Genomic DNA, 111,918 nt, shown 5'->3' on the forward strand with positions numbered 1-111,918 from the left:
GGAAATCCGGGGCGGAATTGACGAAACCGGTCAGCTTGACCACCCGCGCGACCCGATCGAGATTGCCGCCGCAGGCGGCCTTCATCTGAGCGATGAGGCTGATCGCGCAGGCGCGCGCCGCCGCAGCGCCCGCCTCGGCGTCCATGCCGGCGCCAAGTTTGCCGACGATCAGGTCGCCGGGCCGGCCGGAGACCTGGCCGGAGATGAAGACCAGATCGCCCGCGCGCACGTGCGGCACGTAATTCGCCGCCGGGGTCGGGGCGTCGGGAATTTCTACGCCAAGCTCCTTCAGGCGGGCGTCGATCTTGCCGGTCATCTGCTATCCTCTCTGGCTGGGAATCGTCGGATTGAACATGCAACGACGGGGCGTTGCAGAAAAGCGTGAATGGCGTCGCGCTCGATTTAACATTATGTTCCCGTGAAATGAACGGAGCCTACCATGCAGCCTGAAATCGAAGCCTTCTTTCACGAAGACAGCAACACCGTCTCTTATGTCGTCTCCGATCCCGAGACGCGGCGCGCGGCCGTGATCGACAGCGTGCTCGACTACGACATGGCGGCCGGACGAACGGCGACGAGCCATGCCGACCGCATCCTCGCCCATCTCGCGGGGGAGGGGCTGGCGCTGGACTGGATACTGGAGACGCATGTCCACGCCGATCACCTCTCGGCCGCGCCCTATCTGCGCGACAAGGCCGGCGGGCGGGTCGGAATCGGCGCGCGGATCACCGAGGTTCAGCACACATTCGGCGAGATCTACAACGCCGAGCGCGGTTTCGCGCGCGACGGCTCGCAGTTCGACCATCTTTTCGCGGATGGCGAAGCCTTCATGATCGGCGGGATCGAGTGCGAATATCTTTCCACCCCCGGCCATACGCCTGCTTGCGGTTCATACCGGATCGACGAGAACATTTTCGTCGGCGATACGCTCTTCATGCCGGATTTCGGCACCGCGCGCTGCGATTTTCCGGGCGGCGACGCGCGCACGCTCTATCGTTCGATTCGCCGCATCCTGGATCATCATCCACAGACGACGCTCTGGATATGTCATGATTACAAGGCGCCGGGGCGCGAGGAATTCGCCTGGCGAACCACGGTCGGCGCGCAGCGCGAAGCGAACCCGCATGTCCGCGACGGCGTCAGCGAGGACGAGTTCGTCGCGATGCGCGAAGCGAAGGATGCGAAGCTGGGCGCGCCGAAGCTGCTGATCCCGTCGATCCAGGTGAACATGCGCGCAGGAAAGATGCCGCCGGCGGAGGATAACGGCGTCACTTATCTCAAGACGCCGGTCAACGTTATCGGTCGCTGAGAGACGCCGCTTCGTCCTCCGGCGCGGCGGATTGACTTCGAGAGCCGTCGCGCGGATTTTGCGCGCGCAAAACAAACCCGAAACCGGAGACGGACCCATGGCCGACGGCGCGCGAAACGTGACGATCACTCTTCCCGACGGGGCGGAGCGGACGTGCGCGACCGGCGTCACCGGGGCGGATATCGCGGCGGCAATTTCGCCTTCGCTGGGGAAGGCGGCGCTCGCCTGCCGGATCGACGGCCGGCTTGCCGATCTTTCCGAACCGATCGAGCGCGACGCGGCGCTCGAGGTCGTCACTGCGAAGGACAAGGCGGACGCGCTCGGCCTCATCCGCCATGACTGCGCCCATATCATGGCCCGGGCGGTGCAGGAGCTATGGCCGGATGTGAAAGTCACCATCGGCCCGGTGATCGAGAATGGCTGGTATTATGATTTCGACCGGGAGACGCCGTTCTCGGACGAGGATTTCGCCGCCATCGAGAAACGGATGCGCCAGATCATCGCCGCGCGCGACCCGGTGCGCTACGAGATCTGGGACCGCGCCCGCGCCATCGCCCATTACAAGGCGAACAACGAGCCCTACAAAGTCGAACTGGTAGAGGCGATTCCGGACGGGGAGCCGATCCGGATGTATTGGCATGGGGACTGGCAGGACCTCTGCCGCGGCCCGCATCTTGTCCATACCGGGCAGGTTTCCGCCGATGGCTTCAAGCTGATGAAGGTCGCCGGGGCATATTGGCGCGGCGACAGCAGCAACAAGATGCTTCAGCGCATTTATGGCGTCGCCTTCGCCTCGAAGCCCGAACTCGACGCCTATCTCACCATGCTGGAGGAGGCCGAGAAGCGCGATCACCGGAAGATCGGCCGCGAGCTGGAGCTTTTCCACTTTCAGGAAGAGGCGCCGGGGATGGTGTTCTGGCACCCGAACGGCTGGCGCGTATATCGCGCGCTTGAGGAATACATGCGCCGCCGGCTCGACGCCGCGGGGTATCGCGAGATCCGCACGCCGCAGGTGGTGGACCGCAAGCTATGGGAGGCGTCGGGCCATTGGGAGGCCTATCGCGAGAACATGTTCATCACCGAGATCGACGAAGGCTCGGGCGCGGGTGAACACGCCAACGCGAAACGCACCAACGCGCTGAAACCGATGAACTGCCCCTGCCACGTGCAGATCTATAATCACGGGTTGAAAAGCTACCGCGACCTGCCGCTCCGGATGGCGGAGTTCGGCTCCTGCCATCGCTATGAAAGCTCCGGCTCGATGCATGGGCTGATGCGGGTGCGCGGCTTCACCCAGGACGACGCGCACATCTTCTGCACCGGCGAGCAGATCGAGGATGAAACCAGGCGTTTCATCGAACTACTCTCCTCGGTCTACGAGGACCTCGGCTTCGAGGGGTTCGACATCAAGTTCTCGACCCGGCCCGAGGTGCGGATCGGCAGCGACGAGGCCTGGGATCGGGTCGAGGGCGCGCTGGAAAGCGCGATCGAGAAGCTCGGCCTCGATTACGAGGTCGATCCCGGCGAGGGCGCCTTCTACGGGCCAAAGCTGGACTTCAAGCTGACCGACGCCATCGGCCGCGAATGGCAATGCGGGACGTTCCAGGTGGACCCGAACCTGCCCGCGCGGCTCGGGGCCGAATATGTCGGCGAGGACGGAGCGAAACACCGCCCCTACATGCTGCACCGGGCGATCCTCGGCTCGTTCGAGCGCTTCATCGGCATCCTGATCGAGAACTACGCCGGCAAGCTGCCGCTCTGGCTCGCACCCCGGCAGATCGTCGTGGCGACGATCACTTCCGAGGCGGACGACTACGCCGAAGAAGTCGCGGCGGCGCTGGTGAAGTCCGGGCTCCGGGCGGAGGCCGACACGCGGAACGAGAAGATCAACTACAAGGTCCGCGAACACTCGGTCGGCAAGGTGCCGCTGATCCTCGCCGTCGGCGGGCGGGAGGTCGCCGACCGGACGGTCGCCGTCCGGCGGCTCGGCGACAAGGGCCAGAACGTGATGGCGCTGGACGCCGCCGTGTCTGCGTTCAGGGACGAGGCGACGCCGCCGGATCTGCGGCGCGAGGGTCGCTAGTCCGCGCTGTGGCGCGGCGGCATCGCTCGCGATTCTGGCGGCGGCGCCCGACCCGCACGTTCCAGATAGGTGAGGATTCCGGCAGATCCCGGTTTGGGCGGCGTGGCGATTTGTCGGATCCGAAGAAAGCCGCAAACAAGTGACGGCCGCTTGCGGCTTGCTGCTTAATTCACCCGCCGCAGAAGCCCTTTCGCCGCCGCCAACTCCCGCATCTTGCGCTGGAGCTTTTCGAAGGCGCGGACCTCGATCTGCCGGATGCGTTCGCGGCTTACGTCGTATTCGCCGGAAAGCGTCTCCAGCGTCACCGGATTGTCCTTCAGGCGCCGCTCGGTCAGGATGTGACGCTCGCGCTCGTTGAGCGACGACATCGCTTCGATCAGCAACTCGCGCCGCCCCTCCAGCTCGTCCTGTTCGGCGTATTCACTGGCCTGGTCGGCGTCTTCGTCCGTCAGCCAATCCTGCCATTCCGCCGTCCCCTCGCCATCCGCGCCGCCGAGCGGCGCGTTGAGCGAAGCGTCTCCGCCGCCGGACATGCGCCGGTTCATCGAGACAACCTCTTCCGGCGTCACGTTCAGCTGGGTGGCGATGGTTTCGACATTCTCGGGGCGAAGGTCGCCCTCTTCGAGCGCGCCGATCCGGTTCTTCGCCTTCCGGAGGTTGAAGAAAAGCTTCTTCTGCCCGGCGGTGGTGCCCATCTTGACGAGGCTCCACGAACGCAGGATGTATTCCTGGATCGAAGCGCGGATCCACCACATCGCATAGGTGGCGAGGCGGAAGCCCCGCTCCGGGTCGAACCGCTTCACCGCCTGCATCAGCCCGACATTGGCCTCCGAGACAACCTCGGCCGTCGGCAGCCCATAGCCGCGATAGCCCATGGCGATCTTCGCCGCGAGGCGGAGATGCGAGGTGACGAGGCGGTGCGCCGCGTCCTTGTCCTCATGATCGACCCAGGCTTTCGCCAGCATGTACTCTTCTTCCGGCTCCAGCATCGGGAACTTGCGGATCTCGGTCAGATAGCGGCTGAGACCGGCTTCCGGAGACGGGGCGGGAAGGCTTGAATAGCTCATTTCATCTCCTCGAACTGCCAGTTCGCGCGGAAGGGCGCATATGGTGACTTGGGACGGCTACGCCAACGTTTCAAGTTTAGCGACGTTCCGTCACCTACCGAGTATATTAACGACAAGATGGCGGAAATCCGGCGGCGGATCCGAGCAGAAAGTCAGCAGATCGCCGTTGACCGGGTGGCGAAAGCCGAGCCGCGCCGCGTGGAGCGCCTGACGCGGGAACGCGGCGGCCTCTGGCGGAAGTCCGGCCCGCCCGGCGCGGCCATAGGTTTGATCGCCGATCAGCCCGTGCCCCAAATGCGCGAGGTGAACGCGGATCTGATGGGTGCGCCCGGTCTCCAACCTGCAGCGGATCAACGCCCCGCCCTCCAGCGGGCGCTCGACGCGAAATCGCGTCACCGCGCGCCGCGCCCCCGGTCCGCCCTTCGCCACAGCCATCTTCTTGCGGTCGGCCCTGTGTCGAGCGATCAGCGTTTCGATACGGAACCAGGGCCCATCGATCGAAAGTCCGGGCATACCCATCAGCCGCGGGTCGGCGCGGTCGGGAACGCCGCGCGTCAGCGCGAGATACTCGCGGTCGATGTCATGTCTGGCGAAAAGCGTCGAAAGCCCGTGATGCGCGACATCGGTCTTGGCGACGACGAGAAGGCCGGTGGTGTCCTTGTCGATCCGGTGGACGATGCCCGGACGTCGCACGCCGCCAATGCCGGAAAGGCTGTCGCCGCAGTGATGCAGCAACGCGTTCACCAGCGTACCGGTCCAGGCGCCGGGCGCCGGATGGACGACCATGCCGGCGGGCTTGTCCACGACGATCAGATGCGCGTCCTCGTGAATGACGCTGAGTGGGATCGCCTCGGGCAGAGGCTCCGGCGCCTCCGGCTCAGGCAGGGCGACAAGGTATGTTCCGCCCGGCTTGACTTTCATCGCAGGGTCGCTGACCGTCCGCCCGTCGATCGTCACCGCGCCAGCGCGGATCAGCGCGGCGATCCGCGAGCGGCTGAGTCCTTCCGGCGCGAGTTCGGCGAGCGCACGGTCGAGCCGCGACCCGGCGCTTTCCGCCGGCGCGGTTAGCCGGATCGGGTTTTCGGAGGTTTCAGGTTCCATGCCGACGCCCGCGCAGCCTTCCTCATCCGGGCCCAACGACTGGACCGAGCCGCCGCAGCTTCGCACGCTTCGGCGCATGGTCGCCGTCCTGATGGCGACGCTGATCTTCGGCGTCCTAACGATCGCCGCGACGCTTGTCATCCGGATCATGATGGAAAGCCCGCCGGAACGCGAGGTCGCGACGATTGCGGCTGACGAGATCGTTTTGCCGAAGGGCGAGGAGATCACCGCTGTCGGGGCGACGCCGAACGCGCTGACGGTCGTGACGCGCGATGCGGCGGGGATGGAGCGCATCCGGGTCTTTCACCCCGAGAGCGGCGCGGAGCTCTCGGACATGATGGTCGAACGGCGTTGACCGGCGTCACCGTCGAACGGCGACGCCCCTTTCGTTCGGATCAGAACCTGATCGAACCGGCGATCTTGAACGTGCGCCCGGGTTCGTTCAGCTGGCTGGGCTGGATGCGATAGGTTTCGTCGAAGATATTATCAACTCCGGCGCGGATCGTGATTCCTTCGAAGGGCGGCGATTTCGGCTCGTAGGCGAGATAGGCGTCGAAAACCTCGTAGCCGTCGGCATTCGCCGTCCCGTTGTCGAGTTTGCGCGCCAGCGTGGCGCGGAGGCCGAGATCGAACTCGTCCGTCGGACGAAAACCGACCGTCGCCGTCAGCCTGTCCTGCGGCAGTGAGGAAAGCGCATCGCCGCTGTCGTTCTCTCCGCGCGGAACGGTGAGGCCGAGGCCGGCGTACCAGAGACCGGCGTCATAGCGAATTTCCGCCTCGGCGCCCCAGAGCTCGGCGTCCACATTGAAGTTCGTGGTTGAGCCGCCCACCTCGAAATTCCCGGTCAACGGGTTGAACTGTCCGGTCGAGAAATCGATGAAGCTCACTTGCTGGTCAATGAAGTTGTCCACCCGGGCGTAATAGCCGCCGATGGAGAAGGAGAGCGCGTCCCCCGCCTGGATCACGTCGCGGTCGGAAAAGCGCGCGCCAACCTCGATCTGGTCGGATGTTTCCGGCTTCAGATCAGGATTCGGCTGGAACTCATTGACCCCGGTGAAGACCGACCCCGGGCCGAGCGGGAAACCCGGAACCGCGAAATGCACATCGTCGGTGTAGAGTTCGGTCAGCGATGGCGCACGAAAGGCGCGGGCGAGGTTGCCGTAGAACTGGAGTTGAGGGATCGGGCGGTAGCTGACGCCGATCCGGGGTGAGAACTGCGATTCGTTTCGTGACGAGAACGCCCCGTCAGGGTCGAGTTCATAGCGATCGAAACGAATCCCGGGGATGATAGTCAGCCCTTCGGCCACTTCGATCGTCGCCTCGGCGAAACCAGCATAGGTTGTAGCCGTGGCGTCCGGGAACTGGAGCCGGGCGGCGCTGTCGCGCGTGCCCGACTGGGTGTCGCGTACGAATTCGACGCCGTAGACGAGCTCGACCGGAACGCCGGCGTCGAAACGGGATCGGTTCAACGCCTCGAAGCCGATCGTGTCGTAATCGGTGGTGTCGCGCCGCCCGTCGATCTGGCGGGTTTCGTCGATGTCGAGCGTGTTGAAATAGGCGAGAACCGAGAGATCGATGAGGTCGTCGCCGACGGGATCGTAATCCCAGCTCAGGCGGCCGGTCAACGTCTCGGCATCGCGATCCACGATATTGCCGCCGGTCGCCGGAGTGTCCTGCGCGCCCGGGGTGATCGAATCGTCCCGGTAGATTGAGAAGATCCCCTCGATCCGGCTCGATTCGCCCATCTCATACCCAAGCTTGGCGAGGCCGTTGCCTATATCCACCTCGGAGGCGCGGATATCCACGCCGTCGCCGTCGCGGTAGTCGGCGCCTTTGTCGCGATAGGCGAGAAAGCCGAGCGCGTCGAACCCGCCCGTCGCGCCGTAGACCGTTCCGGTCTGACCGAAGGCGTCGCCGTTGGTTTCATAGCTCGTTCGCAGGCGCGCGCCCATCGTCTCGCCCGGCTCCAGCATGTCGTAAGCGTTGCGGGTCTCGATGGAGATCACGCCGCCGAGCGCGCCGGAGCCGTGGAGTGTGGAGCCGCCACCGCGAATAACTTCCACGCGTTCGACGATTTCGGGGTCAATGAAGAATCGCCCACGATGACCCTGGTTGAAATTGAAGCGCCCGCCATCCAGCCGAAGCACCACTTGGTCATCGGAGAAGCCGCGGATGTTTGGCTCCTGCGCGGCGCCGCGCGGGCCACCCTCGATGGTGAGGCCGGGCGTGTCGCCGATCAGCCCCTCGAAGTCCGACGCCTGTCTGCGGTCCATCTCGCCGCGATCGACGACCGTGACCCCGGTTGTCGCGTCGAGCACCGAACGTGCGTCGCGCGAAGCGGATTCGACAACGATATCCTCAAGAAGGATCGGACCTTCGGCGCGCGCGACGCTCGTCAGGCTTTCGGTCGCGGCCGCGAAGGCGGCCAGGCTCATCGAGGATTGCAGAAAGAATCGCCACGTCATGTTCGCGCCCCGCTCGTCTAAGATTCGGGAAGCGGGGCCTGACCTGTTCGCTGGGGCGCTTCGTCGCCCCTCTTCAATAGTTCCTGAGTGTTTATGTCAACATCATTGCGCGGCGCGTTTAGGCGGGCGTCGGGCTCGGCGCTGAGGACGGCCGTTCGGACGCCTGTTCACACCAGTCGGGACTGATCCAGCGCCGCACGCACGAAATCGGCGAAGAGCGGATGAGGCTCGAAAGGTTTCGATTTCAACTCCGGGTGGAACTGGACGCCGACGAACCATGGGTGGTCGGGGATCTCGACAATCTCCGGCAACTCGCCATCGGGCGAGAGGCCGGAGAAATGCAGGCCCGCCGCCTCAAGCCTTTTCTGGTATTTCTTGTCCACCTCGTAGCGGTGACGGTGACGCTCCGAGATCGTCGCCGCGCCGTAGATTTCCGCGACCCGCGAGCTGGGGGTGAGGATCGCATCATAGGCGCCGAGGCGCATCGTTCCGCCCTTGGCGTCGTCCGCCTTTCGCCTGACGGTGCGGTTTCCTTCGGTCCATTCGGTCATGTGGTAGACGACATGTTCGAACCGGCTCAGTCCGGCTTCATGATCGAATTCCTGGCTGCCGGCGCGGCTCAGGCCGGCGAGGTTCCGGGCCGCCTCGATCACGGCCATCTGCATGCCGAGACAGATGCCAAGATAGGGGATCTTTCGCTCCCGCGCGAACTGCGCGGCGCGGATCTTCCCCTCGGTTCCGCGCTCGCCAAAACCGCCGGGAACGAGAATGGCGTGAAAGCCGTCAAGATGCGGCGACGGATGCTCGCGCTCGAAAACCTCGGCGTCGAGCCATTGGGCGCGCACCTTCACCCGGTTGGCGAAGCCGCCATGGGTCAGCGCCTCCGCGAGGCTCTTGTAGGCGTCCTCGAGCTTCACGTACTTGCCGACGACGGCGATGCGCACCTCGCCCTCCGGGCTGTCGATCCGGTCGGCGACGTCCAGCCAACGGTCGAGCTTCGGGCGCGGCGCCGGGGTGATTGCGAAGGCGTCGAGCACCGCCTGGTCCAGCCCGACCCCATGGTAGGCGAGCGGGGCCTTGTAGATGCTGTCTAGATCCATTGCCGGAACCACCGATTCGGCGCGCACATTGCAGAAGAGCGCGATCTTCGCGCGTTCGCTTTCGGGTATTTCGTGCTCGGTGCGGCAGACCAGGATGTCGGGCTGAAGGCCGATGGAGCGCAACTCCTTGACCGAGTGCTGCGTCGGCTTGGTCTTCAACTCGCGGGAGGCCGCGAGATAGGGGAGCAACGTGAGATGCATCAGTATGCAATCGCCCTTCGGACGCTCCTGCATGAACTGGCGGATCGCCTCGAAGAACGGCAACCCTTCGATATCGCCGACCGTGCCGCCGATCTCGCAGAGCATGAAATCGGTCTCCTCGTCGCCGATGGAGAGCCAGTCCTTGATCTCGTTGGTGACGTGCGGAATGACTTGGATGGTCTTGCCGAGATATTCGCCCCTGCGCTCCTTATCGAGTACGTTCGTGTAGATGCGCCCGGCGGAGACGCTGTCGGTCTTGCGACAGGGGACGCCGGTGAAGCGTTCGTAATGGCCGAGATCGAGGTCGGTCTCAGCGCCGTCGTCGGTGACGAAGACCTCGCCATGCTCGAACGGGCTCATCGTTCCGGGATCAACGTTGAGATAGGGGTCGAGCTTTCTCAGGCGCACCGAATAGCCACGCGCCTGCAGAAGCGCACCGAGCGCGGCGGAGGCGAGGCCCTTGCCGAGCGAAGAGACGACGCCGCCGGTGATGAAAATGTAACGCGCCACTGCCCGGAGATCCCCCGTGTCAGATTGTTATCATGATTTCGCGGTCGAGTAGTTAGCAACCGCGACATCTAGTCCACGGGATTTGAGGGATACAGGATTCGTCTGGCCCCGACAACCGCAAGACGACCCGCGCGAGTGAGACGCCGGCGCGATTTCACGCGTCCTGCAAAGCGCGCTTGACGGTGGGCGGGGCGCAGCCGAAACAGGATTCATGGCGGGCCGGATCGGACGGGGGCCGGCGCAATGCAAGCCAGAACGAGGACGCGCCATGCCGGCCCGAGCCGAGAATCCTCCCGCTTTCAGTGAAATAGTCCGCGTCTTCGCGGTGGTCGGCGCGCTCTCCTTCGGGGGGCCGGCCGGGCAGATTGCGCTGATGCATCGTGAGCTGGTTGAAAGGCGCGGCTGGCTGACCGAGGCCGCGTTTCTGAACGCGCTATCGTTTTGCATGCTCCTGCCGGGACCGGAGGCGACGCAACTCGCCACCTATGCAGGCTGGCGGCTCCATGGCGTCGCCGGCGGGCTCGTCGCGGGTTTGCTCTTCGTTCTGCCGGGCGCCGCGGTGATCGCCACGCTCGCCGCGCTCTACGCGAGTTTCGGCGCCGACCCGCTGGTCGCGGCGCTCTTTTTCGGAGTAAAGGCGGCCGTCGTCGTCATCGTGATCGAGGCGCTTCTGAAGGTGTCCCGGCGGGCGCTGAACGGCCCGGCGGCGTGGGCCGTCGCCGGGCTGGCCTTCATCGCGATCTTCTTTCTTGCGCTGCCGTTTCCTTTGATTGTGGCGGCGGCGGGAATCTGGGGGTTCGCTCTCGGTCGGCGCGGCGCGGTGGAGGCGGCGCCCGAGGAGCCGGTGGATCTTGGGCGCGTCGGCCGGACGGCGGTGGTCTGGGTCGTGATATGGCTTGCGCCGCTTGGCGCGCTGACGGTGCTGACGCGGGGTGGACTGCTCTGGGATATCTTTGTTTTCTTTTCCTGGCTCGCGCTCGTCACCTTCGGCGGCGCCTACGCGGTTCTCGCATGGATGGCGCAAGTCGTCGTCGCCGATTTCGGCTGGCTCACGACGGGCGAGATGATCGACGCGCTCGGCCTCGCGGAGACGACCCCGGGGCCGCTGATCCTGGTGACGGAGTTCGTCGCCTTTCTTGCCGCGGCGAAGGCCGGGGGGCTCTGGTTCGGCGCGCTTGGCGCGCTGGTCGCGCTCTGGGCGACATTCGCGCCGTGCTTCCTGTGGATATTCACTGGCGCGCCGTTCCTCGAATGGCTCGGCGCCGCTCCGCGACTGCGCGCGGCCCTGGCCGGGGTTTCGGCGGCGGTGGTGGGCGTGATCCTCAATCTTTCGATCTGGTTCGCGCTCCATGTCTTTTTCGGGGAGGTGACGCGCGAACGGTTGGGCTGGATCACGTTGTGGTCGCCGGATATCGCGAGCATCGACTGGCGCGCGCTGGCGATCGCGCTGCTTGCGGCGGGTCTTCTTCTTTGGCGTGGCTGGAGCCTCGTCGCCGTGCTCGTCGCTTCCGCCGCGCTCGGACTCGGCCTTACATCGCCCTAATCGGCGGCGGGCGGCGCGGTCGGCGTTTCGGTCGGCGCCGTTGGCTGAGCCGGCAGCGAGAAGCCGCCGCTGGTCGGAGCGCCCGAATCGTCCGCCTCGGGCACGCCGGTCGAGACGCCCTCGATGACGGAGCGGCTGCCGGTCGATGTCGCGGAAATGACGGTGAGGATGAGTGACGTGGCGATGAACGCCGCCGCGAGCGCCCAGGTGACCTTCGAGAGCGCCGTAGCCGCCCCTCGCGAGGAGACCAGTCCGCCGCCCCCGCCGCCCATCCCGAGCGCCCCGCCCTCGGAACGTTGCAGAAGGACGACGCCGATCAGGAACGCCGCGATGACGAGGTGGACGATCAGGACAATGTTTTCCATGGTGGGCGGTTCCCTTGCGGGCCTCATCTGGTTCGGCGGGCGGGATAGCGCAAGGGGCGGGGGATGTCGATAGCGCCGGCGCGGGCGGGCGTCAGCCCTGCGGCGTCATCACCTTCCGGGACTTGGCGCGTTCGATGCCGAGCTGGCGCTCGCGCCAGATGATGACGACGCCGCCGATGATCGTGAGCGACGCCCCTGCCAGCATCATGCCGGTCGGCGCTTCGCTGAAGACGAACCAGCCGATCAGCAGCGCGAAAATGATCTGCGCGTAGTCGAAAGGCGCGATCACCGAGGTCTCGGCGTAGCGGTAACTCATGGTCAGAAGCACCTGGCCGAGCCCGCCGATCAGCCCGCAGAGAACAAGTAGCGTCAGCGTTCCCGTTGGCGGCAGGACCCAGCCGAAGGGCGAGGAAAGCAGCGACAGCAAGGTCGCCGTCAGCGAGAAATAGATCACGATCGCTCCGGTCGTCTCCTTATGCACGAGTTTCCGGACGAACACCTGCGCCAGCGCCGCGAAGACGGCGGCGAGGAGAGCGGCGAAGGCGCCGACCGTCTCCAGCTTGGTGGCGCTCTCGGCATCGATTCCGCCGAGGCGCGGCCAGATAACCAGCGTGACGCCGATCAGCCCGAGCGCGACGGCGAAGAGCCGGTAGAGCCGGATCGTCTCGCCGAGGAACATCGCCGCGAGAATGGTCGCGAGAATCGGCGCGGCGAAACCGATGGCGACCGCTTCGGGGAGCGGGATCAGCCCGAGCGCGAGGAAGCTGAAGCCCATGGCGCAGGAGCCGACAAGCCCGCGCCAGACATGCCCCATCGGGTTCGCCGTGCGGAGCGCGCCCGGAAACTCGCCGGTGAACCAGAGCCAGGCGAGCACCGGCGGAATCGCGAAGGCCGAACGAAAGAACATCGCTTCGCCGGGCGGCACCACCTCCGCCGTCGCCTTGACCAACGACGACATCACCATGAACACCGCGACCGCGAGAAGCTTGTAGGCGATGCCGCGCAACGGGTTCATCTGCGTCTTTCGAGGCGTCGCCGCGACGGAGCGCAGCTTCTGTGAGATCGAATCCATACCGCTTACCCGCAGGGCCGGCGCCGCGATAGCGCTCTGAACGCAAGGCCGCCATGCGCGCGCGGCTTCGCGCGCGGCAAGGGTCGTGAAAACATCAAATTTTACATGAAGTTGAGACGTCGTGCCTTGTCGATGAATGATTCCGCCGCGACCGCCGGAAATTAGGTTTCGGTTAGCCTGTGATCGGTAATCAGTCCGGTGACCGAGAGAATCTACGGCCCGGGAACCATGTCAGCAATCGACGCAACAGGTCTGGATGACGACGCCGAGGGAGAGGCGCCGAAGCGCGGATCGCGCGCGCCGCTCCTCATCGGCATCCTTCTTGCGCTTCTTCTGGGCGGCGGCGGGTTCTACGCTGTCTTTTCGGGGCGCGTCGCCCTTCCGGTTTTTCTCGTCGGCGTCGGAGGGGAGAGCCATGCGCCAGGCGCGGCGATTCCGGCCGGCGGCGCGCCGGCCTTCGTTCCGATCGGCGAAATGGTGATCCCGCTCGGCCCGGATGCGACGGCGAAATTCCTGGTGATCGAGACTTCGGTCGAGACGCGACCCGAAGACGCGGCGGCGCTCGCGGCGCTTCGCCCCCGCATCCTCGACGTCTTCAACACGTTCCTGCGCGCCGTCGAGGAGGCGGATATCGAGGCGCCGAGCGCGTCGATCCGGCTTCGCGCGCAACTTCTGCGCCGGGTGCGCGCCGTCGCCGCGCCGATCGAGGCGCGCGACCTGCTGATCACCTCCTTCGTATTGAAATAGGAGCCGCCCGATGGAGCTTATCGCCGATGGATTGCTGCTGATCGCCGCGACGGTGGCCGCGCTCTACTGCATGGTCCTCTCGCGCCGCCTCAGGCGGCTGGCGCGGATGGAGGGTGGTCTTGGCAAGGCGATCACCACCATGTCGCGCCAGGTCGAGGAGATGAACGCGGCGCTGGCCACGGCGAAACGCGCGAACGAGGCCGCGGTAGGCCAGATCGACGCCCGCCTCGCCGCCGCGAAACGGGCGGCCGCGGCGCTGGAGGCTTCGGCGGCGGAGGCGGTCGGAAGGATCGAGGCGGCGGCCTTGTCGGCGCAAGCGGATGCGGAGCGCGCCTCGCGCGCGGCGGACAAGAGAAAGCGCCATGAGGCCATCCCCCCGTCTAATGGTCGAAAGACGCCCGCCCGCAAGCTGGCCGCCGCCCGAAATGGAAGCGGCGAGGCGGGTCGGGAAGGAGCCGCCGGGGCGGGCGCGTCGGGCGGTGTGAGCGCCGGAGGGGAGACAGGCGCGCTTGCGGCGCGCAGAGCCGCGGCGGCGAGGCGGGCGGCCGTCCGTCCTGCGCTGGTGAAGAAGGCCGCGAAGCCGGAATCCGTGTCTACGGGCGATTCGGCGAAAGACGAGGACGATCACGGCGCGCTCGCCCGACGGCTGATCGCCGCGGTTTCCGGCGGATCGCCGGCATGAGCCGCCGCGCGCAGAAAGGCGGCCGTTCGGCGATGCTGCTGCTCGCCGGTTGTTTCACCTTGTCGGCCTTCGCACGCGGCGTCGAGCCGGCGATCGCCTACGCCGTCGAGACGTCAGACGGTCCGGTTGCGATCGACGAGGCGCCTGCGGACGGGGCGACGACCGCCGCCGACGCGCCAGGGCCGACCCATAGCGACCTCGCCGCGCTGCTCAAGGCGCTCCGCGAACGCGAAAGCCAGCTCGATGCGCGCGAGGAGCGCATCGCGATCAAGGCCAAGGTGATCGAAGCCGCGGAAGAAAGACTTCGCGACCAGATGACCCGGCTGGAAGGGGCGGAGGCGCGGCTCTCGGCGCTCGTTCATGTCGCCGACGGCGCCGCCGAAAGAGATGTCGGAAAGCTCGTCGCAACGTTCGAGACGATGGACGAAAAGCGCGCCGCGCCGATTTTCGAGACGATGGATGTCGCCTTCGCTTCCGGCCTTCTTTCGAGAATGGAGGATGGCGCGGCGGCCGATATTCTCGGCGCGCTTTCGCCTGAAAAGGCCTACGCGATCACCGTCCAGATCGCCGGGCGTAACGCCAGGGCGCCGAAAGAATGACCGGGCTCCACATATCTCGCGCCGGCGCGCCGGCGACGTGGCGGCCCGGCTACGACGGGCGCGGCCGCCAGCCGGGCGCGGCTGTGGTCGGAAGGGGTGTCCCATGATCGGCGTTCTCGGCATCGTCTTCACCTTCATCATGGTGTTCGGCGGCTACGTCATCGCCGGCGGAAAGATGCAGATCATCGTGCACTCGCTTCCATATGAGCTGATGATCATCGGTGGGGCGGCGATCGGCGCCTTCGCGCTGGCGAACAGCATGGCTGACATCAAGGCGACGCTGCGCGCGCTCGGCAAGGTTTTCAAAGGCTCCAAATGGCGGGATGACGATTTTCGGGACCTGCTCTGCCTGCTCTACGCGCTGATCCGCATCGCGCGCGCCAATCCGGTTGACGTCGAGGCGCATGTAGAGGACCCGCATGGCAGCCCGATCTTCCAGCAGTATCCGAGAATCATCGCGGATCATGAAGCGGTGGAGCTGATCTGCGACACGATGCGGGCCGGGTCCATGAACTATGACGACCCGCATCAGGTCGAGGAGGTGCTGGAGAAACGACTGGAGGCGATCCATCACCACTCGATGCACGCGAGCCATGCGCTCCAGACGATGGCGGACGGTCTGCCCGCGCTCGGCATCGTCGCGGCGGTGCTGGGCGTCATCAAGACAATGGGATCGATCGATCAGCCGCCCGAGGTGCTCGGCAAGCTGATCGGCGGCGCGCTCGTCGGCACTTTTTTGGGGGTGTTTCTCTCCTATGGCCTCGTCGGCCCGTTCGCCACGCGGGTCAAGGCGGTGGTGGATTCCGAGCAGCAGTTCTACGCTCTGATCCGCGAGGTGCTGATCGCCAATCTTCACAATCATGCGCCGGACATTTGCGTCGAGGTCGGGCGCCAGAACACGCCGCACGATCTGCGCCCGAGTTTCGGCGCGCTCAACGAGGCGCTGCAGGCAGTGAAGGCGGCGACGGCGGCGCCGGCGGCATGAGGCGCGCGCCGCTCATTATTGCGGCGCTGTCGCCCGCTTTGCTCGCTGGTGTCGCGGCGGCCGAGGATGGCGTCGTCCGGCTCCGCGCCAGCGACGTCGCCCACGCCAGCCGGGTTGAGATTCCACTTGGCTCGACAGGGTTCGGGATCGAGCGGACCGGCGCTCGGCAGATCGACCTGGTGATAACTGGAGAGATCGGCGCGCTCGATTTTTCCGAGATCTTTCCCGATGCGCGCGCGCGCCGCATCGTCAGTGCGCGGCTGGCCCCGGACGAAACCGCGGCGCGGCTCCGTTTCGTTCTCGGCTGCGATTGCGAGTACGCCGCGCGGCTTGAAGGTGGCGTGCTCGCCCTTGAGTTTCGTGATCCCGCGCAGGCGTCGGAGGGTGCGGACGGCTCGGATGCGCCGCGGGCGCGCCAGCGGGCCGCGAACGAGGGAACCGACCGCGCGCCTTGGCGCGCGCCGGCGCCCGTCCCGCGCGGTGGGTCGGTGGATGGCGGCGCGCCCGGCGCGGCGCCGGAAGATGCGCCGGCGGAGGAGATCATGATCGCTCGCCGGCGGCTGCTCGAACAGCTTTCGCGCGCCGCCGACCAGGGCCTTGTCGAATTCCGCTCGCCCGAGGCCGAAGCAGCCGCCGCGTCGTCTTCGCCCGCTTACGAACCTGCGCCAGCCGCGGCCCCGCAACCTCCGACGCCGACGGAGACCGCCGACGCCGCGCCCCGACCCGACGCGGCCCCGCCCGAGCCGCCGGAGATGCCGCCGGCGCCGCCGGCGCCCCTGGAAATCCCGGTGCGCGCGCGCACCGCCGTCGACCGGGCTTTTCCTGTCGGGCGCGGCGACACTCTGGCCGAGAGCGCCCCCTGCGTCGCGGACGAGCGGCTGGACGTCGCCGCATGGCCCGATCCGAAAAAGTTCGTCAGCGAGCGGGTGCGGTTCTCCGCAGTCTTGATCGATGAATTCGGCGGAGTCGCGCCCGACGCCGCGACCGGTCTCGCCCGGCTTTACGTCGCTGCGGGGTTCGGACGCGAGGCGCTCGGCGTGCTCGATCTCTTTCCGAACGCGGTGACGGACGCGGCGCTGATCCGCGATCTGGCGCATGTGGTCGAGGGGCGCCGCCCTCCCCGCGACGGCCCGCTCGCCGGCGCCGGCCCTTGTTCCGGGCGCATGGCGCTCTGGTTCACCGCCGCCGGGTTGCGCCGCGGTCCTGTTCCGGACGCCGCCGCGGCGGCGATGGCCGAGATCGACGAAGAGATGATCGCCGCCTTCGCCATGCTGCCAGCGTCCTTTCGCGTGCTGCTCGGGCCGATGCTGATGGATGATCTTCTGGACCGCGGTGAGACCGAGAAGGCCCGGCGGATCGACCTGATCCTGCGCCGGATCCCGGGCGATCATGGCGCGGCGTTCGACCTTGCGCGCGCGCGGCTGCTGACCGAAACGGGCGAGGAGACCGAAGCCGAAGCGCTCTACGCGAGGCTTGGCCGGCGCGATCTGCCCGAATCGCGCGACGCGCTTTTGAGGCTGTTGCAGAGCCGCATCGCGCGGGGCGCGCCGATCGGCGTCGATCTCGCCGAGGCGCTGGCGACGGCGGCGTTCATCGCCCGCGGCGGCCCGATGGAGCGGGCGCTGAAAACCGCCGAGATCCGCGCTCGCGCCCGCGCCGAAGGCCTCGGCCCGGCGCTGGCCACGGTGCGCGAGGCGATTTCGCGCGCTCCCGAAGCCGCGATCATGCTGCGCGACGCCGGGCATGCGGCGCTCGAGGAGGCCGCCGCAGACCCCAAGGATGGGCTCGCCTACACCCGCGCCGTGATGGCGCATCAGCACGAGATTTCGACGGAAATGGCGGGCGATGCGGCGCGCCGGCGCGTTGCCGAGGAACTGACCACGCTCGGCCTCGCCAACGCCGCCCTCAATTTTCTGAAGCCGGCGATCGGCCGGGGAGCCCCTGGTGTTCGCCGGGCGGAGGCGCGGGCGCGGCTTGCGCTTGAGGATGCGGAAGGCGCGCTCACCGCGCTCGAAGGGTTGAACGACCTCGCGGCGGAACGGCTCCGGGCGGCGGCGGAGGAGATGCAGAACCGGCCGGCTGCGGCGCTTGAGACCCTCTCCGGGCTCGAAGAGGCGGCGGGGGCGGAAGCACGCGCCGCGCTCGCCTTTCGCGCCGGAGCCTGGCCCGCAGCCGCGGCCGCCGGCCCGCCGGCCCGCCGATTGCTCGCCGCCTATATGGCGCGCTCAAGGCCTGAAGGCGCGCCCGCCGCCGCGCTGCCGCCGGACTTGGAGGGCGCCGCCGACTTTGTGGAGCCGCGATCGCTGACCGGTGAAGTGACGCTCGGCAAGGCGCGGTCGGTCATGGAGGCGTCGGCGGCGGCGCGCGCGATCATCAAGGAGGCGCTTGAAGATGGATAATCCGGGTTACGTGACGCTCTCGCGTCAGGCGGGGCTGCTGAAGGACATGCGGATCATCGCCAACAACATCGCCAATCTCTCGACGGACGGATTTCGGCGCGAGGGCGCGGTCTTCGCCGAAATGATCGACCGGCTGAACGTCGTCGGCGGCTCGACCGCGCAGACGGCGGCGGATGTGCGAGTGACGGATTTCAGCCAGGGCGCGCTGACGCCGACCGGCGGCGCGCTGGATTTCGCGATCGAAGGGGACGGGTTCTTCCGGGTCGAGGCTGCGACCGGCGTGGCGCTGACCCGCGCCGGCGCCTTCACCCGTAACGAGGCGGGCGAACTGGTCGATTTCGGCGGAAGGCGGCTTCTCGGCGAGGGCGGCGCGCCGGTTTTCGCGCCGCCCGACGCGCGCGAAGTCGCGGTGGCGACCGACGGAACCCTCTCCGCCGATGGTCAGGCGATCGGCCGGATCGAACTGGTGACGGTGGAGGATGCGAGCGGCCTGAGGCGTGGCGCGGACGGGCTCTTCACCACTGACCAACCGCTCATCCCGGCCGAGACCGCAAGTCTTTTCCAGGGGTTCAGGGAGCAGAGCAATGTCGATCCGATCCGCGAGATCGCGCGGATGATCGATGTCCAGCGCGCCTACGAGATGGGGCAGAAATTTCTGAGCACCGAAGATGAACGCATGAGGCAGGTGGTCCGGGTGATCGGCGCCGCCGTCTGAAACTACCCGCTAGGCGGGCCTGCATGACAAAGCGAGCAAAGGAGAATCCAGATGCGCGCACTCGATATCGCAGCGACCGGAATGGGGGCCCAGCAGATGCGGGTCGAGACCATTTCCAACAATCTCGCGAACATGAGCACGACCGCCTATAACCCGCGACGGGCGGAGTTCGCGGACCTCCATTATCAGCAGGTGCGACAGCCCGGGGCGGTGAACGCCGCCGACGGCTCGATCCTGCCTACGGGGGTTCAGCTCGGCCTTGGCGTCAGGGCCGCGGCGGTCTCGATGGAGGTCACCGAAGGCGCGATGCGCCAGACCGGAGGTGAGCTCGACATCGCCATCGAGGGCGCGGGCTATCTGGAGATCGAGCTGCCTTCCGGCATTTCCGCCTATACGCGCGACGGCGGGCTGAAACGCACTGGCGACGGGCTGATCGTGACCTCGGAAGGTTATCCGATCATCCCTGAGATCACCATCCCGGAGGACGCGAGCGCGATTACCATCAACGCCGACGGCGAGGTCGTGGCCGGTTTCGACGACCAGACCGACACCGAGGTTCTGGGCCAGCTGACTCTCGCCAGTTTCGTGAACGAAAAGGGGCTGGAGGCGATCGGCGGCAATCTCTTTCGCGAAACCGCCGCTTCGGGACCGCCGAATATCGGTGACGCGGACACCGACGGGCGCGGCCGGTTCCGGCAGGGCTTTCTCGAAGAGAGCGGCGTTGACGCGGTGCGCGAGATCACCGACCTGATCGAGGCGCAGCGCGGCTACGAGATGAACGCCAAGGTGATAACCGCCGCCGATCAGATGCTCGGCGCCACGGTGCAGATCCGATGATCGGTCGGTTGGGAGCGGCGGTCGCGCTGGCGCTCGTCCTCGGCGCGCCGGCTGCGGCGGAGAGTCTGGTCGCGGCGCGGGCGATATTGGCCAGAACGGTGGTCGGGGCGGACGATATCCGGCTCGCCGAAGCGGTGATTCCAGGCGCGATCAGCGACCCCGCCGCCGCGGTTGGGCGAGAGGCCCGGGTCACCATCTACGAGGGGCGCCCGGTGCGCCCCGGCGATCTCGTTGCGCCGGCGCTGGTCGAACGCAATCAGGTCGTCCGCATCAGCTTCGAGAGCGGCGCGCTCGACATCAAGACCGACGGGCGCGCGCTTGAACGCGGCGCGCTTGGCGAGCGGGTGCGCGTGATGAACCTCTCCTCTCGCCTGATTATCAGCGGCGCGGTTTCTGGCCCCGGCGCCGTGGCGGTGGCGCGATGAGACAGCGTATCGCCACCCAAACCGCGCTGTTGGCGCTGGCCGTCGCGACGGGTTGCAGCCGGCTCGATCATGTCGGCCAACCTCCGCCATTCACGCCGAGCGGACAGGTTTTCGTCAATCCGACGCCGGTGACGCCGGAGCGTATCGCGCTGGCGACGCCTTCGCCGGCCGAGGTCGCGGCGATGCGCGCGCCGGGGAGTGATCTCGCCCATGAACGCTCGGCGTCGCTCTGGCGCTCCGGCCCATCTTCGCTTTTCGGCGACCGGCGGGCGCAGGGACGCGGAGATATTCTCACGGTGGTGATCGAGATCGACGAGGAGGCTGAAATCTCCAACGCGACTGAACGCAACCGGAGCGGAAACGAGGACCTCGCCATTGCCGCGCTCCTGGGGCTTCCCAAGCTCGTCGATGATCTGACCGGGGTCAGTCTCGACCCGGCGGCGCAAATCAATTCCTCATCCAGCAGCGCCGGCGACGGCTCCGTCAAGCGAAACGAGGAGATCACGCTTCGCCTCGCGGCGACGGTGACCCAGGTCTTGCCGAACGGCCATTTCGTCATTGTCGGCAATCAGGAGGTGCGGGTGAATTTCGAGCTTCGCGATCTGCGCGTTCAGGGCGTGATCCGGCCCGAGGACATCTCGCGAAGGAACGAGATCACCTATGACAAGATCGCGGATGCGCGGATCAGCTATGGCGGCCGCGGGCAGATCACCGATGTGCAGCAGCCGCGCTACGGTCAGCAGGTCGCCGACATCATTCTTCCGTTCTAGGAGCGTCGCGCCATGATGAAACTGTTGCCGGCCCTGATCCTCGGGCCGATCGGCCTCGGCCTCGGTCTCGCTGGCGGACAGATGCTGCGTCCGGCGGCGGAACCGGAGACCGAACCCAGGGCGGAGGCGGGCGCCCGGGCTGGAGAGGCGGACGCCCCCGATGCGGCCGCGGCGCCGGTCTCGCCCGCTAATGCCAGCGCCGATTATGTCAAGCTCGACCGGCAGTTCGTCGTGCCGGTCATCACGGCGGAACGGGTCGATGCGCTGATCGTGATTTCAATGGCGGTGGAGGTGGCGCCCGGCGGTTCCGATGCGGTTTTCGCACAGGAGCCGAAGCTGCGCGACGAGTTCCTGCGCGTTCTCTTCATCCATGCGCAATCGGGCGGGTTTTCCGGCGCCTTCACCGAGCCGCATGTGCTCGATGATCTGCGCGCCGCGCTCACCGCGTCGGCGCGCCGTTTGCTCGGGGATACTGCGCGCGGGGTGCTGCTGACCAATATCGTGCGCCAGGACCTGTGAGTCGCGAAATGCGGCGGCGGTTCAATCCGACGCGGCGCGGATCGCCGAGATAGCGGCGGCGTCGATGACGTCGCCGCTCTCCAACACCAGCTCTGCACCCGTCTCGCCCAGACGAGCTTCCACGACGTTGACGAAGCCGCGCGGCGCGGCGCTGGCCAATGGCTCTTCGCCGTTGGCTTGCTCCAGCGTGAACCGATAGACTCCCTCGGGCAGGGTTTCACCCGCGCCGCTCGTCCCGTCCCAAACCAGGCGTCTCGCCCCCGGCTCGACCGGCAGGCGAGCGACCGTCGCGCCGTTCTCGGCCTGTGCCACGAGGAAGGCCGACGTGGCGGCCGGATCGGCATCGACCGAAAGCGGGATCGGCGTTTCGCCATCGAATGGGATCCCGGCCGCCGCTTCGACGCTGGCGCCGAGCCAAGGCGTGAGCGCGCCCAGTCCCTCGCCGCCCAGCGCGGAGAGGATCGAGCCAAGTTGGTCATTGGTCTTGATCTGCTGCTCGACGGCGGAGAATTGCGCGAGCTGTGCGACAAACTCCGTCGAATCGGCGGGGTTGAGCGGGTCCTGGTTGCTGAGTTGGGTAGTCAGCAGTGTCAGGAAGGTTTCGAAATCAGCGTTGATTTCGGCGCGCGGCTCCGCGCTTTCGCCGCTCTTCGCGCCGTTTGCGTTTGCTGCGCCTGTAGCGGCGGTCTGACCGGTGATGGCTGCGGTTTCCATGGCGTGCTCCTAAAAGCGGATGTCGAGGCGGTCGTCTGGCGCGCCGCGCCAAGCGGCCATGATGGCGAGCTGCTCGGCGTTCCGGTCATTCGGGGCGGAGGGCGTCGGATCTGGGTCGGGCCGGGCGCCGCGCTGATCTTCGCCTCCGGTTTCCGATCGCGCGAAGTCGAGCGTCACGTTGCGATAGCCGGCGGCGGTCAGATCGCGCTGCAGAATGTCGCCATGCCGGCGCATCAGATCGACGACTTCCGGCCGGTCGGCGCTGACCAGCGCTGCGATCCCGTCACGCTCCACGGTGAAAGAGAGGTGGACCCGTCCGAGTTCCGGCGGATCGAGCCTGATCTCGACCCGATCGCCGCCGCCCGTTCCCGTGCGCGCGGCGAGACCGATCTGGGCCGAAATCTGCGCCGCGGCGCGTTCGCCACCCGGCGGCGCCGATAGCGGGGGCGGGCCGGAATGGCTCGGCACGGTGAGAGGCGTGTCCGCGCGGCCGGACGTGGCGGCGTGCGCGCCGCCAGACCCGCCTGCGCCGTCCCCATCGAGAAGGACCGGGATATCGCTGGCGCCGGACATCGCCCCGCGCGCTGCGGCGTCGCCATAGGCGACGGGTGTTGTTTGCGAAAATGAGGCGTGCTGGGCGGGTGCGGGGGGTTGCGCTTTATCCTGCGCAGGGGGCGCCGCGGCATCCGCTGCTCCGCCCTCGGGCGCTGCGCCGCGTGGGCCAAGTTCGGCGCGTGGCGCAGCGGGGGCGGCTACGGCGGCGCCTTCGACGGGAACCGCCGCCGGGCGCGTTGGCGCGGCCGTGGTGGCGGGGGGCGCCGCGCCGGTCGACGCCGCGGCGTTGGAGCCGGGCGCGCCGTTCTCAGCGTGCGGGCCTAGAGCTGGCGCCGTCTCCGACACGGGCGTCTCCGCCGCAGCCCGCGCTTCCGCGAGCGTGCGGACGGACATCGTTCGGGTTGTGGTGGGCGCGGCCTCGGCGTGTCGTTCGGAACTTGCCGCCTCAGCCGTCGCCGTCTCCGCGACGCCGGGTTGGGTTCCGGCAAGCGTTGCAGCCAACCCGTCTGTCGCCTGCTCCTTCAGGACGGCGGGCGCCGCGTCAGTCTCGGCCGACATCGTCGCGGGCGAGCCCGCGCGGTCGCCCCGGAGGGGCGGGCGGTAGGTGGTCGTATCCATCTCCGCCGCCGCGCCCGCTGCGTCGGACTGAGGCGCCATGAGCGCGGCGAAGGCGCCTGTCCCGGTTTCCGCCGCGCGCTCTTCGCCGCCGCTTTCGTCTTTTGCCGGAGCCGCCCCAGATGTCGGCGTCGACTCCGCGCCGGACGCCTTGCCGGCGCGCGCGCTCTGTGACCCGGCGGCGCCTGACGTTGCGCCCGGGCCAGGCATGATGTCGCCCTGAGCGATCACGGCATGTTCCTTCATTCTGGTTCGCAAGGCCGACTATGCCGGGCGATTCTTACCATTCGTTTACGGCGAGCCTTCATGATCGTCCCGAATTCGAGGGAGATCGACTATGAACCCAGTCGCCAGCATGACCGCCGCGTCCGAAACCCGACCTCTGGCCGAGACGCGCGCCGGTGAAACCCGCGAAGCGGCGCTTCGCAAGGCCGCGACCTCATTCGAGGCGGTCTTCCTCTCGGAGATGTTCGCCCATGTCGGGCTGGGCGCCGTGCGAGAGGGCAATGGCGGCGGTGTGGGAGAGGAGGCGTTCGCCAGTCTTCTCGCCGACGAATGGGCCGAGAAGGTCGCATCGGCAGGCGGGCTGGGGCTGTCGGAGCGGATCTATCAGGCGCTCGCGACGCGGGAGGATGGCGATGCTTGACGAGATGAAATGGCGCTATCGTCTGGCCGAGATCCGGGCGATGATGACGGCGGAGCGACGGCTTTTGAAGGCGGGAGCGATCGACGAGATCGTCGCGCGCGACCGTCGCCGCCAGACCCTAGCCGATCAACTCTCCGAAATGCCGGCGGCGATCGCCGAGTCGCACGAAGCGCTGATCGAGGAGATTCGCGTCGAGGCTGCGCGCAACCAGAGCCTGCTGAAAGCCTATATTCGCGGCGCGGGAGACGCCGCGGCGCGTATGCAAGCGCTCATCGAGAAAAGGGGCGAGATTGGCGCCTATCGGCGCGACGGCTCCCGCCTCGCCGGCGCTGCACCCGGCCCGACCCGCGAAAGCCGCGCCTGACCGCGATCGACGGCGCGCCGACCGCGAGCCGGCGGCGTTACAGCGTTGATGAGAGGATCAGATTGGCGAGACCCGTGGAACCAACGCCGCCGCCGCCGCCGAGCAGCGTGAGCGCTGCGTAGCCGGGCGTCGCGGCGCTGGGCCCATCCTCGATCGAGCGGCGGATGAGGAAGCGGCTGATCGCCTTCTCGACGATTTCGTCATCCTGAAACACTTCCAGCGATTTCGAGCCGAAAACGGTTTCGTTGTATTGGCGCAACTCGTCGCGCTGGCGGTCGATATCAAGTTGGCCGAAGGCTTCTGAAAGCCCGAATGCGCCCTCGAACACCGCCCGCAGCGGCTTCTCCCCCATCACCGAGAACCACGCCGTGCCCTCCGGGTCGTCTGCATCGGCGTAGTCCTTGATTTCGCGTCGAAAATTCAACGCGAGGCGTAGAGCCTCATCCTGGCCGCCGACGGCGATCTCGAACTGGCGGTCCTTGTAGGCGGCGGTGATCCTGGCGCCGAAACCCGGCTCGAACGTGCGCGCGCCGAGGGTGTCGCCAAAGCCGAACGCCGCAGCGATCTCCTTGTACCGTGGATCGGTGAAGCGGTTGGCGAAGGCTTCCGGGTCTTCCGAGCCTTCCTCCAGCACCTTGCGGATGAAGGCGCGCTTGTCGATCTCCTCATCTAGGCCGAACGCGCCGAGCGCGACGCGCAGAAGCCGCCGGTCGGAGACGAGATCCTCCGCCGTCTCGACCGCGCCGATATGCTTGTTAAAATATTCGATGTCGCGAGAGATTTCCGGTTGGGTCTCGAAGATCGCGCGCTGCGAATCCTCGGTCTGGGTCAGCAGCCGATACCCGAGAAGGCCCGACGCGGGCAGGATCGGCGTGAAGCTCACGACATCCTCTCCTCATTCATCGCCATCAACCTGTCCTCCATCGGCAGGATTGCGCGCAGTCCCCTGAGCGCCGGATAGAATCGGCCGAGCGAGACGTCCTCGGCCGCGCGGGTGAGACGACGCGATGATTCCGCGTCGGTGAAGACTTGGGCGAGTTGCCGGATCCCGTCGCTGATCTGACGTTTCGCGGCCGCTTCATTCGCCTCGCCGGCGAGAACCAGCTGGATGATGTAGCAGACGCGGCGCACTGGCGTGTTCGCCTCCTCCGGATGAAGCGCGTCGCGCAGCCGCAGAACATTGGAATCAGGCGTGAGAATATTGAGCCGCGCGCGCCGGTCGCCATTCTCGATCACCACGCCATTCGCGACGAAGCGCTCGCCCGGCGCGAGCTTGAGGATCAGGCCGGGCATGACGCGGCCTCGCTCTGCTGGCGAAGGCCGCGCATGATCGCGGTGTTCAGTTCGATCAACGGCGCGGCGTTCTCCTCCTGCGCCAGGACCTTGCGGGTGTGGGCGCGGGTGAATTCTGCCAGATAGAATAGGCGCGCGCGGAGCATCTCGGGCAGGCCGTTGCCTTCGAGGGCGACATCCGCCGCGATCACCGTCCAAAGCTTGAGATTGTCATGCAGGGCCGCGGCGAGGCGGGGGAAGGCCGTCGGCCCGTCCGTCTCCGCGGCGGCGTCGAGCGCGCGGGTGATTCGCGCGAACGCCTGATATTCGATCTGTCGGGGGGATTTGGCTGCGTTCCGAGGGTCGCCATATGCGATCTCTGCGCGTTGATGGATCTCCATCGGGGTATCCTCGCAATATGCGCCGCTTTGTGGCCGGCGTCGATGATCGGCGCGGCTTCAGCCGCGTGTCGCGAAGGATCCCGGAGCCGGGGGGGCGCCCGGCTCCGGGCAATGCGATTAGCGGAAGAGCGTCAGGATCGACTGCGGCGACTGATTGGCGATCGAGAGCGCCTGAGTGCCGAGCTGCTGCTGAACCTGCAGCGCCTGAAGCCGCGCCGCGGCCTCTTCGAGGTTCGAATCCACCAGCGTGCCGATACCCGACCGGAAACTGTCGATCAGCGTGCTCATGAATTCGTTTTGCACCTCGATGCGATTCTCGGAGGTGCCGAGCGCCGCCTGGGCCTTGACCGAAATCTGAATCAGATCCTCGATCGCGGAAAGCCCGGCTGCGGCGCCTTCCGTGGTGGTGACATCGATGTCGTTCAGCAACTCAAGGCCGCCGCCGATGGTCCCGCCCGATTCCACCACGACGACCGCGCCGTCGCTCAGGTCGCCCGTCGCGGCGCCTGAATTGTTGACGATGGTCAGGTCAGCGCCGGAAGCGGACACCGTGAACCCTTCGATCCCCTCGCTGGCGAGGGCGAAATTGATTCGCGATGCGAGGCCGGTGGCGACATCGGCGAGCGTGTCGCCATCGCGGATGACGAAGTCGATATCGCCGGAGGTCCCGAACGCGGCGGCGGCGAAGCTGACCGAATCGCCCGCGGTGATCGTGCCGCCGATGGTGATCGTGTCGGTGTCCCCGTCGGCGAGCGCGCCCGCGCCGGCAGCCGTGACGGTGGCCGCGCCGCCGGACCCGACCGCCGAGGCCTCGGCGCCGAGATCCTGCTTGGCGACGGAGATCGAGGAGGTGTTGACCCCCGTGGCGCCCGGCGCCCGGTCGAGCGACGAGAGAACGCTGAACGTGCTGGAGCCGGCGGTGCTTTCCTTGTTCGAGAGCACGTTCAGGCCGTTGAACTGCGCCGCGTTGACGCCGCCGCTGATCTGACCGCGGAGCGACTCGATTTCGTCCTGCAGCTTGCCGCGGTCGACGTTCTCGCCGTTCGAGGAGATGATCAGCTGCTTGATGTCGTTGAGCCGCTCGCCGACGGCTTTCGCCGCGTTGGAGCCGACCGCGACGGTGGACTGGCCAAGCGAGAGCGAATCGGAGATCGCCTCGAAGCCTTTCACGTCCGACCGCATCACCTGGCTGATGGCGAAGATGGCGGCGTTGTCCTTGGCCTGGCCGATCTTGAGGCCGGTGGAGATTTCGCTCTGCACCTGGCCGAGATCACGGTTGATGTTGCTGAGCGACTGCAGCGCGACCATCGCGCTGTTATTGGTGAGAATGCTTCCCATGGAAGGGTCTCCTGATCGGGTGCGGCGCTTTTGCGCCGGCTTTTCGGATCGTCCGGGTGGCCCCGGATGCGAACGCCCTTGATGGCGTCTCGCCGGTCGCCGCATGTTGGCGTCGCCAGCCGAAGCCGTCCTGGCCTCGACGCCTTCATCGCCGAGGCGGGCTTAACAAAGGCTTTTCACGGCGGCCCGAAGCGCCAACAATTACCTGCAAAATTTAGACGGAAGCGCTGGTCTCGTCTGCGCGGAGCAGCGCCTCCAGCCGGGCGAAGCCCTCACCCGCTTCGGCGCGTGTCGCCACGAACGCGTCGAGCGCGGGAAAGAGCGCGACCGCGCGGTCGAGCGTCGCATCGACGCCCGGTTGATAAAGCCCGGTCTGGATCATCGGCTCCGCCCGCTCATAGGCGCCGATCAGCCGGCGAACCTCCGCGATCATCGCGTTCTCCGCTTCACTCGCGGCGCGCGGCAGGGCGCGTGAGACCGACCGGCCGATATCGATCGCCGGAAAGCGGCCGCGCTCCGCGATCGCGCGGTCGAGAACGACGTGCCCGTCGAGGACGCCGCGTGTGATGTCCGCCACCGGCTCCTCCATGTCGGAGCCGGCGACGAGGACGGAGAAGATCCCGGTGATCGCGCCGTCGCCCTTTCGTCGCCCGGCGGGGCCGGCTCGTTCGGCCAGCGCCGCGATCATGTTGGCGGTCGAGGGCGGATAGGCGCGGAGACTCGGCGTCTCCCCGGCGGTCAGCGCGATTTCGCGATGCGCCTCGGCGAAACGGGTGAGGGAATCGAGAATCAGCAGGACATGTCGCCCAGCATCGCGGAAATGTTCGGCCACGGCCATCGCAGTCCAGGCGGCGCGTCGGCGCGCGAGGGGCGATTCGTCCGATGTCGCCGCGACGACGATGGCGCGGCGCATTCCCTCCGGGCCCAGCCCCTCGGCGATGAACTCGTTCAGCTCGCGCCCGCGCTCCCCGATCAGGCCGAAGACGACCACATCCGCCTCCACCCCTTTCGCAAGCGTGCTCAAGAGCAGCGACTTGCCGACGCCGGAGCCGGCGAAGACCCCGATTCGCTGGCCGCGCGCCAACGGCAGGATGGTGTCGGTCGCCGCCAGCCCGGTCGAAAGCCGTGGCCCGAGGCCGCCCCGCGTCGCCGCCGGCGGCGGCGCGCGGCGCACCGGTGCGGGGCGATCGCCTTCCGGCAGCGGGCGACCGTCTAGCGGCGCGCCATAGGCCCCGATCACCCGGCCGAGCCAGGCGTCGGAGGGCCGGAGCGGCGCGTCGGGCGCCAGCCAGACCGGGTCGCCCAGCCCGACGCCGCGGTCGCCGGGGCCAAGCGCCATCGCCCGCGCGCCGGCTTCGGTCAGCGCCACGATCTCGCCCGTCACCCCCTCGGCGTCCGGGTGCGGCGCGAGAAGGATGCGGTCGCCTAGCCGCGCGGCGTCGCCAAGCCCGGTGACGAGGAGCGCGCCGCCATCCGCCGCCGCCACCCGTCCGCAGCGCCGCCGCGCGGGCGTGCGGGACAGCTCCGCCTCCAGCATCCTGATGTCGACCACCTGAACCTCCGCAATTCGACTGAAACCCTCCCGTCCGGGTTACCTCTTCTAAAGGGTTGATCCTTAAGACCGGCTTTCGACGAAAAACGGATGGAGAAACCTCCCGTGGCTTTCGACCTAACGATTCTGGGTATGGCGAAGGGCCTGGCGGCGCACGCGGCGCAACGTCAGGGCCTTGTCGCCGAGAATGTCGCCAACGCCGATACGCGCGGTTATCGCGCGCAGGATGTGAAGCCCTTCGCGGAGATCTACGAGGCGTCGGGCGCACAGGGCGGGGGACTCGCCTCCAACGTCCGCAATGCCGGCTCCCCGTCGTTCTATGGCGGGATTTTCATTCCCATCGCCTCGCGCCCCGGCCACGAGGGTTACGGGCTGGCTCTCGCCACCGTCGGCTTCTCGGAGCCGCTAGAGATCACGCGCATGGGCGCCGATTCGCCGAACGGCAACTCGGTCTCGCTGGAAGACCAGATGGTGCGCGGCGCCAAGGCGAACGCCGATCACGAACTCGCGCTCGGCGTGTTTCGGAAGTCTATGGACCTCATACGCATGGCGATCGGCCGGTCATGAGCGATCTTCTGCAGGGCCTCTCCGCCGCTTTGAGCGGAATGAACGCGCAGGCGACGCGGCTGCGCATCGTCTCCGAAAACATCGCCAACGCCGACACGCCCGGTTTTCATCGCAAGGCGATCAGCTTCGAGTCGCTGGTCGGAAACACGGACGATTCGCGCGCCGTCGCCGCCACCCGCGTCACGCTGGACCAGCGGCCGCTGGAACAGGTCTACGACCCGGCGCATCCGCTGGCCGACGAGGAAGGTTATCACGACGGCTCCAATGTCGACATGATGATCGAGATCGCCGACGCGCGCGAGGCGCAGCGCAGCTATGAGGCCAATCTTCGCATGTTCGACCAGTCGCGGCGGATGCTCTCGTCGCTCTTCGAACTTCTGCGCCGCTGAGGCGCGCATCACGACCGTCGCCCAGAAAGGGAAACATCATGGAAGTGAATTCCGCACTCGCCAGTCGCTTTTACCAGAACGTCCAGGGCGCGCTCCGCCCCGAAGAAGGGGTGCGCGCGGCCTCCGGACCGGGCGAGACCGCCTTGAACGCCGCACGCAGTTTCGTTGAAACACTGCGTCAGGGCGAGCAGGTCGCCGAGGCCGGCATGGTTGGGCGGGCCGATCCGCAATCTGTGGTCACCGCGCTCGCCAGCGCCGAGATCGCGCTACAGAGCGCGGTCTCGATCCGCGACAAGGTGGTCGAAAGCTATCAGGAGATCCTCCGGATGCCGGTCTGAGCAGGTTTTCGCGAAGATTCGCGGCGCGGAGCTCGGGGAATGAGCGGCGAGGAGATCATCGACATCACCAGGGCGATGCTCTGGACGACCTTCATCACCGCGATGCCGGTGCTCACCGTAGCCCTCGTCGTCGGCCTGGCGATCGGGCTCTTTCAGGCATTGACCTCGGTGCAGGAACTGACGCTGACCTTCGTTCCGAAGCTCGCCGCGGTCGCGATCACCTTCTGGATCACCATGGGCTTCATGACCGACGCCGTCGTCACGCTCTGGCGCGACCGGTTGATTCCGCTGATCGCGGGGGGCTGAGCGGATGTGGCGCCTCGCGCTCCTCCTCGCCCTCATCGCCGCGCCGGTGGCCGCCAGTCAGCGTCCGGCGGCGGACATTGCGGCGATTTGTGACGAGGCCGCGCGCATCGGCGCCTCGGCGAGCGAAGCGCCGCTCGAGATCCTCCGCGCGCTGACCCGCACCGAGACGGGCCGCCGCCTCGACGGCGCGTTCAGGCCCTGGCCCTGGACCGTCAACATGGAGGGGGAGGGTTTCTGGTTCGAGACGAGGGAAGAGGCGCTGGCCTTCGTCCGCGCACGCCGCGCCGCCGGCGCGCGCTCCTTCGACATCGGCTGTTTCCAGATCAACTTTCGATGGCATGGCGGGGCGTTCGAATCGATCGAGGCGATGTTCGACCCGGCTCTCAACGCCCGCTATGCGGCGAAATTTCTTGACGAGTTGAAGTCCGAGGGGGGCGGCTGGCGCGCTGCGGTCGGCCGCTATCATTCCAGAACACCCGAATTCGCGCGGCGCTACTCCGACCGTTTCGAGACGATCCTGGCTTCGCTCTCCGCCGTTTCGGCCGCGCCCACCATCGCCCGCGGCCGGCAGCCGCTCGGTCGTGACGCCTGGCCGCCGCTTTTCCAGGGCGGCCCGGCCGGAGCGGCCGGCGGCGTCTTTGTCGCCCCGCCCGCGCATGGCGAACCGGCCCGCGCGCGCGCCAATTGGCGCGGCGGGATCGCGCTCGATGTCTTCACCGCCGGCGCCGGGCTCCTGCGCCCGGTCCGGCCGCTTTTCGATTAGGTCGTGATGGACGTATCCAAACTATACCAGCCGACGATCATGCTGGCGCTGGCGCTTCTGGCGGTGATCGTGATGATGATCCTGCCGATCCCGGCGCTGCTGCTGGATCTCGGGCTCACGCTCTCGTTCGGCCTTTCGATCCTCGTCTTCACCAACACGCTGTTCATCAACCGTCCACTGGATTTTTCAGCGTTTCCGACCGTCCTTCTCGCCTCGCTGATGCTGCGGCTTTCGCTCAATGTCTCTTCGACCAAGCTGATCATCGGCGAGGGGCATAACGGCCCGCACGCCGCTGGCGAGGTGATCGAGGGCTTCGCGATGTTCGTGATGGGCGGGTCGATCTGGCTGGGCCTCGTCGTCTTCGGCGTCCTGCTGATCGTGAATTTCATCGTCATCACCAAGGGCGCCGGCCGGATGGCCGAGGTCGGCGCCCGCTTCGCGCTCGACGGCATGCCGGGCCGTCAGCTCGCCATCGACAGCGACATGGCGGCCGGCGCGATCAGTCATGAGGAGGCGCGCGCGAAGCGCAAGACCGAGCAGGAGGAGACGACATTCTTCGGCTCGCTCGACGGCGCCTCCAAATTCGTGAAGGGCGACGCGGTCGCCGGGCTTCTCATCACGCTACTCAATCTCGTCGTCGGCCTCGCCATGGGTGTTCTTGTCCACGGCATGCCGATCGGCGAGGCGTTCTCGACCTACGCCATCCTCACCGTCGGGGACGGGCTGGTGAACCAGATACCGGCGGTCATCATTTCGATCGCGGCCGCGCTTCTTCTCTCCAAGGGCGGCGTTCTCGGTTCCACCGACAAGGCGCTCTTCAGCCAGCTTGGCGGCTTTCCCGGCGCGCTCGCCACCGTCGCTGGGCTCATGATGCTGCTCGCGCTGGTGCCCGGCCTTCCGATGACGCCGTTTCTTCTCGGCGCGGTCCTGCTCGGCGCCGCCGCCTGGGCGGGCGCGCGCCGCGCCGCGCGTCTCGCGATCGCGCCGCCGAGCGAAGCCGTGGCGAAGCGACCGGAAAAGAAGGTCGGCGATCTTCTCGATCTCGACGAAATCCATGTGGAATTCGCCGCAGACATGGTCGATTCGGTGATGGACGAAGCGACTGGGCTCGGCAATCGAATCACCAATATGCGCAACCATATTGTCGCGCTCTATGGCGTGGTGATCCCGGAGATCCGCTTGACCGACGATATCGAGCTCGCCTCCGGTTCCTACGTCATCCGCATCCAGGGCGTGGAGATGGCGCGCGCCACGTTGCGCCCTGGCCGGGTTCTCGTGCTGCTGGGCGACGAGCCGACGCTGGCGCCTGCGGGCGAGGACGCGGCGGAGCCGGTTTACGGCGCCCCGGCGCGCTGGATCTCGTCCGACGATCAGGAGAGCGCGGCGCTGAACGGGTTTTCGGTCATCACGCCGACTGAGGTCGTGGCGACGCATCTCCTTGAGATCGTGAAATCCAATTTCGGCCGACTCTTCACCCGCCGCGCGCTGCGCAAGCTCCTCGAGGAGTTCGCCGCCGTTTCCGACCCGGCGCGCGCCGCCGCCAACCGTCGCCTTCTCGACGAGTTCATCCCGGACAAGGCGCCGATCGACCTGGTGCAGACGGTTCTGCGCCGGCTGCTGGAGGAACAGGTCTCGGTCCGGAACCTTCCGCTGATTCTCGAGGCGATACAGGAGGCGAAACAGGCCGGCGCCACGCCCGACGCCATCGTCGAGCATGTCCGCCGCCGCCTTGGCTTCCAGCTTGTCGCCGGGTTGACCGAGGAGGACGGTGCGTTGCCAATCATCCAGTTGCGCCCCGAATGGGAGGAACTGTTCACAAGGCACCAGACCGAGGTCGAAGGCGGGATCGCCGATGTCGCGCTGCCGCCATCGGAGTTCAACCGCCTCGCCGGCTCGATCGCCGAAAAGGTGGCTGAAGCGGGGCGGGAGGGGCGTGTGCCGGTGATCGCCACCTCCTCCACCCGCCGCCGGTTCCTGCGCACGGTGCTGGAGGCGAAGGGCGTCAGAAACGCCGTCCTTTCGTTCGACGAGATCGGCGTCAACGCCCGGCCGGCGCTGATCGGCGTCGCCTGAGCGATGGAGGCCCAGCCTGAGATCATGCGGCTTTTCGCGGCCCTCGGAAGGCTGCTCTCCTTTTCCGAAGCGGAGCTCTACGCGCTGGTCGCGGTGTTCGTGCGGGTCGGCGCGGTCGCGGTGTTGCTGCCCGGTTTCGGCGAACAGATGGTCCCGATGCGGGTCCGGCTGGTCGCCGCGCTCGCCTTCACCGCAATTGTCTGGCCGGCGGTCGCGCCCGGGCTGGCGCTCCCGTTCCAGCCCCTCGGCGCTGCGATGGCGCCGCCGCTCGCCTATGGGCGGCTGTTACTAGCGGAGGCGGCTTGCGGTCTCGTGCTCGGCCTCGCGCTCCGCTTCTTGGTCTTCGCGCTGCAACTCACCGGTTCGATGGCGGCGCAGGCGACCTCGGTCGCGCAGATTTTCGGGGGTGGGGCGACTCCCGACCCCATGCCGGCGATCGGCAACCTACTTGTTCTCGCCGGCATCGCGCTGGCGCTCGCCTCCGGGCTCCATGTTAAGGCCGCGCTGGCGATGATCGGCTCTTATGAGGTGCTGCCCTTCGGGGTCTTTCCGGTCGCCGGCGATCTCGCGGAATGGGGCGTCGCGCGGGCCGCGCAGGTCTTTGACGTCGCCTTCATGCTGGCTTCCCCCTTCATCGTCGCGGCGCTCGTCTACAATGTCGCGCTCGGGGCCATCAACCGGGCCATGCCGCAACTGATGGTCGCCTTCGTCGGCGCGCCGGCGATCACCGCCGGGGCGCTTCTCTTCCTTCTGCTCGCGGCGCCGGTCGGGTTGGCGCACTGGTCCGGGTTGCTGGATGTGGTGCTGGCGGCGCCATTCGCTACGCCGAGATGAGCGGGGAAGGACAGGATTCGGGGGAGAAGTCCCATGAACCGACGCAACAGCGTCTCGATGAGGCGCGAAAGAAGGGCGATGTTCCGAAATCCGCCGACCTGTCCGCCGCCGCCGCCTATTTCGGCCTGCTGGTCGCGTTGGGCGTCGCCGGCGTCGGCGCGGCCGGCTCCAGCGGCGCGGTCCTCGCCGGCTATCTTGCGCGGGCCGAGACGCTGGCCCCGCGCCACCTGAACTCGGGGGCCGGGCTTTCGTTTGAAATCGCGCTTCAGGCCATCGCGGGCTTTCTCCCGCTCTTCGGCCTGCCGTTTCTCTTTGTGCTTGTGGCGATCTTCGCGCAGCAGGCCCTTGTCTTCGCGCCGGAGAAACTGGCCCCGAGGTTGAATCGGATATCGCCGCTCACGCAGGCGAAGAACAAGTTCGGTCCGACCGGGCTGTTCGAGTTTACGAAATCGGCGCTGAAGCTGATGGTCATCTCCATCGTCCTCGCGCTCTTCCTGATGAGCGAGACCGACCGCATCGTCGGCCTCACCCGTGCAGCGCCGAAGGCGATCCCGGCCGAGATGGCGCGGCTCGCCGTCTCGCTCCTGCTTCAGATCGCGGTAGTGGCGCTGGTCATCGCCGTGTTCGACGTGCTCTGGCAGCGATTCGACCACGCGCGAAAGCTGAGGATGAGCTTTCAGGAACTGAAGGAGGAGATGAAACGTTCCGAAGGCGACCCGATGATCAAGTCGCAGCGCCGGCGGCGGGGGGAGGAGATCGCGACCAATCGCATGATGAGCGATGTGCCGAAGGCGGCTGTGGTGATTGTCAACCCGACGCATTACGCGGTGGCGCTTAAATGGGATCGGCGGACCGACGGCGCGCCGGTGGTGGTGGCGAAGGGCGTCGATGGCGTCGCGCTTCGCATCCGCGAGGCGGCTGAACGGGCCAATGTGCCGATCCACCACGACCCGCCGACCGCCCGCGCGCTGGAGGCGGTGGTCGAGATCGGCGCCGAGATCGAACCGGCGCATTACCACGCGGTAGCCGCCGCGATCCGCTTTGCCGAGGCGCTCCGCGCGAAAGCCAGGGAGCGCGGGACGTGAGCGCGGAGAGATTCGCCATGCTGGAGGATATCGCGCACAGGATCAGCTTGCGCGACCTCGCCGAACTCGCGCGCATCAGGCGCGCCCTCGCGGCGCTCGATACGGAGGCGGCGGCGCTGCGCCGGGCCGAGGCCTCGGAGGTGGCGGCGGCGGATATCAACGACCCGGCGGCGGCGCGTCTGCTCGCCCGCTTCCGCGAGGTCAACGCGGCGCGCATTCAGGCGCTCCTCGAACGCCGCGCGGCGATGGCGGCGGATGAGGCGGCCGCCCGCGCCGCCGCGATCCGCGCGCTCGGCCGCGCGCATGCGGCGGCGCGCCTTCGTCGACGCGCCGAAGCGGAGGCCAGCGCGGCGCGCGCGCGCCGCGAAGAGCGGGCGCTCGCCTTTCGTTCCTGATCTGACGGTCCCGTGTCCGACGCCCGAAATGCTTGACGGCGGCGCGCCGCCGCACGAGGCTTGCCAGTGAGCCGCAGAGGGACGCCCATGTCGCCGAGAATGGCCTACCTTCTCTGCCTCGTCGGCGTCTGCGGCCATGCGTCGTCCGAGTTTGTCGCCAAGCTGGCGGACACGCCGGGACCGGAATTCACTGTCTGGCGCTTCATGATCGGCGGCGCGGGGTTGCTCGTGATGACGCGGTTCTGGCCCGGCAATCACGACCTCGTCGGTCCGCTTCGGCGAGAGGGGCTCAGGATCACGCTCCTCTCCTGCCTCGGTATGGCGCTCGGCCAGCTTATCTTTCACTGGGCGCTGGATTTCACCTCCGTCGTTCAGGTCGCGACGATCGTCACCGCGATCCCGATCTTCTTCGTGATCTTCGACCGGCTGATCAACGGTGCGCCGCTTGCGCCGCCGAAGGTGGTCAGTGGGATCGGCGCCTTTCTCGCGGTCATTCTCCTGATGACCAACGGGGCGGGGCTCTCGACCGGTCCGGACGACCTGATCGGCACCGCGCTTGCGCTCGCCTGCGGCGGGCTGGGCGGGCTCTATCTGGTGCTGGCGAAGCCGCTGGTCGGCCGATACGGGCCGGTGCGCATGACCGCCTACACGTTCGTGATCGGGTTCTTCTTTCTCTATGTCGTCGTCGGCAGCTTCTGGGGAACCTGGGTCAACCCGATGAGCATCTTTGAGAAAACCGGCCAGCAGGTCGCCGGCATCCTGACCATCGGCCTCTGGAACACCGCCATCGCCATGTCCGCCTGGCTCGCCGGTCTGGCCGCCGCGCCGGACGGGCAGCGGGCGAATTATCTTTTCTTCCTGAAGCCGGTGATCGCGGCTTTTCTGGCGGTGGCCATCCTCGGCGACCAACTGACCCTGCTCCAGGTGCTGGCGATTCTGGCGATCTGCCTCTGCGTCGGCGTTGAATATCTCTGGACCCGCGCGCGCGGCGGGTGGCGACGGTCTGAGTGATCGCTAGTTCGGCTCGCCGGCGTAGATCTTCTTCACATCGCATGGCGCGACGCGCAGGATATTCGTCGTGCCCGGCGTGTTGAAGGGAACCCCCGCCGTCACCACGATGAAATCCGCCTCGGTCGCGAACCCGTCGGCCAGCACGGTGCGCGCCGCGCTGACCACCGCGAGCTTGAAGCGCTCGACTTCCTCCGTGACCGAGCAATGCAGCCCCCAGACCAGCGCCAGCCGCCGCGCGGTGGAGCGGAAAGGGGTGAGCGCGATGATCGGTGTGAACGGCCGCTCGCGGGCCATCAGCTGTGCGGTGGCGCCGGAATGGGTGAAGCAGCAGATCGCCTTGATATCCGTTGTCTCGGCCACCTCACGCGCGGCGGCGGTGATTGCGGTAGCGACCGCGTCGCCGGAGCCGGTGCGGCCATGAGTGATGATCTCGCGATAGGTCGGGTCGGCTTCGACCGCCAACGCCACCGCATTCATTGTCGTCACCGCCTCGACCGGATAGTCGCCCGCGGCGCTTTCGGCCGAGAGCATCACCGCGTCGGCGCCCTCATAGATCGCCTGCGCGACATCGGAGACTTCGGCCCGAGTCGGCACCGGGCTTTCGATCATGCTTTCCAGCATCTGCGTCGCGACGATCACCGGCTTCCCCGCGGCGCGGCAGCGCCGGACGATGCGCTTTTGCAGCGGCGGCACGTCAGAGACGGGCAATTCGACGCCGAGATCGCCGCGCGCCACCATGATTCCCGCCGAGGCTTCGATGATCGCATCGAGATCCTTAAGCGCCGCCGGCTTCTCGATCTTCGCGAGCACGGCCGCCCGGCCTTTGGCGAGCCCGATCGTCTCCTCGACATCGGCGGCGCGCTGGACGAAGGAGATGCCGAGCCAGTCGACGCCCAGGTCGCAGACAAACTCCAAATCGGCGCGGTCCTTCTCACTCAGCGCCGCCAGCGGCAGCACCACGTCGGGCACGTTGACTCCCTTGCGGTCAGAGATCTCGCCGCCGACGATCACTTCGCAATCGGCGCTCTCATCGTCGCAGGCGGTCACCTTCAGGCGAATCTTGCCGTCATTGACAAGCAGAGCGGCGCCCGGCGTCAGCGCCTTGAAAATCTCCGGGTGCGGCAATTCGGCTCTGCTGGCGCCGCCCGGCGCTGGGTCGAGGTCGAGCCGGAACGCTGCGCCTTCCTCTAGCATCTGCGGCCCGTCGGCGAATGTTCCGACCCGCAGTTTTGGGCCCTGAAGGTCGGCGAGGATGCCGATCGGCCGGCAGAGCTCATGCTCCACCTCCCGGATGATCCGGTGGCGCGCGGCGACTTCCTCATGGCTGCCATGGCTCATGTTGAGCCGGAAGACATCGGCGCCAGCCTCGAACAGCGCCTTGATCGTCTCGCGGTCGGAAGAGGCCGGGCCAAGCGTCGCCACGATCTTGACGTTGCGGTTACGGCGCATTTGTATCCCCTCGATCCGATAGGCTGTGGTTCGTCGGTCATAACCGGCGCCGCGCATCTTTCCTAGACCGCGGCTTCAAACCTCTCGCGTCGTTGATCGTCGCCCTGCCGGGCGCTATGCGGCGTGCATGAATGATTCAGTTCGCCTCAGCGCCGCCGGTGAAGATTCGCCCTTCGAGATTGTCGGCGCGGCCCGCGATCCTTCTTGGATCGTGCTATGCGATCACGCCTCGAATCGTGTGCCACCCGAAGTCGCCGGCGGCGACCTCGGCCTGCCGCCGGAGGACATGGCCCGCCACATCGCATATGATGTCGGGGCGCGTGGCGTCGCCGTCGCGCTGGCAGATGCGCTCGGCGCGCCGATGGTCGCGTCGCGCTTTTCGCGGCTAGTGATCGACCCCAATCGCGGCGAGGACGACCCGACGCTGCTGATGAAGCTCTATGACGGTTCGATCATTCCCGGCAATCGGGAGGCCGACGCGGCGGAGCGCGAGCGCCGGCTCGCGCTTTATCATCGGCCCTATCACGACGCGCTTGACCGGCTGATCGGCGCCGCCGTGGCGAACGGTGTCGCGCCGCGCCTGTTGTCCGTCCATTCCTTCACGCCGCAGCTTCGCGGCCGGCCGAAACGCCCGTGGAAGATCGGCCTGCTCTGGGATCGGGACGATCGGATATTCCGCCCGCTCTATGAGCGTCTGCTTGAAGAACCTGGGCTGACAACCGGTGACAACGAGCCCTATTCCGGCCATCTGCAGGGCGACACGATGTGGCGGCACGGCACGGCGCGCGGCCTCGCTCATGTGCTGATCGAAGTCAGGAACGACTTGATCCGGACCGAAGCCGAGCAGGCGCGATGGGGCCGTGATCTCGCGCGTTGGGCCACCGAGGCGATGGACGCGGAGGGCTCGGACGCCTAGATCGTGGGTAGGCTATGGGAGATGCAGCAATGGACGACCAGACCCGCCTTGAACTGGAGGCCGCCGCCTTCCGGCGACTTCGCGACCACCTGAGGACGCGGACCGATGTGCAGAACATCGACATGATGAACCTCGCCGGCTTCTGCCGGAACTGCCTCAGTCGCTGGTATCAGGAAGCTGCGAACGAGCGCGGAATCGAAATGACGAAGGAGGAAGGGCGCGAAGCCTTTTACGGCATGCCCTTCGACGAATGGCGCGCCCGGCATCAGTCCGACGCGACCGAAGCGCAAAAGGCCGCATTCGCCAAATCTCACGGCTGACGCTGAGGGGATCGGCTCCGTGGTCGCGCGCCTATTCGGCGCGCGTCCAGTTCTGCCCGCGGCAGAAGACCAGAAGGCACCCCTCGACCTCCAGCACGTCGCCGTTCAGCTCCATGCTGGCGGAATAGGTCTTGTCCTCGTCAGGAGCCCAGATTTCGCCGTCGTCCCACTTGTTCGCGCCATCGGGGGCCATGTCCGTGATGATCTGGCGGCCCAGGTTCTCATAGCTTTCTCTGGAGATCCCGGCCTTGTCGCGCGCGTCCACGATAACGCCGCAGAGCCTGTCGGCGCAGGGGCCGATATCGACCACCAGGTAGGAGCCTTCGTCATTCGCTTCGGTCTTCCATAGACCGGTGGGATCGGCCGTGGCCGCGGCGGCGGAGGTCAGCGCCGCGATCAGCGCGGCGACGGCGGTTTTCAGCTTCATCTCGATTTCCTCGGTTCCTGCGATGAAAAGGTTCCGTGAGGCGGGCGCGGGCGTCAAGCTTCGTCTCGCAAGGAGGGCGCGGTTTGCAGGCCGCCGCGAAACGGCTATGAGGCGGCCGACCGCCGCCGCCCGGCCAAGGAGACGCCGCATGATCCTATATCCCGCGATCGATCTGAAGGGCGGCGCCTGCGTCCGTCTCTGGAAGGGCGAGATGGACCACGCGACCGTCTTCAGCGAGAACCCGGCGGCGCAGGCGCAGGCCTTCGAGGCGGCGGGATGCGAGTGGCTGCATCTCGTCGATCTCGACGGCGCGTTCGCCGGCGCGCCGGTGAACGCGGCGGCGGTGGAGGCGATCCTGAAGGCGGTCGCCGTTTCCACGCAGCTTGGCGGCGGCGTGCGCGACCGCGCGACGATCGAGCGCTGGCTGGATCTGGGGGTCGCCCGTGTGATTCTCGGCACCGCCGCGGTGCGCGATCCGGAACTGGTGAAGGCGGCGGCGAAGGCGCATCCCGGCCGCATCGCCGTCGGCGTCGACGCGCGCGACGGCATGGCTGCTGTCGCGGGATGGGCGGAAGCGACCGACATTAAGGCGACCGACCTCGCCCGGCGTTTCGAGGACGCCGGCGTCGCCGCGATCATCTACACCGATATCGACCGTGACGGCGCGATGCAGGGGCCAAATGTCACCGCGACGGCGGCGCTGGCGCGCGCTGTCGGGATTCCGGTGATTGCTTCGGGCGGCGTCAGTTCGATGGACGATCTGCGCGCACTCAAAGCCTGCGGCGCGCCGCTCGACGGGGTGATCTCCGGCCGCGCGCTCTATGACGGGCGGATCGAGGTGGCTGCCGCCGCCGCGTTGCTCAAGACCTGATCCGGAACCGGCCTATTGGCCGGCGCCCGCGGCGGTGAGTTTCGCCAGCGCGCCCTGCATTTTCACGATGGAAGGGTTGTCCGCGCGCACGCCACGCCGTGTGGCCTGATCGGCGGGGTTTTCATAAGCAAGCCAGACATCGCCGGCTTCATCCTCGAACACCAGAACGCGAAGCGGCACTTCAAGGCCCATGGTCTGCGCCTCGACCATCGCGGGCGAGCCGATCTTCGGATTGCCGAAAAGCACCAGAGTGGTCGGGCGAAGCGGGATGTCGACCGAGGTCGCTCCGGCCTGATGGTCGATGACGATGAACACTTTCGCGCCAGCCGCCTCCGCCGCCTCGGTCAGCCGCGCGACCGATTGCGGAACATCGGCGTCGCTCTTGACGCGCAGCAACGCATCCGCCGCGTTTGACGAATGGGGGGCGATCGCGACGCAGAACAGGGCGACCGCTAGGGCGGGCAGGGACATGAGGCGCATCTGCACTCCTTGGTGGGATTTCGGAGGGTGCATCTTAGCAGGGCGCCGATGACCCGACACGCCATTTGTCGCGGAAAATCGCCTCCCGCCCGGGCGAGCAGCAGCCTGGCGGAGCAATCCCGGATCACAATGCTGCGAGCGCGTGCGGAGGGCGTCCTTCAGCACGTGAGTTTTGGCGATCCGATTGGCGCGGACGAGGGGGAATCGACGCTTTCGGCGGGACGGCGCGTCACGGATCCGCAGTCTCAGGCCCTCATGGTCAAGCTCGTTCGGCGCCACGGCCTTGCGCCGGCCGCTTCGGGCCGCAATAACCCACCCGAACGCCGCCGCTGGATCGCCGTCATGCTCAAGACCCGCATCATTCCCTGCCTCGACGTGAAGGACGGCCGCGTCGTCAAGGGCGTGAACTTCGTAGATCTGGTGGACGCTGGCGACCCGGTGGAGCAAGCCGCGGTCTATGACGCCGCCGGCGCGGACGAGCTCTGCTTTCTCGACATCACCGCGTCGGTGGACAATCGCGGCACGATCCTCGATGTCGCGCGCCGGACGGCGGAGCGCTGTTTCATGCCGCTGACTGTCGGCGGCGGGGTGCGAACGCTGGAGAATATCCGCGATCTCCTGCTCGCCGGCGCCGACAAGGTTTCTATCAACACCGCGGCGGTGAAGGATCCAGACTTTGTCGCCGCTGCGGCCACGAAATTTGGCGCGCAATGCATCACCGTGGCGATTGACGCCAAGACCGTCGCGCCGGGAAGGTGGGAGATTTTCACCCATGGCGGGCGTGAGCGGACCGGGATCGACGCCGTCGCCTTCGCGCGCGACATGGCTTCAAGAGGGGCGGGCGAAATCCTCCTGACTTCGATGGACCGGGATGGGACGCGCGCGGGGTTCAACGTCCCGTTGACCCGTGCGGTCGCGGATGCGGTTCCGGTCCCGGTGATCGCCTCCGGCGGCGTCGGAACGCTGGATCATCTTGTCGAAGGCGTCATAGCGGGCCACGCGTCGGCGGTTCTCGCCGCCTCGATCTTTCACTTCGGAACCCATACCATCGCCGAGGCGAAGGCGCATATGGCGGCCGCCGGCGTCGCGATGAGGCTTAGATGAACGATATCCTGAACCGTCTTGAAGCGACGATTGCGGCGCGCAGGGCCGCCGGCGACGCCGGCGCGTCGCACACCGCCGCGCTGCTGGCGAAAGGCCGGCGCGCCTGCGCTCAGAAATTCGGCGAGGAGGCGGTCGAGGCCGTGATCGCCGCCGCCGCCGGCGACCGCGAGGAGCTGGTTAAGGAGAGCGCGGATACGCTCTATCATCTTCTCGTCATGCTCGCCGCGCTCGATCTGCCGCTTTCCGAAGTCCTCGCCGAACTTGAACGGCGCGAAGGCGTTTCGGGCCTCGCGGAGAAAGCCGCGCGCGGCGGGTGAGCCGACGCGCAGCGCTCCTGCGCCCGTCGGCGATCCCGTGCTTGCATTCCCTTCTCCTCGCGGGTAATGAGCACGCCGTCCCGGATCGGACCTCTCCGGCCTGCGTTCGCGTGGCTGGTGCTGTGGAAACGCCGCTTTAGCTCAGTTGGTAGAGCATCGCATTCGTAATGCGGAGGTCGTCAGTTCGAGTCTGACAAGCGGCACCATCATTCATCAGAATTGTCGAAAAATTCGACGTTCGCTGCTCCACGTCAACTATTCACATCTTTCTATAACGGTGCGGCTTTTGATGTATTGAACTGAAGTTATGAAACTGCCGCGTATCTATCGTGCTATCTGGCGGTCGGGTTGAAATTATATGGCTTGTTCAAGTCTTTCTTGTGCGAATTGCGTTGGCGATATGCTCGGCGTTTGAATGGAAAGGTCTTCATTCAGTTCGGCATTGAGAATATTAGCCTTTGCTCCACGCCCGATCAACGCGTCGCTTCGTCCTCGGCTGTCGCGTGAGCGGCGGGGAAGTCGGATGGGACCGGTTTGAAGCTTGTCGAACATGTCCGCCGCCGGGCGTCCATCGTGATGTCTCGTCTCAGATGTTCACCGCGCATGATGTAGATCATCTTTGTGGAGCCAGGGGGCAGATGCGCGGCGCCGCGCGTATGAAACGTTGGAACGGCCGATGGTCCCGCGTCCGCGAGGTCCGCGCCGCGCGCCGGAAGTTGTCACGGCGGAAATTCGCGACCCGACGCCACTCGCCGCCCTGCAATACGGGCCAGACCAGGGGCGGAGAACCAAGGCGCGCAACGCCAACGGGAGCCGCCGGGAGCTGTCATGCCTGATTGACTGGGGGGTGGTTATTTTGCATAGCGCTCCCGCAGTTGGCCGCTATCCGAACGCCAGTCTATGAGGAGCGAGAAAATATTGATGCTCGACCATCGCGCGTATTTCAAGGGAAAGTCCGTCGTCGTGACTGGCGGAGTCGGGTCGGTTGGCCGGGAGATCGTCGATCGTCTGCGGTTGCTCGACGTCAAGCTGATCAGGGTGATCGACAACAACGAGAGCGGCCTCTTCGACATGGAGATGGAGTATCGGGCCTCCTCCAATGTCGATTTCTATCATTGCGATATCACCGACGAACGCGAGTTGCGGCGCACGTTTTCAGACATGGATCTCTGCTTTCATTGCGCCGCGCTCAAGCATGTCCCGTCCTGCGAGCGGAGCCCCTTTTCGGCGATCAGCGTCAATATCGAGGGCTGCGAGGTCGTCGGACGGGTGGCGGTCATGGAAGGTCTGGAGAAGGTCGTCTTCACCTCAACCGACAAGGCGGTGAACCCGACCAACGTGATGGGCACGTCGAAGCTGATGGGCGAACGGCTGTTCACCGCGATGAACTTCCTGCATTCCTCGAAGTCCAAGACCATCTTCTCCTGCACGCGGTTCGGCAATGTACTGGGCTCGCGCGGGTCCGTCGTTCCGCTCTTCACCCGGCAGCTTCAGCGGGGCGGCCCGCTCACCGTCACCGATGAGCGCATGACCCGGTTCGTGATGACCATGCGCGAAGCGGCCGACTTGGTGATCGAAAGCATGGCGCTGGCGAAGGGTGGGGAGGTGTTCATCACCAAGATGCCCGTGCTCCGTATCCGGGACCTAGCGCGGGTGATGATCGCGCGGATGGCGAAGGCATGCGGGCGCGACCCCGCGGCGATCGGCGTCAACGTGGTCGGCGCACGCCCCGGCGAGAAACTGTGGGAGGAGCTTTCGACCGACGAGGAAAGCAACCGGTTGCTGGAGAGCGACAAGTTCCTGATCGTGCTTCCGCCTGGCCACACGTCCGAGCAGCGCATGCATTATGTCTATGACGAGATCAACGTGTCGCCCAGTCATGTCGTATATCATTCGGATCGTTCCGAGCTGATGAGCGACGACGAGATCGCTGACATGCTTCTGCGCGAAGGCGTGCTGCCGGACGATCTGCGCGGCAGAGTCATGGCGACGGCCGGCGAGCGGACGAAAGAGGAGTTGGTCTGATGCGGGTTCTCATTCTCGGCGGCGACGGATATATCGGCTGGCCGACGGCGATGAAGCTCTCGGCGGCCGGGCACGAGGTGATGGCGGTGGACAATTACCTCCGCCGCCGGCTGATGCGGGAGATCGACTGCGGGGCGCTGTTCGAGGCGCCGAACCTGCATGAGCGGGCGCGCCATTGGGCGGCGAAGACGAAAAAGGACGTCGCCGTCCGGATCGGCGATCTGAACGATTGGACGTTCATTTCTTCGGTCTTCCGGGAGTTCGCGCCGGAGGCGATCATCCATTTCGCCGAGCAGCCCTCGGCGCCCTATTCGATGCTCGACCGCGCGACCGCCCGCCTGACGTTGGACAACAATCTCGGCGTCACCTTCAACGTCATCCACGCGATTGCGGAGTTCGCGCCGGAAGCGCATCTGGTCAAGCTCGGCACGATGGGTGAATACGGCACGCCAAATATCGACATCGAGGAGGGCTGGATCGAGATCGAGCACAAGGGCCGCAAGGGCAAATTCCTGTTCCCGCGCGCCGCCGGCTCACTCTATCACACCACCAAGGTGCTCGATACCGATCTGCTCTGGTTCTATGTGCGGATGTGGGGGCTCCGCGTCACTGATCTGATGCAGGGGCCGGTCTACGGCCTGACGACCGAAGAGACGGGTGATGACGACGCGCTCAATCCTTTCCTGAATTATGATGAAGTGTTCGGCACGGTGCTGAACCGGTTCATGGTGCAGGCGGCGGCGGGATATCCGCTGACGGTCTACGGCAAGGGCGGCCAGACGCGCGGCTATCTGCATCTGAAGGATGCGCTGCAATGCCTGCAGCTGGCTGTTGAGAACCCGGTCGAGTCTGGCGAGTTGCGGGTGCTGAACCAGTTCGTCGAGACGTTCAGCGTCAACGATCTCGCCGGCCATGTTCAACGCTCTGGTGAGCGACTGGGTCTCGATGTCAGGATCGAGAGCCTGCCGAACCCGCGGAAGGAAGCCGAGGAGCATTACTACAACCCGGTCCATACCGGCTTGCTGGATCTCGGGCTGCAGCCGAACAAGCTCACCGACGAGGTCATGGACGAAATGATGCGGGTCATCCTGCGCTACCGCGACGATATCGTCACCGAACGCATCTTTCGCGGCGTCAAGTGGAACAAGTAGCCCGGCTACCCACACATTGTAGCGACAGTGGCGGCGGCTACTGAGGCGGATACGCCTCACCGGGTCGCCGGGGATCTTCGGGCGCCGGCTTCCGCGAGCGCGCTATCAACGGGCTTCATGGCCGGCGGGTCCGAAGGCGATGGCCAGGCTAACTTCGAAGCGGGTCATGTCCGCCCAATGACGGTCTGACGCCGTGTTGCGCTGACAGCGCCAGAGCCTCTTTCGCCCTGTGGCTGGACATGCACAGGGCGCGGCAAGTGGTCGACACATGCCGAATTCGACGGCGTGAGGAAGGACTCGATCGGATACCGAACGAAATTGCAGCTTCCGATCCTTCGCTGCGCGACATAGTTTGGGGTGCTTGCGCCATAAGATGATGCTGAATGATTAGACGCGGGGCGCAAGCAGTCGCTTGGGTGAAACAGAAGACCAGATCCGCTATTCAAAGGTGCGCTGCCTTGGGAATTTATGGTTGATGAGATTGCAAGAACGTCGTCCGAAGAGTTTAGACGGACGCCCGGGCGGCCATATCGCCACGGCGGCGCGCGCCTTTTCCCCCGAATGCGATTAATGCGCGATCAAGGGTCGGTTTCCCGGGCGGATCCGCAGGGGAGCCAGGAAGAGCGTAAGGCGACGGCCGCACCCTCGTCGGTGTTTGCGCGACTCAAGGTGTGGCTCGCCAGCGTCGGGGATGGGCAGGCTCGCCTAAGGATGCGGATCAAGAGGATGGAGGCCGCGAGGCAAGACCAGCAGGCCCGCCTCGTCCGGCTGCAAGGCAGGCTGAGAGATCAGTGGACCCGCATCGCGGAGATGAAGGCTGAACTGAAAGATGAACGGAGACGCGTCGCGCAGGTGCGGCGCAAGCTGCGAAACCAAAGGGCTCGCGCCGAGCGGGCGCAGACGAGGCTACTCGCCCAGCTTAACCGGATCAGGCCGAATGCTCCGCTCAACCGGTATCTGACCTTCGCGCAGCGTGTCGGGGCGCGCGCGGAGGAATGCCGCGCCGACGTCTATCTGGCTCACGGGGTCCAGGCTCTGCCGGCGGTCGACCGACTGCGCGAGCTTACCGGCGGTGTCGCGGCCTGCGACGTGATCGAGATCCCCTCCTTCGCGGCCCGGGCTATTCCTTCGAAATGGGACCCGACTGTCCTCAAGACGATCGATCACGCCTTGCTGGGCTATCTGCAGGAGGCTGATTTCGCTCTGACCGTCGGATGGGCGCTGGGGGATATCGTCTCGAAGACGAACGCCGACATTCGGGTGCTGCCCAACTGGCGCAACCATGCCGAGCTCACGGTGTCGAACGAACTCCGTGAAGAGTTCGCTATCGGTCGCGAGGCGAAGGTGGTGTTGGCGATCAGCACGATCACTTCGGGCTTCGAGCAAGTGCTGGAGGCCTTCGTAAAGATGGACAGGGACTGCCATCTCGTCGTCGTTGGGACGTTCGCGCCGGTTGAATACGGAGAGCAGATCACCGCGTTGCGCGCCGCCCTGGGGCTGGAGGGCAGGGTGCATTTTCGCGGTCCCGTGCCGTATCAAAAGATGATCGAATATTGCGGCGGGGCCGATATCGGCCTCATCGTGCGCGACCCGTCCATCCCCAACAATTATATCTCCCTGCCCAATCGGGTCTTCGACTATCTCGCCTGCGGTCTGCCCATCGTCGCGCCGATGATGCCCGACATAGACAAGATTCTCAGGATCTACGATTGTGGCCTGAGCATTGACGATATCACCGCGGAGGCCTGGGCGGACGGCGTCGTCCGGGCGCTCGAGCGGCAGGACGAGATGCGCGCGGGCACCGTCGAGGCCAGCGCCCGGATGACCTGGGAGAACCTGGAGCGCGACCGGCTCCTGGACGTGTTCGGGCGCCCGTCCTCGGTCACCTTCGTGTGGTTCAACGACCTGACCCTGAACAACCGCACGATGCGCATGGCCACGAGCCTGACCCGACTTGGAGTGGCCGCCAAGGTGGCCTGCCCCATGTCCGAGACCTCCACCGTCCCGGATGGCGTCAGCGCCATTCCCTTTGAAAAATACTGACCAGGAACCGCAGAATGCCCAATGAGATCTGCGTCATCGTCGGCACGCGCCCCGGCATCATCATGATGGCCCCCATCATCCACGCGCTCCAGGCGGCGGACCACCCGCATTACGTTATCCATACCGGCCAGCATTACTCGCCCGAGATGGATGTTGAGCTCTTCGAGGATCTGGGCCTGACGGTGCCGGTTTATCACCTGAAGGGCGCGGCGGAGGCGCAGACCCATGCGACCAAGACCGCGCGGATGATGGAGGGCTGCGAAGCCGCCTTCCTTGAGCGGCGCCCGGGAGTCGTGCTCGTGAACGGGGACGCCAATTCGAATGTGGCGGCGGCGCTCGCGGACTGGACGCCGGTCTTCGGCGACGGGCGGGCGGCGGAGCGCATCGTGGCCCATTGCGCGCTGTTGCTCGAAGAAGGGATTCCGTCATGAAGGCGGCTCGCGGTCCGGGCGCCCGCCCGCTCAGGCCCGAGCAAGTCGCGCTCGACCCGCCACGCGATCGGCTGCGTGAGCTTTACGCGGCGCTGGACCAGAAACGCTCCGACTTTGCCGATCTCGAACGCTGGAACCTGTCTCCGCTGATAGGGCGGCCGGTCACGCCGGATGCGCCAGCCACCTTTGAGGAGATGCTCCCCCTCTGGGTGGGCTCTGTGGCCGAACGGCTTCAAGATGCGGACCGGATCGAGGCGTATCGGGCTTACCTCTCGCGTTTCGTGGAAAGAGCGACATTCGACGCCCTGCTGCTCGACTACGCCGGTTCGATTTCGCCAGGGGAAGTCACCGAGACCGATCTGAGCGCCATACACAGTCTCGTGCACCTCAAGCGGATCGTGGAGTCCCTGCCGCCGCGCGACGGACGCGTGGTGATCCTCGAAATCGGGGGGGGATTCGGGCTCCTGGGCGCGCTGGCTCATCGCCATATCGACGTTCCGCTGTGCTACGTCTCCGTTGACGCGGTGCCTGAATCCACCGCCTATTCCGAGGCGTATCTGAGGAATCTGGGACTGGATGTGGTCTATGCGACCGACGCGGAGGGACTCGCCCGGCGCGATTGCGATTGCGTGGTGGCCCCCGCCTGGGCCGCAGGACGCATAGCGCCCGGGAGCGTCGATGTGGCGATCAACTTCTCCTCTATCCAGGAGATGCCGGATCGGGCCGCGCGCGCCTATCTGGACGCTGTGCCGGTCTGGCTGCGCACGGGCGGGGCTTTCCTCTTCGCCAACTCGCGCGAGTTCTTCTACAAGCGAGAATACCTTCAGGGTCCCCCCCTCTATATCGAGTACAAGTCCTACTCTCCGCGCTCACGCACAACCGACTTTCCGATTGAAATCTTTCGGAAGCGCGTGGACGCGCCCGACTGGGTCGACGCGGCCCTTACCGCAGAGCGCGACTACTACATCGAGCTCAAGGCCAAGCTCGAGGCTCAGGTGGAGAAGGGCCGGACGGCGCTTGAGCCGCTGCGCGAGAGAATCGCGCGCCAGTCGGAGGCGATGCGGATCCGCGTGGAGACGACCCAGAACCTCAGAGCGCGCATTCAGGAGCTTCAAGAAAAGCAGAAGACGATGGCCGAGCGCGTCCAGGCCCTGACCCGCCGGGCGGAGAAGGCGGAGGCGGCGCTGACAAAGGGTTCATCTTCGAAACCGGCGCCCAAGGCCACCGCCAAGGGGAGCGACCCGAAGGCCTGACCGCTCGTCCCGAGCGCCTTCAGCCCGGCGTCTTTGCCGACCTCGCGCGCGGATCCGAATGTGCTGAGGTCAGCGGATGCCGTGCATGGCGAGGGAGCGCGGAGTCTTCGATGTCGGCGATCGGTGGGTCTGAGCCGGGCGGCGGCGCGCCGCGCCTCTCGCATGCGCCAAAGCCGGTCGATCGCGCCGCCCAGCAAATGGCGCCCGTGGGTCATCACTGGCTCTCGGGTCAGATCTGCGTGTTCGACGGCGCGCTCCAGGCCGGGCGATAGGTCAGATCCGCGGGCGTGCCGAACGTTTCCAACACGAAGGGGGTTTCGGGGTCGCCGCGGCGGATTCCGTCAACGATCCTCCAGTTTCGGCCCAGATACAGGGCTGGCCGGTTCGCGCGCACGATCGCGTCGAGTTGTCGCTTGATCCGGTTGCCGTGCCAGCGGAGCGAACTGTCGACGATCGCCACCTCCGCGCGGCCGCCAACCCCATCCAGGAACGCGCGCTCCCAACCAGGTCTGGCGAGCACGGGCGTGAGACGAACGGGCATCTTCAGCGCCGCGGCGATCGCCACCTCCCACGCATGCGGGTCGCGCGCCGCGCGCACGATGCGCAAATAGCCCTCCAGGCGCGGTTCACCAAGCACATCGGGCAGCTCGGGCACGCAGATCGGCGCGCCGAACGCCGCGAAATCAACCACTCGGTTCGGAAAGGAGGCCCGATGGTTGCCGATCTCGGGATCGAGCGTCACGAGGCCAAGCGTCGTGCGCGCGAGCACCGTTCCGTATGCTTCATCCTCGAGTTGGCCGAGAAGCATGATCCGTTCGGACATGCCGGAGCGCTCGATATGCTCCTCCACCTGCTGTTGGAATGTCGGGGGCGTGATTCGCCCCGCGACGACGCAGGCGGTTCCGTCCGCCGCGCCCGCGCGCACGGCTGCGATAAAACCGTCGAGCGCCGGCAACAGGGGACTGATCTCGTTCTGCATGCAGTTGATCGTGACGACGCGCTCGAACGGGGCGAGGCGGGACTCGATGTCAGGGTCAGGAACATAGGCGTTGCCAGTGTGCCATTGTCCCATAATGTCCGCCGCGACGCCGAGCCCCTCGCGCAGTTCGGCGGCGATCGTCGGGCTGACGGTCGTCACATGGGCGCAGCGCGTCAAGAGGTGCGCTTGCGTGGCCTGTGCGATCACGCGCGCGGTCAGGGGAGCCGTTCGGTGCGCCACGCGCTGGGTGTAGTCGCGCACCTCGAGCACGTCGCAGACCAGGCGCGCGCCTGTAAGCTCGGCCACCGCGGCGGCGGCGGGAAGCGATTCAAGCCCACGCGCGAAGACTACTGCGTCCGGGCTCAGACGGGGGGCGAGCATCTCGACGGCGGCATCGGCGACCTGCAACTGCTGTGTGATCAGCTGGGGCGCGGCTTGTGAACGTAGGCGGTCGAGTTGCGCTTTCCGGCGCAGGTCGCGGGCCCGGACAATGTCGAGCCGCTCGGTAAGGCGGGCGCATTTCGCGCGCAACCGGTCGACTTGCGCCTTGCGGTTTAGCTCACGCGCCCGGACAATGCCGAGCCGTTCGGTAAGGTGGGTGCATCTCGCGCGCAGGCGGTCGATCTGCGCCGCCTGCCGCGCAATGCGGTTCTCGCTCGTATTGTCGGGTTTGGCTCGGCTCCGGCCCAGGCCTATCCAGGTCAGGATCTTCAAATCAGACGTTCCATGGTGCGCATCACTTCGATCGAGCCGCGCATCGTGTCGGCCGTCTCGCTTGTCCCGTTCCGGATGTCGGCCACGAAAGCGCGCATCTGGCCACGGTAAAGATCGTGGGGCTGGGTCTCCATCTCAGTGCGCCCGGCGGGCCATTGGTCTCGGGCCTCCCTGAGGAAGATATAGCTCGCGTGCTGGGGCTGGATGGATCCGACGAAAGAGCCGTTGTCGCCATGAAGCTCGACATATTGCGTAAAGGACGGCGAGGTCAGATCCGCCTGGATCAGCACGTCGAGGCCGCCGTCGAACCTGAGCGAGGCGAGCACCCAATCCTCGGCGTCGACCTGATGGAGTTCGCCATGGATGCGCCGTTCGGGCCAGCGGAGCTGACGCTGGAGCAGTTCAACCTCCGTGGGAGCGCCGAAATACCACTGCGCGAGGTCGATCATGTGGACCATCATTTCGCGGGTCGCCCCGCCGCCCTGGGCCGCATAGTGCTTCCAGGGCATGGCGCTGCCGCGGCCCCCGATGCGGAAGATGGCGGATCCGAAGGTCCCCAGAGGCGACGCTCCGTCGCTCTGTCGCGCGGCGAGCGCGCGGCCCTGCCGCAATGTTGGAACCTGTCGGTAGATCCAGCCGACGGCGCCGGTCAATCCCGCGGCCTCGGTCTCGCGGATCAGGGCCTCGCCAGTGGCGACATCCTCGCACAAGGGTTTCTCGCACATCCAGTGGATGCCGGCGGCGACGCATTGACGGATGAGCGGGGCGTGCGAAGGGGTCGGCGTGCAGATCGAGACGGCGGTGACACCCGACGAGAGGAGCGCGGGAACGTCCCGGACCGCCGTCACCCCCAGGGCGTCGGCGAGCACTTGGGCGCGGGCCGGGTCGACGTCGCAGACGCGGATTTCATCCACGTCGGCCGCGCGGAGGCCCTTGATGTGCTTGGGGGCCTGTTTTCCACAGCCGATAATTCCGAAGATCATTGGGCGTCTCCATCCGCCGGTATCAGATCGCGCCACGAGAGCGCCATGTTGTCTTCGCGCAGCCGGTCCGGCAATGGCTCGATCCGGGCGGGCGCGCCGATCACCAGCGACATGGGCGGCGCGTCGCGCGTCACGATGGCGCCCGCGGCGACGAACGAGCCGCGCCCGATGCGCACGCCGGGGCAGATCGTGCAGCCCCCGCCGATGGTCACCAGGTCCTCGACATGAGCGCCCTGGGGGCCGTCGCGCAGGTAGGCGTCGCGCATCTTGAGCGGGTAACGGTCATTGGTGAAGGTCACGCAGGGCCCGATGAACACCCGGTTTCCCACTGACATGTGCGTGGGCAGGTAGCAGCCGGTCTCGATCTTGACGAAGTCGCCGATCGTCAGCAGCCCGTCGAGCACGGTGTTGGTCCCGATCACCACATGGTCCCCGATCACGGCGCCGCCGCGGATCGTGACGTGATGGCCGGTCTGCAGGTTCCGACCCGCCGTCACGCCGGTGTAGACGATCGTCCCGCGGCGCAGCACGCCCCCCGGCCCGAAACGGCTGGGCTCGGGGCCGCCGCCGGGCTGATCGACGATCGCGCCCTCCTGGATCTCGATGGGGGCGTCGCTCACTCCGCCAACTGCGCGACGGAAAGCGCGTCCCGGATAGCATCGCAAACGGCGTCGACCTGGGTCTCGCTCAGATACGGGTTCATCGGCAGGCTGACGACCTCGCGCGCGGCCTGTTCGGACGCGGGAAGCGAGCCTTCGCCGTCGCCATAGGCGCTGTAGGCCGGCTGCAGGTGCATCGGCACGGGGTAGAAGACCATCGTCGGGACGCTCCTCTCCTTGCACCCGGCCTGAAGCCGCTCGCGCTCGGTGGTGCGGATGGTGTACTGGGCCCAGACGCTCCGGCTGTCGGACACGCGCGCGGGCACGCGCACCACCTCCGCCAGCGCCGCGTCGTAGCGCTGCGCGACGCGCTCGCGGCTGGCCAGCTCATCCTCGAAGATCGAGAGCTTGGACGACAGGACCGCCGCCTGGATCGAATCCAGGCGCCCGTTCACGCCGACGCGCACCACGTCGTATTTATGCGCGCCCTTGCCGTGCGAGCGCACCGAGCGCAGGACGTCCGCCAGCGCGTCGTCATCGGTGAAGATCGCCCCGCCGTCGCCATAGCAGCCCAACGGCTTCGACGGATAGAAGGAGGTCGAGGTGATGTCGGTCATCGCGCCGACCATCGTCCCGCCCTTGCGCGCCCCGAAGGCCTGTGCGGCGTCGGCCACGATCTTCAGGTCCTCCTCGCGCGCCAGCGCGTTGAGCGCCGCGTAGTCGGCGGGTTGACCGAACAGGTCCACCGGCATGATCACCCGCGGCGTCAGCCGCCCGGCGGCGCGGGTCTGCGCGATCTTGGCGCGCAGATCGTCCATGTCGATCAGGAAGGTCCCCGGATCGACGTCCACGAAGACCGGCGCGGCGCCGGCCAGCAGGATCGCCTCGGCCGTGGAGGTGTAGGTGAAGGACGGCACGAAGACCGCGTCCCCCGCGCCCACGCCCATGGCCAGGAGCGGCATGAAGAGCGCGTCGGTCCCCGACGAGCAGCTGATCGCGTTGCGCGCGCCGGTATAGGCGCAGAGCTCCTCCTCGAACGCGGTCACGGCCGGCCCCATCACGTATTGCCCGCCATCGAGAACGGCGTGGATGCGCGTGTCGATATCGTCCTTCAGGCGCGCATATTGGGTTTTGAGGTCAATGAAAGGGATCATTTGGCTTCCTTGGAAAGTCGCTTCTTTCGCGTTGAGGGAGGAACATGAAACCGCAGTCGCCTAAAGAGCGACAAGCAGTAGGGGAACTTCCACGCCCAATACAGATGAGACGTCATCGGGATCGTGTTTCGGCTCTGGCGAGATCTTTTCGGCGGCGCACTCCGAGCGTGAGCGTTTCGGCTTCGTCAGATCGCGCGGCGGCCGCGCCCTGTTTGGCTGAACGTCCATGAGTGACTTTCACTTTTAGCGAGCGTTCGGGAGCGTTGACTCCCACAGGTTTGCGGAGCGAGGTTGCTGGGGTGCCGCGTTTATGATGCGTGACCGGCTTCGCTGCAAGGGTGTTGACAGCGCTGTCGGATGTGCCGTTCGTCCTTGGAACGGCGCATGGTCTCGGTGGGCTTGGTCTTCCGGAGCCCGAATGCCTTCGTCGGCTTGGTGAGTGCTCATGAGGCTCTTTCCGGGCGTCCAACTCACAAACCGTTTCGAGCGGGATGGTGACGATGCGGCGATCCCTGCCGTCGGTGCTTCAACGCCTCGCCCGGAAACCATCTTCAGCGCAATCGGCGGGCCGCCCAATTGGTCGCCAGTGTGAAAGCGAACGTGAAGTAGCTGGTGAAGCAGACCGAGCCGCGTCGTGAGCCTATCGTTGACGCGAATAGCCCGGCAATCATCTCCGCCTATGAAAAGCGGGTCGCCCAGCTGGAACAGGAAAAGCAGGTTCTGCTGGAACGCAATGAGAAAAGCGCCGCGCGGCAGAGCAGTTTCGAAGAAATGCACGAACTCTCGATGAAATTCCTTTCAAACCCTTGGAATATGAGGGTTTCAGGGTAGATTGAACCGGCCCGACTCGTCCGCGGTTGGCTTTCCCGAGTGGATTTCATGCGCCCGGAATCAGGAATTTCGAGCCGCAAACTTACTCATTCGATTCAGACTGTTAGGGGAGTTCGGACAAGGCAAAAATGTAAGAGCCTGGCTCGAAACTCGGTCAAACATAACAATACCTTGCGAGGCGTCTGGTGAGCAGTCGGATATGCGCGACGTTCGCCCACGCCTCGGACGAGGCGATGGATCGCTCCCAGTCCTTGGCGAGACGGCGGCATCTTCCAAGCCATGCGAAGGTGCGCTCGACAACCCATCGCCTTGGAATGATCTCGAACCCTTCGGCGCGATCAGATCGCTTGATGATCTCGATGCGCCAGTCGCCGAACCCGGTCAGGGCGCGGCGCAGTTTCTTCCCGGCATAGCCGCCGTCTGCGAAGACGTGGCGCAGCCACGGTCAGCGTCTGCGGATGGACGCCAGCACGAGCGGGGCGCCGTCGCGGTCCTGCACGCCGGCGCCGTGAACGACCAGGCCAACCATCAGCCCAATCGTATCGACCACCATGTGGCGCTTGCGGCCCCTGATCTTTTTCCCAGCGTCGTAGCCGCAAACCCCTCCCGCCTCTGTGGTTTTCACGCTCTGACTGTCGATCACGCCTGCGGTCGGAGACGCCTCGCGCCCCTCCAGCTCCCGTGACACCATCACCAGCGCATTGTTGAGTGCGGGCCAGAAGCCTTCGTCCCGCCAGCGGTAGAAGTAACGCTGCACGGCCGAAACAGGCGGAAACTCCGTCGGTAGATAGCGCCAAGGGCAGCCGGTCGAGGCGATGTAAAGGATCGCGTTCATCACCTCCCGCAGATCGGTCGTGCGCGGGCGGCCCAGACCGCGTCGATCAGGCATGTAGGCGGCGATCACCTCCCATTCCCGATCCGTCAGGTCGCTTGCATAGCGCGCTGACCGTCGCGCATATTCCGCGCGGGCGATATCATCCCAGGGCATCGGGCCTCCGTCAGTCGTTGCAAACCGACGTGAATCACAACCCTCTGATATCGCTCAACTCATTTCGGGGCGGGCTCTGAGGCTTCTGATATGCAATGCCGCCTCATACTCTTTTCCTTCATTTACACCTATCAACTCGATCATTGGCTGGCCTCATCCGCTCCTACAACTTTTCTCCCCGCAACTTTTGCTGCGTCCGGCGTGTCGCCTCGGGAAGATGAGCGCGGACCAGTAGTTCATTTTCGACAAGCACCTTGATCGCCCCACCCTGCAAACGATACTCGGCTACGCCCTTGTCTGCGGGATGGTCTGTTGTAAGAGGTCCGGATAGGGCAACTACGTGCTTTGCGCCCTTGGTGTCCTCCACCAGGATTGGTGCAACAATCGACCCGCCGCTATTTGTCGGGACTTCAACAAAAGTTTTTAGGTTCAAGCTCCCGTCATTCTGACGTTGGAGGTCGTTGGCGAGCAACTCTGTCGAGGACTTTATCCGTGCAGGGTGGAACTGGGGCTGCGCTCCGGTGAGGAGGTAGCTGATGAGTTCCGCTCCTACGTGTCTGTCGAGGTGACTGTGTTCGAACTTGTTCTTGAAGCTGCGCAGACACCGGTAGCAAGAGGCATCGCAGTTCTCGGGACAAGTCTGCAAGTGCTTGAGCGCAAGTTCAAAAAGCTCCAGACCGCGTTCGGCAACCTGGCTGGAGAACCCGGCCCCGCCGGGAAGCGTGTCATACAAGAAGATTTCGGCTTCGAGCCCGCTTGATCCCGCGGGCGTGAGGGCAGGCCGGTACTCTGCCATCAACTCGCCGGGTTCGATTTCCAGCATTAGGCAAGCGGCCTTTGCCAGCGCCTCGCTCACCGTTCGCAGGGCAACGCCCGTCTCGAAGCGGCCCGGTTTCAGATTCATTGGAGCGGTCACCCGCAAAGAGAACAGGGCGATATCAGTGATAAAGTCAGTCCCAAGCACAAGGTGACGGGTTGGGGACGTGCCGTCGCAAATGAGACTGTCGTCCTTGTCGGGATAAGGCTTCCTGTGGGGGCCGGACAGTATCGGCGTTTGAGTGCTGCTCGCCTCGATACGCCCGCACTTGACGCAGTAGGTGTAGCCCTCCTTGCCAGGACCTGTGTTCGATACAAGCAAGTGCTGTCGTGATTTCAGTCCGCGAATTCGATCATTCGTTTGAATCCAGCCGCCGTCTTCGGCTGGCGTTCCCATGGTCAGCTTTGCCCGTGTGGCATAGCTGGTCTCGGGCATGTCGTCCGGTGAAGTGACCTCGTCTTCGCTTATCGGATGCGCAAATCCCGGAGGCCTCATCCAGTTTCGAGCAGGGCCGAAGGTCGCTTCGCCGCCGCAGGCATTGCAATCGGTAATGTCATTGCGGGCGATCTCGTCCTGTCCCAAAGTCCTGGCGTAGCCGCATTCACTGCATTCCATGTAGATGCGGCGGGATTGCCAAGCCTCGAAACGCTCGTCCTTCATGACGGAATAGATGGCTCCGGAAGTATAGCACTTACTCGATATCCAGACCTGCTTGCCAGGCGCGTACTGCGACAAGGCAATTGGCAGACCCTGCGAGGGCGCAAACTTCATAATCGGACGATAGGGTGTCGAGCGCGATCTATCGAACACGTGGAATGTGGCGACATCGGTCGGAAACGCGTAGCGCGGAAGTTTACCGCAATAAAGCAGCCGATCAAGCAACTTGCCGGGTGCTGAGGCACCCATTGCATGGTCTTCGCCTTCTTCTGCCCCCTCTTCGGTTTCGCCTTCATCGTCTTCGCCATCGTCATCCGCGGCTTCGCCGTCAGCTGGTTTGATGGCTTCATCGATGGCTTCAAGGCAGTCCGCGACCATGGTTGAAAGCAGAACTATCCGGTCTTCCTCTTCCAGTTCTTTCGGAATCCACGCGGCTACGCGCGCCGCAAGTGCTGACTCGTTTGCTTTGAGCCAGACTTCCAGATCATCGCGGTTCAAGATCGAGCCCGGCTTTCTGAACTCATCGACCGTGCCCAGAACCGAAAAGAGATCATGGCGCTGCTCTGGGTCAATTTTCGGCAGCTTTGCCTGATGGTAGCTTTGAAGGAGAAACGCACGTATGTGACGACGGACGATTTCCGGGTTGTCCAGGGTCAGTTTCGGATCAACTACGTCACCGCGGATCATCCCATCCGGCTCGGAGAAGTAGTGTTCATCGTGGCTGTCGGAACTACCGAAAGCAACAACTGTGGCGACAGCATTGCCACGGCGACCGGCACGACCGGCGCGCTGCTGATAGTTTGCCCGACCTGGCGGCATATTGCGTAGAGCGACTCCCGAAAGAGCACCCAGATCGATACCCACTTCCATCGTTGTGGTACTTGAAAGGATGTCGATAGCCGTCATCTGTCGGCTACGTGCAAGTAGCTTGATGTCCTGAAAGAGAAGTTCGTTTTCCTCGGCCTTCGAGAACACGTCCTCGTTTTGCGGCGCGTTCAACTGAGCCGTATGTTCGGCAACAATGAGCGCCATGGGCTTTCTGGGAGGCGTACCGAGCGCCTCGATAACGGGGTTCCGGTAGTAGCCTTTGCGCGCCTGAAACACCGGATCAGTGTCCGGCAAGAGTTCGCGCGTTTGGATGCCGCCGCAATCAAGACAGTGACTCAGTCCGGGAACTGGTCTGTGTACGGATTTGCAGCTATCGCAGTGTATCCAATCGCCGCCAAACTGGAGACTGAGTTCACTGCCATTTAGCCGCCGTTTCCCTGCACCCATGTCCTGAGTGAATGTCTTTAGAAGAATGGGAAGCCATTTGTCCCTGTAGAGTTTCAGGGCCGCCTTGTCGGGCACAACAACCGACATGGCAGTGGGAAATGCACCCTTATCGCCTTTGACGGCGGTGCCGTCAGACCTGGACCGCTCCCACCAGACACCCGGCATCCTGCTAAGCCAGAAACCTTTTCGGCCATTCGTCCAGCATCTGATCCATGCACGGGCGAGTGCCACTTTTCCTTCCGGTGTTTCGGCTACGCCAGGGATGTCGGGGAGAGCTTCGAGTACCTTGGTGTGCTTCGCCTTCTCGGAAAGTGAAGCAAGCGCCAGCGCTTCAAACCCAAGAAACCTGTCGCCGAGGGAGGTGACGATATCTTCGAGCAACGCCTCCGGCGGACTCTCACCGCGCATTTCAATGAGAAGGCTCTGGAGCGAGAAGTCGTCATCGACATCGCCGTTGGCCACAGCCTCGGCAACTTTGATCTCGGCATCGAAGTTTTCAGCCGACTTCAACTCGGGACGAAGCCGGACTCCAAGTTCCTTGGAAGCCAAAAGGACTGCCAAATACAGGTCTTCAAGACACAGATTGTTCTTTAGAACATCAACCTTTTGCAGGCGATCATATCCCCACGCGATCATGGGCCGAAGTGAGTCGCGTACGGAGTACATTTGCAGGTTTGGAGCCAGGCGCGCTGCAACCTGTCTCGAGTCAGAGAACGCCAACACCTTACGGCCTTGCAGCGGAGCAAAGCTGGACTCTTCGACGGGGGCAGGAGGCTGAATCTGAATCTGACGAGCCACCAGCGCTTGGAAGGGCTGGTCGCCTTTGGTCTGGTGGTTCTGTACGGAACTACGTCCGAAGTTCGCGTCTCTGCCGCAAACACCACATGGCACGAACTGTCCGCGCGACTCCAAGCTCTTGTCGGTGTCGTCCTCTTCATCGGTTGCATCGGCCAACCGGTCACGCCTGATATAGACGCTGCGCATCCGTGATCCCATGACGGGCGGATTGAGGCGACCCGTTTCGAGATCATAGTCCGCTAGCTCTGCAACGCCTTCTTTCGAGGGTTCAACGAGTAGTAGATCAAGGGCAAGCAAGGGGCTTGTTTCGCCTGTCGCCATGCGGAGTTTCTGGCCGGGCTCAGACCAGAGCGCAGACGGCGTATCTACGTCGTCACTATATGCGCGGGCGTAGGCCGTACCGCAGTTCCTGCACGTAAAAAGTTCCAGAACACGCGCGCCGCAACCGCAGCGCTCGTGCGGCTGGGAGTACATTTTCCCGCAGATGCCGCTTTTGGCCTCTTCCTCCAGTTCGGAGCAGTCGGGGTCCATGCAAACCCACAGGCCAGGCAACCCGCGGAAGAAGTTGTGAATGCGGCAAGGAAGCAGCCCTGGCAAATGCGGTTCCGGCCTGGCCGTACTGCCAAGAGCCATCAGGTTTGTAACGGCAGTGTCGGCCACTTCCTTTGCCACCCCCGAGAACAGGAAGTCACCGAGGTCCGCAATCGGCTTTGCCTCTTTCATGGTCGTGTTGACGAGGCGGCCCATGGGGCCAAAATCATTCAGCGCATCATACAAGGCGCGATCTGCACTGCCGGATGCCTCTACCCCTCTATACTCCAGCAAAGTTTGAACAGCCGTAAGGCGCTGCTCTTCGTCTGGTGATTCCTGGAACGCTGTAAGATTTACCGATGCAAGAGCCTCTGCGTCTTGCTGGCTACCCTTTGAATCGTGGTCATTCAGTGCCAGGTCGCCTTGTATGGGCACGAACGTGTTTGCCGGAAGTCCGGAAAGTTGGGCACCGAACTCCGGCGCATAGGTTGGGCTCTTGAAGCTTGCCGTGGCGCAAATCACCTGGAATCTCTCGGGCGGCACTCCCAGCCGGTCGCGCAACCGTCTGATTAGAAGGCCGACCTCTGCGCCCGCAGCGCCGCGGTATAGGTGCGCCTCGTCAAGAACAATCAGGAACGTCTCGTTCTTGTTCGCAGCGAGCCATTCGCGTGTCCTGTCGAAGATTGGCCGTTCGACAGGCCGCATCAGCATGTATTCCAGCATCGAGTAGTTTGTTACGAGAAGGTCCGCAGGAGCCTCCTGTACCTCGTGCCGGGTCACGAGTTCGGTGTCATCCGGCTCCGTTACCGCCCGAATAAACTCGCCCGTCTTCCTGTCCTGCCAATAGCTGCCTTTTTCGCCGAACCACGACGCAAGGTCGGCCTTGGCTGGCCATTTTCCCTTTTCCTTAAGCGCTGCAAGAAGTTCCTTGGACGCTTCCCGCTCTTCGTCATCCTCGCTTTCGCAGCCGCGCAGGATTTCAACGTAGAATTCATCAAAAGCTTTGAGACGGAGGGAGTCTTTCTTCGACGTTCGCAGCCCTGCGTAGGGTGTCCGGCTTGTGTATCTGGCAAAGCGCGCAGGGCGGCCACACCAACTCTTAAACAGTTCGACAAGGCGCGGGTCGCCAAACAGGGAGCGCAAGCGCCCCAACTGGTCGTTGACGAGCGCGTTCATCGGATAAAGTACGAGCGCTCTCATTGCGGGGTAGTCGTGAAAACTCTTTGGGTTCTCTTTCGCTTCGCGCGCAAATTTCCCGAGAATGGGCAGAAGGAACGACTCCGTTTTCCCGGAGCCGGTTCCCGTCATTATCACGAGATTCTTCTTTTCTATCAGGCTTCCTTGTATCGCCTGGGCCTGATGGCTGTAGGGCGGATCGTACAGAAGGCGGGAATGCTCGCCGTCCTTCTTCGACAAGGTGGTGTATGCTTCGAGCGCCGCTTGCGGGATATTCTCTATGTCGGAAAAATTCGATCCGGCCTGGTACCGTGGTGTCGATTCCAGATAGGGGACCTGGTATATTACACCGGCGCGATCCAAAAGTTCTTGCCTTTGCGCAATCAGTTTCGGCGCGCTGATGTGGTAGGTTGCCTCGATATAGTCCGATAGCGAACCGTGCAACTTTTCGATTGTTTCGTGAATTGTCTGCTGTGTCACTGGCTCGCCTCGCTTATTCGTCAATGTGTTCGAGCCAAACGGTATCGCGAAGGAACGCGATCTCTTCGTCGGCTTCGGATTTTGGCAACAAGTAGGAAAACAGGCATTTCTCAGCCGGAAGCGGCTGACCAAAAACCATTAGCCGCCGCTCGGCCCATTTCGGAATGGGAGAAAAGAAGTCAAAACGCAAACCGCCGTCCTTGGGTACGGTCCTGAACTCCTGCGGGTGTTCGTTCTTGCGGTCAAAGGCGATTTGGGCGCGCCAAGCTTCGTCGCAGCCTCGCCAGTGTGACCGTGGCAAAGGTAGATCAAGAAGACGCTGAGGCTCGCCATGTTCAAGCTCTACCATGCACCAGAGCGGCGCACCGTACATCTGTGGTCGCCTGCCTACGTAGATGCCAGAGCGCTTGCCCGGCGCTGTCCAGCGACCTTTGTAGTATCTCACCGTTGCGTCGTGATCGATAACTTGAAGCTCTGCTATTGCGCCACTTCGACCCTGGCCTTTGAGCCGAATTTCAAGGTTCGGCAGATATTCTTCTGGCGACTGGGCTTTTGGTGAGCGCAACCAAGCCTCTGATGAAAGATTCTGCAAACCGTGGCTGGAGAGCATGCCTGCAATGTCTTCCCCGGTCTCCGGTTTGAGGAGTCTGGTACAGCCCTGTGCAGTAACCCGGCTCGAAATGCTGTCTGGCAGAAAACTGTCTTGATCCGGAACGACACCGAGAAGATAGCAGCTACCCTCCGGTCGAACCACGAAAGCAGGTGGCGCGGCGAACACCCATGTGCCTTTTACGTCTACGTCACCGGTGGAAACATCATTAAGTTCCAGAAGGTCGCCTGATACGATGAGTCCTTCTATGGTGCGGTCAAGCCGCTCAGGTAGCGACTCCCCATCTTCATCCAGGTACTGGAGGCTCTCGGCGATAGATGCCCGCAGCGTACTGCGTGAGCATGGGCAGTTTATTCCCGCCGCTCTTCGGACGAGAGCAGCGAGAGCCTCGTCGGGGACAGGCCCGGATGGGTCTATTGGAACCCCAAGGGAATTCGAACATACGGCAAGAACTTCGTCCCTTTCGATCTCGCGAATCATACGGCTCTCCTGGGCTGTTCCAGCACTTGGTCGTCACCGTGCTTTGAGCGGAGGGCCAGCAGTCTTGCACCTCTGAAAAGAGCGCCGAAGTTCTTCAAATCTTCAAGAAGTATATCGCACTTCTTCTTTCCATAGCGGTCTATGATTGTCTCGGGAGAAAAAGCGAAGTCATAGGCAAAGGCGCTTAGTTCCGGCTTTCGGCAAATATCAAAGCGCTTGGCAAGATCGCGATACCAGTCGCGGCCATGCGGGGTGCCGCCGCTTGCCTTGTAGTAGTCACGGGCTAGCACGGCAGCAAAGCCACTTCGTTTAAAGACATACCGTTTTAGAAGTTCTTGTTCCTCGGTTCGTTCAGGGTTGGCGATATAGCGGCGCTCGATGTCCAGCCACCTCTCTCCGGCAATAACGGCAACAACGGCGCATATTATAGAGTCTACAACAGTGAAGCGCCGAATCTCGGAAAGCGGACCTGCGATTTTTGCCTCATTCCAGATGCTGGCATAGCGAAGCGCATCCGATGGCGTGACCTTCCCAGTCGAAACAGCGTCCACGTTCGGGACGACATTGAGGGCCTGGAAGCCCCCGCCTCTTGCTAGTCCTGTAGAGAATGCAAGCACAGACTTGTGGTCGCCGTGCTGCGCGGCAAACAGTGCGCCCGGCGGCGCTACCTGGAAGCCTTTGATCGCTTTGGCTGGGTCAATGTGTTCGCGAGACGCGGGTTTTTCCATGCTAAATGTGAAACAGGTAGGAGAACTGTCTTCACTATCCGTGTCGTCTATCAGACGAAGCATCGCGGAACCTTCGACCTGCCTTGCTACCCAGCGGACGGGCCGTACGACATGTTCAAAGGTCAGCTTGTATTCACCGAGTTCCTCACCGCGCACTGTCAGGGTGCATGACGCAGCTTCCAGATAGCGCCACTCACGGTCTCCTTCCTGAATAAATTTGGCAAAGCGGCTCTGCCAGACCTTCGGTGTAACCGGCAAATCAAAGTACTCGCCCACAACGTCTGACAGGATTTCTTCTTCGCGCGCGTTCTCCAAGGTCACTTCGCACACGACCTGGTGTCCTTCCGGACCCTTCACTTCAATTTCGACCTGGTTCTCCCAGAACATTGAGAGATCGGGGTCGAAGGGCTCGGCAGTTACCACCAGACCGGAATGAAATGACGTACCAGGCACCCAAGGCTGAGGTTCTCGAACTCTCAGTTCCAGTGTGCCTTCTGCCTGTGGTGTCGAAGCAATATCGTTCAGACGCTCACTTTTTAGGGCTTTCACCCGCAGCTCGTGCGTTCCGGCACGCAACTCCGGAAGTTGAACAAATGTCGGATATCCAACCGGACCTGCCTCGATTGTCGCGCGCGAACCGTCGCTGAGTAGCAACTCGTAGGAGGCTATCGGGTGGTCATGGGTGATACCTATACAAGGCGTTTCTGTCGTCAGCCACTCACTCGTGCCCTCGCCGTTCCAGCCCCTGCCGGGCAGACCAGATGGCCACACGCGGATGGTACGGGCAACCTGGATTCCAAGTTCGTTAAACCACTCAATGTGTTCTGCTGTTACCTCTGACGGCACAGACACGCGTATCGCCCTGACATGCTCACACTCAAGTTGGCACTGCGAGGTGAAGGCGGACGCTTGGGGAAAATCCTTCGATCCGACAATAACGTAGTCTCGGCCCGGTCTCACGATTTTGCCGGATATTTCTCTTCCCAAGCCATCGCGGCCAATTCGGAACAGCCAAAACGGTCCGTCATGTATGCGGCACTCGGCAGCGAGAAAATGGTCAAGCAATGGATTGGTAGCTTCAAACTCAATAAGGGGCCGGAAAACATCAGGCCATCGCTTGATGGCACCTCTTTGTGCCCCGGACAGAAGCCAGCCGCGCGGCTTGAAGTCATCTGCGCCGTTGAGACGGCATCGTGTGGCTTGAAGGAATTTTCGGACTTCAGGATTGAGCGCTGCGATTCCCCGAAACGAGGGAAACTCAATCGCTACAGACCAGTTGGATGCTCCCATGCTCCGAAGGTAAAGACTTGGACGTATCTCGGGATGCTGACCCTTTCGCGGCTGACTGTCGTTCGCTGCCGGTCCGGCGACCGGAGACCGCCGCCCTAAACCCGTGATGCGGTCTCTGACGGCTCTCCTTGCTTCCTTAAGCCATTCGCGGGCGCTGCGCACGGTCTCCAGATCAGCGACAATGCGTTCAAGCGTTGCCGGATAGATTGGACCTGTGCCCTCACCCAGCTCGGTATGAAGCAAGCCGAGAACAATCCGTCCGGTCAGTTCTTCCTGCTGCAAGAACTCCTGAAATCTGGTCGATGTGTAGAACCCGTAAGATGATAGTAAGCGCCCAATACTGGCAGCGTCTGTTTCGTGCAAACGGGCGAGTTGATAACGCAGATCATAGAGCAGTTTGGCAAACTGAATTTGAAGGTACTTTGGAAGGATGGCATGAGTAATAGGGAGTGAAATAATTCTGAAATGCTCGGCCCATGGGCCGGTTGGCTCCATTCCTCCATAGGTCGTCAGGAACCTTCTAAAACATCGCGCGAGGCTATATCGGTTTGCGCCCTCCCAGAACGGGGTTTGTCCTTCGAATGAGCGCCAATACTCATCGCCTTCGTATGAGTAGCCCCGCTCCGTGGCATAGACGACCCAGGGGAGCCAATAGCGGGACAAACGATGCCCCGCCTTCAAGCTTTCCCTCAGATCGTCTGAAAGTCTGGCAACCTCTTCATCGTTCAATCCATGCTCAAGTGCGAAGACCGGATAGCCCGAAGCGGTTCGCGCCGCGGCCAACTTCTCGAAGTGGCCAGCGAGCCTGTCTTGCCATTCTTCGAGGGACTTTGGCATAGGAGACCTAGCCCTTCGCGGACGCGAACAGCGTGTCGGCATGCACGGATGCTGCGGTTCTCATCTTGGCGCGTTGGCTACCAAACAGTTCCGCGAGATCAGCGACTTCCCACGCCTGGTATTCTTGTCTGCGCTCTGCGCGAGGCACAAGCCAGCGATCACGGGCAAGTGAACCGATATCCGCTACACTGGCAAGGCCGCTAGTGTCCGGGACTCCTTCACCGGTTTGAAGTATCTGTGCGGCGTTGCTTGCCAGGAACGTGATGAACACCTGGCGCTGTATTCCGTGACGCAGCATGTCGGCCTTGAAGCCAAGTGCATCCAGCGCCGCGCGCGTTGTGCGCATCCGCCAGTTCGGCCCCTGGCCGTATCTATGGAGATCGGCGTAGCTGTGCCCTACGTCACGAAGGTAGTCCCGAAGCTCCAGGAAGAGCCTGTCGGGAATATGGAAGTGGCCCCATCCACCTGTGTAGCCGATGGGATCGAGGTGTGAGGTGCCGTCCAACTTAAGCCGGTTATAGACAGAGCTTCGTCCCATCGAAGAGGAAGTCGTAACCGCCAGAAGCCGCGCGTTCTTGGCTTTTTGAGAGATGATCCCGGTCGTGCCGCCATATACGTCCGCAAAGTCGTCATATAGATCACGGCTTTTCAGCAGACATGCGACCAACTTTCCTCCGAGGAGCATATTGTACGGAGGAACTGCGCCTAGGACATAGGCATCCATGATATTCACAAGTCTTTCGGTGCGATCTTTTGAATCCCAGCCGATTAACTTGTCGCGGACCGATAGATTGAAAACGGGATCACCAATCGCAAGCAAACCGATGATCTTTTGGTTGTTTGCGTCCCAAACAATATATCTCAGCCGCCTGCCAAAACCGTTCGAGACGGGAACGGACCAGGTCAGGGATGCCAATCGGAACAGGTCGCCTTGCCAGGTACTGGCATGGACTCTTTCCAGCACCGGCGAGACCTTGTCTGGTTGAACTTCGGCACCGGTCGCGAAGTGACGCAGGAGACCGGCGGCCTTCTCCTCGATGAACCTTTGGTTGCCCCGAAGACGCTCTCCGCGCTGAGAGCGGTGTAGAGACCGGATGATATCCTTACCAGTGCCTTCGATAACGAGAGAGCCGTCTTCTGCCTTGTGAAACCCCAGCGATTTCAGATGGTTCCTCAGCTTTCTTTTGAGGTTAGCCTCCCTGCTGGCAATTCTGACAACGTTCTCACATTCTAAATCTTTCATTTCCCGCTCAAACCCGGCTTGTTTTCTGTCCCTGCTGCGACTTCATCTTCACTCGCGTTCTGTTCGACGTACAGGCGCATGTACTCCCTGATGACCTCATGAACAAGCCGATCAAAGCAAAGGACCTGCACGAAAGCGCACCGATCAAGCTGCTGCTCGACTACCCTGCGGCGGCAGAGGCCCTGTCAATGACGCGGGGGGCGCTCCGTGATCTGGTCTATAAAGGAAGGGGCCCGGTCGTTACCAAAATCGGGAACCGCACCTTCTTTGCGGTCAAAGACCTTGAGCGGTTTGTCGAAGAGCACCGGCAAGGGCCGCAAGGCTAGGATGCATCCCCCTTTCCCCGCTCCAGCTTGGCCAGTTCATCGGCCAGATGGTCGGGGCGAAGGTTTGCATAGCGCTTAAGCGATTTCGGGTCCTTGTGGCCCGAGACGGCCATGACGGTGGTGTCCGACCACCCGGCCTCGAAGAGCGAAGATACGCGCTCATGCCGCGTATCGTGGAAACGGAAGTGCTCAAGCCCCGCCCGCTTGCGGGCGCGATTGAAGGCCTGGCGAAAGGCGTTCGGGCTCATTGGAAATACCCTGCCATCCACACTGCGTGGCAGCTCTTTCAGGATTGCGATAGCCCTCGGGGAGAGCGGGACGGTGTGGTCGATCACCTTGTCGGGGTTGCGGCTATTCTTCACGCCGCGGAAGGTCACAGCCCGTCCCTTGAGATCGACTTCTTCCCAACTAAGGTCCAGCAGGCTGCCGCGCCTCCCGCCGGTCTCAAAGCCAAGCTCAACGAAGGGCCGCAGCCACGGATTGCGCGCCTCGCTGGCTGCTTCCAGCAACCGTGCAATCTCCTCTTCGCTTAGCCGCACAGCGCGTTCGTCGTTCACCGCAGGACGGGCAACATCTTCGGTGTTCACCGGATTGACCAGAAGGCCGAGCCTGCGCTTGCGGTAGTCGATCACCCGTTTGAGCAAGGTCATCTCGCGCTTCACCGTGCCAGGGGCAAGAGGCTTACCGCTGCGGTTCGTCTGTCCGAGCCGCTTGTCACGATAAGCTTCAAAATGCTCGGGCGTGAGATTGGCGGCGGTATAGGCGGCGAGTTCGCGCTCCTCCCGCAGGAACCGCTCAAGCCGTGATCGTTCGGCAACGCGGGAGGCTTCTCCGGGGCGCTTGTCCGTCACTTCGCGCAGGTAAATCTCGATCAGGTCTTTCAGCGTGGTGCGCTCTGCCGCCGAGCGGTCAACGAACCGGCCCGACGCCATCTCGCTTTCGATGCGGTGCGCCCAGTCCTCGGCCAGCTTCTTGGTTCTGAATGTACCGGAGCGCGCAGGCCAGCCCTTGCGGCGAATCTTGACCTGCCACTGACCGTTTGTGCGCTTGGTGATAGATGCCATGTCCCCGATCCACCGGAGTGTCCCAGGATTGTCCCAAACAGTATATATGGAAACGACCAGAACACCAAACGGCGGCGTAAGCTTATGGTTTTGTTTAGAAGTTTTGGCGCACCCGACAGGATTCGAACCTGTGGCCTCTGCCTTCGGAGGGCAGCGCTCTATCCAGCTGAGCTACGGGTGCAGCGGGTTCCCTATACTGCGCCATTTGCGACGCCGCAATGGGGCCGAATCCTTTCACCCGTCCGGGTCGCCGCTCAGTTGACGAATCCCGGCATCAGCCAGCGCGGCAGCGCGAGAATGATGTCCGGCGCGACGATGATGAAAAGCAGGACGGCGAGCATCGGCAGGAGAATCACGAATACGTCCTTAAGCGCATCGACCAGCCTTATCTCGCCGATAGACGCGGCGATCAGCAGACAGAGCCCGTAAGGCGGCGTCACGAGGCCGAAGGCGAGGCTGATGATCCCGATCATCGCGAAATGGATCGGGTGCATGCCGACGCTCGCGGTCACCGGATAAAGCACGGTGCCGAGGATGATGATCGCCGGGATCGCGTCGATGAACATGCCGATCAGTAGGAAGGCCAGCGCCGCCATGATCCCGGTGCCGATCACGCCGAGGCCCATCGCTTCGATTTGGACGACGAGCGCAGCGGGGATCTTGAAGTAGGCGAGACACCAGCCAAAAGCGGATGCCGTGCCGATGCAGAAGAGAGAGATCGCCGCGAAACGCGCGCTTTCGTAGAAAACCTGCGGCACCTGTCGGATCGTGACGGACCGAAAGACCGCGACGCCGAGAATCAGAGAGTAGACCACCGCGACAACGGACGCCTCGGTGGGTGTGAAGAATCCGCCGACAATGCCGCCGACGATGATCAGCGGGGTCATCAGCGCAAGCGAGGCGCCGCCCGCCGACGCCAGAAGCTGTAGCAGCGTGGAGCGCACATGAACCGGATAGCCGCGCCGCTTGGCGTAGACATATACGGTCAGCATCTGCGAGCCGGCAATCAGGACTCCTGGCAGTACTCCGGCGAGGAACAGGCCGCCGATGGAGACCGACATCAGCCCGCCCCAGATCACCATCAGGATCGACGGCGGAATGATCACGCCCATCACGGACGAGCACGCGGTGATGGCGACGGCGAAGGAGGTGTCATAGCCCTCTTTCTTCATCTGCGGGATCAGAAGCGAGCCGATGCCGGCGGCGTCTGCGGTCGAACTGCCCGAAATCCCGGCGAAAAGCATCGAGACGACGACGTTCACATGGCCGAGCCCGCCGGGAAGATGCCCGACCATCGCCCGCGCGAAATTGATCAACCGGTCGGTGATGCCCGAGGAGTTCATCAGATTCGCGGCGAGCAGGAAGAATGGAACAGCGAGAAGAACGAAAGCATTGTAGCTCTTGAACATCTCGCGCATCAGAAGCACCGGCGTCAGCCGGTCGTCAAGAAAGAAGACCGGAACCACCGCAAGACCGAGCGCGAAGGCGACCGGGACCCGGAGGAATACGAGGACGGCGAATGTGCCGAAAAGGATGGCGGCGACTTCACCGGGCCCCATGAACGTCTCCCCTCCGCATCGCCGCCATCTCGTCGGCGATCTTCTCGACCGTGAAGAGCACCCATGTCGCGCCCGCGAGCGGCCAGGCGATGTAGATCGACAACATCGGCAAACCGGAGATCTCGGAGCGCTGGCGCGAGCCGAGCACGCCGAAATCCCACCCCCACCACAGGAAGGAGAACGCCATCAGCAGGATGGCCAGACGCGCGAACATCCGCAATCCGAACTCGACCCGAGGATCGCGGCTGTGCGGCAGCACGTCCACGTCAAAATGCGTGTCGTCCCTCACCGCGATCATCGCACCGATCAGGATGATCCAGACGAAGCAGAAGCGGGCGATCTCCTCGGTCCAGATGTAACGCGGTATGAGCCCGGTGTAGCGGCTGAGGATCTGCATCGATACCGGAATGACGAGCGCCACCATGAGGGCGGTCAGGAGGAGTTTCAGCAGGCGATAGTAGCCTTCGAGAAACGCACGCATCTCGTCTCGCGATCTCTGGTTGTCGTGAAATGACGCGCGGGGCCTGCGCCCCGCGCTTTTCTCGGGCGGCGTTACTTAACCGCCTGGATGTTCTCCAGAACATCGGTGGCGCCCAGATCTTCCGCATAGGCGCGCTGCACCGGCTCCGCGAGTTCGAGGAGCTTGTCGCGCTCGGTGAACTCATGGGTGGTGATCCAGCCCTTATCCTCCATCATCTTCAGCTTCTCGCTGTCCTCGCTCGACTCGACATCGCGGCCGAGCTTGCCGCCGGCCTTGCCGGCCTTGAGCACGCATTCCTGCTCTTCCGGCGTCAGGCGCTCGAATGTCGCCTCGGAAAAGGCGATCGGGCGCACGGTGATGGCGTGCGCGGTGAGCGAGATATGCGGGCCGACCTCGTAGAACTTCATCTGCTGGATGCCGGCCGCCTCGTTCTCCGCGGCGTCGATGACCCCGGTCTGGATGGCGTTATAGACCTCGGAATAGGCGATGACCGACGGGGCGGCGTGGATCGCGTCGAAGATGTTGGTCTGGATCGGCGCGCCCATGACACGCATCTTCAGGCCCTCGAGCTCCTCCATGTTGGTGACGGGCTTGTTGACGATCAACTGCCGCGTGCCGCCGCCGGCGTAGCCGATCAGGCGCACGTTCGCCTGTTCAAGCACGTCCTGGGCCAGCGGCTCGAGCGCGTCGGACTCCATCACCGCGTTCCAGTGGTCGAGATCGCGAAAGAGGAAGGGCATGTCCATCAGCGGAGCCTTCTGGCTGAAGGTGGACATGTGTGACGGGCTGACGATGGCGTAGTCCACCGCGATGCCCTGGCTCATGTTCTCGAAATAGTCCTTTTCTAGGCCGAGCTCGGAGTTGAGATGAAGATCGAAGGTGAGCGAGCCGCCGGAGCATTCGCCCGCCACGCGCTCGAACTCCCGCAGCGCCTTGGTGAAAGCGTGATCCTCGTCAAACTGCACGGCGCCGACGAGCTCGGTGCTGAGCGCGGGCGTCGCCATAAGGGCGAGAAGGCTGCCGCCGAGCGCGAATTTCCGGATGGCGTTCATTTCAGTCTCCCTTTGATTTCGGCGCGTTAGATGACGACCAGAAGCCGTTTCGCGCAAGTTATGAATGGTAGTATGGTGTAAGGTTGCGCTTGCGCGCAACACCTGATTTATCATTCGGGAGCGGATCGTCGATCCGGGGGGATGAGGCGCATGAGATCGCCTAGCGGCGCCGGTTCCGGCCGATGTCGCGTGGCGCGATGGCGCGTCCGCAAGAAAGACTGATCAAAAGAAGGTGACGCAAATGTCCACAGCGCCGAATCTCTTCGCGGAACTCTCCGGAAAATCCGTTCTCATAACGGGCGCCTCTACCGGGATCGGCGCGGCGCTCGCCCGCGCTTTCGCAGCGCAGGGCGCGAAGGTCGGGGTTCACTATCACGCCAGCAAGGACGCGGCCGAGAAGCTGGCCGAGGAGATCAGCGCGGCGGGCGGAACGGCGACGCTGATCCGCGCCGATGTCTCCAGATCCGACGAAGCCAGACGCGCGGTTGATGAGGCGGCCGAGGCCTTCGGCGGGCTCGACGGGCTGATCAACAACGCCGGCGGCATGGTCAAGCGCGTGCCTTACGAGGATGTGACCGACGAGGATTACGACGCGGTGATGGACCTCAACGCGCGTCAGGTTGTGATCGCCAGCCGCGCCGCAGTCCCGCATATGAAGGCGCAGGGCGGCTTCATCATCAACACCACTTCGATCGCGGCGCGCAATGGCGGTGGCGGCGGCGCCGGGCTCTATGGCAGCTCGAAAGCCTTCGTCTCGAACATAACGCGCGGCATGGCGAAGGAGTGGATCCGATACGGGATCCGGGTGAACGCGGTGGCGCCGGGCGTCATCACCACGCCGTTCCATGAGCGCTATTCGACCGAAGCGCAGATGGAGGCGATGCTGGCGACCGTGCCGCAGGGGCGGCTCGGCACGGCTGAGGATTGCGTCGGCGCTTATCTCTTTCTCGCGGCGGAGTCGCTCTCCGCCTATTTGATCGGCCAGGTGATCGAGGTGAACGGCGGTCAGCTCATGCCGTGAGCCGGGCGGGCGCGACGGGAGGGGAGCCGATGAAGATTGCCGAAGCCGATTCGAACTCTGGAAAGCCCGGTAAGGCGCCGCCGGTGTTCGACGCGACGATCGCGCCGGACAGGCCGGCCGCGGCCCAGATGGTTGCGATCCTTCACGAGGCCATCCTGCGTGGGGACCTGGCGCCGGGGCTGCGGCTATCGGAACAGGAGATCGCCGCGGCGATGCGCCTCTCCCGCCAGCCGGTCCGGGAGGCGTTCATCCGCCTCGCCGGCGACGGGCTGCTCGAGATCAGACCGCAGCGCGGCACCTTCGTCACTCGAATCTCGGTCCGCGAGGTTATCGCGTCCCGCTTCGTGCGGGAGGCGGTTGAGGCCGATCTTGTCCGGCGCGCGGCCGAGGCGGCGGATCCGGCGCTGGCCGCCGATCTCGATGAGTTGCTCCAGCTGCAGAAAGGGGCGATGGACGCCGATCCGTCCCGCTTCATGCATCTCGACGAGAGCTTCCATCGCCGTCTCGCCGAGGCGGCCGGGAGAGCGCAAGTCTGGAATTATATTCAGATGCTGAAATCGCAGATGGACCGGGTGCGCTTTCTCGTCGCCGCGGACATGCCGCGAGAGGCGCTGCTCGCCCAGCATCGCCGGATCATCGAGGCCGTCGTAGCGCGCGACGCCGAAGGCGCCGAGCAGGCCATGCGGGAGCATCTCCGGCAGATATCGCTCGATCTTCCGAAGATGATCGCGGCTCATCCCCACTTCTTTGAGCACGGGGAAGAGCTGGAGATCGGCTGATGGGCCAGACGCGCCGTCATCCCCACCAGGTCAGCGCCAGCTCTTCGTCGATCTCGATCACGGTCGGTCCGTCGGCGGCCGCGGCTGCGATCAGCGCCGCACGAAACGCCGCCGCGCTGTCCGGCCGTTCGGCGCGGCAGCCGAAGCCGTGGGCGATGGTCTGGAAATCGGGCGTGTAGATATCGACGCCAATGGTCGGGATCGTCCGATCCAGCATGTATTGCTTGATCTCGCCATAGCCCCGGTTGTTCCAGAGAAGAACCGGGATGGCGAGGCCAAGCTCCACCGCTGTCGCCAGCTCGGCGATGGTGAACTGAAGCCCGCCATCGCCGATCAGCGCGGCGACCGGGCGATCGGGTCGCGCGAGCTTCGCCCCGAGCGCGGCGGGAAGACCGTAGCCGAGCGTGCCGTAGCCGGTGGAGGAGTTGAACCAGGAAGACGGCTCTGCAGGCTCATGGGTGAGATTTCCGCCGTAGACCGGCTGGGTCGAATCGCCGGCGATGATGACCCCGGGCAACGCATCCGCCACGGCGTCGAGGAAGCGCCCATGCGCGCGGTAACTCGGCGGCAGCGCCTCGAGAGCGGCGGCGCGGAGTTGGCGCACCAGCTCGGTCGCGGCGGCCATGTCGGGCGCGAAGCCGTCCAGCGCATCGGTCAGCGCCTGCATTGCAAGCCTGGAATCGGAGCAGATCGCCACTTCAGGCAGCGCGTTGCGGACAAGTTGCTCGGGCTCGATGTCGATCCGCACCACCTTCCCGCCCAACTCCAACGTATCGCAGAAGAGATGCGTGTCGGTTTCTCCGAGCTCCGTCCCGACCGCCAGCACCACATCGGCGTTCCGGAGCGTGTCGAGCACCGGCGCCAGCGGCAGCGCGCCGCCGAGCGAGAGCGGATGACCCGGCGGCAGCACGCCGCGCGCATTGACAGTCAAGGCTGTCGGCGCACCGAGTCTTTCGACAAGCGCCAGCGCCGCCTTTGGCGCATGGGCGCAGCCGCCGCCAAGGACGGCGAAGGGCTGGGCGGCGGCCCGAAGCAGCGCGGCGGCGCGTTCGATCGCGGCGGGGTCGGGGCCGGGTTTGCTCCGTGTGCGATGCGCTGCGCGCGAAAGCCCGTCCGCTGACGCGGTGATGACGTCGAGCGGCAGTTCGATATGCACCGGGCCCGGTCGCGCGCTCTCGAACACCGCGAATGCGCGGGCGACGACGCCGGGCAATTCGGCCGCCCGGAGCACCCGATGGCTGAATACCGAAACGCCGGAGATCAGCGCCGACTGATCGGGCAACTCATGCAACCGCCCTTCACCAAGGCCCAGTTCATGGCTCGAATTGACGCTGGAGATCACCAGCATCGGGATCGAATCGGCGTAGGCTTGCCCCATCGCCGTCGCGATATTGGTCATGCCGGGACCGGATATGATGAAACAGGCCGCCGGCCTCCCGGCGGCGCGGGCGTAACCGTCCGCCATGAACCCCGCGCCCTGTTCGTGGCGCGGGGTGTAATGCGTCAGATTCGAGTTCGGGAGGCCGCGATAAAGCTCGACCGTGTGGACGCCCGGAATACCGAACACCGTGTCGATCCCGTAGGCTTCGAGGATCTCGACCAGAACCTCGCCACAGGTTTTCATGCGCGGCCCCTTTCGCCTCAGCGCGCGGCGATCGCGGCGATCTCGACAATGAATTTGTCGCTGGCGAGCTTCGCCTCGACGCAGGCGCGGGCAGGCGGGTTCTTCTTGTCGACCCAGGCGTCATAGACCGCGTTCATCGCATCGAAATCGGCCATGTCGGAGATCCAGATCGAGACCGAGAGAAGGCGCGACTTGTCAGTTCCAGCGGTTGCCAGAAGGCTGTCGATCTTCTCCAGAATCTCGGCTGTCTGCACGTCGATCGCGGCGCCGGCGTTCTTGGCGGCGACCTGCCCGGCGGTGAAGACGAGCCCGCCATGCGCGACGGCCATGCTCATCCGCGGGCCGGATTCGAAACGTTCTATGGTCATTTCCTGTTCCTTCTCTTCAGGTGCGGCATTCGACGCCCGGCAGAACGCAGAGCATCTCGAATAACAGATTGGCGCCGGTGATCGCCGTGTTGCCAGTCGTGTCGTAAGGCGGCGAGACCTCGACGAGGTCGCAGCCGATGAGATTCAGGCCCCGACAGCCGCGGATGATTTCGATCCCCTGGATCGAGGTCAGTCCGCCGATCTCCGGTGTGCCGGTGCCGGGCGCGTGCGCCGGATCGAGCGCGTCGATATCGAAGGTGAGGTAGACCGGCCCCGCGCCCATCTGCGCGCGCACCTCCTCCATCAGCGGCGTCAGCGAGCGATGCCAGCACTCCTCGGCCGGGACGACGCGCCCGCCGATCGAGCGCACCCAGTCGAAATCATCGGCAGCGTAACCGGTGCCGCGCAACCCGATCTGGACCATGCGCGCGGGCTCTATCAGCCCCTCCTCCAGCGCCCGGCGAAAGGGCGTGCCGTGGGCGATAGGCTCGCCGAACATGTGCTCGTTCACATCCGCATGCGCATCGACATGGATCAGGCCCACCGGCCCGTGAACCTTCTTCATCGCCCTGAGGATCGGCAGCGGCAGCGTATGGTCGCCGCCCAGCGTCAAGGGCGTGCAGCCATGACCGAGAACACCGTCATAGACCTCTTCGATGATTCGGATCGTCTCCGCCATGTTGAAGGTGTTGATGGCGACGTCGCCGATATCGGCGACCTGGAGCGAATCGAACGGCGCGGCGCGGGTCGCCATGTTGTAGGGGCGGATCATGCAGCTTTCGGCGCGGATCGCGCGGGGGCCGAATCTTGCGCCTGAGCGGTTGGAGGTCCCGATATCCAGCGGTATCCCGACGAAACACGCGTCCAGTCCCTCGGCGGTCGCCTGCGCGGGCAGCCGCATCATCGTCGCCGGGCCGCCGAAGCGAGGCATCTCGTTGCCGCCGAGCGGCTGGTTGTAGCGGCTCATCCCGCCTCTCCTCGTTCGGCCCTGCGCCGCCCGCCGATCCTGCGACAGGCGGTGGGGTGAGAGCAAGACGTCGGCGCCGCCGGAGCGCCTCCGGGCCCGACGCTGAAGCGCCCGTTCCGCATCAGCGGCGTTCGTCGGTATATCCCCGTGGGCGATGCGCGGCGTGCGCGCCGCTCCTGCGCTCGCGAAGCGACGGCAAGGTCAAGCCCGCCCGCCGCAGAATCGCCATAAAGTAGTTGACTAAAAAAGTCAGCTAAGCAAATCTCCGCGCGACAGAGGGGGATACGCCTCCGGGCTCCGCCAGCTCTCAGCAAGCGTCGACAGGGATTCGGTGCGTGCGCGCGTCTCGCGCACGCTGAGAGAGGGATTCAAATGACCATCACGAGAAGGCCGCTTCGCGCGGCTGTTTTCGCCATGCTGTGGACCGGCGCCGCCGGCGCGCAGACATTCGAAACCGCGAACGACGGGCCGCCGGACGATGAAGCCGCGCCGAGCCGGGTCATCGATCTCAGCCCGGTCACGGTCTACGCGACCCGGACCGAGCGACAGGTTCTGGACGTTCCGGCCAATGTCTCCGTCATCACCGGCGAGCGGATCGAGCGGGAGAACATCACCGACGTCCAGGAACTGATGCGCTACGAGCCGGGCATCGATGTGAACCGACAGACCACCAGCGCCGATCCGTTCAACACGTTCGGCGGCTTCACCATCCGCGGCGTCGGCGGCAACCGCACGCAGATCCTGGTGGACGGAAGCCGGGTGCCTGAGCGAATCATCGACGGAACGCGCGACTATCTCGATCTCGACTTCACCAAGCAGGTTGAGATCATCCGCGGGCCGGGATCGGTCCTCTGGGGATCGGACGCGCTTGGCGGCATCGTCGCCGTGGAGACCCTCGATCCGGAGGATCTGCTCGAGCCCGGCGAGACCTTTGGCGGCGAAGCCTCTTTCAGCTACGACAGTTTCAACAACGGGACGGACGGAAATCTCGTCGTCGGCGGGCAGGTGACGCCGACCATCGCCGTTCTCGGGGGCGTCGCGCTCGGCCGGACGGAGGAAGGCGAGCTCAGTCAGGCGCGCGCGGACGGTGGCATCTATGGCTGCCCCCGCAACCTCGCCTTCGGCGCGACGCCCTGCAACAGGCTCGACCCGACGGAAGAGATCTCCAGGCGCTTTCTGGGCAAGATCGTCTTCACGCCGAACGCAGAGCACCGCATCGAGCTTTCGGCCGATTTCCTTAATCGAAAGACCGATGTCGACTTCAACCAGACGCTCGGCCCGGTTTTCAGCTCCCTGACAGGCGCTCCGACCGGAGAGGTCATTCTCGACTACGATCGCGAACTTGACCTCAACCGCAAGCGGTTCGCCCTGTCGCATGACTGGGAAGTCGGCGCGAGCTGGCTCGACTCGCTTTCCTGGACGGTTTCCTACGCGCCGCAGGATTACGACCGCTCGGGCGACGAACTTTCGACCGATGTGAACGGCGACACCGTGCAGACACTGGATTTCCTCGGCTACTCGGAGGATTTCCTGGAGTTGGACATCCAGCTCAACTCATCGTTCGAGGCCATGGGCGCGAGCCATGTGCTGACCTACGGCTTCGACGGGGACTACACCAAGACCGATTACAAGCGCCGCGACACGCTCAACAACCTCACCAATGGCGGGACGACCGAAACCCGCGGCGGCGGCTTCAACTTCGCCAACGCGGACACGATCCGCGCGGATTTCTACATCCAGGACGAAATTACCTTCGGCCGCTTCACTCTGACGCCGGGTCTGCGTTACGCGACCTACAGCCTCGACCCGCGCCCGGACGCCGATTATCAACCTGTCGCCGGGCAGGAGCCGCGCAAGGTTTCGGATGAGAAGCTGACCGCGAAATTAGGCGGCATCGTCCGCATCGACGACAATTTCTCGCTCTACGGAAACTACGCGCAGGGCTTCAAGATGCCGACCGCGCAGCAGCTCTACACTTCGCTGCCCGGAACCTTCTTCAACCTGACCCCGGCGCCGGATCTGAAGCCGGAGACTGTGGACAGCTACGAGTTGGGCGTGCGCGGCCAGTTCGAACGCGGCTGGTTTTCGGTCAACGGCTTCTATGCGGATTATGACGACTTCATCCAGGCGTTCTACAACCCGCCGGGAACCAACGATTTCACCTATCGCAACCTCTCATCGGTCAAGGTCTGGGGGATCGAGGCTTCGGCGTTCGCGCAGATCGACGAGAACTGGCGCAGTTCGCTCTCCCTCTCCTGGCAGAAAGGCAAGCAGAAGGTCGATCCGGCATTGCCGACGACGCCGTTCGACGTCGCGCCGCTGATGGCGACGATCGGCGTTGGCTACGACATTCCGCAACATGGCGTCAGCCTCGACCTCATCGGCAATTTTGCAACCAAGGTGACGCGGACGAGCACGCCGACGCGGTTCAAGCCTGACGGCTACGCGGTCTTCGACGCCCTCGCGTCATGGGAGGTGGTGGAGGACGTGAGCGTCAATCTCGGCGTCTTCAACCTCTTCAACGCGCGTTATTTTCAGGCGCCGTTCCCCAACACCTACGATGTCGCGGTCAGCGACGCCGTGGCGCGGGCCAACCCGCTTGAGCTTCAGACCGCGCCGGGCCGGAGCTTCCGGCTTGGCCTCGACGTGAAGTTCTGAACCGATGTGGGCGCTTCTCGGCCGTTTTCGCCGCCTGATCCTGATCTGCATCGGCGGTCCTGGCGGCTGGCGGGGGGGCGCCCTGTATGTCGTGGTTCTGGCGCTGGAGCTCTCCAGCGTCTGGATCGGTCTCCAGCTCATCGCCTGGAACGCGGATTTCTACAACGCGCTGGAGCGCGTGGACGCCGCCGCGGCCGTCACGCAGATCGGTGTCTTCGCGGTCCTGATCATGACCAGCGCCGCCCGCTTTCTTCTCTCCGACTATCTCAGGAAGCGCCTTCTCATCTGGTGGCGCGAGGTGCTGACCTCCGCCGCGCTCGACTGCTGGCTCGCCGACAAGACCTTCTGGCGGCTTCGCCCCGGCGCTTCGCCTGACAGCGTGGAAAATCCCGACCAGCGTATTGCGGAGGATTGCCGCCTCTTCGTGAGAGGGCTCCTGCGCGAGACGCTGGACCTGATCTCCGGCCTGGTCGGGCTTTTCACCTATGTGACGCTGCTCTGGTCGCTCTCGACCTTCCCGCTCGCCTTTACCCTTTTCGGTTTCGGGATCGAGATTCCGCGCTACATGGTCTGGCTGAGCTTCATCTATGTCGCGATCAGCAGCGTCATCACGCACGGTCTTGGCAAACCGCTGAAGTCCCTGTTCTTCGAGCAGGAGGCGAGGGAGGCGAATTTCCGCTATGCGCTGGCCCGGCTTCGCGATTCCGCTACTGAGGTGGCGCTCTCCGATGGCGAGCCGGCGGAACGGCGGCTTCTCGATAGCCATTTCGCCGCGATTCGCGCGAACTGGCGCCGGCTGATCAGGCGGGAGGTCATCGTCGGCCTCTTCACCCGTCCGTATTTCCAGACCGTGTTGCAGGTTCCGATCTTCTTTGCGTTGCCGGCCTATCTCGCCGGTGCGATGACGCTCGGCGGGCTGATGCAGATCCGCTCCGCCTTCATGAATGTCGTGACCACGCTGAGCTGGTTCATCTTCTCCTATCGCGACCTCGCCGATCTCGTGGCGACGACCGAGCGTCTCGACGGGCTCTTTCAGGCGTCGAAAGCGCCGCTCCCTTCGCCCGGCGCGCCGCGCGACATCGAGCGCGTCACGGGGGGTGAGCGGCTGCGCGTCAGCGGTCTTCGTCTCGCGACGCCCACGGGCGCGTGGCTGCGCCCGGTTCCGGACGCCGAGGTCGGCAGAGGAGAGCGGGTCTGGGTCCGCGGGCCTTCGGGCGCCGGAAAATCGACCCTCTTCGCGGCGTTCGCCGGTCTCTGGCCCTATGGCGAGGGGCGCCTGGAGACGCCCGCCGGCGCCGCGCTCTTCATGCCGCAGCGGCCCTATCTGCCGCAAGGCGGACTGGCGGAGGCCGCCGCCTATCCGCTCGATCCGGCCGCATTGCCGAACGGCGCCGTCGAGGACGCCCTGCGGCTTGTCGGGCTTGGCGGGCGTCTCACGACACCGGGCGGAAGCGACGAGACGGCGGTGCAGGGCCTTTCCGGCGGCGAACGCCAGAGGGTGGCGCTGGCGCGGCTTCTCCTCAATCGCCCGGACTGGGCTTATCTCGACGAGGCGACCAGCGCGCTCGACGAGCCAGCGGAGGCGGAGCTTCTGGCGATGCTCGAAGCGCGTCTTCCCGACACGACCTTCATTGTCGCCGCGCACCGGCGGCCGCAGTCGCTCACCGGGTTGCGCGAGTTTCATGTCGGACCGGCGCCGCGCGATGCCGAAGACCGGTTGACGGCGTGAGCGCGGATGGTCGGCCGACCCGGTCAGAGATGAAAGTTTCACCAATGCCGGCGCGGCGCGCCGGCCAACGTAGGAGCGCACAATGACGACGACGAACAGGCCCGCACGGGCGTATCTGCCGAAACCGGAAATCGTGCTGGAGCGCCTACCGCGGATGGGATCTGTGATGGTGAACACGCGCTATCGCGGCGCGACGCATGAGAGGATGGGCGTTGTCGGCGAGATCGCCGTTACGGACCGCGAAGTGCGTTGCAGTGGAGAGGCGCATGATTCCGTGATCGACTCGTCAGCCGCGGCCAGCGTCGTCGTCGATCGCACCGGGCGGATGAAGGGCACTATTTTGCCGCGTATCGACTTCCTCGACAAGGCCGGTGAGGTGATCTTCAGCGTGATCGGCATGGAGGGGCTCGCCTCTTTCGACGCAGGGCTTGAAGGGCTGGAGGAGACCCCCGCGGACGATCTGGCGGAGAAGCCCGCGCGCACGCCGGCGGAGCTCAAGGAGGGCGATCCGGGCGCCGCGCCGTTCGAGGCGGCGATGAATTCCGACGCGACGGTCACCATCGAGCAGCGTCGACCGGGATTTCGGCAACGATGGACCGGAGTCATCGAGAAGGTCTCCCCGGCGATGGGATTCATCAATGTCATGCGGCCGGATTTCCACCTGCATCTGCGCGGCGGCGCGGTCGCGAGATGGCGCGGCGAGGTCGTAACGGATGGGCTGAGATTCGAGGCGATAGACGCGGAGGGGCGGGAGACGGGCCTGTCGATCTCCGGGCCGTCCGCCGCCTTTTCCGGGCTTCCCCGGGAATGAGCGCCGATGGCGGCGATGCGCGCTCGCATCCGCGGGGAAGCTGGATGGATCCGGCCAGCGGCGCAATTCTCGATCAGCGCGATTTGATGAAGCGCCTCGCTGGCAAACAGGCGGTGTTGCTGGGCGAGACGCATGACGTCGCGGAGATTCACCGCTGGCAGGCGCATGTGATCGCGCATCTGCAGATGGTCCGTCCAGACATCGCCGTCGGCTTCGAGATGTTTCCGCGCCGCGTCCAGCCCGTCCTCGACAGGTGGGTGGCGGGGGAGCTCTCTACCACCGCTTTCATCGAAGAGAGCGAGTGGTGGACGGTCTGGGGCTTTCCGCCCGAGATCTATCTGCCGATCTTTCATCTTTGTCGGGCGCAGCGCCTGCCGATGCTCGCCCTCAATTGCCATCGTCCGCTCGTCACCCGGGTCGGCAAGGAGGGGTGGGACGCAATCCCCGAAGCGGAGCGCGACGGATTGACACCGGCGGCGCCGGCTACGCCGGAATACCGACGCTATCTTTACAGTCTGGTTGGGGCCGGGCCCGCCGGCCGTGCGAGTGATCCGATGCACCCGTCATGGGATCGATTCGTCCGCGCTCAGCAGTGCTGGGATCGGGCTTTCGCCTGCAACATCGCCCGTGCGCTCGATGCGCCGAATCCGCCGCTTGTCGTCGGGATCATCGGGCGCGGACATCTCGAATTCGGCGGCGGAACGCCCTGGCAGCTTCGCGATCTGGGGGTGAACGATGTCGCCGTCCTGTTGCCGTCAGAGGCCGAAACGCAGGACCTGGCCCGGATCGGCGGACTCGGCGACGCGATTTTCCGGATCGATGCGCCCGAGCCGCCGGTCGGTCGCGCGGCGCGCGCTCCGGCTTCGCCCAAGAGCTGAGGGGGCGCGGAGCGGTTCTCTGAAACGAAAAACCCCGCCGGAACCCGGCGGGGTTTGTCTTTGTCGCAGGCGCCTTCCGATGGAGAGCGCCGCCTTTCGCCGATCCCGAACGGATCAGTTCTTGGCGTAATACTCGACGACCAGGTTCGGCTCCATCGCGGCCGCGTAGGGCACATCGGAAAGCGACGGCGTGCGCACATAGGTCGCGGTCATCTTGGAATGGTCGGCGATCACGTATTCCGGCACGTCGCGCTCGGGAAGCTGCACAGCTTCCAGCAGAACGACGAGCTGGCGGGACCTCTCGCGCACCTCGATCACGTCGCCGGGCCGGACACGGTAAGAGGGGATGTTGACCCGCTTGCCGTTCACCAGGAGATGCCCGTGGTTCACGAACTGGCGGGCGGCGAATACGGTCGGCGCGAACTTGGCGCGGTAGACGATCGCGTCGAGGCGCGACTCGAGCAGTCCGATCAGATTCTCGCCCGTGTCGCCGCGGATCCGCTCGGCTTCGGCGTAGATCCGGCGAAACTGCTTCTCGGTCAGGTCGCCGTAGTATCCTTTCAGCTTCTGCTTGGCGCGAAGCTGAAGGCCAAAATCCGACATCTTGCCCTTGCGGCGCTGACCATGCTGGCCGGGGCCGTATTCACGGCGGTTCACCGGGGATTTCGGACGGCCCCAGATGTTCTCGCCCATCCGGCGGTCGATCTTGTATTTCGCAGAGGTGCGCTTGGTCACCGGCGGTCTCCATAACATTTTACGGCGAATAATCGCCGTTTCAGCATCGGGGCGTTCTCCTCTTTCGGGCTTCCCCGAACGACAGGGTCCGCCTTGCGGCGGCCGCGAACGCCAATGAAGCCTCCTCCCCAACGGAAGGAGGCGTGGCGCGGGCTCTATGCCGCTGACCCATCGCTGTCAAGCCGCCGTCAGGTTTCGCGACCCGGACGGGGACGGTAACGCGGGAGGGACCAGCCCCGGAGGATCGCGCCTGCGCGCAGGCCGAACCCGGCCAGCGCCGCGATCGGAAACGCGATGAGCGGTGGAACGCCAGCGAGCGTGAACGCGACGAAGGCGGCGGCGGAGAGGAGCGAGGCCGTGACGTGGATTTCATGACGCAGCGCCACCGGCGGCTCACCGGCGATCAGGTCGCGCGCGATGCCGCCGAAGGTTGCGGTCATCATGCCCATGACGACCGCAACCAGCGGGTCGACCCCGGCCTTCAGCGCGATATCCGCGCCGAGCGCGCCATACGCGGCGAGACCGATCGCGTCGGCCCACAGGACCAGTCTGTAGCGCGAGCCGATGAACGGGCTGTAGAAATAGATGGCCAGCGCGACAATCAGGCAGACCGCCAGATAGCCCTGTTCATTCACCCAGAATACCGGCCGTCCGATCAGAAGATCGCGCGTCGTTCCGCCGCCAATCCCGGCGAGCGTCGCGAGCAGGGCGAAACCGATCAGGTCGAACTCCTTTCGGCTCGCGACGAGGGCGCCGGATATCGCGAACACGGCGACGCCGAGATAGTCGAGAAACTGAAAGCTGTTCATCTCTGGTCTCCGCTTCGCGCCGGGTCAGTTCACGGAGTAGCGTTGGCGCATCTTCTCCGCGCCTTCCTCCATGCCATGTTCGGCCTGAAGGCGCAGAAGCTCCTCGTCGCGCCGGCGGAACTCCTCGACGATCTCGTCGACCGCCGCTTCGTCGCCCATTTTCTTCAGCCCTTCGGCGGCGAGCGAGATCGCGCTCTCGCGGGTTTCACGGATAACGTGATCGGCCCCGGCCGAGCGCAGCTCCAGCTCCTGAAACCGGTCATAGGCGGCGGCGAAGATCGTCAGATGCGGGTAACGCTGCTTCAGCCGCTGCACCGCGAGAGTCGCGCCCTCCCGGTCGTTGATGCAGTAGAAGATCGCATCCGCCGTCTCCGCGCCCGCCGCTTTCATCACGTCGGGCTTGGTGGCGTCGCCATAGAACACCTCCGAGCCGAATGTGCGGGCGAGCCGGATGCGCCGCGGCGCGTTGTCGATCAGCGTGACCGAATAGCCCCGCATCCGCATGATCCGGGCGATCACCTGCCCGAACCGCCCGAAACCGGCGACGATCACCTTTGAGGGCGCGACCTCGGTCGCCTCAATCTCCAGCATGTCGGGGTCGCGCCTGGCCGCCGCGCGCGCGAGCTGGCGCTCGACGCCCCCGACGACGAACGGGGTCAACGCCATCGAGATCGCGACGGCGATGGTGAGGATGCTCTCTTCCTCGGCGGAGATCAGGCCGTCCGAAGCGGCGAGCGCGAAGACGACAAAGCCGAATTCGCCGGCTTGACCCAGCGTCGCGCCGATCCGGAGCGCATCGTAGTGTTTCGAACCCAGAATCCGCGTGAGTCCGTAGAGCATTCCCATCTTGGTGGTGAAGAGCAGAATCGCGCCGGCGCCGACAAGCCACCACCATTCAGCCGCGACCTGCCAGTCGACCGACATGCCGACGCCAACGAAGAAGAGGCCGAGAAAGAGCGCGCGAAAGGGTTCTATGTCGCTTTCCAGCTGATGGCGGAACTCAGTCCCGGCCAGCAGCACACCGGCAATGAACGCGCCGAGCGCCATCGAGAGCCCGGCCCACTGCATCGCCAGCGCTGCGAGCGCGACGACGAGCAGCGCGGCGGCGGTGAAGACCTCGTCCGCCTTCACCAGCGCGATCAGCCGGAAGACGTGCTTCAACCCGTAATGCCCGACCAGAACCAGCCCGACGAGCGCGCCGATGGCGACATAGGCGTCGTTCGCATCCATCCCGGCGCTCGCGCCGCCGACAACGGTGGTGAGCGCCAGAAGCGGCACCACGGCGATGTCCTGAAAGAGCAGAATCGAGAACGCCCGGTCGCCATAGGGCGTCGAAAGCGCCTTCCGGTCGCGCAGGATCTGCACCCCGAAGGCGGTCGAGGAAAGCGCCAGCGCCAGTCCGACGATCAGCGCCGCCGACAGCGAGCCGCCGATCAGCCAGCCAATCCCGGCCAGAACCGCGCCCGTCACCGTCACCTGCGCGAGTCCGAGGCCGAATATCTCCGCCCGGAGCCGCCAGAGCCGCTTTGGCTGCAGTTCCAGACCGATCACGAAGAGCAGAAGGACGACGCCGAATTCGGAGCCGTGGCGCACCGCCTCGATATCCTGGAGAAGGCCGAGCGCGAAGGGGCCGACCAGCGCGCCGGCGGCGAGATAGCCGAGAATCGAGCCGAGGCCGAAGCGCTTGAAAAGCGGCACCACCAGCACCGTCGCCCCGAGATAGGTCGCGGCCCCCATCAGCAACGGGTCGGCGGCGGCGAGGGCGGTGACGGGATCGGCCATTCGTGTCCTTCGGTCGGTTTTCGCCACTATGGCGCGAAGCCGGGTTCAGGGAAACCGGAAGCGACGTTCGACCATTGCGCCGGTGGCGTTTCGCGCCGGGTGCGCTAGGGTTTCCGCGGTCTCCCGGAGCGCGCTGATGCAACGCCGGCTGACCACGATCCTCGCCGCCGGTCTCGCCGTCGCGGCGGGCGGATCGTCAAGACGATGGGCGACGGCCTCCTGATCGAGTTTCCCTCGCCGGTCGAGGCGGTCCGCGCCGCGCTTGCCGCTCTGCATGGGATGGCGGCGCGGGAGGCGGCGCTGCCGGAGGCGGAGCGGCTCCGCTACCGCATCGGCCTCCATCTCGGCGGCAGTGTGAACGTGGCGGCGCGGTTGGAGACCCTGGCGCCGGTCGGCGGAGTCTGCGTCTCGCGCGCCGTTCACGACCAGGCTCAGGGCCGGATTGCGACGGGGATGATCGCGCTCGGGCCGCAGCAGGTGAAGAACTGCCCCAGCCCTTGGAGGTGTGGACGGACGAGGTGGAGGGCGCCGCGACGGACTCGCCCGCCCGCGCTGCGGCGGCGAACGACGAGGCCCCCTCCGTCGCGGTGCTGCCGTTCCGCGAGATCGGCCCCCCGGCCGACGATTTTTTCGCCGAAGGCGTCGTCGCGGAGATCACCGCGATGTCCTCGGCGATTTCGACAAGGCGATCGCCTGCGCCCAGAAGCGCCTGATGGCCGGGCCGGGCGTGACCTGGGCCTATCGCGACCTCGCGACCTCTTACGCCAACGCCGGACGACCGGTGGAGGCGGAGGAGTTGCTGGAGGCGCTCCTCGCGCATGATAGCGGCATCACGGTCCGGCGCGTCATCGACAGCTTGCCGCCGATGATGAGCCTCAATCAGCCGTACTTTATCGAAGACCTTCGTCGGGTGGGCGCGCCGGCGACGTAGCCCACCTTGCGCCCTCGCCGCCAATCCCTATAACCGGCGCGATCCTCGCCGGTCACGTCGCTTGGATCGCGAACAAGACCTTCTGGGAGCCCCGCCATGCCGAAACGCGCCGATATCGACAGCGTGCTGATCATCGGCGCCGGACCCATCGTCATCGGTCAGGCCTGCGAGTTCGATTATTCCGGCGCCCAGGCGTGCAAGGCGCTTCGCGAAGAAGGCTATCGCGTCATCCTCGTCAATTCGAACCCGGCGACGATCATGACCGACCCCGGCCTCGCCGACGCGACCTATGTCGAGCCGATCACGCCGGAGGTGGTGGAGCGCATCATCATCCAGGAGCAAGAGCGGAATCCGGGCGAACGGATGGTTCTGCTGCCGACGATGGGCGGGCAGACCGGGCTCAACACGGCGATGAAGCTGGCGGAAACGGGGGCGCTGGACCGGCTCGGCGTCGAACTGATCGGCGCAAAGCGCGCGGCCATCGAGATGGCCGAGGACCGGAAGCTGTTTCGCGAGGCGATGGAGCGGATCGGCCTCTCAAATCCGCGCGCGACCATCGCCGAGAGCATGGCGGAATGCGTCGCGGCGCTCGACGATATCGGCCTCCCGGCGATCATCCGCCCGGCCTACACGCTCGGCGGCACCGGCGGCGGCGTCGCCTATAACCGCGAAGATTACCTCAGGATCTGCGAGACCGGCCTCGACGCATCGCCGGTGAGCCAGATCCTGATCGACGAGAGCCTGCTCGGCTGGAAGGAGTTCGAGATGGAGGTGGTCCGCGACAAGGCGGACAACTGCATCATCATCTGCGCCATCGAGAATGTCGATCCGATGGGCGTCCATACCGGCGACAGCATCACCGTCGCGCCGGCGCTGACGCTGACGGACAAGGAATACCAGATGATGCGCTCCGCCTCGATCGCGGTTCTACGCGAGATCGGGGTGGAAACCGGCGGCTCCAACGTCCAGTTCGCGGTCAATCCGGATGACGGCCGGCTCGTGGTGATCGAGATGAACCCGCGGGTCTCGCGCTCATCGGCGTTGGCCTCCAAGGCCACGGGCTTTCCGATCGCCAAGATCGCCGCGAAGCTCGCCATCGGCTATACGCTCGACGAGCTCGACAATGACATCACCGGGGTGACGCCGGCGAGCTTCGAGCCGACAATCGACTATGTCGTCACCAAGATCCCCCGTTTCGCTTTCGAGAAATTCCCCGGCGCGAAACCCGAACTCACCACGGCGATGAAGTCGGTGGGCGAGGCGATGGCGATCGGCCGATCATTCCACGAGAGCCTGCAAAAGGCGCTGAGCTCGATGGAGACCGGGCTTTCCGGTCTCGACGAGATCGTCATCGACGGGCTCGAGGAGGCCACAGGAAAGGAAGAGCGCAAGGCGGCGCTGATGGCGGCGCTGGCGAAACAGACGCCGGACCGGATCCGCGTGATCGCCCAGGCGATGCGCGAGGGCCTCGACCATGACGACATCCAGGCCGCGACCGCCTTCGATCCCTGGTTCCTTGAGCGCATCGGCGAGATCATCGCGGAGGAGTCGCTCGTGCGCGAACGCGGCTTGCCGACGGATGCGGCCGGGATGCGGGCGCTGAAGGCGATGGGCTTTTCCGATGCGCGCCTTGCGCATCTCTGCGGACTGGAGGAGGCAGACGTTCGCGCCCGCCGGATGGCGCTTGGCGTCACGGCGGTTTTCAAGCGGATCGATACCTGCGCGGCCGAATTCGAAGCGCAGACACCCTATATGTATTCGACCTATGAAGCCGACGCGATGGGCATGGTCGAATGTGAATCGCGGCCGACCGGACGCAAGAAGGTTGTCATTCTCGGCGGCGGTCCGAACCGGATCGGTCAGGGGATCGAGTTCGACTATTGCTGCTGTCACGCCTGCTACGCGCTGACCGAGGCGGGCTATGAGACGATCATGATCAACTGCAACCCGGAGACGGTCTCGACGGATTACGACACTTCCGACCGGCTCTATTTCGAGCCGTTGACCATCGAGCATGTCATGGAGATCCTGCGGATCGAGCAGGAGAACGGGGAGCTTCACGGCGTCATCGTCCAGTTCGGCGGCCAGACGCCGCTGAAGTTGGCGAACGCGCTGGAGGCGGCGGGAATTCCGATCCTCGGCACTTCTCCGGACGCCATCGACCTCGCCGAGGATCGGGAGCGTTTTCAGAAGCTCCTGCGCAAGCTCGAACTGAAGCAGCCCGAGAACGGCATCGCGCACAGTCGCGATGAGGCGTTCAGCGTCGCGCATGAGGTCGGCTACCCCGTGGTGATCCGCCCGTCATACGTGCTCGGCGGCCGGGCGATGGAGATCGTCCGCGCCGACGCAGAACTGGAGCGTTATATCCGCGAGGCGGTGGTCGTTTCCGGAGCCAGCCCGGTCCTGATCGACAGCTATCTTTCCGGCGCCGTCGAGGTCGATGTCGACGCGCTTTCCGATGGCGTGGCGGTGCATGTCGCCGGGGTGATGGAGCATATCGAGGAGGCCGGCGTCCATTCCGGCGATAGCGCCTGCGTCCTGCCGCCGCATACGCTGTCGGCTGAAACCATCGACGAGTTGAAACGGCAGACCGCCGAGATGGCGCGCGGGCTTGGCGTCGTCGGGCTCATGAACGTGCAGTTCGCGATCAAGGGCGCGGACATCTACGTCCTCGAAGTCAATCCGCGTGCGTCGCGCACGGTGCCCTTCGTCGCCAAGGCGGTCGGCGCGCCAATCGCCGCCATCGCGGCGCGCCTTATGGCGGGCGAGAAACTCTCCGCCTTCGCGCTTCCCTCCGCCGATCCCGGCCATGTCGCGGTGAAGGAGGCGGTGCTGCCCTTCGCCCGCTTCCCCGGCGTCGATACGCTCCTCGGCCCCGAGATGCGTTCGACCGGCGAAGTTATGGGGATAGACCGCGGCTTCGCCCGCGCCTTCCTAAAGAGCCAGATCGCCGCCGGAGTGACGCTGCCGGGCGGCGGACGGGTCTTCATTTCGGTGAAGGACGCCGACAAGGCGTTAATCCTCGACGCCGCGCGCCGGCTGGTCGCGCTCGGCTTCGAAATCGTCGCTACATCCGGCACCGCCGCCTATCTTGCGGAGAACGGCGCGCCCGCGTCGGTGGTGAAGAAGGTCTACGAAGGGCGGCCGAACGCCGTCGACCTGATGAAGGATGGCGAGATCGCACTGGTCTTCAACACCACCGACCTGCCGCAGTCCGTCCGGGACAGCGCCAGCCTTCGCGCGACGGCGCTGCACATGCGGACGCCCTATTACACGACCGCGGCCGGCGCGGCGGCGGCGGCGCGGGCGATCGCCAACCGTCTTGACGGCGAGATCGAGGTTGAGACGCTTCAGGCCTACGCGGCGAGATGAGCGCGGCGCCCGGTCCGGAACGGGTTTATGCGATCGGCGACATCCATGGCCGTCTCGACCTCCTGCGGGCGGCGCACGCCCGAATCGACGCCGATCTCGCGGCCGATCCGGTCGCCGCGCACGCGATCGTGCATATCGGCGACTATGTTGACCGGGGGCCGGAAAGCGCGGGCGTCCTCGCCTATCTCGCGGCGGGGGCGGCGGCCGATGCGCCGTGGGTCAATCTGCTCGGCAATCATGACCGGATGTTCTTTCGCTATCTTGTCGCGCCGGGCGGGCGGGACGAGCGGCTGCATCCGGATTTCTGGTGGCTGCATGAGCGACTCGGCGGGCTGGATACGCTGCGCTCCTACGGACTCGAGTTGCCGGAAGGCGCGACCAAGGCGCGCGGCGACGCGCTCCATCGTGAGGCGCGCGCTGCGGTCCCCGCGGCGCATTTCGCGTTTCTCGCCGGGCTCCGCCGGTTCTGGTCCTGGCGCGGCTGGTTCTTCGCCCATGCCGGCGTGCGCCCCGGCGTCCCGCTGAGCCAGCAGGAGGAGGACGACCTGATCTGGATTCGCGATCCGTTCCTGACAAGCGACGCAGATCACGGCGCGGTCATCGTTCACGGCCATACGCCGGTGGAGCGGGTCGAGGACCACGGGAACCGCATCGCCATCGACACCGGCGCCGGTTATGGCGGGCCGCTTTCATGTCTGGTTATCGACGCGGCGGGCGACGGGACGCGTGATGGCGTGCGCGTGCTCGACGGGCCGGTTCTGCGCTGAGCGCGCGCCGGCGAACTTGCCCCCGCGCGACGGTTCTGTATCAGTTCCATTTCATGCGGCCCTGATCGGCCGCCGGGGAAGGGCCTTGAGGTGATCGACACCCGCATCGAAGACTTGCCGCTGGACAGGGATGTCTCCTCGCATGAGGGGATATCGATCGATCAGACTGCGCGGGTCCGGCTTGCGTATCTTCTGGGCCAGAACTCCGCGCTGGTCGCGCAGACCCAGTTCGCGGATGCGAAGGCAGGCGCGCTTCTCGCGATCGTCGGTCTGCTCGCGACGCGCGGGCCCGGCGCGTCCCTTGATCCGACGGTCGTTAACACCGAGTCGATCCTCGTCATTTCGCTGCACGCGGCGGCGCTGATCTGCTGTGTGATCGTGCTGTTCCCCCGTTACGCGGGCCGGCCGCTTCGCGCGAAACTGGCGGCGAGCGAGCGGTTCTCATGGCCGGCGCTGACCGCCGACGGGATGAACAGCGATCTCTACGCCGATTTCATGCGCGGCGCGCAGGTCTCGCAACTGGTGATCTCCATTGCGCGCAGCAATCAGGCGCAGGCGCAGATCCTGTTACGCAAGTTCAACTGGCTGCGCGCGGCGTTCGGGATCGCCATGGCGGACTTCTTTTTCATCGCGGCGCGCGCCGCGTACGGTTCGGCCTGAGGCCGGTTAGGGAGCGGAGGGGCGATGCGCGCTCGGATCGTCATCATCGGGGGCGGGCCGTCCGGCCTGCTTCTCAGCCAGCTACTCCACCTGAGCGGCGTCGAAACGGTGGTGCTGGAGCGGCGTCCGCGTGCGTATGTGATGGCGCGAGTCCGGGCCGGGGTCCTCGAATGGGGCACCGTCGAGACGCTGCGCGAGGCGGGCGTCGGAGAACGCATGGACCGGGAGGGGTTCGTTCACGAGGGCGTATATCTCTCAGCGCAAAATCGCGGCTTCCGCGTCCCGCTCAAGGAGCGCGCCGGCCGTCCGGTTCTGGTCTATGGCCAGACCGAGGTGACGAGGGACCTTTACGACGCGCGCGACGCCGCCGACGGCGCGGTGATCGACGAGGCCGCAGGGGTGGAGATTCACGGCGTCGACGGGAGGACGCCCCATGTGACCTACCGGAAGGATGGTCGCGAGTGTCGAATCGATTGCGACTACGTTATCGGCTGCGACGGGTTTCATGGAGTCAGCCGGGGGGTCATCCCGAAGACGGTCCTGCGTGAATACGAAAGGGTCTATCCGTTCGGCTGGCTCGGGGTCCTGTCGGAATCGCACCCGGTCAGCGACGAGTTGATCTACGCGAACAGCACGCGCGGCTTCGCGCTCTGCTCGATGCGGAATGAGGGACTCAGCCGCTACTACGTGCAGACCGAGGTCGACGAGGACCCCGCCGCATGGTCCGATAGCCGGTTCTGGGATGAGTTGAAGCGGCGGATTCCCGAGGCGGCCGCCGATGTGCTGACGACCGGCCGGATCACCGAGAAGTCGCTCGCGCCATTGCGGAGCTATGTCGCCGAACCGATGCGCTGGGGTCGGCTCTTTCTGGTCGGCGACGCCGCGCATATCGTGCCCCCGACCGGGGCCAAGGGGTTGAACCTCGCCGTCTCCGACGTCCATTACCTGCATCGCGCGCTGGTCGCCCTCTACAGAGACGGATCGGAGGAGGGGATCGACCGCTATTCCGACCTTGCGCTGGCGCGGGTCTGGAAATCGGTGCGCTTCAGCTGGTGGATGACGACGATGCTGCATCGTTTCCCCGACCAGACCCCGTTCGATCAGCGCATCCAGGAAAGCGAGATCGACTATCTCGAACATTCCGGAGCGGCGCAGACGGTGATGGCGGAGAATTACGTCGGTCTGCCCTTCTGACCGCGTTCAGCCCGAACTCAGCGGCAGGAAAAGGACAAGCGTCGGGAAGGCGATGATTAGCAGGATGCGCACCAGGTCGGCCATGATGAAGGGCACGATCCCGCGATAGATCGCGCCCATCGGCACGTCGCCGATCACCCCCTTGATGACGAAGAGGTTGAGCCCGACCGGTGGCGTGATCAGCGAGAGTTCGGTCACCATCACCGCGAAAATGCCGAACCAGATCGGGTCGAACCCGAGATCGACGACGATGGGAAAGAAGATCGGGATGGTCAGCAGGATCATGGAAAGCGACTCCATGAACATGCCGAGTACGACATAGACCGCGAAGATGATCAGCATCACCTCCAGCGGCGTAAGCGCCTGCGCCCGGATCAGATCGGAGAGCGCGGCGGGCAACCCGATCAGATTCATGAAATTGGAGAAGACAAGCGCGCCGATCAGCACCAGAAAGAGGCTGGCGGTGGTCGTCACCGTCTCGACCAGCGCATCGACGAATTCCGGGACGCCGAGCGCTCTTCGCCAGAGCGCGAAGACAAGCGCGCCAAACGCCCCGACGCCGCCGGCCTCGGTTGGCGTGAAGACGCCCTGATAAAGCCCGCCGATGATCAGGACAAAGAGAAGGAGAATCGGGCCGACGCTGCGGAAGCGGGCGAACCTGTCCGCCCAGCCGGTGCGCGGCGCGGCGGGCGCGGAGTCGGGAAAGAGCCGCGCCACGACGCCGACAGCGACGAGATAGAGCGCGATCGCCAGCAGTCCGGGCAGAACCCCGGCGATGAAGAGCTTGCCGATATCGGTGCCGGTGGCGATGCCGTAGAGGACGAGAATGACCGAGGGCGGGATCAGGATGCCGAGCGTGCCGCCCGCCGCGACGGAGGACGCCGCGAGTCCGTCCGCATAGCCGTAGCGCCGCATCTCCGGCACCGCGACCTTCGCCATCGTCGCCGCCGTCGCGATCGAGGAGCCGCTCAGCGCAGCGAAGCCGCCGCAGGCGAGGACGGTCGCCGAAGCCAGCCCGCCGGGCCGATGGCCGACGAAGCCGTGGCAGAGGCGGTAGAGATCCTCGGACATGCGCGCGCGCGTCACCAGCGCGCCCATCAGGACGAACATGGGCACGACCGAAAGCTCATAGGACATCGTCGCGTTGAACGGCAATTGCCCGATCATTCCGAGCGCGGTGTGGACGGAGACGCCCGCGACGATGCCGCCGAGGCCGATCACGAGCATCGCGAAGGCGATCGGCATGCCGACCATCATCAGGCCGAAAACGCCGACGAAGGCGAGGCCGGTGATCTCCCATACGCCCATCAGAGTCCGACCCCGTCCACGCCGGATTCCGGTTCATTCTTCAGCGCTTCGAAGGCGCAGATCACGAAAGCCAGCGCCGCGACGACGAGGAGCGCCGCCATCGACTGCGCGATGAGTCCCTTGGGCACGCGAAGCTCCATAGTCACCTCGCCATAAGTGAGGATACGCTCGCCATAGAGCCACATGCGCCAGGCGATGAGCATCGATATCGCCGCGCCGAGCAATTCGGTCGCGAAGGTCGCATAGGCCCGGACCGCCGGCGCGAATCGGTCGAAGAGAATGGTGACGCGGATATTGCCGCGCATGCGGATCATCTTCGGCAGGGCGAAGAACACGATCAGGCCCATCGTGATCTCGGTGATCTCGAAGGAGCCGGGGATCGGGTGCCGGAACAGATAGCGCATGATGACATTGGCGAAGGTCGTGAACATCATCACTGCCGCCAGCGCAGCGCCGATCCAGACCAGCAGCGTGAAGCCGCGGTCGAGTATGCCGACAAATGCGCTCTGTGCGCGTGGCATGGGCTTGGTCCTGTCGCCGGGATGCGGGGAGTGGAAGGTGATGAGCGCGGGCGCCTTTACGGCGCCCGCGCGCGTCTCGCCTCAATTCGGCGTGTTGACGACCTTGTAGGCGCTGTAATCCTTCACCATCCGGCGAGCGTAATCGAGGATCTCCTGGCCGTCGAGGCCGCGTTTTTCAGCCTCCGCAAGCCATTCGGTCTCCATATCCGCCAGCCGCTCCTTCGCGATCGCGACCTCTTCCTCGGGAAGCGTGATGAATTCGACACCGGCCTCGTTGAGCGCCGCTTCACCGATCCGGTCGCCATTGGTCCAAGCCCAGCCGGCGAGGAGTGCGATGGCCATTCCGCTGTGCTTTTCGACCGCCGCCTGTTGCTCGGGCGAAAGGCCATCCCAGCTGGCCTGGTTGAATGCGACCCAGAATGTGTCGGTGTAGAGCCCGCCGGGGATTCGGGTGATCGAGGTGATGACCGGCGTGATGCCGAAGAAGTCGATCGACTCGGTGGGAAAAGTGATGCCGTCGGCGACGCCGCGCGCCATCGCGGTCTGCGCCTCGGTCGGCGGCAACTGCACCGGGGTTGCGCCGAGCTGGCTCATGATCCGCCCGGTGACGCCGCCGCCGACGCGGATGGTCTTGCCTTCGAGATCGGCGATCGTCTCGATCCGGCCCTTGGCCATGTTGATGTTCGGGTTCGAATGCGTGAAGAGCCCGACGATATGCGCGCCCTCGTGCTCGCCATACTGGTCGCCGAACCGCTCATAGGTCTGCCAGGCGGCGGCGGAGCCGGACCACGGGTCGGGTGAGGCGAAAGGGAGATCCATAACCTGAGTCATGGTGAAGCGGCCGACATTGTGGCCGCTGACGCCGTAGCCGACATCGAACGCCTGGTCGAGCAAGAGGTCGAACTGCGCCGGGGGCGGGCCGAGCGGCGAGGTCATGATTTCGAATTTCAGCGCGCCGTCCGTCTCCGCCTCGATCGCGTCGGCCCAGGGCTTGATGATGCCCGCTACGATCAGGTGGTGCGCCGGCAGCCATGTGCCGATTCGGAGCGTCTTGACCTCGTCCGCCGCCGATGCGCCGCTGGGCGCGGCCGCCCATGTCGCGGCGCAGGCCGCCGCGATCGCCGTCATCTTCATCATTCGCATCTTCATCTCCCCTATTTGGTGATTTTCGGCTCCGTGGCCGTCGTCGGGAACGGCTCCGGCGCGGACAATTTGTAAATTTCCAGCGCGTCCGCCTCGTCTCCGGCGCGCGCCGACAGCAACCGGAACTGCTCAGCCGCGAGCGCGACGAAGGGCGTCGGCGTTTTCGTACCCTGCGCCAGCGCTCGAACCGTGTCGAGATCCTTGAGCATGGTGTGGGCGTGGCCGAGCGGCGGCTCATGGACCGCCGCGATCATGCGCGGGACGAAAAGCTGCAGGGGGATCGAATCCGCGAAGCCGCCTTTCAGCGCTTCCGGCAGGCGCGCGGCGTCGACGCCGGCGTTGACCGCGAGGCGCGTCGCCTCCGCCAGCACCGCCATCGTGCAGCCCACGACGACCTGATTGCAGAGCTTCGCGGTCTGTCCGGCGCCGCTCGGCCCCATCAGGGTGAAGCGCGCGGCCATCTCCAGCACCACCGGCTTCACCCGCTCGAAAACCTGCTCTGGCCCGCCGGCCATGATCGCGAGCGTCCCCGCCTCCGCCCCCGGCACGCCGCCGGAGACCGGGGCGTCGATCCAGATCATACCGGTCTCGCACTCCAGCCGCGCCGCCATTTCGCGCGTTGCGTCGGGCGCGATGGAGGAGAAATCCACAAGCACGGCGCCGGGGCGGGCGCCCGCGGCGATTCCGCCCTCGCCGAAAACGGCTTCTTCCATCGCCGCCGCGTCGGTGAGGCAGGCGAAGACGATCTCCGCCTCCGCCGCGACATCGGCCGGGCGGGCTGCCTGTTTCGCGCCTTCGGCGACGAGCGCCTCGGCCTTGGCCGCGGTTCGGTTCCAGACGGTCAGCGGATAGCCCGCCGCCAGCAGCCGGCGCGACATCGGCGCGCCCATCAGCCCGAGACCGATATAGCCGAGCCTGGGCCTGGTGGCTTCGTTCACACTCGTTCCTTTCGCTGGCGCGCGGCGCTAGCAGTGCGGCTTTTCCGGCCAGACCGCCCCGCCGGCATGGGTCACCGCGCCTTCGTGCGCCTGGCCGACGGTCGCGGCGTATTTCGCCAACAATCCCGCCGGGTGGTTCGGCTTGGGTGGAGTCCAGCGGTCGCGGCGCGCCTGCATCTCCGCATCCGTGATGTCGATCGTGATCGACGCCGCATCGGCGTCGATGGTGATCCGGTCGCCATCCTGAACCAGCGCCATCGGCCCGCCGACCGCGGCTTCCGGAGACGCGTAGCCGATGCACATGCCGCGCGAGGCGCCGGAGAAACGCCCATCGGTCAGAAGCGCGACATCCTCGCCCATGCCATGACCGTAGATCACCGCGGTGAGGCCCAGCATCTCACGCATGCCGGGGCCGCCCTTCGGCCCTTCGTTCCGCACGATCAGCACTTCGCCTTTCTGGTAGTCGCGCTTCGAGATGACGGCGATGGCCTCGTCCTCGCTTTCGAAGACCCGTGCGGTTCCCTCGAACCGGAGCGACTTCAGCCCCGCGACCTTCAGAAGCGCGCCGTCCGGGCAGAGATTACCCTTCAGCACCGTGACGCCGCCGCTCTTCATGATCGGGTTGGAGAGCGGGCGGATCACCTCCCCGTCTGGGGCCGGCGCGTCCGCGGCCTCCTCGGCGAGGGTGCGGCCCGTCACGGTCAGCGTCTCGCCATGCATGTAGCCCGCGTTGATCAGTTCGCGGATCACGACGAGCGCGCCGCCGATGTCGAAGACGTCCTTGGCGTGATACTGGCCGCCGGGCTTCAGATCGCCAATGAACGGCGTGCGCTGGAGCACTTCCGCCACATCCGCCATGGTGAACCTGATGCCGGCCTCGTGCGCGATGGCGGGGATGTGAAGCGCGGCGTTGGTGGAGCCGCCGGTCGCCGCGACGATGGCGCAGGCGTTCTCTAGCGCCTTTCGGGTGACGATGTCGCGCGGCAGCGGTCCCTCGCCCTCGACCGCCTTCATCACCAACGCGCCAGCGCGCTTGCAGGCGGGGATTCGCTGCGAATAGACGCCGGGGATCATCGAAACATTGGGAACCGTGAGGCCGAGCGCCTCCGAGACCATCCCCATCGTGTTGGCGGTGAACTGCCCGGCGCAGGAGCCGATGCTCGGCAGACAGGAATGCTCCAGCACGCGAAGCTCGGCCTCCGTCATCCGCCCCGCCTGCACCGCGCCGACCCCCTCATAGGAGTCGAGGACGGAGACGTCGCGCCCCTGGAACCGGCCGGGGAGGGCGGAGCCGCCATAGATGAAGACTGACGGCACGTTGCACCGCACCATGCCCATCATCACGCCGGGAAGGGTCTTGTCGCAACCGCCAAACCCGATCAGCCCGTCATAGGCGTGACCATGAACCACCGCCTCGATGCTGTCGGCGATCAGCTCCCGGCTGACGAGAGAGAATTTCATTCCTTCATGGTTCATCCCGATCCCGTCGGAGACGGAGATGGTGGTGAACTCGCGTGGGGTTCCGCCGGCGATATGCACGCCGTCCTTGGCGTACCGCACCTGCGATTCGTGGGTCATGTTGCAGGGCGTCTGCTCGCCCTTCTGGCTGACCACGCCGATCATCGGCCGCGCGATCGCTTCGTCGTCAAGCCCCATCGCGCGCATGAAGGCGCGGTGCGGCGCGCGGTCGATTCCGTCCGTGGTGATGCGTGAGCGGAGCCCGCCCTTGGACCGATCTGTCACGTCGCCTCCTTCGTCCGCCGGATACGCTTTATACCTGAAATTGTTTCCGCCGGCTTGTCCAGCCCCCGATCCGCGTTAGCGGTTCTATTCCTCGCGGAAGGCCTTGTTGAAATAATCCGCGAAGGGTTTCGTGAGATAGGAGAAGGGCGAGCGGTCCCCGGTTCGGATATACGCCTCCACCGGCATGCCGGCGAGGAGTTCGACATGGTCCAGCTTCTCGATCTCGCCGGGATTTATGGAAAGCTCGGTCATGTAGTATGAGCGTCCGGTCTGCTCGTTGGTGAAGGCGTCGGGCGAGACCTGAATGACCGTTGCGGCGATATCGGGCGTCGTCCGGGCCGAAAAGGCGGAGAACCGGAGCCGAGCGTCCTGACCCGGAAAGACCTGATCGACATTCCGCGTTTCGATTTCCGCCTCGACGATCAGACCGGCGTCGGACGGCACGATATAAAGGATCGGCTCCGCCGCCCTCACCACACTTCTGAGCGCGAAGATGGTCATGCCGATGACACGTCCGGGCCGGGGCGCGCGAATCTCCAGCCGGTCGATCCTCTCGAGCAGCGAGTTGCGCTGCTCGAGCATCTCGTTCTCGCGATAGGCGTTGTCCCGGAGCTGGGTGATCGCATCCTCGCGCCGTGTCGAAGCGTTGCCGAGGAGCTGGATCTCGATCTCGGATATCTGGCCGCGAAGGCGGGCGATATTCGCGATCAACTCGCCGCGCTGACCCTCGAGGCGGGCTTTCTCCCGCTCCAGCGCGAGCACCCGGCTCGCCTGCGCGAGGCCCTTTTTCTGCAATTCCTTCAGATCGTGGAGCTCCCGTCTGACAAATCGGACCTGTTCGACCAGCGCCCTCTGCTGAGCCTGGGCGCCGACGATCTCCTCGCGGATCTGCTGCTGGCGTTCGCGAAGCTGGTCGGTTTCCTGTTTCAGCGTTTCGGCGCGCGCAAAGAAGAGCTGGCGCTGGCCCTCGATCAGCGCGGCGACCTTTGGGTTCGATTCGCCAGCGGCGAGCAGCTCTTCGTCGAATTCGGGCAGCGGCTTGTCGAGTTGTTCGGCGGTCAGCCGGCCGCGCCGCGCCATTAGCTCGTAGAGCTGGCCCTCGACGATCGCGAGATCGGCGGCGATCAGCGTGTCGTCGAGCCGGATCAACGGCTCGCCGGCTTCGACCGTATCGCCTTCCTTGACCAGAATCTCCTTCACCACGCCGCCCTCCGGGTGCTCGACGACCTGGCGCTCGGATTCGACCTTCAGCTTCCCCTGCGCGACAATGGCGCCCGAAATAGAAGCGAAGGCCGACCAGCCGCCAAGGCCGACGACGAGCAGGAGGAGCGTCAGAACGCCGAGGCCGAGATGCCGGCCGGCCGGCCAGCGGCGGGAGACTTCGCGATCAAGCAACGGATCCGAGGACATCGGTTCAGCCCTCTTCCTTCGACGCCGCCACGGCGGGGGCTTCGTGTTGTTTCGGCGCGCCGGCCGCGGACTTCGGATTGGCGGGCTTCGACGCGGCGAGGTGGAGGTCGGCGGGTTTCGCCGGCCCGGCGACGGCCGGCGCGCCCTGCACCCTGCCGGCCTTGCCCTGCGCCAGCTGCTGATAGTTCTGGGTGGTCTGGCGCAACACCTCGTCCTTCGGGCCGAAGGCGCGGGGCTGGCCGGCCTCCAGCATCAGAAGGTAATCGCAGGCGGCGATCGCGCTCGGCCGGTGCGCCATGATGATGACGGTGCGTCCGCGCGCTTTCGCTTCGACGATGGCGTTGACCAGCGCGCCTTCGCCCTGCGCGTCGAGATTGGAGTTCGGCTCGTCCAGCACCAGCACCGCAGGGTCCTTGTAGAGCGCGCGGGCGAGGGCGATGCGCTGGCGCTGACCGCCGGAAAGCCGCCCGCCGGACGGGCCCGCTGGCGTATCGTAGCCGTTTGGAAGCCTGAGGATCATGTCATGCGCGCCAGCGCGTTTCGCCGCCGTCACCACGGCCTCCGGATCGACCTGGTCGGAAAGCCGGGCGATGTTCTCCGCCACTGTGGCTTCGAAGAGCGAAACGTCCTGCGGGAGATAACCCATATAGCCGCCAAGGACGTCGTCCTCGAACTGGTCGAGCGCGGCCCCGTCGAGCCGGATCACCCCGTGCGCCGGCTTCCAGATGTTGACCAGCGCCCGCGCCAGCGTGGATTTTCCGGAAGCCGAGGCGCCGATCACGCCAAGTGCGCGGCCCGCCTCGACGGTGAAATTCACGCCCCGCAGCGTCGGCGCGCGCTCTCCCGGCGCGACGACCGAGACGTTCTGCACATCGACCCGGCCTTTCGGCGGCGGCAATTCCGTGCGCGGTTGCTGCGGCGGCGTCTTGGCGAGCAGTTCGGAAAGATTGTTCCAGCCGTCCCGCGCCCGCTGCACGTTGGACCATTGGGCGATCGCCTGTTCCACGGGCGCCAGCGCGCGCCCCATCAGGATCGAGCCGGCGATCATCATGCCCGGCGTGAGCTTCTGCTGAATGGCGAGCCAGGCGCCGAGCGCAAGCATCGCCGACTGGAGAAAGAAGCGCAGCGTTTTCGAGGCGGTGGCGTAGCCGCCGGTGCTGTCGGAGGCGTGGACGGAGGTGGCGAGCGCCAGTTCGCGGAACTTCCGCCACTTGCCGAGCGCGGCGCCGCGCATGCCGAGCGCCTGCACCGTCTCGCCTTCGCGCCGGAGAGATTCCGAGAACGCTTCGGACTGCGCCGAGGCGCGCTGGCTTTCGGCCATCGGCTTGCGCGAGGCCCATTCGTTAAAGAACGCGATCGCGATGAGCAGCGCGCCGCCGGCCACGGCCAGCGTTCCGAGCATCCAGTGAAAGTAGAAGATGATGAAGATGAAGACCGGCGTCCACGGCATATCGAAAAGCGCGAAAGGCGCGGGCGAAGATAGGACGCGCTGGATCGTCTCCAGATCGCGCAATCCGGTTTGCGGGCGGGAACGTTCCGAGGGCGCGACCGCGCGGCGCAGAACGGCGTCGAAGACCCGCTTGTCGAGAAGGTCCTGGAACCGGGCGCCGGCCCGCGCAAGAACGCGGGCGCGCGCGTGGTCCAGCAGCCCCATGAAAAGGAAGAGCGCGGAGATCAGTCCGAAGAGCGCGACCAGCGTCGCTTCCGAATTCGAAGCGAGAACCCGGTCATAGACCTGAAGCATGAAGAGCGGGCCGGTCAGCATCAGGATATTGACGAACGCGCTGAACACCGCGACCCCGAGCAGTAGCCGGCGCGACGTGTTGAGCGCGCCGCGCAGTTCGCGGCGCCCGGCGGTGGAATTGAAATCCGACATCAGGCCTCTATAGGCGCGGAATGTTAACCGAACATCCGTTCGGCGCCTCTATACGCTTTCTTATCACGTCGGGGCGCGGTGGTGAAACGCCGTCGCGCGCGATGTGACGCTCGTCACGGCGCCGGCAAGCGCGCCGACTTGCTTGTGGAGGCATGCTGAGGCAATAGGGCGCATGCGATCACGAACGCACATTGGCTGGGTATCGGAGAATTTGGCATGAGCGTCGAACGGTTTCTGGCGGTTTCTCGGGTGGGCGTTTGCGCCGCCGCGCTGTTTTCCGCCGGGTGCGCGATGACGCCGTCGGTCGAGGGCGCGCTGATCGCCGACCCTTACGAGGACGCCAACCGGGCGTTCCACGGTTTCAACAAGGACGTCGATACGCTGGTGCTGCGCCCCGTTGCGGAGGGGTATGATCTCTTCACGCCCGCGCTGGTCAAGCATCTGGTCAAGAACGAGCTCGAATATCTGAGGCTGCCCGCAATTTTCCTCAATCGGGTCATGCAGGGGAATATCGAGGAGGCGGGCGCCGCGCTCGCGCGATTCGCACTCAACACCACGATCGGCGCCGTCGGACTTCTCGATCCGGCGACGGAGTTCGGTCTGCCGCACGAGCCGACCGATTTCGGCGTCACCCTGGCGCTCTGGGGCGCGGATGAGGGCGTCTATCACGAGCTCCCGGTGTTCGGCCCGAGAACGACGCGGGACATGACCGGACTGTTCGCAAGTTTCGTGCTTGATCCGACGATTCTCATCACGTTCGGCTTCGTGGATGTGCCGGGCGTCGTCACCGCCATCGACTACAGCCGCACCGGCATTCAACCCGTGGTCATACGCTACGAGAATGCTGACCTCGTGGATCAGATCCTGTATGAGACGGACGATAGCTACGTATCTGTTCGCACCGGTTATGTGCAGTCGCGGCGGCAGTTTGTGGCCGGCGAGACGAGTGTGGAGCAACTGCCCGACATCTTTGGCGACGCGTCGGTGCAATAGACGGAGCCCGGAGGCCCTCATGACGAGATTCCCGCAGATCACGCGTCGCGGCGCCCTGACGCTGACGGCGGGCGCGCTCGCCCTCGCTTCCGGGCGCGCGACCGCGCTCACCGCGACGGCGGCGGAAGACTTTGTTGAAAGCCTGATCAAGGATCTGCGCGCGCTGGTCGAGGATGACCGCAAGGGTCCGGAAGGCGCGGCGGAGTTTCTCGCGCTTCTTGAGCGCAAGAGCACGCTCGAAGCCGTTGGCCGCTTCGCGATGGGGCGAACCTGGCGCGACATGAGCGAAGCGCAGCAGGCCGCCTACCAGGCGGCGTTCCGCACCTATATCTCCAACACCTATCAGCGGCGTTTCGGAGAGTATAGCGGCGAGGACATCTCCCTCACCGGCGTGCTAGACGCCGGGCAGAAGGGCGTCCTGGTAAAGAGCGTGGTGACGCGACCGTCGGCGGAACCGGTCACGGTGGAGTGGCTGGTCACCGACAGGACCGGCTCGCCGCTGCTTTCCGATATCATATTCGAAGGCGTTTCGCTGGCGATCACCCTGCGCGAGACCTTTGGTGGAATGGTCGACAAGCGAAACGGCGACATCGATCTCTTCATCGCCGATCTCGCCGCCTCGCACGGGGCCTGACGGCGCGGCGCGCCGCCCGCGGATCAGTCTACGTAGCGGACGCCGTCACCGGAGAGCAGTTCCGTCATCGCATCGGGTGATTTCAGGCCCTTTTCGATCTCGGCGTCGAGGTCGGACTCCAGCTGGCGCACCGTCTCCAACTGACGAATCACGTTGTCGAGTTTCTCGAAAGGGACGATGACGACGCCGTCGCGATCGGCGACGATCATGTCGCCTGTCTCGACCTCGCGTCCGCCGATCTGGATCGGCAGGCCGATCCTGCCCGGCCCGGTCGAAACCGGAGAGCCCGGGTTCAGCCCGGCGCACCACGCCGGCAGGCCGACGCGCACGAGCCCGGCGTAATCGCGCATCGGCCCGTCGGTGACGAAGCCGGCGGCGCCGGAATTCCGCATCATGCCCGTCACCCGGTCGCCCGCCGCCGCGACGCCCTGGTGAGCGCCGAAGGCGGAAACGACGATATCCCCCGCCTTGATGAACGGGAGCGCGGCGAGCAGCGCGAGGATATCGCCTGGTCCGCAATCGACGGTCAGGGCCGGCCCCGCCGCGACACAATGGAGATCCCGTCCCTCGCCGAGCGGACGAATGCCGAGCAGGACGCCGCTCCCGTGCATCGCGTCAACGACGAAACTCGTGGGCGTGTTCTGAAAGGCGGCGATCTGCGTCGCGGACGGGCGACGGTCGGGCCGCCTGATGGTCAGCACGGGCGGCTCTTCGATCATTCTCGCTCTCCTCATCGTTCGGCGCGACGATGTTCCAGACGGCGGGCGAAGGCAAGCGCTGGACATTTGCGCGCGGACGGCGATGCTCTGCGATCTTGAAACGGGCCGGGGAACGGCATGGCGAATGAGCAGGACATCAACGCGGCCACGATCGAGATCGCCCGGCCGGAGGCGCTTCGCTGGATGCTTTTCGTCGCGCTGATCGTGCTGGCGGTCGCGTGCGGTGCGGTCGGGAGCGCTTCGTTCTCCAGCTCGCCCCTGACCGCCGGTTTCATGGCGCTCTCCACGATCGGGCTGCTCTTGCTCGGGCGCGCGCTCTTTCTCACCGACGCCGCCCGGCTTATCTTTGACGGCGAGCGACTGGTCGATGATTCCGGCGCCGAGATCTGTCGGCTGGACGAGATCGAGAGGATCGAACGCGGTTTCGCCTTCTTCAAGCCCTCGTCGGGTTTCGTGCTGAAACTGACGGAGCCGCGCCCGCGCGGCTGGTCGCCGGGCCTCTGGTGGAGACTGGGTCGGCGGGTCGGAGTCGGCGGCGCGACGCCGAGCCGCGCCGGGCGTCACATGGCCGATGCGCTCAGCGGCGCGCTGGCGATGAGAAGCGGCGCGTGAATCCCACCCCGAGGCGCGGGACGAGTCCATCGACCGTCAACGCGGCGCGGATCGCCGCCAGTTCGTCCTCCACCGTCCGGTAGTCCGGCGTCCAGGCGTCGATGTCCGTCTGATCGGAGCAACCGTTGGTGGGGTCGAAGCGCCCATCCGCGATCAACCATGCCGTCTGCTGCCCTGCCGCAAGCGCCAGGTTCGCCGCCAACGCGCGCGGCGTCAGCCCTTGTTCGGTCTCGAAATCGTCGATCACGACCAGGTTCGCGGCGGGGACCAGTTCATGCGTCGCCGGGTCGAATTCGCCGTCTCTCCGGACGACGTCGCCGCTCGCCTTCTCGATCAGGAGATCGACCGTCGGAGTCGCGACGACATCGGTGCGCCCTGAAATGTCGCGCATGAAATGGACGAGCTTGCGGGCGACGATGTAGCGCCCCGTGCGCCGCGCCTTCTCAGCCGTCGCGGCGCCGAGCGTGATCCGATCGCCAAGCGTCGGCAGATCGGCCAGCGCGGCTTCCGAGGCGAGCGCGCGGCCGAGCGGCGTGCGGCCTGAACCGAGCGCGCCGAAGACGATCAGATGATCGAATCCGGGGTCTTCCGTCGCCCGCGCGAAGTCCCGGAGCCTGTCGAGCGGCTCCGGCAAATAGGGGAGTTCCGGCGCTGGCGCGGCGCGCCCGGTCTCCAGCGGCTGCTCGGCCGGGATCACGACGATGCGGAGCGCGGCGTGGAAGACCGCGAGGCGGCTCGCCTTGTCGAGTCCGGCGAAGTCGAGCGCTTGCTGGCGAAACGCCCAAGTCTTTCCGAGACCGAGAAAGATCGCGAGGAACACCAGGAGGCCCATCACCTCTGAGCCGGACGGCCATGAGGCCGTCGTCATGACAGGCGTATCGGACAGAACTCCGGCGCCGATCCAGGCGCCGGCGAAGTAGAACATCCCGTCGGTCCGCGCGTCCATACGCGCATCGTCGATATAGTCGCGCTCCACCCGCTTGCAGGCGCCGAGCACGTTCTTCGGGCGCTTGCGAGCGGCGTCGGCGATTTCATGATGCACGTTGGGGAGGTCGGAAGCGAACTCCTTCACCCACCAGAGCGCGCAGGACGCGATGGCGGCGGCGATCGCCATCGGCCAGTCTCCTTCGAGTCCATGCCATGTGCCCGAGACGAACCAGAGCGCGATGATCGCCACGACTGCGCCCTGCATCAACTTTTCCAGCCCGCCGAGCTTTTCCGGAATGTCAGCGCCGATCACCAGCGATCGCATCGCGTAGACGAAGAAGAGCAGCGCGAGCGCGACGGCGATCCAGCGGCGGACGGATTCGACGGCCCCCGCGCCGTTCGTTGCGATCCAGAAAGCGCCGAATACCGCCAGAAGCGCGAATGTGAAATAACGGATGTCGTGGCAGAGCATCAGCACTCCGGCGCCGATAGCGAAAACGGCGGTCGTGACGCCGATCAGCTCCACGAGGCGTTCACGATCCTCGGGCGCGGACATGCCCAGAGCGCGCGACAGGAGGTAACCGAGCGTGAGCGCGGCGAGGACGAAGAATACCCCGTGCATCGCCTGTCGCGCGCGCGGCGCGATCGCGCGGTAACGCGCGGCGACATCGGCGGAGATCGGCGGCGGCGCGTCGAAGGCGCCCTTGATGCAGATCGCGCAGATCGCGCCGATGATGACGAAGGCGGCGACGAAGAGCAGGATGTTGTTGGCGACGCAGGCGAAGGCGAATTCGCAGCCGTTCGCGGCCTGTCGCGGTCGCCCTTCCCAGTCCACGATCAGCCGCGCCGTCGCGCCGATCGTGTCGGCGATCCAGACGAAAAAGAACGCCGTCGCCATTCCCAGCGTCATATGGCCGAGCTGGTTCGCCATCCATGCGTAAACCCGGCTGTAATTCGACTGGACGTCGGAAAAGCCGAACTCGCGCGCGAAAATCGCCTTGATCCACATGCTTCAGCCCGCTCGCCCGGTTTGCAATCAAGTCATCGGAAAGGAATAACCCCGAATTGCCTAGCATGAGCGCGCCGCATGCGCCAAACCATAAGGAGAGTCGAATTGGTCGAACTCGCGATCACGGAATACGAGGCGACGCGCGAAACGCCGCCGCCGCTGGTTCTCGCGCCTGGTCTTTTCGGCGCGGCGCGGAACTGGCGGGCGCTCGCGAAGCGGATGTGCGCCCGGCGGCGCGTTGTCGCCGTCGACATGCGGAATCATGGCGCCAGCCCGTGGTCGGATCGGCACGACTATCCGGCGATGGCGGGGGATCTCGCGGCGCTGATTCAGCGGCTGGGCGCCCCTGCCGCGGTGCTTGGCCATTCGATGGGCGGCAAGGCGGCGATGGCGCTGGCCGAGACCCGACCGGAGCTTGTCGAGCGGCTGATCGTGGCGGATATCGCCCCGGTCGCCTACGACCACGACTTGTTCGCGGAGATAGAAGCGATGCGCGCCGTCCCGCTCGCTGGCATGACGAGACGGGCGGAGGTCGAAGCTGCGTTGGCGCCGCGGATCGAAGCTCCGGCGGTGCGGTCCTTTCTCGCTCAGAGCGCCATTCTTGACGAGGCGCCGCGCTGGTCGCTCAATCTCGACGCGCTCGAAGCCCATATGGACGCGCTCACCGGCTATCCCGAGCTTGGGGGCCGCTACGAAGGGCCTGTGCTGATGCTATACGGCGCGGTGTCGGATTACGTGACCCCGGCGCACCATGACGCCATCCTGGAGCGCTTTCCAGCGGCCCGGTTCCAGGCGCTGGAGGGGGCGGGGCACTGGCTGCACGCCGACAGACCGCGCGAGTTTCTCGACGCGGTGAACGGGTTTCTCGACGAGGGTGTGGATTAACGGGCCGGCGCCGCGACGGCCGCTCAGGCGGCCTTCAGCTGCTCCCGCCCATGCGGCGCCTGCCAGTCGATCACCGGTCCGGTGGAGACGATCCGGTTCGGGTTTATCGTCTCATGGCTGTAATAATAGTGGCGGCGGATATGGTCGAAACGCACCGTCTCGGCGACGCCCGGCCATTGGTAAAGCTCACGCGCGTAACCCCAGAGGTTTGGATAATCGACCAGCCGGCGCCGGTCGCACTTGAAATGGCCGACATAGACCGCGTCAAACCGGGCGAGGGTGGTGAAAAGCCGCCAGTCGGCTTCTGTGATCTGCGCGCCGGTCAGATAGCGCCGCGCGCCTAGCCGCTCCTCGAGCCAGTCCAGCGTCTCAAAAAGCGCGTTCACCGCCTCGTTATAGGCCGCCTGCGTGGTGGCGAAGCCGGCGCGGTAGACGCCGTTGTTGACGGTCTCATAGATGCGCTCGTTCAGGGCGTCGATCTCGTCCCGCAGCGGGGCGGGGTAGAAATCCTGGCGATCGCCGGTGATCCCGTCGAAGGCGGTGTTGAACATGCGGATGATTTCCGCGCTTTCGTTCGAGACGATAGTCGCGCGCTCCTTGTCCCAAAGGACGGGGACCGTCACGCGGGTCGTCGCCTCCGGCTTGGCCGCAGTGTAGACCTGATGCAACCTTGTCTTGCCCAGCAGTCGGTCGCCGGTGGCGCCGGGGAACGCCCCTTCGAGCGTCCAACCCTCGGAGAGCATGTCCGGATCGACCACGTCGACCCCGATATGCGGCTTAAGTCCCTTCAACTTGCGAAAGATCTGCGTTCGATGCGCCCAGGGGCAAGCGTGGGAGACGTAGAGATGATAGCGCCCGCTCTCCGCCGCGAATCCGCCCACGCCGCTGGGGCCGGGCGCGCCGTCTTTGGTGATCCAGTTGCGGAACTGCGACTCCTGTCTTTCGAAAGCGCCGCCGGTTGACTTGGTGTCGTACCAGACGTTCCGCCATTTTCCGTCGATCAGTTTGCCCATGATGCTTTCTCCTTCGCCCCTCAGATCTAGGGCGGCGACGCCCCGAGTTCAGCCGTCTAAGGGCAGAGAGATTGTTGTCGAATTGGAGACAGTGATGGTCGAGCCGCGCCGGGGCGCACGACAGCCGGGCGCCGCTCGGACCTCGGGAAAGGGGGTGGCGCCGGTTATGCGCTTCTCTGGCGCGCTGGCGCGGCGCTCGTCTCGGCTTCCATCAGCAGCCGCCCATCCGCACCCTTCGCCCAGAGCCGGGCGCCGGCCGGGACGTCGACGGCGCAGAGCGTGATCTCCTCGAAATCGAAACCGGGCGCGCGCGCCCGAAAGCGGAACCGGGCGGGCGGGCCGTGGTGCTCTTCGGCCAGCGCGAGTAGAAGCTGCGCGATCAGCGGGCCATGGACGACGAGGCCGGGATAGCCTTCGACATCTCGGGCGTATTCCCGGTCATAGTGGATACGGTGGCCGTTGAAGGTGAGCGCCGAATAGCGAAAGAGCGCGACCGGGCCGAGGGCGACGGCGCGGGCGCGGCTCTCTCCCGCTGGCGCGGGGGCCGAGGTTGGGGCAGGCGCGGCGGGATCGGCGTCGTCCCTGTAGACGAGGTCCTGCCACTCCGTGATCGCGAGGCCGTGGGCGCCGCTGATTTCATGGCGCAGCGTGACGAAGGCGAGCGGGCCGGAACGGCCCGACTTGCGCGTTATGTTCTCGATCGTCGTGCGGCGTTCGGCCCCGGCGCCGATCGGCAACGGGCGATGAAATTCGAGCCGCCCGCCGGCCCACATCCGGCGCGGCAGGCCGAGATCGGGGATGAAGCCGCCGGTCGCCGGATGCCCGTCACGGCCGAGCGCGCGCCCCGGCGCGGCTTCGAGGAAATAGATCCAGTGGTGAAAGGAAGGAAGCGCGTCGCCGGCGCCCGGCGGTGGGCCGGCGAGGTCCAGCGCGGCGTGAAGCGCCGCTTCGCGCCAGGGATCGATCAGGTCCGAAATCGCGCGGGTCCGGCCGATCGCGGGGTGGTCCATCCCGTCGGTCATGGCGCGAACTCCGCGCGGATGCGCGTCCCGTGCTCGTTGATCTCGGGCACCCGGCCGGGCGCGGCCCAGTCGGTGCGGGCGGCTGCGGCCGGCATTTCGACAGCGCCCGAGGTGATTTCGGCGGCGACGCGGCGCAGATGCGGATGACGTGACAGCCCGGCGACGTCGTTAACCTCGCCCCATGCGATGCGCGCGGCGTCGAGCGCCTCGCGGATCGCGTCGAACGCCAGCGCGGAGAACGCCTCGGCGACGGCGCCGTCGGTGGCGGCGCGATTCCTGACCCGGGCGGTATTGGTGGCGAAATCCTCCGCTTCGGTCAGCTCCGGGCGTTTCAGCACGTCGCGGGCGAGGACGCCCCACTCGCGGTCGGACTGGACCGAGATCAGGATCAGCCGGCCATCGCTGGTCGCGAAAGCGCCGTAAGGCGCGATGGAGGGATGTGCGAGGCCGACGCGGGCCGGGGCCTGGCCGAGATTGTCGTGATGGAGGAGCGGCACCGTCATCCATTCCGCAAGCACGTCGAATAGCGAGACCTCGACATGGGCGCCGAGCCCGGTGCGCGCCTGCCGGACCAACGCCGCCGAGATCGCGCCGAAAGCGGTGATCCCGGCCCCGATATCGGCGACGGAGACGCCGACCCGCCCCATCTCCCCCGGCCCGCCGGAGACCGAGACGAGGCCGCTTTCAGCCTGTACGAGCAGATCGTAGGCCTTGCGCGTCGCGTAGGGTCCATCGGCGCCGAAGCCGGAAATGTCGCAGGCGATGAGGCGCGGGTCGGCCGCGCGAAGCGCCGCCGCGCCGAGGCCGAGCCGGTCGGCGGCGCCGGTGGCGAGATTCTGGACGAAGACATCGGCGCGGGCGACCATCCGCGCCATCAGCGCGGCGTCGTCCGGCGCCCGCAGGTCGAGCGCGACGCTCTCCTTCCCCTGGTTGAGCCAGGCGAAATAACTGGCGACGCCCTTCGCCGCCACGTCGTACCCGCGGGCGAAATCGCCCTCCGGCCGTTCGACCTTGATCACCCGCGCGCCTGCCTCGGCGAGGCGTTGCGTCGCCAACGGCGCGGCCACCGCCTGTTCGAGCGAGACGACGAGGACGCCTTCGAGCGGGCGTGGCGGTGGAGCGGCGGCGACGTGCGGCATGGGGCGATATGACGGCAAGCGCGACGCCGGGGCAAGATCTGTCGCCTCAGCTCGAGCAGATGAGCGGCGTCAGCGTTCGTGCGAAGGAGGGGAGGGTGATTTCCGTCATTGCGGCGTTGGTGGGGTGAAGGTCGTCGGGAATCGCGGCTCTCAGCCAGGCGTCGTCGCGTGCGGCCCAGCGCGGTGCGTCGTCAATCAACCCGGCGCCGGTCTCGTCCGCGAGCTCGCGATAGAGATCGTGGTAGACTGGGCGACCGGGCCGGACCGCCGCTTTCAGCGCGAAAGCCGGATTCATCGTCGCCAGGAAGATCGCGACGCCGTTCGCCTCCGCGGCGTCAATCAGGGCGAGATGGTTCTCGCGGCTCCGCTCGAGCGTCACCCCGCGCCAGAGCGAGGCGTCGTTGACGGCGAAATCGACGATGATCGCGTCAGAATCGAACAGTCCGTCCATCTGCGTCCGCCCCCAGTCGCTCGAGGCGCCCGGTTTCACGATGACGCGCAGCGTCACCGGCCCTCCGCGGCAGGCGTCGAGTCGCTGCTCCAGCGCGTCGCGCCACGCGCCATGGGCGAGGAGGCTCGTGCCGAGGAGCGTGACCGTCGCGGGGCAGTCCGGGCTGGCGCAGCGCGCCGCGGCGACCGCGGCGGGCCGATCGCCCTGCGGATGTTCGGGCGCGCCGAACGCGCCGTAGGCGAGCAGCAGCCGGACGATCCAGAACCCGACCGCGCCCAGAACCACGAAGAGGGCGAGAAGCGCCATGCGCATCGCTTCAGGCGTGGCCGCGATGGGCGCACCTGGGGGCGGCGCGGCGCGGGACAGGGGACGGCTCGGACATTTCACCTCCGCGTCGCGGTTTCGCCGGCGCGTCGCGTCGGAACCCGGATGTCAGGATAACGTATCGGACCAGGATGGTCACGCCGGACGGCGCGCCGTCCCCATTGCCGATGAACGATTTCGTGATGCGGCGTGGCGATCCGCGGCGCGGTCCCATATCGAGGACGGGTGCAGGAACCAGCGGAGCCCGGGCATGAAGAGCGCAGACTTATATCCCTGGGCGGATCGCGCCGGGCGGTTTTCTCCACTGCGGGCCGCGGTTTTCGCGGCGCTCGTCGCGCCGGGGCTGTGGATCGCGGCCGGGCTGGCGATGGATATGCTCGGGCCCGAGCCGGTGAAGTCGGCGGAGCATCTGACCGGGGTCTGGACGCTTCGCATCCTCCTCATCGCGCTGGCGGTCACGCCGCTTCGGCGCCGTCTCGGCTGGTCGCGGCTGATCGGCGTACGGCGAATGATCGGTGTCGCCGCGTTCGCCTATGTGCTGACGCATTTCGGTTTCTACATCCTCTATCTGAACGGCGATCTGATGAAGGCGGCGTCGGAGATCGTCTCGCGGCTCTATCTCGCCATCGGCTTCGTCGCGCTTCTGGGCCTCGCGGCGCTGGCGGCGACCTCCTTCGACGCGGCGATCCGGCGGATGGGGCCGAACTGGCGGCGGCTCCACATGCTGGCCTATCCGCTGACCCTGCTCGGCGTCCTGCACTATTTCCTGCAATCGAAGATCGATGTCGGCGCACCGGCGCTCCTCTTCGGCGTCTTCGCCGGCCTGATGCTGCACCGTGCTTTCGCGCGCGCTGCGATTCCGCCCGCGCTCGTGGTTATCGGCGTCGCGCTCCTGTCCGGCGCGGCGGCGGCGTTGGGCGAATATCTCTGGCACGCCGTGCTGACCGGCATTCCCGCCGACCGCGTCTTCATGGCGAACTTCGATTTCCGTTACGATGTTCGCCCGCCGTGGCTG

At 65.4% G+C, this 111,918-nt stretch carries 103 protein-coding genes, 2 tRNA genes and 1 pseudogene (2 of these 106 only partly in view); 56 read left to right on the forward strand and 50 right to left on the reverse strand.

Translation table 11 applies throughout. The annotated features are described in order from the left end of the window. A protein-coding gene (locus G5B40_RS16840; protein WP_165100999.1) for a RidA family protein crosses the window boundary here: on the reverse strand, positions 1 to 316 show its 5' portion. The gene continues 149 nt to the left of window position 1, outside the view; only the first 316 of its 465 coding nucleotides appear in the window; it begins with the start codon at positions 314 to 316; its stop codon lies off the left edge, out of view. Positions 317 to 439: 123 nt separating this feature from the next. On the opposite strand from G5B40_RS16840, the gene G5B40_RS16845 reads away from it, so the two are divergent. Next, positions 440 to 1,309, forward strand: coding sequence for an MBL fold metallo-hydrolase (locus tag G5B40_RS16845; RefSeq protein ID WP_165101003.1), 870 nt, complete (start codon positions 440 to 442; stop codon positions 1,307 to 1,309). A 97-nt stretch (positions 1,310 to 1,406) separates the two neighbouring features. Then, positions 1,407 to 3,392: a threonine--tRNA ligase gene (thrS, locus tag G5B40_RS16850; RefSeq protein WP_165101006.1), complete on the forward strand. Its 1,986-nt coding sequence runs from the start codon at positions 1,407 to 1,409 to the stop codon at positions 3,390 to 3,392. A gap of 164 nt (positions 3,393 to 3,556) precedes the next feature. Here the strand turns inward: thrS and rpoH are convergent, their stop codons facing one another. Further along, complete coding sequence (rpoH, locus tag G5B40_RS16855; protein ID WP_165101009.1) at positions 3,557 to 4,459, reverse strand: RNA polymerase sigma factor RpoH; 903 nt, start codon at positions 4,457 to 4,459, stop codon at positions 3,557 to 3,559. A gap of 90 nt (positions 4,460 to 4,549) precedes the next feature. Then, the gene (locus G5B40_RS16860) at positions 4,550 to 5,560 is read right to left on the reverse strand and encodes an RluA family pseudouridine synthase (protein ID WP_165101012.1); all 1,011 of its coding nucleotides are present in this window, start codon (positions 5,558 to 5,560) and stop codon (positions 4,550 to 4,552) included. On the opposite strand from G5B40_RS16860, the gene G5B40_RS16865 reads away from it, so the two are divergent. After that, on the forward strand, positions 5,559 to 5,915 hold the full coding sequence (locus tag G5B40_RS16865) for a DUF6476 family protein (RefSeq protein ID WP_165101015.1): 357 nt from the start codon (positions 5,559 to 5,561) through the stop codon (positions 5,913 to 5,915). The two genes, G5B40_RS16860 and G5B40_RS16865, sit on opposite strands and share 2 nt — an antisense overlap. A gap of 40 nt (positions 5,916 to 5,955) precedes the next feature. On the opposite strand, the gene G5B40_RS16870 is transcribed toward G5B40_RS16865, so the two are convergent. Together G5B40_RS16870 and pyrG are read right to left on the reverse strand one after the other, a co-directional pair. Next, entirely contained in the window at positions 5,956 to 8,025 is a 2,070-nt protein-coding gene (locus G5B40_RS16870) for a TonB-dependent hemoglobin/transferrin/lactoferrin family receptor (RefSeq protein WP_165101018.1), read from the reverse strand. Between the two features lie 167 nt (positions 8,026 to 8,192). Then, positions 8,193 to 9,836 (reverse strand): CTP synthase, encoded by a 1,644-nt coding sequence (gene pyrG / locus G5B40_RS16875; RefSeq protein ID WP_165101020.1) that lies wholly within the window; start codon positions 9,834 to 9,836, stop codon positions 8,193 to 8,195. Positions 9,837 to 10,104: 268 nt separating this feature from the next. Here pyrG and chrA point away from each other — a divergent pair, with 268 nt between their 5' ends. Then, positions 10,105 to 11,379 (forward strand): chromate efflux transporter, encoded by a 1,275-nt coding sequence (gene chrA, locus G5B40_RS16880; protein ID WP_165101023.1) that lies wholly within the window; start codon positions 10,105 to 10,107, stop codon positions 11,377 to 11,379. On the opposite strand, the gene secG is transcribed toward chrA, so the two are convergent. Continuing rightward, the gene (gene secG, locus G5B40_RS16885) at positions 11,376 to 11,744 is read right to left on the reverse strand and encodes a preprotein translocase subunit SecG (protein ID WP_165101026.1); all 369 of its coding nucleotides are present in this window, start codon (positions 11,742 to 11,744) and stop codon (positions 11,376 to 11,378) included. The genes chrA and secG overlap by 4 nt on opposite strands. A 91-nt stretch (positions 11,745 to 11,835) precedes the next feature. After that, positions 11,836 to 12,816 carry a DMT family transporter gene (locus G5B40_RS16890; RefSeq protein WP_246209588.1) on the reverse strand — a complete coding sequence of 327 codons (981 nt, stop codon included), beginning with the start codon at positions 12,814 to 12,816 and terminating at the stop codon, positions 11,836 to 11,838. 198 nt (positions 12,817 to 13,014) lie between these two features. Between G5B40_RS16890 and G5B40_RS16895 the strand changes: the two genes are divergently transcribed. The 10 genes from G5B40_RS16895 to G5B40_RS16940 all read left to right on the forward strand — a co-directional run bounded on the left by G5B40_RS16895 (position 13,015) and on the right by G5B40_RS16940 (position 21,494). Next, positions 13,015 to 13,563, forward strand: coding sequence for a flagellar basal body-associated FliL family protein (locus G5B40_RS16895; protein WP_246209590.1), 549 nt, complete (start codon positions 13,015 to 13,017; stop codon positions 13,561 to 13,563). A gap of 10 nt (positions 13,564 to 13,573) precedes the next feature. Further along, a complete protein-coding gene (locus G5B40_RS16900; protein ID WP_165101029.1) occupies positions 13,574 to 14,245 on the forward strand; it encodes a hypothetical protein in 672 nt (223 codons plus the stop codon). After that, the gene (locus G5B40_RS16905) at positions 14,242 to 14,844 is read left to right on the forward strand and encodes a MotE family protein (protein ID WP_165101031.1); all 603 of its coding nucleotides are present in this window, start codon (positions 14,242 to 14,244) and stop codon (positions 14,842 to 14,844) included. The genes G5B40_RS16900 and G5B40_RS16905 overlap by 4 nt, the downstream gene beginning before the upstream one ends. Before the next feature lie 103 nt (positions 14,845 to 14,947). Further along, complete coding sequence (gene motA / locus G5B40_RS16910; RefSeq protein WP_165101034.1) at positions 14,948 to 15,829, forward strand: flagellar motor stator protein MotA; 882 nt, start codon at positions 14,948 to 14,950, stop codon at positions 15,827 to 15,829. Continuing rightward, positions 15,826 to 18,228: a hypothetical protein gene (locus tag G5B40_RS16915; protein WP_165101037.1), complete on the forward strand. Its 2,403-nt coding sequence runs from the start codon at positions 15,826 to 15,828 to the stop codon at positions 18,226 to 18,228. Before motA ends, G5B40_RS16915 begins: the two co-directional genes overlap by 4 nt. Then, a complete protein-coding gene (locus G5B40_RS16920; RefSeq protein WP_165101040.1) occupies positions 18,221 to 18,943 on the forward strand; it encodes a flagellar hook-basal body complex protein in 723 nt (240 codons plus the stop codon). Before G5B40_RS16915 ends, G5B40_RS16920 begins: the two co-directional genes overlap by 8 nt. A gap of 51 nt (positions 18,944 to 18,994) precedes the next feature. Beyond that, the gene (flgG, locus tag G5B40_RS16925) at positions 18,995 to 19,780 is read left to right on the forward strand and encodes a flagellar basal-body rod protein FlgG (protein ID WP_165101043.1); all 786 of its coding nucleotides are present in this window, start codon (positions 18,995 to 18,997) and stop codon (positions 19,778 to 19,780) included. Next, positions 19,777 to 20,205: a flagellar basal body P-ring formation chaperone FlgA gene (flgA, locus tag G5B40_RS16930; protein WP_165101046.1), complete on the forward strand. Its 429-nt coding sequence runs from the start codon at positions 19,777 to 19,779 to the stop codon at positions 20,203 to 20,205. Before flgG ends, flgA begins: the two co-directional genes overlap by 4 nt. Continuing rightward, positions 20,202 to 20,975: a flagellar basal body L-ring protein FlgH gene (gene flgH, locus G5B40_RS16935; protein WP_165101049.1), complete on the forward strand. Its 774-nt coding sequence runs from the start codon at positions 20,202 to 20,204 to the stop codon at positions 20,973 to 20,975. The genes flgA and flgH overlap by 4 nt, the downstream gene beginning before the upstream one ends. 12 nt (positions 20,976 to 20,987) lie before the next feature. Continuing rightward, positions 20,988 to 21,494: a flagellar basal body-associated FliL family protein gene (locus tag G5B40_RS16940; protein WP_165101052.1), complete on the forward strand. Its 507-nt coding sequence runs from the start codon at positions 20,988 to 20,990 to the stop codon at positions 21,492 to 21,494. 21 nt (positions 21,495 to 21,515) lie between these two features. On the opposite strand, the gene G5B40_RS16945 is transcribed toward G5B40_RS16940, so the two are convergent. Next, positions 21,516 to 22,208 carry a flagellar hook capping FlgD N-terminal domain-containing protein gene (locus G5B40_RS16945; RefSeq protein WP_165101054.1) on the reverse strand — a complete coding sequence of 231 codons (693 nt, stop codon included), beginning with the start codon at positions 22,206 to 22,208 and terminating at the stop codon, positions 21,516 to 21,518. Positions 22,209 to 22,217: 9 nt separating this feature from the next. Then, positions 22,218 to 23,624 carry a flagellar hook-length control protein FliK gene (locus G5B40_RS16950; RefSeq protein ID WP_165101057.1) on the reverse strand — a complete coding sequence of 469 codons (1,407 nt, stop codon included), beginning with the start codon at positions 23,622 to 23,624 and terminating at the stop codon, positions 22,218 to 22,220. Positions 23,625 to 23,715: 91 nt separating this feature from the next. Between G5B40_RS16950 and G5B40_RS16955 the strand changes: the two genes are divergently transcribed. Continuing rightward, on the forward strand, positions 23,716 to 24,024 hold the full coding sequence (locus tag G5B40_RS16955) for a rod-binding protein (protein WP_246209591.1): 309 nt from the start codon (positions 23,716 to 23,718) through the stop codon (positions 24,022 to 24,024). After that, complete coding sequence (locus G5B40_RS16960) at positions 24,017 to 24,388, forward strand: hypothetical protein (RefSeq protein WP_165101060.1); 372 nt, start codon at positions 24,017 to 24,019, stop codon at positions 24,386 to 24,388. Before G5B40_RS16955 ends, G5B40_RS16960 begins: the two co-directional genes overlap by 8 nt. 37 nt (positions 24,389 to 24,425) lie before the next feature. Here G5B40_RS16960 and G5B40_RS16965 read toward each other — a convergent pair whose 3' ends face one another. From G5B40_RS16965 to G5B40_RS16985, 5 genes are all read right to left on the reverse strand, one after another. Then, positions 24,426 to 25,271 carry a DUF1217 domain-containing protein gene (locus G5B40_RS16965; protein ID WP_165101063.1) on the reverse strand — a complete coding sequence of 282 codons (846 nt, stop codon included), beginning with the start codon at positions 25,269 to 25,271 and terminating at the stop codon, positions 24,426 to 24,428. Beyond that, complete coding sequence (gene flbT, locus G5B40_RS16970; protein ID WP_165101065.1) at positions 25,268 to 25,681, reverse strand: flagellar biosynthesis repressor FlbT; 414 nt, start codon at positions 25,679 to 25,681, stop codon at positions 25,268 to 25,270. Before flbT ends, G5B40_RS16965 begins: the two co-directional genes overlap by 4 nt. Then, entirely contained in the window at positions 25,669 to 26,061 is a 393-nt protein-coding gene (gene flaF / locus G5B40_RS16975; protein ID WP_165101068.1) for a flagellar biosynthesis regulator FlaF, read from the reverse strand. Before flaF ends, flbT begins: the two co-directional genes overlap by 13 nt. Before the next feature lie 117 nt (positions 26,062 to 26,178). Continuing rightward, positions 26,179 to 27,399 carry a flagellin gene (locus tag G5B40_RS16980; RefSeq protein WP_165101071.1) on the reverse strand — a complete coding sequence of 407 codons (1,221 nt, stop codon included), beginning with the start codon at positions 27,397 to 27,399 and terminating at the stop codon, positions 26,179 to 26,181. A 214-nt stretch (positions 27,400 to 27,613) separates the two neighbouring features. After that, entirely contained in the window at positions 27,614 to 28,936 is a 1,323-nt protein-coding gene (locus G5B40_RS16985; RefSeq protein ID WP_165103791.1) for a FliI/YscN family ATPase, read from the reverse strand. Between the two features lie 105 nt (positions 28,937 to 29,041). Between G5B40_RS16985 and flgB the strand changes: the two genes are divergently transcribed. From flgB to G5B40_RS17035, 10 genes are all read left to right on the forward strand, one after another. Then, on the forward strand, positions 29,042 to 29,518 hold the full coding sequence (gene flgB / locus G5B40_RS16990) for a hypothetical protein (protein ID WP_165101074.1): 477 nt from the start codon (positions 29,042 to 29,044) through the stop codon (positions 29,516 to 29,518). Then, positions 29,515 to 29,907 carry a flagellar basal body rod protein FlgC gene (gene flgC / locus G5B40_RS16995; RefSeq protein ID WP_165101076.1) on the forward strand — a complete coding sequence of 131 codons (393 nt, stop codon included), beginning with the start codon at positions 29,515 to 29,517 and terminating at the stop codon, positions 29,905 to 29,907. Before flgB ends, flgC begins: the two co-directional genes overlap by 4 nt. A 38-nt stretch (positions 29,908 to 29,945) precedes the next feature. Next, complete coding sequence (gene fliE, locus G5B40_RS17000) at positions 29,946 to 30,245, forward strand: flagellar hook-basal body complex protein FliE (protein WP_165101079.1); 300 nt, start codon at positions 29,946 to 29,948, stop codon at positions 30,243 to 30,245. 39 nt (positions 30,246 to 30,284) lie between these two features. Continuing rightward, positions 30,285 to 30,551, forward strand: a complete 267-nt coding sequence (locus G5B40_RS17005) for a flagellar biosynthetic protein FliQ (RefSeq protein WP_165101082.1) — start codon at positions 30,285 to 30,287, stop codon at positions 30,549 to 30,551. A 4-nt stretch (positions 30,552 to 30,555) separates the two neighbouring features. Beyond that, a complete protein-coding gene (locus G5B40_RS17010; protein ID WP_165101085.1) occupies positions 30,556 to 31,314 on the forward strand; it encodes a lytic transglycosylase domain-containing protein in 759 nt (252 codons plus the stop codon). 6 nt (positions 31,315 to 31,320) lie between these two features. After that, entirely contained in the window at positions 31,321 to 33,387 is a 2,067-nt protein-coding gene (locus G5B40_RS17015; RefSeq protein WP_165101088.1) for a flagellar biosynthesis protein FlhA, read from the forward strand. A 3-nt stretch (positions 33,388 to 33,390) separates the two neighbouring features. Continuing rightward, complete coding sequence (locus G5B40_RS17020; RefSeq protein WP_246209592.1) at positions 33,391 to 34,221, forward strand: flagellar biosynthetic protein FliR; 831 nt, start codon at positions 33,391 to 33,393, stop codon at positions 34,219 to 34,221. Beyond that, complete coding sequence (locus G5B40_RS17025) at positions 34,218 to 35,306, forward strand: EscU/YscU/HrcU family type III secretion system export apparatus switch protein (RefSeq protein WP_165101091.1); 1,089 nt, start codon at positions 34,218 to 34,220, stop codon at positions 35,304 to 35,306. Before G5B40_RS17020 ends, G5B40_RS17025 begins: the two co-directional genes overlap by 4 nt. After that, positions 35,303 to 35,701: a hypothetical protein gene (locus G5B40_RS17030; RefSeq protein ID WP_165101094.1), complete on the forward strand. Its 399-nt coding sequence runs from the start codon at positions 35,303 to 35,305 to the stop codon at positions 35,699 to 35,701. Before G5B40_RS17025 ends, G5B40_RS17030 begins: the two co-directional genes overlap by 4 nt. 87 nt (positions 35,702 to 35,788) lie before the next feature. Next, positions 35,789 to 36,712 carry a DMT family transporter gene (locus tag G5B40_RS17035; RefSeq protein WP_165101097.1) on the forward strand — a complete coding sequence of 308 codons (924 nt, stop codon included), beginning with the start codon at positions 35,789 to 35,791 and terminating at the stop codon, positions 36,710 to 36,712. Positions 36,713 to 36,715: 3 nt separating this feature from the next. Here the strand turns inward: G5B40_RS17035 and pyk are convergent, their stop codons facing one another. Next, the gene (pyk, locus tag G5B40_RS17040) at positions 36,716 to 38,161 is read right to left on the reverse strand and encodes a pyruvate kinase (RefSeq protein WP_165101100.1); all 1,446 of its coding nucleotides are present in this window, start codon (positions 38,159 to 38,161) and stop codon (positions 36,716 to 36,718) included. Between the two features lie 127 nt (positions 38,162 to 38,288). Between pyk and G5B40_RS17045 the strand changes: the two genes are divergently transcribed. Together G5B40_RS17045 and G5B40_RS17050 are read left to right on the forward strand one after the other, a co-directional pair. Beyond that, on the forward strand, positions 38,289 to 39,077 hold the full coding sequence (locus G5B40_RS17045; protein ID WP_165101103.1) for an N-formylglutamate amidohydrolase: 789 nt from the start codon (positions 38,289 to 38,291) through the stop codon (positions 39,075 to 39,077). A gap of 29 nt (positions 39,078 to 39,106) precedes the next feature. Beyond that, entirely contained in the window at positions 39,107 to 39,397 is a 291-nt protein-coding gene (locus G5B40_RS17050) for a DUF1244 domain-containing protein (RefSeq protein WP_165101106.1), read from the forward strand. 31 nt (positions 39,398 to 39,428) lie between these two features. Here G5B40_RS17050 and G5B40_RS17055 read toward each other — a convergent pair whose 3' ends face one another. Then, the gene (locus G5B40_RS17055; RefSeq protein ID WP_165101109.1) at positions 39,429 to 39,824 is read right to left on the reverse strand and encodes a DUF2147 domain-containing protein; all 396 of its coding nucleotides are present in this window, start codon (positions 39,822 to 39,824) and stop codon (positions 39,429 to 39,431) included. Positions 39,825 to 39,972: 148 nt separating this feature from the next. On the opposite strand from G5B40_RS17055, the gene hisA reads away from it, so the two are divergent. Beyond that, on the forward strand, positions 39,973 to 40,695 hold the full coding sequence (hisA, locus tag G5B40_RS17060; RefSeq protein ID WP_165101112.1) for a 1-(5-phosphoribosyl)-5-[(5-phosphoribosylamino)methylideneamino]imidazole-4-carboxamide isomerase: 723 nt from the start codon (positions 39,973 to 39,975) through the stop codon (positions 40,693 to 40,695). A 12-nt stretch (positions 40,696 to 40,707) separates the two neighbouring features. Here hisA and G5B40_RS17065 read toward each other — a convergent pair whose 3' ends face one another. Next, positions 40,708 to 41,175, reverse strand: coding sequence for a DUF302 domain-containing protein (locus tag G5B40_RS17065; protein ID WP_246209593.1), 468 nt, complete (start codon positions 41,173 to 41,175; stop codon positions 40,708 to 40,710). A gap of 342 nt (positions 41,176 to 41,517) precedes the next feature. Between G5B40_RS17065 and hisF the strand changes: the two genes are divergently transcribed. The 8 genes from hisF to G5B40_RS17105 all read left to right on the forward strand — a co-directional run bounded on the left by hisF (position 41,518) and on the right by G5B40_RS17105 (position 49,499). Then, on the forward strand, positions 41,518 to 42,279 hold the full coding sequence (hisF, locus tag G5B40_RS17070; RefSeq protein WP_165101114.1) for an imidazole glycerol phosphate synthase subunit HisF: 762 nt from the start codon (positions 41,518 to 41,520) through the stop codon (positions 42,277 to 42,279). Then, positions 42,276 to 42,596, forward strand: coding sequence for a phosphoribosyl-ATP diphosphatase (locus tag G5B40_RS17075; protein WP_165101117.1), 321 nt, complete (start codon positions 42,276 to 42,278; stop codon positions 42,594 to 42,596). The genes hisF and G5B40_RS17075 overlap by 4 nt, the downstream gene beginning before the upstream one ends. A gap of 130 nt (positions 42,597 to 42,726) precedes the next feature. Continuing rightward, a tRNA-Thr gene (locus G5B40_RS17080) sits at positions 42,727 to 42,802 on the forward strand. A 715-nt stretch (positions 42,803 to 43,517) separates the two neighbouring features. Then, positions 43,518 to 44,621 (forward strand): polysaccharide biosynthesis protein, encoded by a 1,104-nt coding sequence (locus G5B40_RS17085; RefSeq protein ID WP_165101120.1) that lies wholly within the window; start codon positions 43,518 to 43,520, stop codon positions 44,619 to 44,621. Then, a complete protein-coding gene (locus G5B40_RS17090) occupies positions 44,621 to 45,772 on the forward strand; it encodes an NAD-dependent epimerase/dehydratase family protein (RefSeq protein ID WP_165101123.1) in 1,152 nt (383 codons plus the stop codon). Before G5B40_RS17085 ends, G5B40_RS17090 begins: the two co-directional genes overlap by 1 nt. 468 nt (positions 45,773 to 46,240) lie before the next feature. After that, positions 46,241 to 47,815, forward strand: a complete 1,575-nt coding sequence (locus G5B40_RS17095) for a glycosyltransferase (protein WP_165101126.1) — start codon at positions 46,241 to 46,243, stop codon at positions 47,813 to 47,815. A gap of 14 nt (positions 47,816 to 47,829) precedes the next feature. After that, on the forward strand, positions 47,830 to 48,246 hold the full coding sequence (locus G5B40_RS17100; protein WP_165101129.1) for a UDP-N-acetylglucosamine 2-epimerase: 417 nt from the start codon (positions 47,830 to 47,832) through the stop codon (positions 48,244 to 48,246). Beyond that, positions 48,243 to 49,499, forward strand: coding sequence for a putative sugar O-methyltransferase (locus tag G5B40_RS17105; RefSeq protein ID WP_165101132.1), 1,257 nt, complete (start codon positions 48,243 to 48,245; stop codon positions 49,497 to 49,499). The genes G5B40_RS17100 and G5B40_RS17105 overlap by 4 nt, the downstream gene beginning before the upstream one ends. A gap of 229 nt (positions 49,500 to 49,728) precedes the next feature. Here G5B40_RS17105 and G5B40_RS17110 read toward each other — a convergent pair whose 3' ends face one another. The 4 genes from G5B40_RS17110 to G5B40_RS17125 are packed head-to-tail and all read right to left on the reverse strand — an operon-like array spanning position 49,729 to position 53,928. Continuing rightward, positions 49,729 to 51,192: an AAA family ATPase gene (locus G5B40_RS17110; RefSeq protein ID WP_165101135.1), complete on the reverse strand. Its 1,464-nt coding sequence runs from the start codon at positions 51,190 to 51,192 to the stop codon at positions 49,729 to 49,731. After that, a complete protein-coding gene (locus G5B40_RS17115) occupies positions 51,189 to 52,175 on the reverse strand; it encodes a Gfo/Idh/MocA family protein (protein ID WP_165101138.1) in 987 nt (328 codons plus the stop codon). Before G5B40_RS17115 ends, G5B40_RS17110 begins: the two co-directional genes overlap by 4 nt. Next, positions 52,172 to 52,795, reverse strand: coding sequence for an acyltransferase (locus G5B40_RS17120; RefSeq protein ID WP_165101141.1), 624 nt, complete (start codon positions 52,793 to 52,795; stop codon positions 52,172 to 52,174). The genes G5B40_RS17115 and G5B40_RS17120 overlap by 4 nt, the downstream gene beginning before the upstream one ends. Continuing rightward, complete coding sequence (locus G5B40_RS17125) at positions 52,792 to 53,928, reverse strand: DegT/DnrJ/EryC1/StrS family aminotransferase (RefSeq protein ID WP_165101144.1); 1,137 nt, start codon at positions 53,926 to 53,928, stop codon at positions 52,792 to 52,794. Before G5B40_RS17125 ends, G5B40_RS17120 begins: the two co-directional genes overlap by 4 nt. Before the next feature lie 612 nt (positions 53,929 to 54,540). On the opposite strand from G5B40_RS17125, the gene G5B40_RS17130 reads away from it, so the two are divergent. After that, a complete protein-coding gene (locus G5B40_RS17130) occupies positions 54,541 to 54,759 on the forward strand; it encodes a hypothetical protein (protein WP_165101147.1) in 219 nt (72 codons plus the stop codon). A gap of 154 nt (positions 54,760 to 54,913) precedes the next feature. Here G5B40_RS17130 and G5B40_RS17135 read toward each other — a convergent pair. The 5 genes and pseudogenes from G5B40_RS17135 to G5B40_RS17155 all read right to left on the reverse strand — a co-directional run bounded on the left by G5B40_RS17135 (position 54,914) and on the right by G5B40_RS17155 (position 66,669). After that, positions 54,914 to 55,747 (reverse strand): annotated as a pseudogene (locus tag G5B40_RS17135) (IS5 family transposase). Positions 55,748 to 55,910: 163 nt separating this feature from the next. Continuing rightward, positions 55,911 to 61,481: a DEAD/DEAH box helicase gene (locus G5B40_RS17140; RefSeq protein ID WP_165101149.1), complete on the reverse strand. Its 5,571-nt coding sequence runs from the start codon at positions 61,479 to 61,481 to the stop codon at positions 55,911 to 55,913. A 13-nt stretch (positions 61,482 to 61,494) separates the two neighbouring features. Continuing rightward, positions 61,495 to 62,571: a hypothetical protein gene (locus G5B40_RS17145; RefSeq protein ID WP_165101152.1), complete on the reverse strand. Its 1,077-nt coding sequence runs from the start codon at positions 62,569 to 62,571 to the stop codon at positions 61,495 to 61,497. Next, positions 62,568 to 65,426, reverse strand: coding sequence for a hypothetical protein (locus tag G5B40_RS17150; RefSeq protein ID WP_165101155.1), 2,859 nt, complete (start codon positions 65,424 to 65,426; stop codon positions 62,568 to 62,570). Before G5B40_RS17150 ends, G5B40_RS17145 begins: the two co-directional genes overlap by 4 nt. Before the next feature lie 7 nt (positions 65,427 to 65,433). Next, positions 65,434 to 66,669, reverse strand: a complete 1,236-nt coding sequence (locus G5B40_RS17155) for a Druantia anti-phage system protein DruA (RefSeq protein WP_165101158.1) — start codon at positions 66,667 to 66,669, stop codon at positions 65,434 to 65,436. Positions 66,670 to 66,767: 98 nt separating this feature from the next. Here G5B40_RS17155 and G5B40_RS17160 point away from each other — a divergent pair, with 98 nt between their 5' ends. Then, on the forward strand, positions 66,768 to 66,995 hold the full coding sequence (locus G5B40_RS17160) for a helix-turn-helix domain-containing protein (protein WP_165101160.1): 228 nt from the start codon (positions 66,768 to 66,770) through the stop codon (positions 66,993 to 66,995). Here the strand turns inward: G5B40_RS17160 and G5B40_RS17165 are convergent. The 5 genes from G5B40_RS17165 to G5B40_RS17185 all read right to left on the reverse strand — a co-directional run bounded on the left by G5B40_RS17165 (position 66,992) and on the right by G5B40_RS17185 (position 71,151). Beyond that, positions 66,992 to 68,059 carry a tyrosine-type recombinase/integrase gene (locus G5B40_RS17165; RefSeq protein ID WP_165101163.1) on the reverse strand — a complete coding sequence of 356 codons (1,068 nt, stop codon included), beginning with the start codon at positions 68,057 to 68,059 and terminating at the stop codon, positions 66,992 to 66,994. The two genes, G5B40_RS17160 and G5B40_RS17165, sit on opposite strands and share 4 nt — an antisense overlap. Positions 68,060 to 68,163: 104 nt before the next feature. Then, positions 68,164 to 68,240, reverse strand: a tRNA-Arg gene (locus G5B40_RS17170). Positions 68,241 to 68,313: 73 nt separating this feature from the next. Then, on the reverse strand, positions 68,314 to 69,618 hold the full coding sequence (locus G5B40_RS17175; RefSeq protein WP_165101165.1) for a TRAP transporter large permease: 1,305 nt from the start codon (positions 69,616 to 69,618) through the stop codon (positions 68,314 to 68,316). After that, on the reverse strand, positions 69,605 to 70,099 hold the full coding sequence (locus G5B40_RS17180) for a TRAP transporter small permease (protein WP_165101168.1): 495 nt from the start codon (positions 70,097 to 70,099) through the stop codon (positions 69,605 to 69,607). Before G5B40_RS17180 ends, G5B40_RS17175 begins: the two co-directional genes overlap by 14 nt. Before the next feature lie 71 nt (positions 70,100 to 70,170). Further along, a complete protein-coding gene (locus G5B40_RS17185) occupies positions 70,171 to 71,151 on the reverse strand; it encodes a TRAP transporter substrate-binding protein (RefSeq protein WP_179961587.1) in 981 nt (326 codons plus the stop codon). A gap of 241 nt (positions 71,152 to 71,392) precedes the next feature. Here G5B40_RS17185 and G5B40_RS17190 point away from each other — a divergent pair, with 241 nt between their 5' ends. Next, positions 71,393 to 72,172: an SDR family NAD(P)-dependent oxidoreductase gene (locus G5B40_RS17190; protein ID WP_165101170.1), complete on the forward strand. Its 780-nt coding sequence runs from the start codon at positions 71,393 to 71,395 to the stop codon at positions 72,170 to 72,172. A gap of 29 nt (positions 72,173 to 72,201) precedes the next feature. Continuing rightward, a complete protein-coding gene (locus tag G5B40_RS17195; protein ID WP_165101173.1) occupies positions 72,202 to 72,951 on the forward strand; it encodes a GntR family transcriptional regulator in 750 nt (249 codons plus the stop codon). Positions 72,952 to 72,967: 16 nt separating this feature from the next. Here the strand turns inward: G5B40_RS17195 and G5B40_RS17200 are convergent, their stop codons facing one another. From G5B40_RS17200 to speB, 3 genes are read right to left on the reverse strand one after another with little or no spacing between them, the layout of a single operon-like run. Next, entirely contained in the window at positions 72,968 to 74,575 is a 1,608-nt protein-coding gene (locus tag G5B40_RS17200; protein ID WP_165101176.1) for a 5-guanidino-2-oxopentanoate decarboxylase, read from the reverse strand. A gap of 17 nt (positions 74,576 to 74,592) precedes the next feature. Next, on the reverse strand, positions 74,593 to 74,943 hold the full coding sequence (locus tag G5B40_RS17205) for a RidA family protein (protein ID WP_165101179.1): 351 nt from the start codon (positions 74,941 to 74,943) through the stop codon (positions 74,593 to 74,595). 16 nt (positions 74,944 to 74,959) lie between these two features. Continuing rightward, positions 74,960 to 75,910: an agmatinase gene (gene speB, locus G5B40_RS17210; RefSeq protein ID WP_165101181.1), complete on the reverse strand. Its 951-nt coding sequence runs from the start codon at positions 75,908 to 75,910 to the stop codon at positions 74,960 to 74,962. 372 nt (positions 75,911 to 76,282) lie between these two features. On the opposite strand from speB, the gene G5B40_RS17215 reads away from it, so the two are divergent. From G5B40_RS17215 to G5B40_RS17230, 4 genes are all read left to right on the forward strand, one after another. After that, positions 76,283 to 78,568, forward strand: coding sequence for a TonB-dependent hemoglobin/transferrin/lactoferrin family receptor (locus G5B40_RS17215; protein WP_165101184.1), 2,286 nt, complete (start codon positions 76,283 to 76,285; stop codon positions 78,566 to 78,568). A 4-nt stretch (positions 78,569 to 78,572) separates the two neighbouring features. Beyond that, positions 78,573 to 80,297 (forward strand): ABC transporter ATP-binding protein/permease, encoded by a 1,725-nt coding sequence (locus tag G5B40_RS17220; protein ID WP_165101187.1) that lies wholly within the window; start codon positions 78,573 to 78,575, stop codon positions 80,295 to 80,297. 82 nt (positions 80,298 to 80,379) lie between these two features. Further along, positions 80,380 to 81,108 carry a ChuX/HutX family heme-like substrate-binding protein gene (locus G5B40_RS17225; RefSeq protein WP_165101190.1) on the forward strand — a complete coding sequence of 243 codons (729 nt, stop codon included), beginning with the start codon at positions 80,380 to 80,382 and terminating at the stop codon, positions 81,106 to 81,108. Between the two features lie 44 nt (positions 81,109 to 81,152). Then, positions 81,153 to 81,986 carry a ChaN family lipoprotein gene (locus tag G5B40_RS17230; RefSeq protein ID WP_246209596.1) on the forward strand — a complete coding sequence of 278 codons (834 nt, stop codon included), beginning with the start codon at positions 81,153 to 81,155 and terminating at the stop codon, positions 81,984 to 81,986. 114 nt (positions 81,987 to 82,100) lie between these two features. Here G5B40_RS17230 and rpsD read toward each other — a convergent pair whose 3' ends face one another. From rpsD to G5B40_RS17245, 3 genes are all read right to left on the reverse strand, one after another. Further along, the gene (gene rpsD, locus G5B40_RS17235; RefSeq protein WP_165101196.1) at positions 82,101 to 82,721 is read right to left on the reverse strand and encodes a 30S ribosomal protein S4; all 621 of its coding nucleotides are present in this window, start codon (positions 82,719 to 82,721) and stop codon (positions 82,101 to 82,103) included. A 188-nt stretch (positions 82,722 to 82,909) separates the two neighbouring features. Continuing rightward, positions 82,910 to 83,530: a trimeric intracellular cation channel family protein gene (locus G5B40_RS17240; protein WP_165101199.1), complete on the reverse strand. Its 621-nt coding sequence runs from the start codon at positions 83,528 to 83,530 to the stop codon at positions 82,910 to 82,912. A 24-nt stretch (positions 83,531 to 83,554) separates the two neighbouring features. Next, complete coding sequence (locus G5B40_RS17245) at positions 83,555 to 85,312, reverse strand: monovalent cation:proton antiporter-2 (CPA2) family protein (RefSeq protein ID WP_165101202.1); 1,758 nt, start codon at positions 85,310 to 85,312, stop codon at positions 83,555 to 83,557. A gap of 497 nt (positions 85,313 to 85,809) precedes the next feature. Between G5B40_RS17245 and G5B40_RS17250 the strand changes: the two genes are divergently transcribed. The 6 genes from G5B40_RS17250 to pobA all read left to right on the forward strand — a co-directional run bounded on the left by G5B40_RS17250 (position 85,810) and on the right by pobA (position 92,236). Further along, positions 85,810 to 86,025, forward strand: coding sequence for a hypothetical protein (locus G5B40_RS17250; protein WP_165101205.1), 216 nt, complete (start codon positions 85,810 to 85,812; stop codon positions 86,023 to 86,025). Next, on the forward strand, positions 86,025 to 86,243 hold the full coding sequence (locus tag G5B40_RS17255; protein WP_165101208.1) for a hypothetical protein: 219 nt from the start codon (positions 86,025 to 86,027) through the stop codon (positions 86,241 to 86,243). Before G5B40_RS17250 ends, G5B40_RS17255 begins: the two co-directional genes overlap by 1 nt. Positions 86,244 to 86,339: 96 nt before the next feature. Next, positions 86,340 to 89,615, forward strand: coding sequence for a carbamoyl-phosphate synthase large subunit (gene carB / locus G5B40_RS17260; protein WP_165101210.1), 3,276 nt, complete (start codon positions 86,340 to 86,342; stop codon positions 89,613 to 89,615). Continuing rightward, positions 89,612 to 90,382, forward strand: a complete 771-nt coding sequence (locus tag G5B40_RS17265; protein WP_165101213.1) for a metallophosphoesterase — start codon at positions 89,612 to 89,614, stop codon at positions 90,380 to 90,382. The genes carB and G5B40_RS17265 overlap by 4 nt, the downstream gene beginning before the upstream one ends. 90 nt (positions 90,383 to 90,472) lie before the next feature. Next, on the forward strand, positions 90,473 to 91,042 hold the full coding sequence (locus G5B40_RS17270) for a Pycsar system effector family protein (RefSeq protein ID WP_165101216.1): 570 nt from the start codon (positions 90,473 to 90,475) through the stop codon (positions 91,040 to 91,042). Between the two features lie 24 nt (positions 91,043 to 91,066). After that, positions 91,067 to 92,236, forward strand: a complete 1,170-nt coding sequence (gene pobA, locus G5B40_RS17275; protein ID WP_165101219.1) for a 4-hydroxybenzoate 3-monooxygenase — start codon at positions 91,067 to 91,069, stop codon at positions 92,234 to 92,236. A gap of 6 nt (positions 92,237 to 92,242) precedes the next feature. Here pobA and G5B40_RS17280 read toward each other — a convergent pair whose 3' ends face one another. The 7 genes from G5B40_RS17280 to G5B40_RS17310 all read right to left on the reverse strand — a co-directional run bounded on the left by G5B40_RS17280 (position 92,243) and on the right by G5B40_RS17310 (position 101,175). After that, positions 92,243 to 93,544: a TRAP transporter large permease gene (locus G5B40_RS17280; protein WP_165101222.1), complete on the reverse strand. Its 1,302-nt coding sequence runs from the start codon at positions 93,542 to 93,544 to the stop codon at positions 92,243 to 92,245. Then, positions 93,544 to 94,065, reverse strand: coding sequence for a TRAP transporter small permease (locus tag G5B40_RS17285; RefSeq protein ID WP_165101225.1), 522 nt, complete (start codon positions 94,063 to 94,065; stop codon positions 93,544 to 93,546). Before G5B40_RS17285 ends, G5B40_RS17280 begins: the two co-directional genes overlap by 1 nt. An 81-nt stretch (positions 94,066 to 94,146) precedes the next feature. Beyond that, positions 94,147 to 95,208, reverse strand: coding sequence for a TRAP transporter substrate-binding protein (locus tag G5B40_RS17290; protein WP_165101227.1), 1,062 nt, complete (start codon positions 95,206 to 95,208; stop codon positions 94,147 to 94,149). Positions 95,209 to 95,219: 11 nt separating this feature from the next. Further along, positions 95,220 to 96,146 (reverse strand): NAD(P)-dependent oxidoreductase, encoded by a 927-nt coding sequence (locus G5B40_RS17295; RefSeq protein WP_211907359.1) that lies wholly within the window; start codon positions 96,144 to 96,146, stop codon positions 95,220 to 95,222. A gap of 27 nt (positions 96,147 to 96,173) precedes the next feature. Then, positions 96,174 to 97,889, reverse strand: coding sequence for a dihydroxy-acid dehydratase (gene ilvD, locus G5B40_RS17300; RefSeq protein ID WP_165101230.1), 1,716 nt, complete (start codon positions 97,887 to 97,889; stop codon positions 96,174 to 96,176). 84 nt (positions 97,890 to 97,973) lie between these two features. Continuing rightward, complete coding sequence (locus G5B40_RS17305; RefSeq protein WP_165101233.1) at positions 97,974 to 99,299, reverse strand: HlyD family type I secretion periplasmic adaptor subunit; 1,326 nt, start codon at positions 99,297 to 99,299, stop codon at positions 97,974 to 97,976. A 4-nt stretch (positions 99,300 to 99,303) separates the two neighbouring features. After that, positions 99,304 to 101,175 (reverse strand): type I secretion system permease/ATPase, encoded by a 1,872-nt coding sequence (locus G5B40_RS17310; RefSeq protein ID WP_165101236.1) that lies wholly within the window; start codon positions 101,173 to 101,175, stop codon positions 99,304 to 99,306. 216 nt (positions 101,176 to 101,391) lie between these two features. On the opposite strand from G5B40_RS17310, the gene G5B40_RS17315 reads away from it, so the two are divergent. Beyond that, complete coding sequence (locus G5B40_RS17315) at positions 101,392 to 102,168, forward strand: MlaA family lipoprotein (RefSeq protein WP_165101240.1); 777 nt, start codon at positions 101,392 to 101,394, stop codon at positions 102,166 to 102,168. Positions 102,169 to 102,187: 19 nt separating this feature from the next. Further along, entirely contained in the window at positions 102,188 to 102,802 is a 615-nt protein-coding gene (locus tag G5B40_RS17320; RefSeq protein WP_165101243.1) for an MlaC/ttg2D family ABC transporter substrate-binding protein, read from the forward strand. A gap of 23 nt (positions 102,803 to 102,825) precedes the next feature. On the opposite strand, the gene G5B40_RS17325 is transcribed toward G5B40_RS17320, so the two are convergent. After that, positions 102,826 to 103,521, reverse strand: coding sequence for an RraA family protein (locus G5B40_RS17325; RefSeq protein WP_165101246.1), 696 nt, complete (start codon positions 103,519 to 103,521; stop codon positions 102,826 to 102,828). A 117-nt stretch (positions 103,522 to 103,638) separates the two neighbouring features. Between G5B40_RS17325 and G5B40_RS17330 the strand changes: the two genes are divergently transcribed. Then, positions 103,639 to 104,133: a hypothetical protein gene (locus tag G5B40_RS17330; RefSeq protein WP_165101248.1), complete on the forward strand. Its 495-nt coding sequence runs from the start codon at positions 103,639 to 103,641 to the stop codon at positions 104,131 to 104,133. Here G5B40_RS17330 and G5B40_RS17335 read toward each other — a convergent pair. After that, the gene (locus G5B40_RS17335; RefSeq protein WP_165101251.1) at positions 104,099 to 106,069 is read right to left on the reverse strand and encodes a hypothetical protein; all 1,971 of its coding nucleotides are present in this window, start codon (positions 106,067 to 106,069) and stop codon (positions 104,099 to 104,101) included. The genes G5B40_RS17330 and G5B40_RS17335 overlap by 35 nt on opposite strands. Before the next feature lie 105 nt (positions 106,070 to 106,174). Between G5B40_RS17335 and G5B40_RS17340 the strand changes: the two genes are divergently transcribed. Beyond that, positions 106,175 to 106,954 carry an alpha/beta fold hydrolase gene (locus G5B40_RS17340; RefSeq protein ID WP_246209599.1) on the forward strand — a complete coding sequence of 260 codons (780 nt, stop codon included), beginning with the start codon at positions 106,175 to 106,177 and terminating at the stop codon, positions 106,952 to 106,954. A 23-nt stretch (positions 106,955 to 106,977) separates the two neighbouring features. Here G5B40_RS17340 and G5B40_RS17345 read toward each other — a convergent pair whose 3' ends face one another. From G5B40_RS17345 to G5B40_RS17360, 4 genes are all read right to left on the reverse strand, one after another. Beyond that, positions 106,978 to 107,967: a glutathione S-transferase family protein gene (locus G5B40_RS17345; protein WP_165101257.1), complete on the reverse strand. Its 990-nt coding sequence runs from the start codon at positions 107,965 to 107,967 to the stop codon at positions 106,978 to 106,980. A 164-nt stretch (positions 107,968 to 108,131) separates the two neighbouring features. Further along, positions 108,132 to 108,989 carry an HTD2 family dehydratase gene (locus tag G5B40_RS17350; protein ID WP_246209600.1) on the reverse strand — a complete coding sequence of 286 codons (858 nt, stop codon included), beginning with the start codon at positions 108,987 to 108,989 and terminating at the stop codon, positions 108,132 to 108,134. Then, complete coding sequence (locus G5B40_RS17355; RefSeq protein WP_165101260.1) at positions 108,986 to 110,128, reverse strand: CaiB/BaiF CoA transferase family protein; 1,143 nt, start codon at positions 110,126 to 110,128, stop codon at positions 108,986 to 108,988. Before G5B40_RS17355 ends, G5B40_RS17350 begins: the two co-directional genes overlap by 4 nt. 46 nt (positions 110,129 to 110,174) lie before the next feature. Beyond that, positions 110,175 to 110,885 carry an SGNH/GDSL hydrolase family protein gene (locus tag G5B40_RS17360; protein WP_165101263.1) on the reverse strand — a complete coding sequence of 237 codons (711 nt, stop codon included), beginning with the start codon at positions 110,883 to 110,885 and terminating at the stop codon, positions 110,175 to 110,177. Between the two features lie 268 nt (positions 110,886 to 111,153). Here G5B40_RS17360 and G5B40_RS17365 point away from each other — a divergent pair, with 268 nt between their 5' ends. After that, positions 111,154 to 111,918 carry the 5' portion of a protein-methionine-sulfoxide reductase heme-binding subunit MsrQ gene (locus G5B40_RS17365; protein WP_165101266.1) on the forward strand. It continues 111 nt past the right edge of the window, so the window shows 765 of its 876 coding nt (coding positions 1-765); its start codon is at positions 111,154 to 111,156; the stop codon falls past the right edge of the window.

It is taken from the genome of Pikeienuella piscinae, from assembly GCF_011044155.1.
Taxonomy (GTDB): Bacteria; Pseudomonadota; Alphaproteobacteria; order Rhodobacterales; family Rhodobacteraceae; genus Pikeienuella; species Pikeienuella piscinae.

Excerpts from the sequence above, each read along its gene's own strand:
- G5B40_RS17105 (WP_165101132.1), top strand. The coding sequence starts at position 48,243 with ATGAAGGCGGCTCGCGGTCCGGGCGCCCGCCCGCTCAGGCCCGAGCAA.
- G5B40_RS17155 (WP_165101158.1), bottom strand. The coding sequence starts at position 66,669 with ATGAAAGATTTAGAATGTGAGAACGTTGTCAGAATTGCCAGCAGGGAG.
- G5B40_RS17305 (WP_165101233.1), bottom strand. The coding sequence starts at position 99,299 with ATGTCCTCGGATCCGTTGCTTGATCGCGAAGTCTCCCGCCGCTGGCCG.
- chrA (WP_165101023.1), top strand. The coding sequence starts at position 10,105 with ATGCCGGCCCGAGCCGAGAATCCTCCCGCTTTCAGTGAAATAGTCCGC.
- G5B40_RS16950 (WP_165101057.1), bottom strand. The coding sequence starts at position 23,624 with ATGAAGGAACATGCCGTGATCGCTCAGGGCGACATCATGCCTGGCCCG.
- G5B40_RS17095 (WP_165101126.1), top strand. The coding sequence starts at position 46,241 with ATGGTTGATGAGATTGCAAGAACGTCGTCCGAAGAGTTTAGACGGACG.
- flgA (WP_165101046.1), top strand. The coding sequence starts at position 19,777 with ATGATCGGTCGGTTGGGAGCGGCGGTCGCGCTGGCGCTCGTCCTCGGC.
- G5B40_RS17360 (WP_165101263.1), bottom strand. The coding sequence starts at position 110,885 with ATGGCGCTTCTCGCCCTCTTCGTGGTTCTGGGCGCGGTCGGGTTCTGG.
- pobA (WP_165101219.1), top strand. The coding sequence starts at position 91,067 with ATGCGCGCTCGGATCGTCATCATCGGGGGCGGGCCGTCCGGCCTGCTT.
- G5B40_RS16985 (WP_165103791.1), bottom strand. The coding sequence starts at position 28,936 with ATGCTGGAGGCGGAGCTGTCCCGCACGCCCGCGCGGCGGCGCTGCGGA.
- G5B40_RS17290 (WP_165101227.1), bottom strand. The coding sequence starts at position 95,208 with ATGCGAATGATGAAGATGACGGCGATCGCGGCGGCCTGCGCCGCGACA.
- G5B40_RS17190 (WP_165101170.1), top strand. The coding sequence starts at position 71,393 with ATGTCCACAGCGCCGAATCTCTTCGCGGAACTCTCCGGAAAATCCGTT.
- G5B40_RS16905 (WP_165101031.1), top strand. The coding sequence starts at position 14,242 with ATGAGCCGCCGCGCGCAGAAAGGCGGCCGTTCGGCGATGCTGCTGCTC.
- G5B40_RS17335 (WP_165101251.1), bottom strand. The coding sequence starts at position 106,069 with ATGTGGATCAAGGCGATTTTCGCGCGCGAGTTCGGCTTTTCCGACGTC.
- G5B40_RS16860 (WP_165101012.1), bottom strand. The coding sequence starts at position 5,560 with ATGGAACCTGAAACCTCCGAAAACCCGATCCGGCTAACCGCGCCGGCG.
- G5B40_RS17225 (WP_165101190.1), top strand. The coding sequence starts at position 80,380 with ATGACGACGACGAACAGGCCCGCACGGGCGTATCTGCCGAAACCGGAA.
- thrS (WP_165101006.1), top strand. The coding sequence starts at position 1,407 with ATGGCCGACGGCGCGCGAAACGTGACGATCACTCTTCCCGACGGGGCG.
- G5B40_RS17035 (WP_165101097.1), top strand. The coding sequence starts at position 35,789 with ATGTCGCCGAGAATGGCCTACCTTCTCTGCCTCGTCGGCGTCTGCGGC.
- rpoH (WP_165101009.1), bottom strand. The coding sequence starts at position 4,459 with ATGAGCTATTCAAGCCTTCCCGCCCCGTCTCCGGAAGCCGGTCTCAGC.
- G5B40_RS17200 (WP_165101176.1), bottom strand. The coding sequence starts at position 74,575 with ATGAAAACCTGTGGCGAGGTTCTGGTCGAGATCCTCGAAGCCTACGGG.
- flbT (WP_165101065.1), bottom strand. The coding sequence starts at position 25,681 with ATGCCCGGCCTGATCCTCAAGCTCGCGCCGGGCGAGCGCTTCGTCGCG.
- G5B40_RS16980 (WP_165101071.1), bottom strand. The coding sequence starts at position 27,399 with ATGGGAAGCATTCTCACCAATAACAGCGCGATGGTCGCGCTGCAGTCG.
- G5B40_RS17195 (WP_165101173.1), top strand. The coding sequence starts at position 72,202 with ATGAAGATTGCCGAAGCCGATTCGAACTCTGGAAAGCCCGGTAAGGCG.
- G5B40_RS17255 (WP_165101208.1), top strand. The coding sequence starts at position 86,025 with ATGGCCGGGCCGGGCGTGACCTGGGCCTATCGCGACCTCGCGACCTCT.
- G5B40_RS17160 (WP_165101160.1), top strand. The coding sequence starts at position 66,768 with ATGAACAAGCCGATCAAAGCAAAGGACCTGCACGAAAGCGCACCGATC.
- G5B40_RS16900 (WP_165101029.1), top strand. The coding sequence starts at position 13,574 with ATGGAGCTTATCGCCGATGGATTGCTGCTGATCGCCGCGACGGTGGCC.
- G5B40_RS17125 (WP_165101144.1), bottom strand. The coding sequence starts at position 53,928 with ATGATCCCTTTCATTGACCTCAAAACCCAATATGCGCGCCTGAAGGAC.
- G5B40_RS17325 (WP_165101246.1), bottom strand. The coding sequence starts at position 103,521 with ATGATCGAAGAGCCGCCCGTGCTGACCATCAGGCGGCCCGACCGTCGC.
- flgC (WP_165101076.1), top strand. The coding sequence starts at position 29,515 with ATGAGCGATCTTCTGCAGGGCCTCTCCGCCGCTTTGAGCGGAATGAAC.
- flgH (WP_165101049.1), top strand. The coding sequence starts at position 20,202 with ATGAGACAGCGTATCGCCACCCAAACCGCGCTGTTGGCGCTGGCCGTC.
- G5B40_RS17075 (WP_165101117.1), top strand. The coding sequence starts at position 42,276 with ATGAACGATATCCTGAACCGTCTTGAAGCGACGATTGCGGCGCGCAGG.
- G5B40_RS17180 (WP_165101168.1), bottom strand. The coding sequence starts at position 70,099 with ATGCGTGCGTTTCTCGAAGGCTACTATCGCCTGCTGAAACTCCTCCTG.
- G5B40_RS17025 (WP_165101091.1), top strand. The coding sequence starts at position 34,218 with ATGAGCGGGGAAGGACAGGATTCGGGGGAGAAGTCCCATGAACCGACG.
- G5B40_RS17005 (WP_165101082.1), top strand. The coding sequence starts at position 30,285 with ATGAGCGGCGAGGAGATCATCGACATCACCAGGGCGATGCTCTGGACG.
- G5B40_RS17050 (WP_165101106.1), top strand. The coding sequence starts at position 39,107 with ATGGACGACCAGACCCGCCTTGAACTGGAGGCCGCCGCCTTCCGGCGA.
- G5B40_RS17115 (WP_165101138.1), bottom strand. The coding sequence starts at position 52,175 with ATGATCTTCGGAATTATCGGCTGTGGAAAACAGGCCCCCAAGCACATC.
- G5B40_RS16845 (WP_165101003.1), top strand. The coding sequence starts at position 440 with ATGCAGCCTGAAATCGAAGCCTTCTTTCACGAAGACAGCAACACCGTC.
- pyk (WP_165101100.1), bottom strand. The coding sequence starts at position 38,161 with ATGCGCCGTAACCGCAACGTCAAGATCGTGGCGACGCTTGGCCCGGCC.
- G5B40_RS17165 (WP_165101163.1), bottom strand. The coding sequence starts at position 68,059 with ATGGCATCTATCACCAAGCGCACAAACGGTCAGTGGCAGGTCAAGATT.
- G5B40_RS17280 (WP_165101222.1), bottom strand. The coding sequence starts at position 93,544 with ATGGGCGTATGGGAGATCACCGGCCTCGCCTTCGTCGGCGTTTTCGGC.
- G5B40_RS17150 (WP_165101155.1), bottom strand. The coding sequence starts at position 65,426 with ATGCCAAAGTCCCTCGAAGAATGGCAAGACAGGCTCGCTGGCCACTTC.
- fliE (WP_165101079.1), top strand. The coding sequence starts at position 29,946 with ATGGAAGTGAATTCCGCACTCGCCAGTCGCTTTTACCAGAACGTCCAG.
- G5B40_RS17185 (WP_179961587.1), bottom strand. The coding sequence starts at position 71,151 with ATGAACGCCATCCGGAAATTCGCGCTCGGCGGCAGCCTTCTCGCCCTT.
- flgB (WP_165101074.1), top strand. The coding sequence starts at position 29,042 with ATGGAGAAACCTCCCGTGGCTTTCGACCTAACGATTCTGGGTATGGCG.
- G5B40_RS17175 (WP_165101165.1), bottom strand. The coding sequence starts at position 69,618 with ATGGGGCCCGGTGAAGTCGCCGCCATCCTTTTCGGCACATTCGCCGTC.
- G5B40_RS17330 (WP_165101248.1), top strand. The coding sequence starts at position 103,639 with ATGGCGAATGAGCAGGACATCAACGCGGCCACGATCGAGATCGCCCGG.
- G5B40_RS17240 (WP_165101199.1), bottom strand. The coding sequence starts at position 83,530 with ATGAACAGCTTTCAGTTTCTCGACTATCTCGGCGTCGCCGTGTTCGCG.
- G5B40_RS17220 (WP_165101187.1), top strand. The coding sequence starts at position 78,573 with ATGTGGGCGCTTCTCGGCCGTTTTCGCCGCCTGATCCTGATCTGCATC.
- G5B40_RS17215 (WP_165101184.1), top strand. The coding sequence starts at position 76,283 with ATGACCATCACGAGAAGGCCGCTTCGCGCGGCTGTTTTCGCCATGCTG.
- G5B40_RS16890 (WP_246209588.1), bottom strand. The coding sequence starts at position 12,816 with ATGGATTCGATCTCACAGAAGCTGCGCTCCGTCGCGGCGACGCCTCGA.
- G5B40_RS16870 (WP_165101018.1), bottom strand. The coding sequence starts at position 8,025 with ATGACGTGGCGATTCTTTCTGCAATCCTCGATGAGCCTGGCCGCCTTC.
- G5B40_RS16960 (WP_165101060.1), top strand. The coding sequence starts at position 24,017 with ATGCTTGACGAGATGAAATGGCGCTATCGTCTGGCCGAGATCCGGGCG.
- G5B40_RS17320 (WP_165101243.1), top strand. The coding sequence starts at position 102,188 with ATGACGAGATTCCCGCAGATCACGCGTCGCGGCGCCCTGACGCTGACG.
- hisF (WP_165101114.1), top strand. The coding sequence starts at position 41,518 with ATGCTCAAGACCCGCATCATTCCCTGCCTCGACGTGAAGGACGGCCGC.
- G5B40_RS17315 (WP_165101240.1), top strand. The coding sequence starts at position 101,392 with ATGAGCGTCGAACGGTTTCTGGCGGTTTCTCGGGTGGGCGTTTGCGCC.
- G5B40_RS17230 (WP_246209596.1), top strand. The coding sequence starts at position 81,153 with ATGGATCCGGCCAGCGGCGCAATTCTCGATCAGCGCGATTTGATGAAG.
- motA (WP_165101034.1), top strand. The coding sequence starts at position 14,948 with ATGATCGGCGTTCTCGGCATCGTCTTCACCTTCATCATGGTGTTCGGC.
- G5B40_RS16865 (WP_165101015.1), top strand. The coding sequence starts at position 5,559 with ATGCCGACGCCCGCGCAGCCTTCCTCATCCGGGCCCAACGACTGGACC.
- flgG (WP_165101043.1), top strand. The coding sequence starts at position 18,995 with ATGCGCGCACTCGATATCGCAGCGACCGGAATGGGGGCCCAGCAGATG.
- G5B40_RS17145 (WP_165101152.1), bottom strand. The coding sequence starts at position 62,571 with ATGATTCGCGAGATCGAAAGGGACGAAGTTCTTGCCGTATGTTCGAAT.
- G5B40_RS17085 (WP_165101120.1), top strand. The coding sequence starts at position 43,518 with ATGCTCGACCATCGCGCGTATTTCAAGGGAAAGTCCGTCGTCGTGACT.
- G5B40_RS17355 (WP_165101260.1), bottom strand. The coding sequence starts at position 110,128 with ATGCCGCACGTCGCCGCCGCTCCACCGCCACGCCCGCTCGAAGGCGTC.
- G5B40_RS17245 (WP_165101202.1), bottom strand. The coding sequence starts at position 85,312 with ATGGCCGATCCCGTCACCGCCCTCGCCGCCGCCGACCCGTTGCTGATG.
- G5B40_RS16920 (WP_165101040.1), top strand. The coding sequence starts at position 18,221 with ATGGATAATCCGGGTTACGTGACGCTCTCGCGTCAGGCGGGGCTGCTG.
- speB (WP_165101181.1), bottom strand. The coding sequence starts at position 75,910 with ATGAGCCGCTACAACCAGCCGCTCGGCGGCAACGAGATGCCTCGCTTC.
- secG (WP_165101026.1), bottom strand. The coding sequence starts at position 11,744 with ATGGAAAACATTGTCCTGATCGTCCACCTCGTCATCGCGGCGTTCCTG.
- flaF (WP_165101068.1), bottom strand. The coding sequence starts at position 26,061 with ATGGAGATCCATCAACGCGCAGAGATCGCATATGGCGACCCTCGGAAC.
- G5B40_RS16915 (WP_165101037.1), top strand. The coding sequence starts at position 15,826 with ATGAGGCGCGCGCCGCTCATTATTGCGGCGCTGTCGCCCGCTTTGCTC.
- G5B40_RS17065 (WP_246209593.1), bottom strand. The coding sequence starts at position 41,175 with ATGCGCCTCATGTCCCTGCCCGCCCTAGCGGTCGCCCTGTTCTGCGTC.
- G5B40_RS16940 (WP_165101052.1), top strand. The coding sequence starts at position 20,988 with ATGATGAAACTGTTGCCGGCCCTGATCCTCGGGCCGATCGGCCTCGGC.
- G5B40_RS17350 (WP_246209600.1), bottom strand. The coding sequence starts at position 108,989 with ATGACCGACGGGATGGACCACCCCGCGATCGGCCGGACCCGCGCGATT.
- G5B40_RS17020 (WP_246209592.1), top strand. The coding sequence starts at position 33,391 with ATGGAGGCCCAGCCTGAGATCATGCGGCTTTTCGCGGCCCTCGGAAGG.
- G5B40_RS17100 (WP_165101129.1), top strand. The coding sequence starts at position 47,830 with ATGCCCAATGAGATCTGCGTCATCGTCGGCACGCGCCCCGGCATCATC.
- G5B40_RS17010 (WP_165101085.1), top strand. The coding sequence starts at position 30,556 with ATGTGGCGCCTCGCGCTCCTCCTCGCCCTCATCGCCGCGCCGGTGGCC.
- G5B40_RS17205 (WP_165101179.1), bottom strand. The coding sequence starts at position 74,943 with ATGACCATAGAACGTTTCGAATCCGGCCCGCGGATGAGCATGGCCGTC.
- G5B40_RS16955 (WP_246209591.1), top strand. The coding sequence starts at position 23,716 with ATGAACCCAGTCGCCAGCATGACCGCCGCGTCCGAAACCCGACCTCTG.
- G5B40_RS17090 (WP_165101123.1), top strand. The coding sequence starts at position 44,621 with ATGCGGGTTCTCATTCTCGGCGGCGACGGATATATCGGCTGGCCGACG.
- G5B40_RS17285 (WP_165101225.1), bottom strand. The coding sequence starts at position 94,065 with ATGCCACGCGCACAGAGCGCATTTGTCGGCATACTCGACCGCGGCTTC.
- G5B40_RS17265 (WP_165101213.1), top strand. The coding sequence starts at position 89,612 with ATGAGCGCGGCGCCCGGTCCGGAACGGGTTTATGCGATCGGCGACATC.
- hisA (WP_165101112.1), top strand. The coding sequence starts at position 39,973 with ATGATCCTATATCCCGCGATCGATCTGAAGGGCGGCGCCTGCGTCCGT.
- G5B40_RS17045 (WP_165101103.1), top strand. The coding sequence starts at position 38,289 with ATGAATGATTCAGTTCGCCTCAGCGCCGCCGGTGAAGATTCGCCCTTC.
- G5B40_RS17055 (WP_165101109.1), bottom strand. The coding sequence starts at position 39,824 with ATGAAGCTGAAAACCGCCGTCGCCGCGCTGATCGCGGCGCTGACCTCC.
- G5B40_RS17345 (WP_165101257.1), bottom strand. The coding sequence starts at position 107,967 with ATGGGCAAACTGATCGACGGAAAATGGCGGAACGTCTGGTACGACACC.
- G5B40_RS17310 (WP_165101236.1), bottom strand. The coding sequence starts at position 101,175 with ATGTCGGATTTCAATTCCACCGCCGGGCGCCGCGAACTGCGCGGCGCG.
- G5B40_RS16945 (WP_165101054.1), bottom strand. The coding sequence starts at position 22,208 with ATGGAAACCGCAGCCATCACCGGTCAGACCGCCGCTACAGGCGCAGCA.
- G5B40_RS17015 (WP_165101088.1), top strand. The coding sequence starts at position 31,321 with ATGGACGTATCCAAACTATACCAGCCGACGATCATGCTGGCGCTGGCG.
- carB (WP_165101210.1), top strand. The coding sequence starts at position 86,340 with ATGCCGAAACGCGCCGATATCGACAGCGTGCTGATCATCGGCGCCGGA.